Here is a 115,034-nt window from a genome sequence, read left to right as displayed (position 1 = left end):
CTTCGGCTACGCCGTGGCGCGCTGGGCGCATCTCGGCTTCGGCCCGCTGAACGATTCCGAAATCCCGCGCATCGTGGTGCTGGGCTTGAGCCTGATCGTCATTTCATTCCAGGTCTTCTTCTCGGCGTTTCTGCTCGGTGTCCTGGAAATACCGGTCAAGCGGCTGAAGTCCGGCCGGGCCGGTCAAACCAATGAATTGCCGGCCAATGAATTGCCGGCCAATGAGTTGCCGGCCAGTGAATCGCCGGCTAACCAACTGCCGGGGCGCGACACATGAGCGACGCATTGCCGGTCCTTGTCCAAACGCGCCTGTTCCGGTTCCTGACGGTCGGCGTCGGCGCCGCATTGCTGCTGTTCGTTCTGTCGTGGCTCCTGGTGTCGCTGGGCTTTTCGCCTTTCATCGGCAGTGTCGTCGCCTATGCGATCACCGTCGTTGTTGCCTATAGCGCGCAGCGCGGCTGGACGTTCGGCGGCCAGCACGATCATGCCAGCGCCATGCCGCGCTATCTCGCGCTGCAGGTGGGATGCGCGCTGTTTTCGGGCCTGGTGTCGCATCTGGCGGTCACCCGTTTCGGCATGTCGGCGCTTGCCATGTCGGCGCTGATGACGGTTGCCGCAAGCACGGTGAGCTACATTCTGTCGTCGCTGTGGGTGTTTCCGGCGCGCGATTGACGCACGGCGCCCAAAGTGGCGCAAAATCGCGCCGCTTTACGCTTTGTGAAGCGGCCGGCGCTAGCGTGCGCCGACAGACACAGGCTGAAAGCCCAATCCATGACCACCGCTCATACCGCGATGCTTTCCAGAGACGGCGCACGCGCCTCCTGGCGAGCGGACCTCATGCTGGCGCTGCTTGCCACGCTCGGCGTCCTGGTCGTCAACGCCTGCGCCGGATTCCCGGCGCTGACCAATGCCGGCGGCGACAATGACAATCTGCTGCGGCTGGTCGAGGTGCGCGACCTCTTGGCCGGCCAGGGCTGGTTCGACCTGCATCAATACCGGATGGGCCTCGAAGGCGGCTTCGTCATGCATTGGTCGCGGCTGGTCGATGTGCCGATCGCCGCCATCGTGCTCGCCGTATCGAGCCTGACTGGCAACATGACCCTCGCCGAGAACGTCGCGCAGGTGGCGTGGCCGGCACTGCTCTTCGGCCTGACCATGGTCTTCATCATTCGCGCCGCGCGCAGCTTTGCCGGCGATGGCGCGGTGCTGCCCGCCGTCATCGTCGGCGCGGCGGCGCTGTATTTCATCGGCATTTTCGAGCCGGGCGCGCTCGATCATCACAATGTCCAGCTGATGCTGACCGTCGCCAGCCTGAGTTTCCTGCTCGAAGCGCGCATGCGCCGGCCGGCGGCGTTCCTTGCCGGCCTGTGCGCCGCGCTGACCCTGGCCGTCGGCATGGAAACCGCTCCCTACGTCGCCACCATCGGCGTCTGCGTGGCGACGCTGTTCGCCTTTGACGTATCAGGCGAAAGGCTGATCGCCAGGGATTTCGGCCTTGGCTTTGCCGGCGTCGCAGCGCTTGTCTTCGTCGCCACCATCCCGCTATCGGCCTGGGGCCAGGCGCAATGCGATGCCTTCTCGACGATGCAGTTCGTCGTCGCGGCCCTTGCCGGAACCGGCCTTGCGGCGATCGCCTCGATCGAAGCGGCCGGGCGCACGCGCGGGCAGCGCCTGCTGTCGGTAGGCGTGCTTGCGCTCGTGCTCGGCGCGGTTCTCCTTTTGCTGTTCCCGCAATGCCTGGCCTCTCCCTATGCCGGGCTCGATCCGCGCCTGAAGACGCTGTGGCTCGATCATATCGACGAGGCGCAGTCGCTGTTCCAGCTCGCCGCCCACGATCCCGCCGAGCTGGCGGCGCGCTATGCCACGCCGCTGGTGGCGCTCGTGCTGATGGCGTTGCGCCTACGCCGTGGCGGCTGGCGGCGCCAGGACAGCCTTGTCGCCATGCTGCTGGTCGTGGCGTTCCTGGTCAGCGTTTGGCAAGTGCGCGGCTCGACATTCTCGATTGCCTTCGCGGTGATCCCGCTTTCGGCCTGGATCGCCAAATGGCGGCGGCGGGCCGAAACCAGCCCGTCGCGCAGCTCGGTGCTGCGGATGGCCGCGGCCTGGCTCATCTCGGTGAACTCGATCTGGTCAGGCGCCGCCCAGGCGGCGTCGGCGGCGCTCGCAACCGGCGGCGCAAAAATCACCAGCGACGCTGGCGTCGACCCGTCCTGCCAGGCCAAGGCCACCTTCGCCACACTCGGCAGGCTGCCCGATACCACCGTGCTTGCCGTCTCCAATCTCGGATCGCCGATCCTGGTGTACTCCCGACATCGCGTGTTCGCCGGGCCTTACCACCGCAACGTCGCGGGAGACCTGCTTGCGCTCGACGCTTTCCTTGGTTCCGAGGCGCAAGCCAGGTCGATCGTCGGGGATCATCACGTCGGCCTTGTCGCGCTGTGCCGTGGCAACTCGGAAAGCCAGCTTTTAGCCTTTACCGCGCCGGACGGTTTTCTTGCCGGGTTGATGCGCGGCAACGTGCCGGAATGGCTGGAGCCGATCGCGGAAACCCGTGGCGCCTCGCTCGAACTCTATCGTGTCCGGCCCAAGGGTTGAGGATCCGCATGCAGGCTCGACGCGCGTCGCGTCGACCCTGCTGAAGACAATGCGCTTTACCCGCGAATAATCGATTTGGGGATACGTTTCCTAAAGGGTTTGCTGCCAGTCTGAAACTAAATTCCGACGTCACAAAACAGGGACACCGATGCAAACTTCGTTTGGCACCGGTCAGGCAAACAGGGAGAGCACGGATCTGGCATTCACCGATCCGTTGACCGGGCTTGGCAACCATCGCCGCTTCTTCGACAAGGTCGATCGCCTGATCAGCGACCGTGCCGACGACCCGGCGCCGTTCACCGTCGGCATTCTCGACCTCGACGGCTTCAAGCCGATCAACGACCTGTTCGGGCACAAGGCGGGTGACGATATCCTGATCCAGGTCGCGATGCGGCTGCGCGCCTCGATGGACGGCCATTCCACCGTCTGCCGCATTGGCGCCGACGAATTCGCCTTTCTCTACCCGATGGTGTTCAGCGAGGAGGCGGCGGCCGAGAAATCCCGCATGCTGATCGAGATCCTTTCGGCGCCCTATGATGTCGGCGAACGCACCGCCAGGCTTTCGGCCTCGGTCGGTTGCTCGCTGTTCTATTCGGGCGACGAGACCACCGAGATCCTCATCAACAAGGCCGAGACGGCGCTCTACCACGCCAAGCGTTCCGGCCGTGGCCGCGTCGTCGTCTACACCCGCGAGATGGAAGAGGCGGCCAAGCGCGTCACCCGCATCGAACAGGCGCTGCGCCGCGCTGTCTCGGCTGGCGAGGTCGAGCCGCATTTCCAGCCCATCGTCGACCTCAACACGCGCCGCACCATCGGCTTCGAGACGCTGGCGCGCTGGACCGACCGCGATCTCGGCTCGGTGCCGCCAACGGTGTTCATCCCCATCGCCGAGGAGCGCGGCATCATCGGCCCGCTGTCGCAGCTGGTGCTGCGCAAGGCGACCGAAGCGGCCAAAAGCTGGCCGAAGGACCTGTTCCTGTCGTTCAACCTGTCGCCCTCGCAGCTCGTCGACCAGAACACCGGCCTGCACATACTGGCGATCCTCGAGCGCACCGGCTTCGATCCGCGCCGGCTGGAGATCGAGATCACCGAGACCGGCCTGATGAACGATCCTGCCTCGGCCGAGAAGATCGTCGAGGATCTGCGCCGCGTCGGCATCCGCGTTTCGCTCGACGATTTCGGCACCGGCCAATCCTCGCTCGGCCGCTTGCGCGAATTTCACTTCGACAAGCTCAAGATCGATCGCGCCTTCGTCTCCTCCATTCTCGACGACCGTCCGTCCGAACACATCATCCGTGCCATTCTCGCCATGTGCGAGGGGCTCGGCATGGACGTGGTCGCCGAAGGCATCGAGCAGGAGGCGCAGGCTGATCGCCTGGTCCAGTTCGGCTGTGCCGGCGGGCAAGGCTATCTGTTCGGCAGGCCGGTCGATGCCGATGCCACGCTCGGCTACCTCCGCGATTCCTTCCGCGGCGCCTTGCGCGCCAAGGCGATCTGACCGGCAAGCTCGACGTTGCCCGCAATCTCGATGATGCAGCCGTGCGCATCCGGTGCGGCGCATTGTCGTTTTGTCTGACATAAGCCCGCAAATCCGCCTTTTCGCCCTTGCCCGCACGACGTGTCTGGCTAGGATGCGCGCCGGTCCGACCACAGCGCCGCGCGTCCTTCAGGGCGCGCAAAGGACGTTGTCGGGGTCATGCGCTGGGAGACAACAGATATGATGCCATCGGCGCATTTTGCCGACCTCGAAGGAGCCTCGGTGCTGATCACCGGTGGCGGCTCCGGAATTGGCGCGGCACTGACCGAGGGTTTTGTGCGCCAGGGCGCCAATGTCGCCTTCATCGACATCGCCGATGGCCCAAGCACGGCCCTTGCCGACCGCATCGAGAAAGCGTTCGGCCGCCGACCGCTGTATCTCAAGACCGACCTGCGCGACGTCGAGGCCTTGCGGACCTCGGCAGCCAGGGCGGCCGACGCGCATGGCGATGTCACCGTGCTGGTCAACAATGCGGCGCTTGACGAGCGACACGCCGTCGAAGACGTGACGGTGGAATTCTGGGACAACAACCAGGCGATCAATCTGCGGCCGCATTTCTTCACCGCGCAAGCGGTGGCGCCGGGGATGAAGCGGGCCGGCGGCGGCTCGATCATCAACTTCACCTCGACGTCCTATCTGATCAATCACCCCGACATGCCGGCCTACACCGCCGCCAAGGCCGGCATCCTCGGCCTGACCAAGGGGCTGGCCGGTAAGCTCGGCGTGGACGGCATCCGCGTTAACGCCATTGCGCCCGGCTGGGTGATCACCGAGCGGCAGAAGGAGCTCTGGGTGACCGAACAGGGGCTTGCCGCCCATGTCGCCAAGCAGTGCATCAAGCAGGTTATGCAGCCGGACGACATCGTCGGCACGGTGCTGTTCCTGGCCTCGGACGCCTCGCGCATGCTGACCGCGCAAATGCTGATCGTCGATGGAGGTTTCCTGTGAGCGAAGCGCCGGCGGTAGCCGCCGTCGACTGGGGCACGACCCGCATGCGGGTCTGGCTGATCGACAAAGACGGCAAGGTTCTTGCCGAACGCCGTGGCGATGATGGCCTGATCACCGCCCAGCAAAAGGGTTTTTCGACCATTCTCGAAGGGCATCTGGCGGCGATGGCCGCGCCGCAGGCGCTGCCCGTCATCATCTGTGGCATGGCCGGCTCGCGCCAGGGCTGGCTGGAAGCGCCCTATGTCACCGTGCCGGCGCCGCTCAGCGCCATCCTGGCGGGTGCCGCGCGGGTACCCGGCCAGGATCGCGACATCCGCATCGTGCCGGGCCTCGCCCAGCGCCAGATCGATGCGCCCGACGTCATGCGCGGCGAGGAAACGCAGCTTGCCGGCGCCGGCCTGCCGGCCAAAGGGCGTCAGCTGGTCTGCATGCCCGGCACCCATTCGAAATGGGTGCTGGTCGAAGACGGCGCCGTTGCCGGGTTCGGCACCTGGCCGACCGGCGAGCTGTTTTCCGTGCTTGCCGCGCACTCGATCCTGCGCCATTCGCTCGGCGAACATCCCAAGCCGGTCACCTCGGACAACCCATTCTTCCGCAGCTGGTGCGAAACCGCATTGACTGAGGGCGGCGATGTCACCTCGAGGCTGTTTTCCATCCGCGCCGCCGGCCTGCTGCAGGATCTGAAAGCGGACGATGCCGCCGCCTGCCTGTCCGGCCTGCTGATCGGTGGCGAGATCGCCTCGGCCAGCCGCCGGCATGGCGCCGGCGCGGAACCCGTCGTGCTGGTCGCCTCCGGTGCGCTGGGAGTGCTGTACCAAGCCGCGCTCGGCCTTGCCGGACTTAAGGTCCGCACCGTCGATGCCGACGAGGCGGTGCGTGCCGGTCTCATCGAAGCCGCGCGCGAGAACGGCATGATCGCCAGAACTGGAGTTGCCCGATGAGCCAGACCGCACCTTTCCCAAAGCTCAAGCGCGGCCTGGTCGCCATCCTGCGCGGCCTCAAGCCGGTCGAAGCGGTCGCGATCGGCCAGGCGCTGTTCGACGCCGGCATCGAGGCCATCGAAGTGCCGCTCAACTCACCGGAGCCGTTTTCGTCGATCGCCCGGATCGTCGAAGTGCTTCCGAAAACGGCACTGGTCGGCGCCGGCACGGTGCTGACACCAGCCGATGTCGACGGCTTGCACAAGGCCGGCGGGCGGCTGCTGGTCAGCCCCAACATCGATGCCGAGGTGATGGCGCGTGCGATGCACTACGGCATGGTGACGATGCCGGGCGTGTTCACGCCGACCGAAGCCTTCCAGGCGATCCGGTTCGGCGCTTCGGCGTTGAAATTCTTCCCGGCGAGCGTGCTCGGCGCGGCAGGCATTTCCGCGATCCGGGCGGTGCTGCCGGCGCAGACATTGGTCGGCGCGGTCGGCGGCGTTTCGGAAAAGGACTTTGCCGGCTACAAGGCGGTGGGGGTGACGGTGTTTGGCCTCGGCTCCAGCCTGTTCAAGCCGGGCATGAGCGTCGACGAGGTGGCGGCACGCGCACATGCCGCCGTCGCGGCCTGGGATGCGGTGTTCGGAGAAGCATGATGAGTGAGGTTTCGGTTTTTTCCGATCACATCTGCCAGCTCGGCGAAGGGCCGAGCTACGATCCCACCACCGATGCGCTGTTCTGGTTCGACATCGTCAACGGCCAGCTCCTGGAAAAGCCGGTGGCCGGCGGCGCGTTGAAAATCCACGAGCTTGGCCAGATGGCAAGCGCCATCGCCATCATCGACGACCAGCGCCAGCTGATCGCCACCGAGACCGGCCTCCATGTCCGCGATGTTGCGACCGGCACCATGACGCTGCACACGCCGATCGAGGCCGACAATCCCCTGACCCGCTCCAACGATTCCCGCGTCCATCCCTGTGGCGCCCTGTGGACCGGCACGATGGGCAAGACGGAGACAAAGGGCGCCGGGTCCATCTACTGGTTTTTCAAGGGCGAACTGCGCCGCCTGTTTTCGGAAATCACCGTCTCCAATTCGATCTGCTTTTCCGATGACGGCGGGCTCGCTTACTACACCGATACCTCGACCGGGCTGCTGATGCGCGTCGACTGCAACCCGGCGACCGGCCTGCCCACCGGCGAGCCGAAAGTGTTCGTCGATCACCGCTCGTCCAAGGGTTATGTCGACGGCTCGATCGTCGACCGTGACGGCGTGCTGTGGAACGCCGTCTGGGGCGGCAAAACGGTCAAGGCTTATTCACCCGACGGCACGCTGCTGCGGTCGGTCGCGATGCCGGTGACGCAGCCATCCTGTCCGGCCTTTGTCGGCAAGAATGCCGATCGGCTGGCAGTGACGTCCGCCTGGAAGGGGAAAGACGAGAAGCAGCGCCAGCTCGATCCGCAGGCGGGCATGACCTTCCTGCTCGACATCAAGGTCAACGGCCGTTTCGAGCCGCGTGTGCTGATCACATGATTGAACCGCGGTCGGCCGCTGCGTTGTCACGCAACCGTCCGACCCGGTCGGTTTCGCGGGAGCCGATTGCCCTCGCCATGCGATGGTAGGCGATCGTACCGCCGGGAATCGTTCGTCTCATGCCGAGCCAAACGCCAAAACTGATCCTCGTCCATGAGCCGGAAAAAGCCTGCTTCGACCGTCTCGTCGCCGACGGTCATGCACCGGAGCGCGCCGCCGAAATCGCCTCCTATCTGGCGCAGTCGACCGATCTCGCCCATGAATTCGATGCGCTTGCCGCCGCTTGCCAGGCGCGCGGCCTCTCCTTCGTGCCGGTGGCGCTGGACGATGCCGCAAGCGTGCTCGCTGGCGAGGGTCGAGACACGACACTGGTCTGGACACTGACCGACGGCATTGCCTATTTCCATGGCGGCGCCGCACCCGCTTTGGCGAGGCTGGGCGGGTTCAAAACGATCGGCGCCGACGATGCGCTGTTCGCGCTCTGCCAGGACAAGTTCCGCTCCGGCGCCGTACTCGGCGCGCTCGGCCTGCCGGTGCCGCAGGCCGGTCTTGCGCGCGACGGGAACTGGCTGGTCGAGCCGCCCGCGTCGCCCGCCGGCTGGTTCGTCAAGCCCAACCGGCTTGGCGCCAAGATCGGCATCTGGCCGGATTCGCGCACCAGCGATCTCGGCCACGCACTGGAGCTTAGCCGGCGCGTGTTTGCGGCCTATCGCGACGATGTCGTCGTCCAGCCCTATGTCGCCGGCCGCAACGTGCGCGCCAGTTTCCTCGGCCTGGTGCCGGGCGCGGCGGTCGAAGCGCTTGGCGTGGCCTTTGTCGATTCAGGCGCCGATTTCCAGACCATGGCGGACAGCCTGGCGCTTTACGGCGACACTGGCGAGGCGGCGAAGGCGGCAGGACGTTATGCCGAACCGGAGCTCGTTGCGGTCGCCGACAGCCAGCCGGCCGCCGACGCCAGGATTCGCGCGATCGCCGAGCGGCTGACGAGCGGGCTCGGTTTGCGCGACGTGTTTTCCGTCGATCTGCGCGTCGAGGCCGACGACACGGTCCACCTCATCGAGTTCGAGGTCTGCCCCGGCCTGCCTTGCTTCGATTTCCGCGCCTATTGCCGCCAGCAATGGGACCTCGAACTTGCCGACGCCATGGCCGAAACCGCGGCGAGCCGGCTGGTCGGCCAAAACCACCATCTTTGAACGGCGCGGCGGCACTTTCGGAACCGCTGGGCCTTTGGCGTGCGGCTCCGGCTGCGCGCCTTGACGCGTCCTGCCTTGCCTTAGGGTCCAAACTCAATCAGCGGCTGCCGCCGATGGCCGAGATGGGGGGAGACATTGCCTCTAGGCAAAAACCAGACGGGAATTGTAATTGGCAATGGTATGCGCCAGCGATCTCGGACTTACTCCCTGATTGTTCATCTGATCGGGGTTTGCCCCGCAGCTAATGAGAACGGTAGTGCACTCTGCACGCCCGCAAACTGATTTTCCCACCTGAGTTAAGGCGCCCCGTCGTCAGTCCAGCGCACCACTTTTCAGCACGCCCCGTTCCTTCCACTGGCTCAGTGGAAAAATGTCCGGTGCGCCGCCCATGGCCGCATACCAGGAGTCCACCACCCATTGGGTCCCGCCACGATCACTTATCACCGCCGTCCAATGGGGATAGCGTCCGTCGACAAACAGGCCGCGCGAGGCATTGTCCTCGACCTTGTGAAACGTGAGCAGTTTTCGCTCGGCAAGATAGACCAGCAGCGTATGCGTATTGGTCGATTCGTCGACACAATCCATCTGGCCCCTGATACGCGATGCACCGAATTCCGACTGCGGCAGGTCGCGGACACCGGTGGCCCGGAAAATGCGCTGGTCGAAATAGCGGACAGCCTTCGAAATGGCGGAACGTTCGGCACGGGCTGAACCCGCGCCCGCATGCAAGATAGAGCGGAAACGAATGTAGTCGCCGGACCCAAGCACAATCATGGTGCGATAGTTGCAACCATAGCCGTGGCATATGGAGATCGGCTTGGAAGCCGTCGCGGCCAGTTCGCTCGCGACCGCCGGTCCGCCAACGGCAAGGATGACTGTCAAAAGTGTTGCTCTGGCAAAGACTTTGAAACTTGCGTCCATCCCCGATCATAGACAAGTGCGGCAGAATGAGAACCACATTACCAGAGGCATTGCGGGCGGATAAGTTCGGATGGCCGCTATGGGGATCGACCTCAGTCGTTCAGCGTGATTGGGTTTTGACCCTAGAGCAATTCCAGGAAAAGTGTGAAACGGTTTTCCGTCCGGAATTGCGTCGAAACAGGAGATAGAGCGGTTCCGCGTTTCCTTGAAACGATGAACCGCTCTAGTGTCGGCTTACGACCCTCAGCGAAGGCCGCGCGATGAACACCACACCCGTCAACCCCGAAGCCCTCCACCATCATGTCAGGCGTATGGCCGGGCGCGATCCGCATGAGGCGCATCGTGTCGCGACGCCGCTCGAGCTTCTGTTCGATCTGACCTTCGTCACTGCGTTCAGCTTTGCCTCGTCCCAGTTCGCCCATGCATTGGCCGAAGGCCACTCCATGGCCGCCCTGCTCGGCTTTGCTTTCGCCAGCTTTGCCATCTGCTGGGCCTGGGTCAATTTCTCCTGGTTCTCCTCGGCCTATGACACCGACGACTGGATTTTCCGCCTCGGCACCATGGTGCAGATGATCGGCGTGCTGGTGCTGGCGATCGGCCTGCCACGCATGTTCGCCTCCATCGAACATGGCGAGCACCTCAACAATTCGGTGATGGTGCTGGGCTATGTGATCATGCGGGTGGCGATGATCTTCCAATGGCTGCGCGCTGCCCGGCAGGACCCTGTCCGGCGCCGCGCCTGCCTGACCTACGCCACCGCCATCGCGGTCGCCCAGATCGGCTGGGTGGTGCAGATCGTCGTGGATTTCCCGGTCGGCACCAGCATCATACTCGCTGGCATTCTCGGGCTCATCGAACTGGCGGGGCCGGTGATCGCGGAAGGCAAGGATGGCGGCACGCCCTGGCACGCGCACCATATGGCCGAGCGCTACATCCTGTTCGCCATCATCGCCTTGGGCGAAGGGGTCGTCGGAACGCTCGCGACCCTGTCCGCCGTGGTCGAGGAGCAGGGCTGGACCCTGGATGCGGCGCTGGTCTGCATCGCCGGCACCGGGCTCACCTTCGGCATGTGGTGGGTCTATTATATGCTGCCGTCAGCGCCGATCCTGCATGCCCATCGCAATCGCGCATTCATCTGGGGCTATGGGCAGATGCTGATTGTCGCCGCCATCGTCGCGACCGGCGCCGGGCTGCATGTCGCGGCCTATTTCATCGAGCACAAGGCGCATATCGGCGCGCTTGAAACGCTGCTTGCCACCGCCATTCCCGTCACCGTTTTCCTGGGGATGGTCTATGCGCTCTACACCTATCTTGTGCAGCGCTTCGACCCGTTCCACATCTGGCTGCTGCTCGCGACCGCGGCGGTCGTGGCGCTTGCCATCCTCGCCGCACTTGCCGGCGTCGACATGGCGATCTGCCTGATCATCCTGATGCTGGCGCCGGCCGTCACCGTCGTCGGCTATGAAATGCTCGGGCACCGCCACCAGGCGGAAGCGCTCGCCGGCGACGAGCACTCGGCATCACACTAGCCGGTTGCGATTGCCCGGCGGACGTCTAACCGTGCGGCATTCGCTCGAATGTCTGCAACGAGGGATCAATCGTGTCCCACGCATGGCCGCGGATAGTGTATGTGACCACCTGCGGGTTGAATTGGCTGGGGTCGTCAAGGCTGGTCGCGTTGACCGCGATCAGGTCCGGCATTGCGACGAATGTCAGGTAGACCGGCGTTCCACAGGTCGGGCAGAAAGCGTGGACCTTTTCGTTGCCGCTGGCGCCCGCCACCCGCCAGGTGCTCGCCTCGCCGGTGATTGTCATATCGGCCCGCCGGCCGAAGGTCAGATAGGATCCGTGGCCGGTGCCTGCGCGCTTCTGGCAGTCGAGGCACTGGCAGTGGTTCTGGAAGATGGGCTCGCCGCTGGTTTCATAACGGATCGCACCGCATGCACAGCCGCCGATATAGCGCTTGGTCATTGTCGTTCTCCACTGGCCTGGTTCTGCATGATATCGCAGGGCATCAGGCCGATTTCGGCTTGGCGAAAAGGTCGATGCCGCTGCCAGTTTCGAGGAAGGATTTCATGCTGGACAGCACGGCCGGCCAACCCTGGCTGATGCCCTTCGCCATGCCGCTGCCGGCTTCGAGTTCGTCATGGGTGACGGTCAGCCGCACCATGGTGTCGTATTCCTCGATGCCGAACGTCACCCGGCTGTATTGTGACGGATCGTCCGCCTGCGAAGCGTTCGCCCAGGTCATGACGAGACGGGTCGGCGGCGATATCTCGACGACCTTGCCGACGAGTTCGACGGTCCGCTCGTCATTGGCGCGGATATGCTCCCATTTCGATCCCGGCTTCCAGTCGGAGACGTTCTCGTGGCCCCAGTAGCGTTTCGCGATATCAGGCCTGGTTATGGCCTCGAACACTTTTTGCGGCGTCGATCTGATGTAGGTCACGTAGACAAAGCTGGTCGTCTCTCTGGTCATTGGTCCTCTCCTTCGAGTTCTTGCTTCAGATCGTGCAGCAGGATGAGCCGCTGCCGTTCGAATTTCCGCACCCACCGCTCGTAGACTTCGTGCAGCGGCACGGGGTTGATAAAATGCAGTTTTTCCCGGCCGCGCTTGACCGTGCTCACCAGATTGGCTGCCTCCAGCAGGTCGATGTGCTGGGTGGCGGATTGCCTCGCCATGTCCAGGTTTTCGCAAAGCTGGCCGAGCGTCTGTCCGTTCTTCTCGCAAAGAAGGTCAAGCAGCCTTCTGCGTGTCGGGTCGCCCAGTGCCTTGAAAACCTTGTCAGCGTCCATCAGCCTCACTCGTTCGTTTGTGAGGCTATAATATGCAGGTAAATACCTGCATGTCAACTGGCAACCAGCGCCGTCGCAATTCGCTCGGGCGAAGGCTACTCAGGCTCGGCAGTCGATTGTTGGATGGGCCGTGCGCCGGCCGTATAGCGGTCGTTATCGAACGGCTATGCCCGGCCGTCGGCCAAGGCATAGTGAAACTGCCTCGCCCTCAAGCGGATCGGAGCCCTGCTTGGCGGGGCGAAGCTAAGGGGAAAGGAACCTTCAGCGCGTCGTCTGACGCGCCGCCAGGCTCGGGTCGATGATCTCGATGGATCTCAGATGCCTTCGACGAGCACGATCTCGCCGTCGGCGACCTTCTGGCGGATGGCGACCGCGCGCTGGTATTCCGGCGAGTGGTAGCAGTCATGCGCCGCGGCGAGCGATTCGAACTCGATGACGACGTTGCGTGCGCGCCCGACACCCTCGGCCAGCTCATGCGCGCCGCCGCGCGCCAGGAATTTCGCGCCGAAGCGCTCGAAGGCAAGCTTCGCAGCCGCGACATACTCCTTGTAGCCTTCGGCATCGCGCACATCGACGCGGGCGATCCAATATCCCTTCGGCATTTTTTTCTCCTGTTTCTGTCCGTGCAGGCGAGGGTCAGTTTTGAAATTCGCTCCGGCGAGACGGCTGGGGTGTTTTCGGGGTCACCGCAGGTGACGAGCGGAGCGTACTTAAAGTACGTGAGCACCGGAAGCGCAGAAAACGCCGTCAGACGACCGCCGGAGTAGAGTTTCAGAACTGGTCCTCACGCTGAGCGCATTTCGGCGAGGATGGCTTCGGCTGCTTCTCGTCTGTTGGCCGACGCGACGACCGGTCGGCCAACGACGAGATGGCTGGCGCCGTTGCGGATCGCTTGTGCCGGCGTCACCACGCGCTTCTGGTCGCCATGGTCGCTGCCCGCCGGCCGGATGCCGGGCGTCACCACCGCCATGTCGGGCCCGACGATGCGGCGCACCGCTTCGGCTTCCGCGGCCGAGCAGACGATGCCGCCCATGCCGGCATGCAGCGCCTGTTCCGAGCGCCGCAGCACCAGCGTGTGCGGGTCATACTCATAGCCGACATCGATCATGTCCTGCTCGTCCATCGAGGTCAGCACGCTGACCGCGAGCAGGCAAAGGTCGCTGCCCCTGGCCGCTTCCACCGCCGCCGCCATCGCCTTTGGATAGGCGTGGATGGTCAGCATGGTGACGCCCATCTTGACGATGTTCTCGACGCCCTTGGCCACCGTGTGGTCGATGTCGAGCAGCTTCATGTCGAGGAAGACTTTTGTCCCGCCGCTGGCCAGTTCCCTGGCAAAGTCGAGCCCGCCGGCAAAGGCCAGCTGATAGCCGATCTTGTAGAAGGAGACGACGCCGTCGAGTTCGCGCACCGCCCGCTCGGCCTCCAGCACCGTCGGCACGTCGAGGCCGACGATCAGTCTTTCTTGCATCGATTGGGCCTGCATGGATTTTGTCCGCATGGTATCGGCGATCACGCCCCGATCCGGGTCGACAGCATGCGCGAGGTTTCGATCAGCGTGCGGCATAGGTGCTCCATCGATTTGTACAGTCTTTCGTCATGGAAATTGCCGCCTTCGTCGAAGGCGTTGCCGCCCTCCGGCACCGAGCATTCCGGCGTCACCACCTCCATCTGGCAACGCACCAGCACGGCGCGTAGATGGTTGATGCAGCGGATCCCGGCAAAGTGCCCATTGGAGGACGAGCAAAGGCCAGCCACCTTGCCGGCCAGCGGCCTGACCGGCCGGCTGCCATCCCTGCGCACCCGGCTCACCCAGTCGATCGTGTTCTTGAGCAGCGGCGGGATGGAGCCGTTATATTCGGGCGTGGCGATCAGCAGCCCATCATGGGCGATGATTAGACGGCCGAGTTTCATGGCGTTTTCGGGAACGCCCTTTTCCTTTTCCAGATCCTCGTCGAGGATCGGCAGCGGATAGTCGGCGAGCGAGATGCGGGTCACCTCGGCGCCTTGCATGGCGAGCTCCTTTTGCGCCACGTCGGCGGTCCTGCCGCTATAGGCGCCGCTGCGCACCGAGCCGGCGAAGACGAGGACTTTCGGGATCACTGCCATTGGCCAACCTTGTTCCCGGACAGGTACAGCCAGAGGCGGCTCAAATCAACGCACCGGCCCAAAAATCAAAACCGATTTTGGCGGCACATGCGTGAAGGGTGTGTTGAGAGTCAGGTCAGGCCGAGCCGAAAATGGTGGCTTACGAGAACCGGAGCGGAGCGTACTTTTCGTACGTGAGCACCGGAAGCGCAGGGAACCGCCGTTTGCAGGCCGGCCTCACCTGAATATCGGCACACCCTAATGCGCCTCGCGCCGATAGATCCACAGCTGCGTCGGCGGGATGTTGCGGAAGATGAAATCGAAATGCTTGACCGTGTAGTCGCCACGGCCGGCCGGGATTGGCGACATCGGGCCATAGGTCAGCTGCACGATCGGCCGTCCGGCCGGGATACGGTCGAGCAGGCTCTCGATATAGGCGATGCGCTGGGCGACCGGAAAGTTGAGCAGCGGCACGCCGGAAACGACGGAATCGAAGATCATCCCGCTCTTCTCGCCAAGCGTGGCGTTGAGGTTGAAGGCATCGCCCTCGATGACGTTGACGCCGGGATAGAGTTGCCGCAGGTGGCGGACGAAATCGGTGGAGTATTCGACCGCGTAGAGATTTTCGGGCCGCACCCCCTGGGCCAGGATGGCGCGGGTGATGACGCCGGTGCCGGGACCGACCTCGAGCACCGGCAGGCCGGATTTCGGATTGACGATCGAGGCCATCTTGCGGGCGGTGATCGAACTCGTCGGCACGATCGAGCCGACCGTCTTCGGCTTGTCGATCCAGCCCTTGAAGAATTTGAGCTCGTCGTCGAACTTTTCGGCAAGCGCCTTCCGCAGTCCGGGACGTGTCATGCAAGCTCTCCTCAGCACTCCCCCCAAGTTACTTAACACTTGAGCGCCGCAAGGCAAGGCGCGACCAGACGCATGTCGTGGATAAGATAAGTTTCGTCGCGTCTCAAGACGCGACGCATTTCACGGAATCACCCGACATGCCTTGGGTTCTTGATCTATGCATCAACGCTCGCCGAAGGATTCGAAGAAATCCTTCATGCGGGCGAAAAACCCACTCGATTGGGGCGAATTGTCCTGCGATGAGAGCTGTTCAAACTCCTCCAGCAGCTCGCGCTGGCGGCGGCTGAGGTTCTGCGGCGTCTCGACCGCGGTCTGGATATAGAGGTCGCCGACATTGGGCTGGCGCAGCACCGGCATGCCCTTGCCCTTGAGGCGGAACTGGCGGCCGTTCTGGGTGCCTTCCGGCACCTTCACCTTGGTCTGCGTGCCATCCAGCGTCGTCACCTCGAAGGAACCGCCAAGGGCGGCCGTCGTCATCGAGATCGGCACCTTGCAATAGAGATCGGCGCCGTCGCGCTGGAAGAACTCGTGCGGCTTGACCGCCAGGAAAATATAGAGATCGCCCGACGGTCCGCCGCGCAGGCCGGCCTCGCCCTCATTGGCAAGGCGGATGCGGGTGCCGTCCTCGATGCCGGCCGGGATGTTGACCGACAGCGAACGCTCTTCGGTGACGCGGCCCTGGCCGGCGCATTTCGGGCACGGGTCCTTGATGGTCTGGCCGCGCCCCTGGCATTGCGGACAGGTCCGCTCGATCGAAAAGAAGCCTTGCGTGGCGCGCACCTTGCCGTGGCCGTTGCACATCGAGCAGGTGACAGGCTGGGTGCCGGGCTTGGCGCCGCTGCCCGAGCATTCCGAGCAGGAGATCGACGCCGGCACGCGGATCTGCGCGGTCTTGCCGGCAAAGGCCTCTTCCAGCGAGATTTCCATATTGTAGCGCAGGTCGGCGCCGCGCTCGCGGCCGCCCGACGAGCGGCGCTGGCGCCCGCCCATCATGTCGCCGAAAATATCCTCGAAAATGTCGGCGAAGCCGCCGGCGCCAAAGCCTTGCGCGCCGCCGTTCATGCCGCCCTGCTCGAAGGCAGCATGGCCGAAGCGGTCATAAGCCGCGCGCTTCTGCGGGTCCTTCAGTGTCTCGTAGGCTTCGTTGATTTCCTTGAACTTGTGCTCGCAGGAATGATCGCCGGGATTGCGGTCGGGATGGAACTGCATGGCGAGCTTGCGGAAAGCGCTCTTGAGCTCCTTCTCGTCGGCGCCTTTCTGGACGCCCAGCGTTTCGTAGAAATCAGCTTTCATTTTTTCCCGCTGTCCGGATACTCAACGTCTTGATGCATTGTTGTGTCTTTTGCCGGCACTGACGTTTCGATTTAGGTGCGATGGAACCGCGATGCCAGTGTCGACGCGGCTTTGCCGGCAATTTTTTGGCGAGGTCCGCTGTTTTTCTGCAAGGGGTTGCAAAAAAGCCCGGCCATGCGCCGGGCTTTCAGCATTATCTTGCCGTCAAACGGTTCAGGCCGACTTCTTCTTGTCGTCGTCCTCGTCGATTTCCTCGAAATCGGCGTCGACCACGTCGGAGTCCTTGGCGGCATCCGCCTTGGCGTCGGCTTCCGCCGCTTCCTTCTGCGAGGCCTCGTACATGGCCTGGCCAAGCTTCATCGAAGCCTCGGCGAGCGCCTGCGACTTGGCCTCGATGTCGGCCGCGTCGTCGCCTTCGGCCGCAGCCTTCAGCGCCGTGATCGCGTCTGATATCGCCGTGCGGTCGGCTTCCGAGACCTTGTCGCCATATTCCTTCAGCGACTTCTCGGACGAATGCACCAGCGCCTCGGCCTGGTTGCGGGCCTCGACCAGCGCACGCCGCTTCTTGTCGCTCTCGGCATTGGCCTCGGCGTCCTTGACCATCTTCTCGATGTCGGCGTCCGAAAGCCCACCCGATGCCTGGATGCGGATCTGGTGCTCCTTGCCGGTGCCCTTGTCCTTGGCCGAAACATTGACGATGCCGTTGGCGTCGATGTCGAAGGTGACCTCGATCTGCGGCACGCCGCGCGGCGCCGGCGGGATGCCGACCAGGTCGAACTGGCCGAGCGCCTTGTTGTCGGCGGCCATTTCGCGCTCGCCCTGGAAGACGCGGATGGTCACGGCAGACTGACTGTCCTCGGCCGTCGAGAACACCTGGCTCTTCTTGGTCGGGATCGTCGTGTTGCGCTCGATCAGCCGCGTGAACACGCCGCCCAGCGTCTCGATGCCGAGCGACAGCGGCGTCACGTCGAGCAACAGCACGTCCTTGACGTCGCCCTGCAGCACGCCGGCCTGGATGGCGGCGCCGAGAGCGACGACCTCATCCGGGTTGACGCCCTTGTGCGGCTCCTTGCCGAAGAACTGCTTCACGATCTCCTGGATCTTGGGCATGCGGGTCATGCCGCCGACCAGGACGACTTCGTCGATTTCGCCAGCCTTCAGGCCGGCATCCTTGAGCGCCGCCTTGCAGGGGTCGATGGTGCGCTGGACGAGGTCGTCGACCAGCTGCTCGAACTTGGCCCGCGTCAGCTTCAGCGTCAGGTGCTTCGGCCCGGTCGCATCGGCGGTGATGAAGGGCAGGTTGATTTCGGTCTGCGTCGTCGACGACAGCTCGATCTTGGCCTTTTCAGCCGCCTCCTTGAGGCGCTGCAGGGCCAGCTTGTCGTTCTTCAGGTCGATGCCCTGTTCCTTCTTGAACTCGGCCGCCAGGTACTCGACCAGGCGCATGTCGAAATCCTCGCCGCCGAGGAAGGTGTCGCCATTGGTCGACTTCACCTCGAACACGCCGTCGCCGATCTCGAGCACCGAAATGTCGAACGTGCCGCCGCCAAGGTCATAGACGGCAATGGTCTTGCCATCCTTCTTGTCGAGGCCGTAGGCGAGCGCGGCAGCGGTCGGCTCGTTGATGATGCGCAGCACTTCCAGGCCGGCGATCTTGCCGGCGTCCTTGGTCGCCTGGCGCTGGGCGTCGTTAAAATAGGCCGGAACGGTGATGACCGCCTTCTCGACCTTCTCGCCGAGATAGGCTTCCGCCGTTTCCTTCATCTTCTGCAGGATCATGGCCGAGATCTGGCTGGGCGACTGCTTCTTGCCGCCGGCCTCGACCCAGGCATCGCCATTGTCGCCCTTGACGATCTTGTAGGGGACAAGCTTCTTGTCCTTCTCCGTCACCGGATCGTCATAGCGGCGGCCGATCAGGCGCTTGACCGCGAAGATGGTGTTTTCAGGATTGGTGACCGCCTGGCGCTTGGCCGGCTGGCCGACGAGACGTTCGCCGTCGCCGCTGATGGCGACGATGGAAGGCGTCGTGCGCGCGCCTTCCGCATTCTCGATCACCTTCGGCTCCTTGCCATCCATGATGGCGATACAGGAGTTGGTGGTGCCGAGATCGATACCGATTACTTTTGCCATTTTTCTAGTCTCTCCGCTAAGCAGGCTCTCAGGACCCGTACAGGCGTTCCGACGAAAGCCCCTGTTCACAAGAAATTCCGTTCCGGCAACCGGCATACCGGCGCCGAACGGCTTGGCGCGTATATAAGAACAGGCAGCATCGCGCGCAAGCATTCTGCGCAAGGCTTCCATGAACCTTTCCACGTCCGCCTGCGACTGATGTCCAGGTGCCGCATGGTGCGGCCCGGAAAGGAAGCCCCCATGACCATTAACCCAGAGGCTCTGCGGTCTCCGGGAACAACAGGAGCTCGGCGCGACCACCGCCTTCGGGACGGGGTCGATGCGCTGGGCTTCCTGCTGATTCCGTTGACCCTGCGTAAGAGCAGGCGTATCGTCAAAATGAGGAAAGCAGACAATTCGATCAGGGAAGAACGTGCCGGACCACCGCGCCTTGCCCTGGTTTGCGCGGTAACGCCGGATGTTTCTCCCGTGGCTAACGGGGGTAGCTTCATGTCTCGCGTCCGCGGCACGTTCGTGTCTTCTCTCAACAGCGGCCTGCGCCGCGCCATGCATCCGAGCGGATTGCTGGCGCTGGCACTCACTGCCGGCCTGTGGCTGGGTAGCGCCGCGCAGGCGCAGGACACCCAGATCATCTATCCCGGCTCGATGGCGGTAACCGGATTTTCCGGTACCATCATTCCCCATTTCGACGAAGGCCTGCCGCCCGGCGTCGATCCGGTCGACGAAACCTTCATCGACACGACGCGCGCCACCTTGCGCGTGTTCGACGTCTCACATCTCGGCGGGCCGGCCGCCGGCCAGCTCGTCTTCACGCCGCCGCCCTTCGAGGTGACGGCCGAACAGATCGGCCAGGTGTTCGGCCTCACCTATGACGACGGCGTGCGCGACGGTGTCCCGTCGGGCGTTCCCAATCTCTATGCCGGCGCCACCTCGCTGCACGGCATCCGCATCGTCACCCCCGATGCCGACGACGATGGAAGGCCGGAGCGGCAGCGCCGCGGCACTGCCGGCGCTACCTTCATGGATGGCCAGTTCGGCACCGAAAACGGTGGCGGGCCGGGCACCATCTGGAAGATCGACGGCATCACCGGCCAGGTCTCCAAGTTTGCCGACATCGACACCAACAGCGGTCCCGGCATCGGCAATCTCACCTTCGATCCCATCCACCGCCAGTTCTTCGTCTCCGACCTCGACACCGGCCTGATCCATCGCATCGACGCCGAAGGCAGGCTGATCGACAGCTTCGACCATGGCGTTGCCGGGCGTCCGGCGCACGGGCTGGCTCCGGTCGCCGACGATGGTTCGGTGATGGACATACAGGGCGCGGCCTTCGATAGCGAAGACCCCGACAGCTGGGGCTACACGCAGGACGAGCGCCGCATCTGGGGCGTCTCCTATCATGGCGGCCGGCTCTATTATTCGGTCGGCGAAAAGTCGGAAATCTGGTCGGTGGGCATTGCCCGCGACGGCACCTTTGCCGGCGACCCGCGCTGGGAACTGACCGTCAAGGCCGACAAGGACTACGCCGTCACCGACATCGCCTTCGACAACAGCGGCTTCATGTATCTGGCGCAGCGCGGCCCGGTCGAAAACCGCTATGATTACAGTCAGTTCGCCGATTCCGGCAAGGGCGAGGTCATCCGCTATTGGCGCGAGAACCCGGACGATCCGGCGACGGAATCGGTCTGGGTCGAAGTGCCGCAGGAATATGCCGTCGGCTTCCCGCAAGGCAACCGGCAGTCGGCCGGCGGTCTCGACCTGCAATATGGCTATGATGCCGATGGCAATCTCGACACCTCGGTCTGCACGCAGACGCTGGTCAACACCGGCGACAAGCTGCGCGACAATCCGGCGCTCGCCGAGCAGCTCGCCGCTGGCGGGCCGCTCGCCGTGCACGGCGTGCAGATCACGCCCAAGGAGCTGGTCAAGCCAGCCAACGTGCCGCCCTTCGGCTCCTGGTTCGTCGACTTCGACGGCTATTTCGAAGACCCCGAAGTGGAAGGCCACGTCGGCGACGTCGCGGTCTGGCATCCCTGTGAAGGCCGCGCCGGCTATTATGAAGAAATCCCGGGCGGCTACCTGCCACCCTTCTATCCGCCGGACTTCCCACCGCCCGGCAATCTGCCTCCCTGTCTCGATGTCGAGGACGTCCAGTACTACTGCACGCCGTCCGGCCTCGAGGCCGATCTCTATCTCCATGACCATGCCGGCTTCGGCGGCGATTCGATCAAGGCCCAGTCCAGGACGCCAGGCGTCGGGGTGACTTCCCCCATGTCGCATGCGCCCGGCACGCCATACACGATCGGCATCACCGGCCACTATCCGGGCGACACAGTCGATGTCGGGCTCTGCTTCTACAGGAAGTCCGACAAGGACAAGGGTGGCTACTACCCTTGCTGCAAGATGACTTTGCCGCTCAGAACCCCAGCCGTCAGCTGCGAACGTTGAGGAGGGGAAGATGAAAAATCTCGCACTTTCCCCGCTCGCAACGAGCAACCAGTCAACCGTCAAGCAGTCAACCGTTTTGGAGACGATCATGAAACCCCTGTCACTCGCCAGGCGCGGCGCGCGCTGGCTGATGGCGGCCGGTATCGCGGTCGCCACCTTGACCCCGGTGCAAGGCTTCGCCGCTGAGGTCTACACCGTCATTACGGAGCCCAGACTCGACCTCGATAATCCGCGCATCATCAATCCGGAACCGGGCCGGGTCGTGCCTTTCTTCACCAAGAAGGGCACTCAGAGAGGCTGCGACTATGTCGTCTATTCCCTGAGCTTCGGCTTGCGCGGCGACCCGCAGGGTTTTGCCGACCCAGGCTTCGCGGCAAGACTGAAAAAAGCCCGGCTCGACTTCAAGGACCAGCTTCCGCATGGCCTTGAGATCGTCAACGTCAATGTGTCCGGCGACGGCACGGATTCGTCCGGCGGGCCGCTGCCGGGTGGTACAATCAGCACTTCGGCAAATCCGAACGACACGGCGACGGTTTCTGATTTCCGGATTTCCGCCTCCGATCTCGACGGCGTCGGCGCTCCCAACGAGCGCGTTATCACCTTCCAGATCACGGCCAAGATCGATCATGCGGCGTTCCCCTCGCCGACGATCGTCGACAACCAGGGCATGATCAAGGTGACCAATGGACCCGGCACCGGGATCATCATCCCGTCGCAGGATCCGAGCAAGCCCGACGACGGCGACTTCAAGACCGGGGAAAAGACCTCGATCAAGATCGACGTCACCAAGTGCAATCCGCCGCCGCCACCTCCCGGCAAGGAATGCTTCAAGGTGGAACGCGGCACGGTCGATTGCGTGCCCGGTGGCGGCGCCTTCATCTACCACATGCCGGTCGGCCCGGACATGGGCGGCAAGTGGGTGCAGGTTTCGACGACGACACCCGGCATCACCATCATCCCCGACACCCAATTGGTGCCGGCGGGCGGCGGCGTGCTCAACTGGAAGATCGTCGGCGCGTCACCCGGCGACGTCATCCACCTCATCGTCACCGGCATCGAAACCTATGCCGGCCCGGAGGAAGGCTGGGGCCTGTGCTGCACGCAGACCATCGACATCGTCATCCCGCGCGACCAGAGATGCCCGCCCAAGGACAAGGAACCGGACCTCAAGGTTGAAAAGCGCGCCGAAGTCCAGCGTTGCACGATGGGCGGCGGCTGCGACTTCACCATCAGGGTCACCAATGTCGGCACCGGTGCCTACCACGGCAAGATCGTGCTCGACGAGGTGACGCTGCCGGCCGGCTCGACGCTGGATTCAGGGCCCAATCCGCCCTGGGTCTGCGTGCCCGGCACCACCCCGATGACGTGCACCTATCCGGTGACCACGCTCAATCCGGGAGCCTTCGTCGACCTCAAGCTCGGCTTCAAGCCGGCTGGCGGCTGGCAAGGCAGCGTCCTGCGCAACTGCGCCGCCTATAATTACGCGGCCAGCGGCAAGCCGCTGTTCGGCAGCCAGTCGAACGATCGCGGCTGCGCCTCGATCCCGATCTGCCGGCGTGGCGATCGTGATCGCGACTGCCAGCCACCGGTCGACAAGAAGGTTGACCTGATCCTGAAGAAGCGTGCCCGCACCGAAGTCTGCACGGCCGACGGCATCTGCACCTTCGTGATCGACATCATCAACAACGGCACCTTCACCTACAATGGGCCGCTGACGGTGATCGACAGCTATCCCGGCGGCGCGCCGGCCTCCTCGACCTTTGGCCCGACCCCGCCATGGACCTGCGGACCGACCGGCCCCGGCCAGTTCCGCTGCGACAATGCGGGCATCTCGCTCGCACCGGGCGCCTCGACGCCGATCTTCGTCAAGGCGGTCATGCCGGCCGGCTATCAGTCCGACACGGTGGAGAACTGCGCCGAGGTGAAGGCCATTCCTGGTGAAAACGACCTCACCAACAACAGGGCCTGCGCCAAGGAACGCATCCGTCACCCCAATGGCGGAAAGCCCGCCCTGCGCATCACCAAGGTGTGCAGCGGCTCGCTGGCCGGTGCTGCGGTCGTCTCTTGCCGCATCACCGTCATCAATGCCGGCACGGCTGCCCCCACCGGTCCGGTGCGGGTCAACGACGCCGCCACGCTGGTGGCGGGCGGCGCGCCCGTCCAGATCCAGACCGTCACTCCCGACGGCGCGGAATGGGCGTGCGGACCGGTTCCGGCCAATGCGCTGTCGTGCCAGATTCCCGGTGCCGTCATGACACCCGGAACCAGCCGCCACTTCGACGTGACGGTTTCGGCGAACGGCGAGTTCGAGAACTGCGCGCGGGGTTCGTATGGTCCGGCCCCGGGCGACGACGTCGTCTATCCGATCGGCCAGGCCTGCGCCAAGGGCGGCGGCTCTTCGACCATCCGCGTCGAAAAGACCGGCGACCGCGAATGCAAGCTCGGCCAACCCTGCTCGTTCGAGATCACCATCACGAACGATGGGACGAGCCCCTTCTCCGGTCCGGTTCGCATCGGTGATGCGATCGGCGTGGAGGGTCTTGGCAGGCTGGACGGCGTTGCGATCACCTCGATCGATCCGCCCTTCGGCTGCTCGCCGGAGCCGGCGACCTTGCCGCTGTCCTGCATCGCCAACCTGACGCTCGGCGCCGGGGAAAGCCAGGCACACCATGTCACCGTGGTCATTCCCGACGACGGCCGACTGGCCAATCTGCGGGGCAACGTCAACGGCCAGAACTGCGTCGGCGTCCTGTCTCCCGACACACGGGTGCAAGGCGGCGACGTGCTCCCCGGCGACCAGGCCAATGTGCAGGGCGATCGCGGCAAGGCCTATGCCTGCCACCCCTTCATCATCACGCATGAGGTGAAGAACGAGTGCTCGCAAGGCTTCGTCATGAACGATGCCGGCCGGTGCGTCTGCCCGGCAGGCACCACCTTCCGCAACGGCCAGTGCTCGCCCGGCGGTGGTGTCATCGTCGAGCCAAAGCCGAAGCCCTGCGTGCTGCTCGAAGGCCAGATCCGCACCGAGGACGGGCGTTGCGTCTGCCCACGCGGAACCGGGCTTGAGAACGGAAAATGCGTCAAGACCGACAAGCCTGACCAATGCACCATCCGCGGTCAGGTCCACAACTCGGACGGCGATTGCGTCTGCCCGAGGGGTACGGAAGTCAGGGACAATGCCTGCCGTCCGATCCGGCCGAAGCCCGAGCAGTGCACGATCCGTGGCCAGGTCCACAATGCCGATGGCGATTGTGTCTGCCCGAAGGGTACTGAAGTCAGGGGCAATGCCTGTCGTCCGATCCGGCCAAAGCCTGAGCAGTGCACCATCCGCGGTCAGGTCCACAACTCGGACGGCGATTGCGTCTGCCCGAGGGGTACGGAAGTCAGGGACAATGCCTGCCGACCGATCCGGCCGAAGCCCGAGCAATGCACCATCCGTGGCCAGGTCCACGACGCCAACGGCAATTGTGTCTGCCCGAGGGGTACCGAGGTGCAAGGCAATGCCTGCCGGCGTAAACAGCCGCCAGTGCAGCAGTGCGACATACGCGGCCAGGTCCACAACAAGCGCGGCGAGTGTGTCTGTCCGCGCGGGACCGAGGTGATCGACGGCGCATGCCGCAGGTCCAGGCCGCAGGTGGAGGAGTGCGCACCGGGCTCGCAGATGATCAATGGCCAGTGCCAGCCGATCATCAAGCGGCGCTGCCCGCAAGGCACGATTGGGCGCTATCCAAACTGCAGGCCGATCCGCGGGCAATTGGAACCAGGCCTGCTGAACCCGAACGTCCTGCAGCAGCTGCTTCCGCGGCGCAAGACGCAAAGCGACCAGCAACAGCAGGACGATCCGGCTGGAAACATCCAGAACGTCAAGCCGTAACCGTCTGCCCGACACAGGTCAGAACCCGCCGGAGCAATCCGGCGGGTTTTGTTTGGATCGCGGCAACTGGGCTGGGCCAACAGGGGCGGGACGCTGCAGCGTCACGCCAGCCGGCGCAGCCGCCGGCCTGCGCACTCGACAAGTCCCCTGTGGCGCATTAGGCAGTCGATAGAGTGACCGGATGAAAAGGGCGCTCGGAAAGGCCGCACCCATGAGCAAAAAGACCTTGATCGCACCCTCGGTGCTGGCGTCGGATTTTTCCAAGCTCGGCGACGAAGTCGAAGCGGTGGTGGCGGCCGGCGCCGACTGGATCCACCTTGATGTGATGGACGGGCATTTCGTCCCCAACATCACCTTTGGCCCGCCGGTGATCAAGGCGATCCGCAACCGCACCAAGGCCTTCTTCGACTGCCATCTGATGATCGCGCCGGCCGACCCCTATCTGGCCGCCTTCGCCGAGGCCGGTTGCGACGGCTTGACGGTGCATGCCGAGGCCGGGCCGCATCTCGACCGCTCGCTGCAGACCATCAGGAACCTTGGCAAGAAGGCCGGCGTGTCGCTCAATCCGGCAACGCCGGAAAGTGCGGTCGAATATGTGCTCGACCGGCTCGATCTGATCCTGATCATGACCGTCAATCCCGGCTTCGGCGGCCAGGCCTTCATTCCGGCGATCGTCGACAAGGTGAAGCGGGTCAAGGCGCTGATCGGCAGCCGGCCGATCCGCATCGAGATCGATGGCGGTGTGTCAGCCGAAACCGCGCCGCTGGTCACTGCCGCCGGCGCCGACGTGCTGGTGGCGGGCGCCGCGATCTTCAAGGGCGGCAGCGTCGACGCCTACCGGCAAAACATTCAGGCGATCAGGACGGCTGCAGACAACGCAGCCGGCTAACCCACGGCGTTCATCCCATCCTTAAGCCCTCAGGCTGGCCAAGCGGCTCTCGTGCCGAGGTCCGTCCGGATCTGATTCGCGAAGCATCGAGCCCCGATGAGGGTCTGCGTAGATCCTCCTTTGCGCGCGATAGAAAAGACAATCGCGCGTGCACACAAGAACAGATGATTCTGCGTGCATACAAAACATGTTAAGTTTCCGAAGGTTGCAGAAATACGCGAATTTGCATCGCTGAACGGCAAAATGCCGTATATTCCTTTGTGCTTAAGTACAATAGCGCGATCTTCTGCTTGAGCCTCTGAGGCCAGACGCGATATGGTACGTGTACGAAGGGGGATGCTTCGGACTCGAATTGCCCAAACATAATTTGGGGACAAGGAGTCGCTTTGACATACGGAGCTGCCAATCTGAACGACGACGGCGCAGGGCACAAGAGCACGCTTGCCAGCACGGTCTATCACCAATTGCGGGATGATCTTCTCGGTGGAGTTCTTGAAGCCGAGAGCAAGCTGCGGGTCGAATGGGTGGTTTCCAAATATGGGGCTGGCGCTTCCCCTGTCCGCGAGGCTCTCAACCGCCTCGCCTCGGAGGGGCTTCTCGGCCGGCACGACCAGCGCGGCTTCTTCATCATGCCGGTCAGCGCGTCGGAGCTCGAGGAGCTGACGCGCACTCGCTGCTGGCTTGAGGAGCGGGCGCTTCGCGAATCCATCGCGCACCGCACCGCCGAATGGGAAGAACAGCTCGTACTGGCGCTGCATCGCCTGGGGCGTGCGTCGCGTCTTTCGCCGCAGAACAACTTTTCGCTCAATCCGGATTGGGAGAGGTTGCACCGCATCTTCCATCGGGTCCTGATTTCGGCCTGCCGGTCGCAATGGCTGGTGGGGTTCTGCGAGCAGCTTTCCGATCACGCCTATCGCTATCGGCAAATGGCAAGTGACGGCGAAAGCGTCCAGCGCGACGATTTCGGCGAGCATCGGCTGATCGCCGAATGTGCGCTGGACGGTAATGCCGACGGTGCCGTTGAAGCACTGATCAATCACTACCAGTTGACCGCTGCCATGTGCATGGAACGCTTCCAGCGAGGCGAAGGTCCAAAGGCGGTCGCCGGCAAGGCCGAACGCGCCCGGCGATAGCGTCGTTTCCCGGCAGTCTTTTGCGGCCATTGCCCGCAACCCGTTGGCGCGACGGGTGAACCGCGGTCTTGACGGCGCGGCCAAGAACCGCGAACGCTCGCCGCCAATGCATGCCACTCGAAAAGCGTGCCCAGCGCCGCCGTTTCCGCCACCCCCAGGAAGACTTTATGAGCAACCATCTGTTCGACGCGTTCCGTTCCCGGATGCCGGCGCCCGGGCGCCTGCTGATGGAAACCGATGACGGCCGCTCGCTCACCTATGGCGATATGCTGGCGCGGTCGGCGCAGCTCGCGCATGCGCTCTTGCAACTGGATGTCGAGCCCGGTGACCGGGTCGCCGTTCAGGTCGAGAAGAGTCCCGAAGCCGTCCTGCTCTATCTCGCCTGCCTGCGTGCCGGTGCCGTCTTCCTGCCGCTCAACACCGCCTACACACTGGCCGAGCTGGAGTACTTCTTCAGCGATGCGGCACCACGCCTGGTCGTCTGCGATCCGGCCAGGGCGGCCGACATCGGCGCACTGGCGGAAAAATCGGGCGCCATCACCGTCACGCTCGGTCGCAATGGCGAGGGATCCCTGACGGATCAGGCCTCGCGGCTGCCGGCGGACTTCCACGATGTGGCGCGCGGCGGGGACGATCTCGCGGCGATCCTCTACACCTCGGGAACGACCGGCCGCTCGAAAGGCGCCATGCTCAGCCACGAGAACCTCGCTTCGAACGCGCGGGTGCTGGTCGACCACTGGCATTTCACGGCCGACGACGTGCTGATCCACGCGCTGCCGATCTTCCACACCCATGGCCTGTTCGTCGCCACCAACGTCGTCCTGATGGCCGGCGCCTCGATGCTGTTCGAGCAGAAATTCGATCCGGCTCGCATCGTCTCGCTTTTGCCGCGCGCCACCGCCCTGATGGGCGTGCCGACCTTCTACGTGCGCCTGTTGCAACAGGATGGGCTGGATCGTCAGGCGGCAAAAAATATCCGCGTGTTCATCTCCGGTTCGGCGCCGCTGCTGGCCGAGACGCACAAAGCCTGGCGCGCGCGCACCGGCCACGCGATCCTCGAACGCTACGGCATGACCGAGACCAACATGAACACCTCGAACCCCTATGACGGCGAGCGGCGCGCCGGCACGGTCGGCTTCCCCTTGCCGGGCGTCGCGCTTCGCATCGCCGATCCCGACAATGGCAGGCCGCTTGCCCATGGCGAGGTCGGCATGATCGAGGTCAAGGGTCCGAACGTCTTCGGCGGCTATTGGCGCATGCCGGAGAAGACCAAAGCGGAATTCCGCGCCGACGGCTTCTTCATCACCGGCGATCTCGGCATCGTCGACGCCGACGGCTACGTCCACATTGTCGGCCGCGGCAAGGACCTGATCATTTCCGGCGGCTACAACATCTATCCGAAGGAGCTCGAAAGCGAGATCGACGCGCTTGACGGGGTTAGCGAAAGCGCTGTCATCGGCGTTGCCCATCCGGATTTCGGCGAAGGCGTCACCGCTGTCGTCGTGCGGTCGCCGGCATCGAACATCACCGGAGCCGAAATTCTCGGCGCCATCGCTGAACGCGTCGCAAAATACAAACACCCGAAACGGGTGATCTTCGTCGACGAACTGCCGCGCAACACCATGGGCAAGGTGCAGAAGAATCTTTTGCGCGATGCCTACAAGGGTCTCTACACATCCTAGGGCTGGAAGTGCGCAGGCGTTTCGTCAGCCCGGGTACAACAGCTCCACGACATGCTCGGCGATCGCCAGGCTTGACGTCAGGCCGGGACTTTCGATGCCGAACAGATTGACGATCGGGCCGGCGCCATGGTCGGCCGGTCCCTGGATCATGAAGTCGGCCGCCGGCTGGCCCGGGCCGGACAGTTTCGGCCGGACGCCGGCATAGGCCGGCTGCAGGGCGCCGTCGGCAAGATCGGGCCAATAACGCCTGATCTCGTCGTAGAAGGCCTCACCACGGGTGGGATCGACCGTATAATCCACGCTGTCGATCCATTCGACATCCGGGCCAAAACGCGCGCTGCCGGCAAGATCGAGGGTCAGATGAACGCCGAGGCCGCCATGAACCGGCACGGGATAGATCAGTCGCGAAAAGGGCGACCGTCCGGAGAGTGAAAAATAGTTGCCGCGCGCCAGCCATCGCGGCGGAACAAGGTCTTGCGGAAAGCCTTCGATGCGGCCGGCGAGCGCCTGCGCATCGAGGCCAGCGGCGTTGACAAAGGCGCCGGCCTGCAGGGCGAAGGTCCCGCCATTGGCATCGCGCGTGTCGATCCGGATCCCATCGGCTTCGATAGCCGCTCCGGCAACGGATGTGAGGAAGGCGAAGGATGCACCGGCGGCCTCGGCGTCGCCGCGCAGCGACAGCATCAGTGCCTGGCTGTCGATGATCCCGGTCGATGGCGACAACAACGCGCCGGCGCATTGCAGCGCGGGTTCGAGGCTTTCGGCTTGTGCCCGTGTCAAAACTTCGAGATCGCCGACCCCGCAACTTTGCGCGTTGGCCCGGATCGCGCCCAGCCTTTCCAACTGGTCGGGTTCGACGGCGACGATCAGCTTGCCGGTGCGGGCATGGGCAACATTGTGCTCGCGGCAATAGGCGTAGAGCCGCGCGCGGCCTTCGACGCAGAGCCGGGCTTTCAGGCTTCCTGGCGTATAATAGAGTCCGGCATGGATGACTTCGGAATTGCGTGAACTGGTGACGGTGCCGATCGCGCCGGCCTGTTCGACCACCAGCACCTCGCGGCCCGATAAGGCAAGCGCCCTGGCGATGGCGAGCCCGACGACACCTGCTCCCGCAATGACGCAATCGACGTCATGCATGGCCTGACATCACCTCGCGCTATCAGCTGAAAAAACTCTTTCGCCGCTGATCCAGACGTTTCTGATGTCGAGATCGTCAGACAGCGCAATGATATCGGCCGCCGTGCCGTTGGCGAAGCGCCCGAGCCGGTGCGACTGGCCGATCGCTTGCGCCGGATAGAGCGAGGCCATGCGCAAGGCCTCGGAAAGCTCCACCCCGACGACGCGGTGGATGAAGCGCACGGCCGAGATCATGTCGAGATCCGCACCCGCCAGCGTGCCGTCGGCGAGCCGCAGGCTGCCATCCCTGCGATAGATGGTGCGGCCGTTGAGCGTGAACGAGGTCATGTCGGTACCGATCGTCGCCATGGCGTCGCTGACCAGCACGATCCGGGCCGGTCCCTGCTTGGCCCGCAGCGCGATCTTGATGGTGGCGGGATCGACATGGATGCCGTCGGCGATGATGCCTGCGGACAACGTGCCGATATCGATAGCCGCACCCGCCAGCCCGGGCTCGCGGTTGCCGATCTGGCTCATCGCGTTGAACAGATGGGTGACCATCGAGGCGCCGGCCGCGGCAAAGGCGCTGGCCGTGGCGTAGCCGGTGTCGGAATGGCCGAGGCTGACGATGATGCCGGCCTTGGTCAGCGCCGAGATACGCGCCGGTACGACGGATTCCGGTGCGATGGTGGTGAGCAGCACCGGCAGTTTCTGCCGCGCCGCGATCAGCATCGCCTGGTCGGCGTCAAGCATCGGCCGGATCAGCGCCGGATCATGCGCGCCCTTGCGGGCAATCGACAGATGCGGGCCTTCGAGATGCAGACCGAGGAAACCCGGCAGCTTCTGCAGCGTCGCTGCTTCGCCGGCAGCGACAGCGGCGGCGGTGATGGCGGGCGTATCGGTGATCAATGTCGCCAGCAGCGCCGTGGTGCCGAAGGGCGCATGCGCCCGGCAGATGGTTTCGAGCGAGGCGACATCGGGGTGGTCGTTGAGCATGACGCCGCCGCCGCCATTGACCTGGACGTCGACAAAGCCTGGCGCCAGCATGCCGCCGCCGGTCTCGACGACGCGGATATCGGAGGGAATGGCGCCGGCGGGCAAAATGGCCTCGACGAGGCCATCGAGCACCACAAGCGCGTGGCCGTCATGCCAGTCGTCGCCGTCGAAAATGCGGGCGCCAGTCAGGGCAAAGCGGTCGCTCATACGGTCTCCGTCACCTTGCGAAGATTGCGCGGCGTGTCCGGATCGAGGCCGCGATGGCGGGCAAAGGCCTCGACGAACATGTAGAAGGAGACGATCAGCGTCAGCGGATCGGTCAGCGGATGGCCGGTGGCGACATGCGGCAGGCGCACGGCGCGCTGGGCAAGTGCGGACGTAACGAAGACCGGTGCGCCCTTGGCCGCCAGGCTGTCGGCGGCCTCGGCGACGGATGGCTCCGATGCGTCACGCGCAGCCAGCGCCAGCACCGGAAAGTCCGGGCCGATCAGCGCCAGCGGGCCATGCATGACTTCGGCCGCGCTGTAGGCCTCGGCATGCATGCCGCAGGTTTCCTTGAACTTCAGCGCCGCCTCGTTGGCCATCGCCGCCGACGGGCCGCGGCCGAGGATGAACAGCGATTTCTGCTTCTCGATCGTTTCGGACAGCACCGTCATCCAGTCGCAGGCGATCGCCTTGCGGAAATGTTCGGGCAATTCGAAAAGTGCAGCCAGCAGCGCCTCGTCGCCGGTGGCATGCGCCATCAGGGCGAGGCCGGCGACGGCGGAATTGATGAAGGTCTTGGTCGCCGCCACGCTGCGCTCCGGCCCGGCCAGGATATCGATCGCATAGTCCGAGGCGCGCGCCAGCGGCGAATCAGCGGTGTTGGTGATGGCGATGGTCAGCGCGCCACCGGACCGCGCGGTTTCGGCCATGGCGACGATGTCGGGGCTCTTGCCCGACTGCGAGATCGCCAGGCAGGCCGAGCCGCCGAGCCTGAGCTCGGCTCCATAGATCGAGGCGATCGAGGGACCGACCGAAGCGACGGCCAGGCCGGCGGTCAGCTCGACGGCATATTTCATGAAGGTGGCGGCATGGTCGGACGAACCGCGCGCCACGGTGACGACGAACTGCGGGTCGCGTTCGCGGATGCCGCGCCCGGCTTCGGTCAGGACGGCGCCGGAGCCGTCAAGCAGGCGGGCGACGGCCAGCGGGATCTCCTCGATCTCGCGCCGCATATGGGTCATCTCAGTCGACATGGTCGGCTCAGTCGACATGGTCGGCTCTGTACTCATGGTCGGCCCTCTTCGCTCGGCCCTGTCAGCCGCAGTTCGGCGACGAAATCATAGGCGTCGCCCCGGTAGATGGAACGGGTGAATTCGATCACCTTGCCGCTCGCCAGATAGGAAATGCGTTCGATGTGCAGGCCGGCAATGCCCGGCGGCACTTCGAGCAGGCGCGCGTCGCCGTCGCCGAGATTGGCGGCGGAGATGCGCTGCACCGCCCGCACCGGCCGGTTGCCGGTCAATTCCAGCGCCGCATAGAGCGAGGAGCCTATTCCCGCCGGGTCGGGCAGCACGCTGGCCGACAGCGAGGCGCGTTCGATCGCCAGCGGCGTGTCGTTGGCAATGCGCAGGCGCGCCACCCGTGCCACCAGTTCGTTCGACGACAGGCCGAGCACCATCATCTCGTCGGGTGAGGGCGCGTAAAGGCCGCGGTCGAGCCAGGCCGAACGCACCGCCATGCCGCGCCGCGCCATGTCCTCGGTAAAGGAGGTCAGCCGCGACAGCGATTGCTCGACGCGCTCCATGCGCGGCGCCACGAACGTGCCGGAGCCGTGGCGTTGCACCAGGATGCCGCCCTTGACCAGGTCCTGCACCGCCTTGCGTACAGTGACGCGCGAAATATCCGCCTTGCTGGCGATGTCGCGCTCGGAAGGTAGCGCGTCGCCGGGGCCGATCAGGCCGCGATTGACGGCGTCCTCGATGCTCTTGCGCAGTTGCAGATAAAGCGGCGCGCCGCTTTGCGACGACTGTTTCAGCGTGGCGAAGATCTGGTCGGCGGCATCGTTCATCGAGCCGCCTCCGCTGTCTCAGCAAAAAGGCGGGTCGCCATCTGCACGGCGCCGCCCAGCGCATCATCGAGCGGTGGCTTCAGCAGTGCCCGGTAGCGCGCCGACAGGCGTGGCGCGTAAAGCGGCGCCAGCCCGCCGAGCAGGCACAGCGGCGCGTCGTCCGCAAGATCGAGCGCGCCAAGCGCAGCTTCGACATCGGCGACCACCCTGTTCAAAATCCAGTTGGCGACGCTGTCGCCCTTTTCGGCATGCTCGAACACCTTGGGCGCGAAGCCGCCGAAATCGCCGGGCTTGGCATTGGTGGTGAATTCGACCACGTCCTCGGGATTGTTGCGGAAAACCGCCAGCATGCTCTGCGTCAGGGGCGAACCCTCGCGGACGCCGTCATAGGCAAGCAGCGTCTGTTCGAGCAGGTCGCGGCCGATGCGGGCGCCGCTGCCCTGGTCGCCGACTTGAAACCCCCAGCCGCCGATGGCGCGCGATTTGCCGTTCTTGCGTGCCATATAGGCGGTGCCGGTGCCGAGGATCGCCATGGCGCCGTCGCCGGCGCCGACAGCCCCTTCAAGCGCGATCTCGGCGTCGGTCTCGACGCGGCTGATGCTGAACGGCAGGATGGCCTCGAGCTGCTGCCGGTAGGTGCCGACATTGGCGCCGGCGAGGCCGAGGATGGCCGGTGTCTGCGGGATCAGTTCCGGATCCTGTCCGGCGGCAAGGAACGCCTGCCTCGCGGCCTCGACGATGTTCGACCGGGCGCCGGTCAGGTCGGTGCGGATGTTGGCGGCGCCGCTCTTGGCGCGGCCAATGACGGCGCCATCCGCAGTTGCCAGGGCGGCCCTGCAGCTGGTGCCGCCGCCATCGATACCGAGCACGAAATTCACGCGATTTCTCCTCCGGGCGGATAATACCAATAAAATACCAATAGCCAAGGATTAATTTCCGTTTCAAAAAGATTAAGCCTTATTTTATTGAAAAGCCTATGCATTTCGCCGGCTCAGCGATTTCCGGTCAGCGAATTCGTTAATGCGTGTGGACAAGTGGTATTTTTTTGGTATTGTTTTCCGAATTGGAGGAACCGGGATGGCCGAAACGCGCACCGAAGCGCTTCACCAGAATGCCGAGGGGCTGGATATCCAGACCCCGGACGCCATCCTTTCTTCTTTGGCCGATGCGCAGATCGAGGCCGCAAAGGTCGTGCGCAATGCCATTCCCGCAATCGCCAGGGCGGCCGAGATCATCGCGGCCAGGCTGAAGGGCGGCGGCAAGCTTGCCTATGCCGCGGCCGGCAGTTCCGGCCTGATGGCGCTGGCCGATGCGCTTGAATTGCCCGGCACCTTCGGCATTCATCGCGACCGCATCGCCATCCTGATCGCCGGCGGCGACGAGGCTTTCAGGACGCTGGCCGGCGGGCCGGAAGATGATACCGAGGAGGCCGCAACAGCCGTCATCAATGCCGGCATCGGCGAGGGCGACTGCCTGATCGCCATATCCGCCAGCGGCACGACGCCCTATGCGGTGCGAGCCATCGAGGAAGCCGCACGCCGGGGTGCTGCCACCATCGGCATCGCCAACAACAGGGACTCGGCTCTGCTGCGGCAGGCTGAAACCGCCATCCTGCTCGAAACGCCGCCGGAACTGATCGCCGGTTCGACGCGCATGGGCGCGGGCACCGCCCAGAAGATCGCGCTCAACATGCTGTCGACGCTGACCGCCGTCCATCTCGGCCATGTGCATGACGGCTACATGGTCAACCTGATGGCCGACAACATCAAGCTGCGCGACCGCGCGGCGCGCATCGTCGCCGCCGTCAGCGGGCGCGGCAGGGACGAAGCGGCCCGCCTGCTCGAAAAGAGCGGCGGCGCGGTCAAGACCGCCATTCTGCTCGCCGCCGGCGCCGACAGCGCAGATGCGGCGGAGAAACTGCTGGAAGGAACCGGCCAGAAGCTGAGGCCGGCGCTTTCCGCGATCGAGGGGAGCAAGGGGCGCACTGCCCCTGTTCTCATCAAAACCGAACCTGAAAAAGGTCAACAGGGAGACTGAGCATGACAACGAAACTACTGACGGCACTGCTTCTGGGCACCAGCATTCTCGGCTCAGCCGGGGTTGCTTATGCCGGCGACGTAACGCTCAACATCGAAAGCTGGCGCGGCGACGACCTTGCCATCTGGAAGGACAAGCTGATCCCGGCTTTCGAAGCCAAGAACCCCGGCATCAAGGTGGTGTTCGCTCCATCGGCGCCGACCGAGTATGACGCCGCCCTTGGCGCCAAGCTTGCCGCCGGCTCGGCGGGCGACCTGATCACCTGCCGCCCGTTCGACAAGTCGCTTGAACTGTTCAAGAAGGGCAACCTCGCCGACCTCTCGGCGCTGCCCGGCATGGAAAATTTCTCGCCGGTGGCCAAGTCCGCCTGGCAGACCGACGACGGCAAGGCGAGCTTCTGCGTGCCGATGGCCTCGGTCATCCACGGCTTCATCTACAACAAGGACGCCTTCGACAAGCTCGGCATCAAAGTGCCGGAGACCCGCGACGAGTTCTTCGCCGCGCTCGACAAGATCAAGGCCGACGGCACCTACATCCCGATGGCGATGGGCACCAAGGATCTCTGGGAAGCCGCGACCATGGGCTATCAGAACATCGGCCCGAACTACTGGAAGGGCGAGGACGGCCGCGCCGCCCTCATCAAGGGCGACCAGAAGCTGACCGACAAGGACTGGGTCGCACCGTATGAGGAACTGGCCAAGTGGAAGCCATATCTCGGCGACGGCTTCGAAGCGCAGACCTATCCGGACAGCCAGAACCTGTTCACGCTCGGACGCGCCGCCATCTACCCGGCCGGCTCGTGGGAAATCGGCCTGTTCAACACCCAGGCCCAGTTCAAGATGGGCGCCTTCCCGCCGCCGGTCGAGAAGGCCGGCGACACCTGCTACATCTCCGACCATACCGATATCGGCATGGGCCTGAATGCAGCATCGAAGAACGCGGATGCGGCCAAGACCTTCCTGTCCTGGGTCGCCTCGCCGGATTTCGCCACCATCTACGCCAACGCGCTGCCGGGCTTCTTCAGCCTGAACTCCGCGCCGGTGAAGATGGAAGACGCGCTGGCGCAGGAATTCGTCTCCTGGCGCGGCAAGTGCAAGTCAACGATCCGCTCGACCTACCAGATCCTGTCGCGCGGCACGCCGAACCTCGAAAACGAGACGTGGGTTGAATCGGCCAACGTCATCAACGGCACCGACACCCCGGAAGCTGCCGCCAAGAAGCTGCAGACCGGCCTCGACAGCTGGTACAAGCCGGCGAAGTAAGAACTCAGGCAGCGAGATCGGCCGGGCGTATGCCTGGCCGGTCTCGGACTATCCTGGTTTTTCAGATAGCGATTGTCGGCACCGCCTCTCGGCCTTACCCTCCCTTGGTGGGGAAGGCTAGCTGATCAGTCGCAGGCCTTTGTTCTTGCCGTATCGGGCAAGAATGGTCGGGCCGTGCATCGAGGCATCATCTAGATCACACCCTTTGGAACCGAGAGACGGCGGGGACCGAACTCATGGCCGCAGAAATACGACCGAAACGACCGTTCCGCTGGCACATTGGCGTCTTCCTGGCGCCGGCGCTGCTTGTCTACACGGCGATCATGATCCTGCCGCTGGCCGGCACGCTGCAGCTGTCGCTGTTCCGCAACATCGAGCAGCACCAGGTCTTCGTCGGGCTGCAAAACTTCCGCACGCTGTTCGGCGACCCCAACTGGTCGGTGAATTTCTGGAACGCGCTGAGGAACAACACCTGGTTCTTCATCATCCACATGCTGGTGCAGAACCCGATCGGCGTGATGCTGGCGGCCCTACTGTCCAGCCCAAGACTGAGGTTCTCGGCCTTCTACCGTACGGCAATCTTCGTGCCGACCATCCTGTCCTTCGTCATCGTCGGCTTTGCCTGGAAGCTGATCCTGTCGCCGCTATGGGGCGTGGCGCCGCATCTGCTCGATCTCGTCGGCCTGAAAAGCCTGTTCACGCCGTGGCTCGGCAAGGAAGAATACGCGCTGACGGCGCTCAGCCTGATCTCGGTGTGGCAGTTCGTCGGCATCCCGATGATGCTGATCTATGCCGCGCTGCTGTCGATCCCCGAAGAGGTGATCGAGGCCGCCGAATGCGACGGCATCACCGGCATGTCGCAGTTCTGGAAGATCAAGCTGCCGCTGATCCTGCCGTCGATAGGCATCATCTCGATCCTCACCTTCGTCGGCAACTTCAACGCCTTCGACCTGATCTACACCGCGCAAGGGGCACTCGCCGGGCCGAACTACTCGACCGATATTCTCGGCACCTTCCTCTACCGCGCCTTCTTCGGCTTCCAGCTGCAGGTCGGCGATCCCAACATGGGCGCGGCGATCGCCACGATGATGTTCCTGATCATCCTCGGCGGCGTTTGCGTCTATCTGTTCCTCGTGCAGACGCGCCTGCGTCGCTACCAGTTCTGAGGGACAAGAGATGAGCACGGCCACCCGTTCCCTGCCCCGCACCATCGGTGCCCACGCGATCCTGTTGACCTACACGGCGATCGCGCTGTTTCCGGTGATCCTCGTCATCATGAATTCGTTCAAGTCGCGCGCCGGCATCTTCGGCGCGCCGCTGACGCCGCCGACGCCCGGGACATTCGACCTGATCGGCTACACCACGGTCATCGGCCAGGGCGATTTCATCCACTATTTCCAGAACAGCCTTGTCGTCACCGTCGCCTCGCTGTTCTTCGTGCTTTTGTTCGGCGCCATGGCGGCGTTTGCGCTGTCAGAGTATCGCTTCCGCGGCAACACGCTGATGGGGCTCTATCTGGCGCTCGGCATCATGATCCCGATCCGCCTCGGCACCGTCGCCATCCTGCAGCTGATGGTGGCGAGCGGCCTGGTCAACACGCTGACGGCGCTGATCCTGGTCTACACCGCCCAAGGCCTGCCGCTCGCCGTCTTCATCCTGTCGGAGTTCATGAAGCAGGTGTCCGACGACCTGAAGAATGCCGGGCGCATCGACGGCCTGTCCGAATACACCATCTTCTTCCGGCTGGTGCTGCCGCTGGTCAGGCCATCGATGGCGACCGTCGCCGTCTTCACCATGATCCCGATCTGGAACGATCTGTGGTTCCCGCTGATCCTGGCGCCGTCGGAAGAGACCAAGACGGTGACGCTCGGCGCGCAATTGTTCCTCGGCCAGTTCGTCACCAACTGGAATGCCATCCTGGCCGCCCTTTCGCTGGCGATCATGCCGGTGCTGATCCTCTACGTCATTTTCTCGCGGCAGCTGATCCGCGGCATCACCTCGGGAGCCGTCAAGTGAGTTCGCAGACACCTCTTCGCGTTGTCGTTGCCGGCCTCGGCAATATGGGCCGCAGCCATGCGCTGGCCTATCACACCAATCCGGGTTTCCAGATCGCGGCGCTGATCAACCGCTCCGACGTGCCGCTGCCGGACGGGCTTTCCTTCTATGGCATCAGGCGCTCCTTCGACGAAGTGTTGCGCGACGAAAAGCCCGATGTCGCCTGCATTGCCACCTATTCCGACAGCCATGCCGACTATGCCGTGAAGGCGTTCGAGGCCGGTTGCCATGTCTTTGTCGAAAAGCCGTTGGCGACGACCGTGTCCGACGCGAGGCGCGTCGTCGCGGCGGCCAAGGCCAACGGCAGGAAGCTGGTGATAGGCTACATCCTGCGCCACCACCCGTCCTGGATCAGGCTGATCGCCGAGGCGCGCAAGCTCGGCGGCCCCTACGTGTTCCGCATGAACCTCAACCAGCAATCCTCGGGCCCTACCTGGGGGACGCACAAGCAGTTGATGCAGACGACGTCGCCGATCGTCGATTGCGGCGTGCACTATCTCGACGTAATGCTGCAGATCACCGACGCGAAGCCGGTCGAGGTGCGCGGCATGGGCGTGCGACTGACCGAGGAAGTCGCGCCGTCGATGTACAATTACGGACATCTGCAGGTGCTGTTCGATGACGGTTCGGTCGGCTGGTACGAAGCCGGCTGGGGGCCGATGATTTCGGAAACGGCCTTCTTCGTGAAGGACGTCATTTCGCCGAATGGCTGCGTGTCGATCGTGATGAAGGAAGGTGTCAAGTCCGATGACATCGACACCCACACCAAGACCTCGACCATCCGCCTGCACAGTGCGGCGACCGGTCCGGACGGCAAATTCGCCAAGCCTGACGAAATGCTGTCGATGGCAGGCGAGCCCGGTCATCAGGACCTCTGCGATCTCGAACAGGCCTTTGTGCTGAAGGCGATCCGCGAGGATCTGGATCTCACCAAACACATGGACGACGCGGTGAAGTCGCTCGCCGTCTGCCTTGCCGCCGACGAGAGCGTGCGCAGCGGCGCCCCCATCAAACTCTAGGACGAGTCAAACTCTAGAACAGGGACGAAGCCGTGGGCTCGCTGAACATCGAGAACGTGAAGAAGGCCTTCGGGCCGGTCGAGGTGCTGAAGGGCATCAACCTCGAGGTGACGGACGGCGAATTCGTCGTCTTCGTCGGCCCGTCGGGCTGTGGCAAGTCGACCTTGCTCAGGGTCATCGCCGGGTTGGAGGATTCGACCTCGGGCCGGGTGGTCATCGACGGCGACGACGTCTCCGCCACGCCGCCGGCCAAGCGCGGCATTGCCATGGTGTTCCAGACCTATGCGCTCTACCCGCATCTGACGGTGAAGAACAATATGGGCCTTGGCCTCAAGCAGGCGGGCACGCCGGCGGCCGAGATCGACCGCCGCATTGGCATTGCCTCGTCGATGCTGTCGCTGGAGCCCTATCTCGAAAGGCGGCCGGCGGAACTCTCCGGCGGCCAGCGCCAGCGCGTCGCCATCGGCCGCGCCGTGGTGCGCGAGCCCAAGCTCTTTCTTTTTGACGAGCCGCTCTCGAATCTCGATGCCGCGCTGCGCGTCAACACGCGACTGGAAATCGCGCAGCTGCACCGCCGGCTGAAGGCGACGATGATCTACGTCACCCACGACCAGGTCGAGGCGATGACGCTGGCCGACAAGATCGTGGTGCTCAACGCCGGCAGGATCGAGCAGATCGGCGGCCCGATGGAGCTCTACAATTCGCCGGCAAATGAGTTCGTCGCCGGCTTCATCGGCTCGCCGAAGATGAATTTCGTCGACGGCGCCCGCCTCGGCGAAACTGCCAAGACCATCGGCGTGCGGCCGGAGCATCTGACCGTCGATCCGAAGTCCGGAGCCTGGAAGGGCACAGTCGTCCACGCCGAGCATCTCGGCGCCGACACTAACCTCTATCTCGACTGCGAAAAGGCCGGGCTGATCACCGTGCGCATCTTCGGCGTCTACGACGCCGAACCGGGCGCCACGCTCTATGCGACGCCGGACCCGGCGAAGACGTATCGATTTGGTGCGGATGGGAAGGTGCTGAAGTAGCTGGGCGCTGACTGCCCTTCTCCCCCTGTGGGGTGAGAAGCGGTTCGCGTAGCGGACAAAAAGCCAATTGCTTGGCCTTTTTGAGCTTCGAACGCCCTGAGCCTGCGAAGGGCCGGGTGGTGGCCGATCCACCCTGCCCTTCGAACGCCCTGAGCCTGCGAAGGGCCGGGTGGTGGCCGATCCACCCTGCCGGGTCCCCGCTGCTTCGCAGCGTCCCGTCGTTCGCTGGCCTTTCATCGTGCCACGGGCACGATGAATTCGCCTTCGGCGAACCGGCTGCTCACCCCACAAGGGGAGAAGGGGGGAGCAACTGGGCGCCTACACGTCAGCCTTGAACGTCTGCTTCTGCTGACCAAGGCCCTCGATACCGAGTTCGACGACATCGCCAGCCTTCAGGAACACCGGCGGCTTCATGCCCAGCCCGACGCCGGGCGGTGTGCCGGTTGAGATGATGTCGCCGGGGTGCAGCGACATGAACTGGCTGAGATAGGACACCAGGTAGGCGACGCCATAGACCATGGTCTTGGTCGAGCCGTTCTGCATCGTCTTGCCGTTGACCGTCAGCCACATCTTGATGTTCTGAGGGTCGGCGACCTCGTCCTTGGTGACCAGCCATGGGCCGATCGGGCCGAACGTGTCGCAGGACTTGCCCTTGGTCCACTGGCCCTGCCGCTCGGCCTGGAAGGCGCGCTCGGAGACATCGTGGGCAACGCAATAGCCGGCGACATAGTCGAGCGCGTTGGCTTCGCTGACATATTTCGCGGTTTTGCCGATGACCACGGCCAGTTCGACTTCCCAGTCGGTCTTGACCGAGCCGCGCGGGATCAGCACGTCGTCGTCGGGGCCGACAATGGCCGAACTTGCCTTCATGAAGATGATCGGCTCCGGCGGCACGGTGGCGCCGGTCTCGGCGGCATGGTCGGAATAGTTGAGGCCGATGCAGATGAACTTGCCGGTGCCGGCAACGCAGGCGCCGATGCGCGGGCTGCCGGAAACCGCCGGCAGCGACTTCGGATCGAGCTTGGCCAGCGTCGCCAGCGATGTCGGGTCGAGTGCCTTGCCGCCAATGTCGGCGACATGGCCGGTGAGATCACGGATCGTTCCATCCGCATCGAGCAGGCCGGGGCGTTCGCTCCCTGCCTCGCCATAGCGCAGCAGCTTCATGTCATGCTCTCCTCAGTCAGAATGGTTCAGATCGACCAGCCGCCGTCGATATTATAGGCCTGTCCGGACGTATAGGTGGCGCCGGCCAGATAGACGGCGAGATCGGCGATTTCCTCCGGCGTGCCGAGCCGGCCCATTGGCTGGCGGGCGATGAAGGCGGCGCGGGCAGCTTCGTAGTCGCCTTGCGCGTGCATGCGGTCCTGCAGCGACGGGCTTTCGACCGTGCCGGGGCAAATTGCGTTGCAGCGTATGCCCTTGCCGACATAGTCGGCGGCAATCGCCTTGGTCAGGCCAATGACCGCGGCCTTGGTGACGCCATAGGCGAAGCGGTTCGGCACGCCCTTGCCGGCGCCAGCGACCGACGACATGTTGATGATCGATCCGTCGCCACGCTCCAGCATGCCGGGCAGCACAGCCCTTATGGTACGGATCATGGCGCGGACATTGAGGTTGAAAGCGAAATCGAGATCGGCGTCCTTCATCTCGAGGATCGAGCCGGAATGGACGAAGCCGGCGCAGTTGAACAGCACATCGACAGCACCGATCTCGGCAAAGGCGGCGTTGACGGCCTCATCATTGAGCACATCGAGCTTGCGGGTCTTGATGCCGGACGTCTTGGCGAGTTCCGCCAGCAGCGCTTCGTTGATGTCGGTGGCATGGACGACGGCACCCGCCTTGGCGAAGGCCAGCGCGCTCGCCTTCCCGATGCCTTGCGCCGCTGCCGTGACGACAACGACCTTGCCTGCCAGATCCGCCATGCTCTTCTCCTCGCCCGCTTGGGATCATCCGGGTCTATCGGCAGTCGGCCGGGGCGTCATGGGCCAGTCGGACGCCATCATGCGGCCTGCGCGCTTGTCAGCCCACAGATAAAGATGTTTTTTCTCGTTAAAGAACATGCATCCGGGCGTCAAGCCCGAACACGATCACCATCGCGGCAGCAGCGCCGAAACGGCTCAAAGCGCGTTTTGTGCATGTCGTTGCCCCAAACCGCTGCGCACCCCCGAGTCAAGCCCGAGGGCATGCTTTTGGGCGACATGCATTAGTCGCCGTAAGGCACCCAGACGTTCTTGACCTCGATGGCGCGGCGCAGGAAGGCATCGCCGGCCGCCTCGTCGGACGCCCAGTCGAGCCCGCGGCCGTTGCCGCTCCAGACCCGCTTGAGGTTGCCGATCGACTCGGCCTCCGCCTTGGCGCAGGTGTCGGCATCGGAGAACACCCAGAGCCCGTCGACATCGTCGTGCTTGGCCAGCACACCGGCAAGTTCAGCCGTGCGGCCGGTGACGATGTTGATGGCGCCGGCCGGAACGTCGGAATATTCGATCACCTGATAGAGGTCGGTGGCGAGCAGCGGGTAGCGCTCGGACGGCACGGCGACCACGGTGTTGCCCATGGCCAGCGCCGGTGCGACCAGCGAGATCAGGCCAAGCAGCGGCGAGGCGTCGGGTGCGACAATGCCGACGACGCCGACCGGTTCATGCAGCGCCAGCGTCACGGCACGCGCCGGCGGCTGGTGCACGCGGCCCTCGAACTTGTCGGCAAGGCCGGCATAGAGGAACAGCCGCTCGATCGACTGATCGACCTCGTCGCGCGCCGCCTTGGGCGTAGCGCCGGTCAGCTCGGTGAGGCGGGCGGCAAACTCGGCGGCGCGGCCGGACAGGTTTTCGGCCAGATAGTAAAGCACCTGCGAGCGGTTGTAGGCGGTCGCCTCCGGCCAGGCCTTGCAGGCCCGCGCGGCCGAAACGGCGTCGCGGATATCCTTGCGGCTGCCAAGACCGACTTCGCCGGCGAGCTTGCCCTTGGCGGTGGCAACCACCAGCGAATAATTGCCGTCCGGCCGCACCTGCTTGCCGCCGATGAACAGCTTTGCCGTGCGGTCGATGGCATCGCCGTCTGATTGCTCGGCAGGCTGTGCGGAGACTGTTGCCGGCTTGATCACCGGACCAAGCGGCAGCTTTGCCGAAAGATACTCGAACATGCCTTCGCGGCCGCCTTCGCGACCGAAACCGCTCTCGCGGTAGCCGCCGAAACCGCAGGCGGCGTCGAACATGTTGGTGCCGTTGACCCAGACGACGCCGGCTTTCAACTGCGGCGCGACATGCAAGGCAAGGTTGACGTTTTCGCTCCACACCGAGGCGGCCAGCCCATAGCGCGTGTTGTTGGCAAGCTCTATCGCTTCCTCGGTGTTGCGGAAGGTCATGGTCGCCAGCACCGGCCCGAATACTTCCTCTTGGGCCAAGATGTTAGCCGGAGAAACACCTGTCGCGAGCGTCGGCAAATGATAGTAACCCGACGACGGTAGTGTTGCGTCCGGCTGCCAGCAGACGGCGCCCTGTCTGGCGCCTTCGGCGACCAGTCCCTTGACGCGGTCGAGCTGTGTGGCGTCGACCAGCGGCCCGATATCGGTGTTCTTGTCGAGCGGGCTGCCGACGCGCAGCCGGCTCATCCGCGTCTTGACCTTGGCAATGAGGGCATCGGCGATGCCTTCCTGCACCAGCAGCCGCGAACCGGCGCAGCAGACCTGGCCTTGGTTGAACCAGATGCCATCGACCAGGCCTTCGACGGCGCTGTCGAGATCGGCGTCCTCGAAGACGATGAAGGCCGACTTGCCGCCAAGTTCCAGCGACAGTTTTTTCCCTGAGCCCGCCGTGGCTTTCCTGATGATCTTGCCGACTTCCGATGAACCGGTGAAGGCGATTTTCTGGATGCCGGGATGGTTGACGATGGCCGCACCCGCCTCCGGGCCGCCCTGGACGATGTTGACGACACCTTTCGGCACGCCCGCACGTTCGCAGATCTCGGCAAACAGGATGGCGGTCAGCGGCGTGAATTCGGCCGGTTTCAGCACCACAGTGCAGCCGGCGGCAAGCGCCGGCGCGATCTTCCAGGCCAGCATCAGCAGCGGAAAATTCCACGGGATGATCTGGCCGACGACGCCGACACCTTTGTGGCCGGGGAAATCCCTGTCCAGCGCCTGCGCCCAGCCGGCATGGTGGACGAAATGGCGGATGGCCAACGGCACGTCGATGTCGCGGCTTTCGCGGATCGGCTTGCCGTTGTCGATCGATTCCAGCACCGCGAACAGGCGCTGGTGCCGCTGCATGGCGCGGCCGATGGCATAGAGCACTTTCGCTCGGCTGTAGCCTGAAGACGCCGACCATTTCGGCAGTGCCTTGGCGGCCGCCGCAACCGCCGCATCGATATCGGCGGCATTGGCGTCCGACACTTTGGCCAGCAGCTTGCCGGAAGATGGCTCGCTGGTCTCGAAGGTCTTGCCGCCGGCAGCGGCTTTCCAGTCGCCGCCGATGAACAGCGCCTTGCTGAAATCGCGCGCGGCGAGCCACGCATCGGCCTCGTTGCGGGCTTCCGGCGCCGGGCCGTACTCCATGGCGTGATAGCGGTCGAGAATGTTCATGGCGCGCTCCAGATAATTGTCTCGGAAAGCATTCCTTCGCGCCCCCCTCTGGCCTGCCGGCCATCTCCCCCACAAGGAGGGAGATCGGCCTTCGCGCCTGTCAGCTGGCATCCTGCAACGTCGGCGATTGGCGAAATCATCGATGACAGCCAATCTCCCCACAAGTGGGGGAGATGTCCGGCAGGACAGAGGGGGGCGCGAAGGAACTCCACGTTCAAGGCCTCACGCGCCTCAAGCCATCGCGTGGCGATGATTGGCCGAATAGTGACCGGTCAGATGATGCTCGAGCTGGCGCTCGATGTCGGTCAAAAGGCTCGAGGCGCCGAAGCGGAACAGGTCGGGTTCCAGCCACGGCCGGCCGAGCTCTTCCTTCATCAGCACCAGCCAGTCGAGCGAAGCCTTTGCCGTGGAAATGCCGCCGGCCGGCTTGAAGCCGATGAGATTGCCGGTCTCCTCGAAATAGGCGCGGATGGCGCGAACCATGGCGAGGCCAACGGGCAGCGTCGCGTTGACGCTTTCTTTGCCGGTCGAGGTCTTGATGAAATCCGCACCCGCCATCATCGCCACCATCGAGGCCAGCATGACATTGCGCAGCGTGGCGAGGTCGCCGGTGCCGAGGATGACCTTCAGATGCGCGTCACCGCAGGCGGCGCGCATCGAGACGATCTCATTGTAGAGCTCCCGCCACTTGGCGCCGAACACCAGCCCGCGCGGAATGACGACGTCGATCTCGTCGGCGCCGTCCTTCACCGAGGCCTCGATCTCCTGCAGGCGGGTGGAGAGCGGCGCAAGGCCGTGCGGGAAGGCCGTGGAAACGGCGGCGACGTGGATGCCGGTGCCGCGCACGGCGTCGACAGCGGTGGCGACGAAGGGATGGTAGACGCAGACGGCGGCCGGGCGAATGGTCTCGCCCGCAATGCCGAGGCCCTCGACGATGTCGCGGCGGAACGGATTGATCGCCTTGGCGCACAGCCGGCGCACCCGCTCTTCGGTGTCGTTCGAATTCAGCGTCGTTAGGTCCATGCAGGCGACGGCGCGCAGCAGCCATGCCGCCTGGTTGTCAGCCTTGATCGAGCGCCGCTTGGTCAGGCTGGCGACGCGGCGTTCCAGCGCCGAGCGGTTGACGCTGCGCACCGATTCCATGAAGCCGAGGTCGAGCTTCATGCCGGGGTTGCGCGCGATGCGATGGTCCAGCGGGGCGGGCGTGTTGGCGGCGGCCCGTGCCGGCAGCGGCGTCACCTTGGACGAGCCAAGATCGGCTTCGCGGATTGTGCTGCTCATCTCCTGCCCTTTCATTCATCGACGTGCGCCGAAGATAGCCCGCGAAGTCGTACTTCACGAGTCCTTCAGCGGGTCTTAGCTGAAAAAGGCTGCGAAAGCAGCTAGTTTTTGACCGAAAGGTCAAAACCTGATTCTGGAATGAGCAGCTTGACTTCAGCCGACGAAGGCGCGTTCGACAACAAAGCTCGCCGGATGATGCAGCGAGCCCTCTTCGAAGCCGAGGCTTTCGGCCAGCTCCTTGACGTCCTTCAGCATATGCATCGAACCGCAGATCATGATGCGGTCGGTTTCCGGATTGAGCTTGTCGATGCCGAGATCGGTGTAGAACTTGCCGGACCCGATCAGCGCGGTGATGCGGCCCATCCGTGCCGATTCTTCGCGGGTCGTCGAATTGTAGAGGGTGACGCGGCCGCCGGTCATCTCGCCGATCAGCGGATCGCTTTCGAGCCCCGCCACCAGCTCCTGGCCATAGGTGAGCTCGGCATTGTCGCGACAGGTGTGGGTCAAGACGACCTGCTCGAACTTCTCATAGGTGTCGGGGTCGCGCAGCAGGCTGGCGAAGGGCGCGATGCCGGTGCCGGTCGAGATCATGAACAGCCGCTTGGCCGGCGTCAGCGCGTCGACCACCAGCGTGCCGGTCGACTTCTGGCGCATGATGACGGTGTCGCCGACCTGGATCTTCTGCAGTTCCGAGGTCAGCGGGCCGTCCGGCACCTTGATCGAGAAGAATTCCAGCTCGTCGTCCCAGGCCGGGCTCGCCACCGAATAGGCACGGAACACTGGCTTCTCGGCATTGGGCAGGCCGATCATGACGAACTCGCCGGAGCGGAAGCGCAGCGACTGCGGCCGGGTGATGCGGAAGGAAAACAGCCGGTCGGTATAGTGCTTCACCGAGACGACGGTCTCGGCATAGACATTGGCCGGTATAGGAAACTGCAGCGGGCGGGCGCCGACGGTGTTGAGCGCGGATGTGGTGTTCATCAAATCCAACCTTCTGGCCCAATTGCGATCGCGGGCACCAAACCTTCACCTGCGCGCCCGAACCATTCAGGTTTCGGCGTGCTGTCTGCACACTCCAAAGCGGTAAGCTCTTGTGTCCGGAATTTATTAGTATACAAACGATATTTGCGTCAAGATACCGCCGCGAAACACCTTTCCAAACTGTGACATATCCGTAGTCCGCGCATTTCGGGTTTCGACAATGAAAGAGAATTTTTCGGTGCAGCCGCCGGATTCCCTGGGCAGCGTCGTCGCCGGTATCGATGTCGGCGGGACCTTCACCGACCTGCTTCTGATCGACGGACGCGACGGTGGCCGGGTGCATATCGCCAAGACGCCGACCACGGTCGACAACCAGGCTTTCGGCGTCGTTTCGGCGCTCGGTGCCACCGGATTTCCGATCGACGGCATCGACCTCATCGTGCATGGCACGACCACCACCACCAATGCGGTGCTCGAGCGCCGGCTGGCGAAAACCGGCATGATCACCACGCGCGGCTTTCGCGACGTGATCGAGCTCGGCCGGCGCACACGACCGCAGGCCTATGGCATGACCGGCAGCTTCGTGCCGATCATTCCACGCAATCTCAGGCTCGAAGTCTCGGAGCGTGTCGAGGCGTCGGGCACGGTGCGCACGCCGCTCGACGAGGCCGAAATGCGCGCGGCGGTGAAGACGCTGATCGAGGCCGGCTGCGAATCCCTCGTCATCCATTTCCTGCATTCCTACGCCAACCCGGCGCATGAGCGGCGCGCCGCCGAGATTGCCGCCGAGCTCTGGCCGAACGGCTACATCACGTCGGGCCATGCGCTGCTGTCGGAAGCGCGCGAATTCGAGCGCGGCGTCACCGCCGCAGTGAATGCGTCAGTGCAGCCGATCCTCGAGCGCTATGTCGAGCGGCTGCGCAAGGAATTGGGGGCAAAAGGCTATGCCCGCGACTTCCTGATCATGAACGGCAATGGCGGCATGATCTCGGCCCGCTTCGTCACACGTGAGTCGGCCAAGACCGTCATGTCCGGCCCGGCCTCCGGTGTCATCGCCGCCGCCTACACGGGAAAGCGCGCCGGCTACGAAAACCTCGTCACCTACGACATGGGCGGCACCTCGACCGACGTGGCGCTGATCCGCAACGCCGAGCCGGCGGTCTCGAACGAGATCGAGATCGAATATGCCATGCCGATCCACGTGCCGATGGTGGCGGTGCACACGGTCGGCGCCGGCGGCGGCTCGATCGCCCGCGTCGATGCGGCCGGCCTGATCCAGATCGGCCCGGAAAGCGCCGGCGCCAATCCCGGCCCCATCTGCTACGGACGCGGCGGACTGGAGCCGACAATCACCGACGCCAATCTGGTGCTCGGCCGGCTGGCGCCGAAGAAGCTGCTGGCGGTCGAAAACCCGGTCACCGTCGAGCGCGTCACCGGCATCTTCGAGGCGAAGATCGGCAAGGCGACTGGCCTGTCCGGCGTCGAGGCGGCGGGCGCGGTGCTGCGGCTGGGCAACATGAAGATGGCCGGCGCCATCCGCATGGTCTCGGTGTCGCGCGGCCACGATCCGCGCGACTTTGCGCTGTTCGCCTTCGGCGGCGCCGGGCCCTTGCATGCGACCGCACTGGCGCGCGAACTCGGCCTGCCCAAGGTGCTGGTGCCGGCGCGGCCCGGCATCACCAACGCGCTCGGCTGCGTCGTCGCCGACCTGCGCCACGACTTCGTCAACACGGTCAACCAGCCGGTGGCGGTGCTCGACGAAACCCAGCTTCACGCTATATTGGAACGGCACCGAAACGAAGGCGAGGAGCTGATCGGCAAGGAAGCGGTGAAGCCGGAGACGATCCGCGTCACCCATTCCGCCGACATGCAGTTCGTCGGGCAGACCCACATCATCAACGTGCCGTTGCCGTCCTCGCATGTGACCCGGCATGAGCTGCAAAAACTGTTCGAAAAGGCCTATTTCGCCCGCTTCAAGGTCGAGCTGCCGGAAATCCGCGCCAACCTCGTCAACCTCAACACCTCGGTGACGGGTGTGCGGCCGGCAATCGACCTGTCGCGATTGATCGACCCGGCTGGGCGCGCAAAAACGCTCGACGAGGCACGCCGCGAGATTCGGCCGGTCTGGTATGGCGGACGCTGGCACGACACACCGGTGTACGCACGCGAAAAGCTGCCGCTCGATGCGGTCATCGAAGGCCCGGCAATCCTCGAGCAGATGGATGCGACCACCGTGCTCGAACCCGGCGACCGCGCGCGCTCGGACGCTGACGGCAACATCATCATCGACATTGGCGAGGCCTGAGATGAAGCTCGACGCCATCACCCTTTCGGTTCTCCAGGCGGCCTTGCAGCAGGTCTGCGACGAGATGGATTTGACCTTTTCGCGCGCTGCCTTCTCGCCGGTCATCGCCGAGGCCAACGACCGCTCCGACGGCATCTATTCGGCCGTCGATGGTTCGCTGATCGCGCAAGGCAGCCAGGGCCTGCCGGTGTTCGTCGGCGTCATGCAGTATTCGACCAGGACGGTGATCGAGATGATCGCCGACGGCCGCTGCCTGCCGCCGGAGCCCGGCGACATCTACATCGTCAACGATCCCTATCTAGGCGGCACGCATCTGATGGATGTGCGCTTCGCCATGCCGGTCTACCGGGACGGCAAGATTTTCTGCTGGCTGTCCAACACCGGCCACTGGCCTGATATTGGCGGTTCGGTGCCCGGTGGCTTCTCGGCCTCGGCGACGGCGGTCGAGCAGGAAGGCCTGCGGTTGCCGCCGGTCAAGTTGTTCAAGAAGGGCGTGCTCGACCCAGAGATCTACGCCATCATCTGCTCCAACATCCGCGTCGCCGACCAGCGCATCGGCGACATCCGAGCCCAGGCCGCCGCATTGCTGATCGGCCAGGACCGGCTCAACGGAATCCTGGATCGTTACGGAGACGAAACTGTTGTCGAGGCGATTGCCGAACTGCGCCGCCGCGCCGCCGAGCAGATGCGCGCCAACATATCCGCCATCCCCGACGGCACCTACCATTCCAAGGCCTTCGTCGATTCCGACGGGGTGGTCAACGAGCCGCTGGCCATCGCGCTGGCCATCGAGAAACAGGGCGACACGCTGACCTTCGATTTTGCTGGCTCGTCAAAGCCCTGCGCCGGGCCGATGAACAGCGTGCTGGCGACGACGCTGTCCTCGGTCTATCTCGCCATGCGCCATATTTTCCCGGACGTGCCGATCAGCGCCGGCGCCTTCGAGCCATTGATCGTCAAGCGGCCGGAAAGCACCTTCCTCGACGCCAAATACCCGCGCCCTGTCTCCGGCTGCGCCGCCGAGGTGTCGCAGCGCATCGCCGAGGCGGTGTTCGCGGCCATGGTGCAGGCGCTGCCCGACAAGGTGACGGCGGCTCCCGCCGGCTCCAGCGGCAATTTCGCGCTCGGCGGCAACGACCCGGCGCGCGGCCGCGACTACGTCATGTACCAGATCTCCGGCGGCGGCTATGGCGGCAATTCAGGCCATGACGGCCTGACCAATGGCTGCTCGACCATCGGCATCTCCAAATCGCCGCCGGTCGAGATCATGGAGCAGGCCTTTCCAGTACTCTACCGCCACTATGCCTTGCGCGAAGGCTCGGGCGGCGCCGGCAAGCAGCGCGGCGGCTTTGGCCTCGCCTATGAGGTCGAGATCCTGCGCGGCGACGCCCGCGCCTCCTTCGTCATGGATCATGGCCGTTTTGGCCCGCAAGGCGCGCTCGGCGGCAAGGACGGCGCGGTCAACACGGTGACCGTCTTCCGCAACTGCGAGGAACATGTGCCGCCACACCTCTCCAAGGAGCAGGACATCGCCCTGAAGGCCGGCGACCGCGTGCGCGTCGGCACGCCGGGCGGCGGCGGTTATGGCGATCCGCTTGAGCGCGACGCCGAGATGGTGCTGCGTGATGTGGCGCTGGGCTACTACACGTCAGCGGAAGCCAGCGAAAAGTTCGGCGTTGTCCTGACGGCAGGCGAGTTCGCCGTTGACCGGAAGGCGACGGACAAGCAGCGCGCCGGCTAACACCGCCGGCGGCTTGGATCGCGCCGCCGTGATCGGCGCATGACATGTCGTTTCCGTCTCCGCCGGGGTCATGAAAGCCCGTAGACTTCTCCGATCAACGGAGATCTCGGACATGCGTCTTTTCGGTCGTTTCGTGCTTGCCGCCTCTGTCGGCCTGGTTCTCGCCACTGGCGCCGCTTCCGCCCAGGACAAGAAGCTCAGGATCGGTACCGAGGGCGCCTATCCGCCCTTCAACTACGCCAATGCAGACGGCACGCTGGGCGGCTTCGACATCGACCTCGGCAAAGCGCTGTGCGCTGAGATGAAGGCCGAGTGCGAATTCACCGTGCAGGATTTCGACGGCTCTATCCCGGCTCTCCAGGCTGGCAAGTTCGATGCGATCATCAACATCACCATCACGCCCGAGCGGGCCGAGAAGGTCGAGTTCACCCACAAATACTACCAGACGCCGCCGGCCATCGCGGTGCCGAAGGATTCGACCATCGCAGGCACCTCGCCGGACGATCTGAAGGGCAAGGCATTGGGCGTGCAGACCGCGACCATCCACCAGAAATTCGCCGAGCAGAAATACTCAGGCTCGACCGTCAAGGTCTATCCGACCGGCGACGACGCCCGCACCGACATGGCCAACGGTCGCCTCGATGCGATGATGGACGGCTCGATCATTCTGACCGAATGGCTGAAGAAACCCGACGGCGCCTGCTGCAAGCTGCTGGGCACTCTGACGGCCGATCCGGCCATTCATGGGCCGGGCGTCGGCATCGCGCTGCAGAAGGGCAACAAGGGGCTGGCCGACAAGCTCAATGCGGCAATAGACGCGCTGCGCGCCAACGGAAAATACAAGGAAATCAACGACAGGTATTTCTCGTTCGACGTCTACGGGAACTGAGACCGTCTCTGGACCGCAATGAACGATGGAGACTTTCTTGGCTGAGCGGCGCTCCCCCTTCTACAGCAGCATCGTCGGACTGGGCGCGACCATGGGTCGGGTCGGCGGCGATTTCATCTCGGCCAAGACCTATTCCGGCATCGCCGACGAGCACCTGAACACCCGCAAGAATGTCGGCGTCCAGGATCTCAGCACCATGGGCAAGATGGACATCAAGGGGCCGGACGCCGAGGCGCTGGTCAACCATGTCATCGTCAATGATGCGGCGGCGATGAAACCGGGCCAGGTTCGCTATTCCACGGTCTGTCGCGAGGATGGCGGCATCATGGACGACCTCACTGTGTTCCGTCTGGCGCCGGAGCATTTCATGCTGGTGACCGGCTCGGTTAACCGCCTGAAGATGCTGCCCTGGCTGCAGCACCATGCGCAGGGCCGAAAAGCCTATGTCACCGACATCACTGCGGCCATCGCCTTCCCGACCATCCAGGGCCCGCGCTCGCGCGATCTGCTGAAGGTGTTGATCGCGGATGCCGATCTGGACGGGCTCAAGCGCTGGTCGTTCACCTCAGGGCGCATCGGCGGGACCAAGATACTGATCTCGCGCACCGGCGTCACCGGCGAACTCGGCTTCGAACTGTTTGTACCGGCCGACGAGGCGGCTTCGGTCTGGGACGCGCTGATGCAGACTGGCCGTGACTTTGGCCTGAAACCCTATGGCGTGCTGGCGATGTTCACGCTCGGCCTGGAAAAGGCCTATCCGGCGCATGGCATCGACATGGACGAGCCCCGTACGCCGTTCCATGTCGGCCTCGATCGCTGGATTAAGTTCGACAAGGGCGATTTCGTCGGCCGCGAAGCCTTGCTCAAGGTTCGTGACAAGGGCCTCGACGAGCAATGGGTCGGACTGATCCTCGACGGCGACAAGCCAGCCGCGGCTGACGCCAGGGTTTTGGCCGATGGCGAGGATGCCGGCATCGTCACCTACAGCGACCACGGCTATTCCTTGGGCAAGGTGCTGGCGACCGCGCATTTGCGGCTGCCGTTCACGACTATCGGCACCGAGCTCAGCATCGACATCGACGGCAAGCCAACCCGCGCGGTCGTCGCGCCGATCCCGTTCTTCGATCCCGAGGGGATCAGGTTAAGGGCGTAGCCTCACCCTCGCCGGTCCAGCCTCGCCACCAGCCGGTCGCCGGCCCACTGGATGCCGCAGACCAGGATGATCAGCACGATCACCACGGCGATCATGACGCTGGTCTCAAAACGCTGGTAGCCGTAGCGGATTGCGAGATCGCCGAGCCCGCCGGCACCGATGGCGCCGGCCATGGCCGAGGCGCCAATCAGCGTCACCAGCGTTACCGTGAAGCCGGCAACGATGCCGGGCAGGGCTTCGGGCACAAGCACCTCGCGGATGATCGTCCAGCGGTTGCCGCCCATGGCGCGCGCCGCCTCGATCAGCCCGTGATCGACCTCGCGCAGCGACACTTCGGCGATGCGCGCATAATAGGGCGTGGCCGCGATCGACAGCGGCACGATCGCCGCCCAGGTGCCGATCGAGGTGCCGACGATCAGCCGCGTCACCGGGATCAACGCCACCAAAAGGATGATGAAGGGCACCGAGCGGAAGCCGTTGATGACGGCGCCGAGCGCGCGGTTCACCCACAGGCTTTCGGCAATGCCTCCGCGATCCGTGGCGACCAGCGCTAGGCCGAGCGGCAGGCCGAACACCAGCGAAATAAGGCCGGACGCGGCCGTCATCAGCACGGTTTCCCAGATCGAACGCAGCAGAAGCTCAAACAGAATTGGCGACATGGCCAAGCACCTCCACCCGCGCCTGGCGGGCCTTCAGGAATGTAATGACGTCAGCGAGATGACCTGCTTCGCTGCCCGGAACAGCCAGGAACAGGGTGCCGACAGGCTGCTGCTGGATATGGTCGATACCGCCATGGACGAGGCGGAAGGGACCTGGAACAGCAGCGGCAAGATCGGACAGCAGCGGACCACGCGCCGCTTCGCCGGCCACGTCCACACGCAGGATCGTCTCCGTGCCGGCCGATGGCAGCAGTCGACCTGCGAGTTCTGCCGGCAATTGCGGCCGGATGGCGCCGAGCAGGCTGCGGGTGATGTCGGAACGCGGCTCGGCAAACACCGACCAGGCCGGCCCTTCCTCGACGATGCGCCCGGCATCGATCACCGCCACCCGGTCGGCAATCGAGCGGATCACCTCCATCTCGTGGGTGATCAGCAGGATGGTTAGCCCAAGCTGCCGGTTGATATCTTTCAGCAAGGCAAGGATCGACCGCGTCGTCTCCGGATCGAGCGCCGAAGTGGCTTCGTCCGACAACAGCAGCGCCGGCCGCGCCGCCAGTGCCCTTGCGATGCCGACGCGCTGCTTCTGGCCGCCCGACAGCGACGCCGGATAGGCTTTTGCTTTCTCCGACAGGCCGACGAGGTCAAGCAGTTCGGCGGCGCGCTGCAGCCGCTCGGCCTTCGGGCGGCCCTCGATCTTCAGCGGCAGCGCCACATTGTCCTCGACCGTCTTGGCCGACAAAAGGTTGAAGTGCTGGAAGATCATGCCGATGCGCCGCCGCAGCGGCTGCAGGTCGCGCTCGCCGAGCCGGCTGATCTCGCGGCCTTCGATGAAAACCTCACCGGAATCGGGCCGTTCCAGTCCGTTCAGGCAGCGGATCAGTGTCGATTTGCCGGCGCCGCTGCGGCCGATGATGCCGAGGATCTCGCCCTTGCGCACCGTCAGCGACACGCCATCGAGTGCAGGCGTCGCGCCGAAGCGGCGCTTCAGGTCGACAAGACGCACCACGTCCTGCGGTGTTGCACGTGGCTGGTCCGTGGCCTCGGCGGGTGCGGTAAAATGCTGGTTCATGCGTGGATCCCTGAAAATGCGATTGCGGCCCGCGCGTTGCGCGGACCGCTCTATCTCATTGTTTTGACGCAATTCCGGACGGAAAACCGTTACACACTTTTCCTGGAATTGCTCTAGTCAAAGCAGGCACATCAGCGCCCGTAATTCCCTAGTAGGCGCTGAGGCCGGTGCCCTTGTAGACCTTGTCGAACTCGGCTTTCACCGCCTCGTTCTGGTACGACGCGACCAACGTCTTGACCCAGGCCTCGTTCTCATTGCCGGCCTTCACCGCGATGAAGTTGCGGTAGGGATTGTCGGCGATAGGCTCCTGCGCGATGCGGTTTTCCGGCGTCAGGCCGCTTTTCAGCGCCCAGTCGGTGTTGACCACGGCGGCGTCGAGATCCTCGACCGAGCGGCCGACGATGCCGGCGTCGAGTTCCTTGATCACCACCTTCTTGGCATTCTCGGCGATGTCGGCGGTGGTGGCGAGAATGCCGGTGCCGTCCTTCAGCTTGATCACGCCCTCGTTCTGCAGCACGCGCAGCGCCCGGCCTTCGTTGGACGGATCGTTCGGCACGCCGATGACCGCGCCCTCGGGCAGGTCGGCGACCTCTTTGTACTTCTTCGAGTAGAGGCCGATCGGCCAGACGCCGGTATAGCCGACGCGGACGATATGGTACCCTTGTGTCTTGATCTGGTTGTCGAGATAGGGCTGGTGCTGGAAGGCGTTGGCGTCGATTTCGCCGCGCTCCAGCGCTTCGTTGGGCTGGGTATAGTCGTTGAACACCACGGTCTCGATGGTGAGGCCCTTTTCGGCCGCCTGCGCGACAACGACGCGCCAGACATCCTCGTCCTCGCCGCTGATGATGCCGACCTTGATCGCCTTCTTGTCCTCGGCGAACGACGCATGCGGCGCCATCAGGCTGCCGACCGCGACGGCCGATGCGAACAGCAGAGCAAGGCCACTGCGCCGGCTGAGGCTTGACCAAAGGGAAGATGGCAAAGTGTTTTTGAAGTCAGTCATGATTGATCTCTGCGGTTGTGAAGTCATGCGGCCAGGCGGATTGCCGAGCCTTGATCACATCGTCAGAAATTCTATCGATTTTATCAAAGAAAGCGTTTCGCCGTTCTCGTCAAAGCCGGGAATATTCTCTCAAAAATGTCGAGGGAGAGAGCACAAGACGCCGCCGGATCGACTGCGGTGCGATCCGGCGCACCTCGGTGAAGTCAGATTCGCAGACCTCCCGGCACTGCCCTCAAAGGGCGATCCATGCCGTCTTGAGATCAAAGTACTTTTCCAGCGCGTGCAGCGACTTGTCCCGGCCGAAGCCGGATTGCTTGACGCCACCGAGCGGCACGGTGATGTCGGCCCCGCCATAGGTGTTGACGTGGACGACGCCGGCATTGATGGCGCGCACCATGCGATGGGCGGTGGAAAGGTTGGCGGTCCAGACCGCCGAGGCAAGCCCATAGACGGTCGAATTGGCAAGGCGCACGGCCTCCTCCTCGGTCTCGAAGCGCATGACGCCGAGCACCGGTCCGAACACCTCCTCGCGGGCAAGCTGCATCCCCTGCGTCACATTCTCGAAGATCGTCGGCGCCATGTAGCTGCCGCCGGTCTCGGCAAGAATTCGTTCGCCGCCGGTGACCAGACGGGCGCCTTCCGCCGCCGCCCGGGCGACGAAGCCGAGGTTCTTGTCCAGCTGTTCGGCGCTCGACACCGCGCCGACGTCGCTCGAGAGATCGAGCGGATCGCCGACCTTCAGCCGCGTGGTTGCCGAGAGAAGCTCGGCCATGAAGCGGTCATAGACCGACGCCTGGACAAGCAGGCGCGAGCCGGCGACGCAGACCTGGCCGGAATTGCGAAAGATGCCATTGGCGGAGACCACCGCCGCCTGTTTCAGGCCCGGGGCGTCGGCAAAGACGATGTTGGGCGACTTGCCGCCAAGTTCGAGGAAGACGCGCTTCAGATTGGAACGCGCGGAATATTCGAGCAGCCGCCGGCCGACCGGTCCCGAGCCGGTGAAGGCGATGGCGTCGACATCCATATGCAGGCCGAGCGCTTCACCGGTGACTGCGCCGCGTCCGGTGACGACGTTGAGCACCCCTGCGGGAAGTCCGGCCTCGCTTGCCAGCTCGGCCAGTCGCAGCAGCGTCAGCGAAGCGATCTCCGGCGGCTTGACCACCACGCAATTGCCGGCGGCGAGCGCCGGCGCGATCTTCCAGGCGCCGATCATCAGCGGAAAATTCCACGGCACGATGACACCGACGACGCCGAGCGGCTCCTTGTGGATCAGCCCGAGCACGTTGTCGGCCGTCGGTGCGATCTCGCCATAGATCTTGTCGATCGCCTCGGCATAATAGCGGATGGTGCCTGCCGCCGAGAGCGGTTCGGCCTTGTAGGCCATGCCGATCTCGGTGCCGTTGTCGCGCACGCCGAGCACGGCCAGTTCGTCGGCATGCTTTTCGATTAGCTCCGCGAGCCTCACTAGCACCTTCTTGCGAAAGGCGGGTGCTGAGCGCGACCACGAGCCCTTGTCGAAGGCCTCGCGCGCCGACTTGACGGCGCGGTCGATGTCGGCGGCATTGCCGTCGGCGATGCTGGCGAAGGGACGGCCGTCGATCGGCGAAATCACCGGCAGCGTCGCGCCTTCCGTACCATCGGTCTGCGCGCCATTGATGAACAGGCCTCGCGCGCCGATCTCCGTCTTGCGCAGTGCATCGATGGCATTCTGGCTGATCATTGCGTTCTCACTTCAGGGGCTATGCAGTGCGATAGGCGGCGTGGGCGCCGCCCATCGCTTCTCTCAATCCTGCGCTTCGCTCAGTCTTTCAACGGCTGACCGAGATTTTCGAAGGCGACCGGATCGCGGCTCTTCAGCGCGCTCGCCAGCAGCAGTCCGACAATTGCGGCGATCAGCACCAGCCCCGGCAGCAACACGCCGAGGAAGCCGCTGGCCCCGGACAGGCCGCCGAAATTGATGACGATCAGGTAGATGATGATGACGAAGGCAATGAAGGTCAGCCCGGGCAGGATGGCGGTCTTCAGCGCGTTCTCCCGCGCAGCCGGATTGGCCCGGAAGAACATCACCACGGCGAGCGACGCCACGGCCATCATGACGATGACGCCGAGCGTCGCGACATTGGTCAGCCACGAAAACAGCGCCAGCACCGGATCGAGGCCGAGCACGGCGAACAGCCCGACGACGATTGCTGCGAGCACGCTCTGGATGACCGAGGCGACATGCGGGCTCTGGTGCACCGAATGCGTCACGCCGATCGTCTGCGGCAGAAGCTTTTCGCGACCCGAGACATAGATGTAGCGGGCAACCGCATTGTGGAACGCCAGCACGCCGGCAAACAGGCTCGACACGAACAGGATGCTCATCGCATGCGACAGCATCGTTCCGGCGTAACGATCGGACAGGCCGAACAGGAAGGTCGTAGGATCCTGCAGGCCCTGCAGCGCCGACAGCAGCTTGTCGACACCGGCACCGACCGCCATCAGCCATGCCGTGAGCATGTAGAAGACGCCGATCAGCAGGACGGAGAAATAGGTGGCGCGCGGAACCGTCACTTCGGGGTCGCGGGCTTCCTCGGCATAGATGGTCGTCGCCTCGAAACCGATAAACGCGGCAAAGCAGAACAGGATGGCGATGGCTGGCGCGCCTGATGTGATCTGGCTCCAGCTGAACGGCGCCGCCGACAGCCCGCTATCGCCGCCGGTCTTGAGGATGGCGATGTCGAGGACCAGCACAACCAGATATTCGCACAGCACCAGCACTGTCAGGATCTTGGCCGACAGGTCGACCTGGCGATAGCCGAGGACGGCGACGAGCGCGATGGCGATGAAACTCCACACCCACCACGGCAGGTTGATGCCCCAGCCGGCGAACAGCCCGGCGGTCGCCGCACCAAGCAGGCCCATGACGCCGATCTGCATGGCATTGTAGGACAGGATGGCGATCAGTGCCGTGGCGCCGCCGGCCAGGCCGCCAAGCCCGCGCGCCGCATAGGCGTAGAAGGCGCCGGCATTGCCGACATGGCGCGACATCGTCACATAGCCGACCGCGAACAAAAGCAGCAGGATGGTCACGATGAGATAGGTGCCGGCAAAGCCGGCGCCATTGCCCATCAGCATGCCGAGCGGCGTGCCGCCGGCCACCGCGGTAAGGGGTGCCGCCGCCGAAATCACCATGAAGGTGATGGCGCCGACGCCAAGACTGTTCTTGCGCAGCCTGTTGGCTGGCGCCTGCTCCGAAACTGCTGACATTGGTCCCTCCTGTTTGCGAACCTTTGGATTCGCTGGCCGATCGGCCTGTCCCATGCGCTCTGGATGTCGGTTCATTATGTGAACCCATATTTTGAATATAGACTTGCAAACAAAGCCGATGCCTGTCAAGTTAATTCACACGTTAAATGATTATCTGGAGGCGGAAATTGGGTACGGTCGGCAAGGCGATTTCACTTCTGGAACTGTTCACCGTCGACGAGCCCGCGCTCGGGCTGTCCGACCTGGCGCGCCGGTCGGGCTTCGACAAGGCGACGACGCGACGGCTGCTGCTGGCGCTGACCGGCCATGGCTTCGTCGAGCAGGATGCCGCCTCCCGGCACTATCGCCTCGGCGCCGGCCTGTCGCGGCTGGCGCGCATCCGCGAGGCGCGCTTTCCGTTCCTGCAGACGGCGGTTCCCCTGGTGCGGGATCTCGCGGCCTCGACCGCCGAGACCGTGCACCTCTCGGAATTCGGCGTCGATAAGCTGGTTACCGTCCATGTCGAACATCCGGCCTGGGCAAACCGGGTCAACATCGATATCGGCCAGCTTCTGCCCCTGCATTCGACTGCCTCCGGCATCGCCTATCTGGCCTTCGCCCGCGACGAGACCGTCAAGGCATGCCTGGCGGGCTCGCTCAATGCCTTCACGGCGCATACGCTGATCGAGCCGGCCGCCATTTCCACATCGATCGGCGAGACGCGTGACCGCGGCTATTCGATCTGCGATCAGGGTTTTGAGGAAGGCGTGATCAGCGTCGCGGCGGCGATCCGCGCGGCGGACGGCTTTGCGCTCGGCACCATCGCGGTGGCCGCGCCGAAGGCCAGGACGACGCCGGCGGCGATCGTGGAACGGGGACTTGCGGTGATGGCCGCGGCACGGGAGATTTCGATGCGCCTCAACGGCGACAACCTGCAAACCCTGAGGAGGCAGGCGTGATGTCTGCAGAGACGGCAACAGCACCCCGCATCCTGGTCATCGGCACGGGTGACACCAAGGCCGACGAGCTCAACTTCATGAAACAGTGCATCGAGGCATCCGGTGGCAGCGCGGTGATGATGGATGTCAGCGTGCTGGGCGACCCGCCATACAGCCCGGATCACGACAAGCATGCCGTTGCGCGCGCCGTGGATGTGACGATCGCGGAGATCGTCTCGAGCGGCGACGAGAACACCGCCATGACATTGATGGCCGGCGGCGCCGTGCAACTGGCGCGCCAGCTTCATCAAAACGGCGAGATCGACGGCTTCATCGCCATCGGCGGCTCGATGGGAACCGACCTGGCGCTCGACGTCGCGCTTTGCCTGCCGCTCGGCGTGCCGAAATTCGTCGTCTCGACCATCGCCTACTCGCATCTCATCCCACCCGAGCGCGTCGCCCCCGACCTGATGATGATCCTCTGGGCGGGTGGGCTTTATGGCCTCAACAGCATCTGCAAGGCGGTTCTCTCGCAGGCCTGCGGCGCGGTCGTCGGCGCGGCGAAGATCATGCTGGCGTCGCGCGCGGCTGCTCCCGCCATCGGCCCGACCATCGGCATGACCTCGCTGGGCAGCAGCTGCCTGCGCTACATGAAGACGCTGAAACCGGCACTGGAGCGGCGCGGCTATGATGTCGCCGTCTTCCACACCACCGGAATGGGCGGCCGCGCCTTCGAATCGATTGCCGGACAAGGCCATTTCTGCGCGGTGTTCGACTTCAGCCTGCAGGAAATCACCAACCATCTCGCCGGCTCCGTCGTCAGTTCCGGCGCGGACCGCCTGGAAAATGCAGGCGCCCGTGGCATTCCGCAGATCGCCGCTCCCGGGGCGGTCGACATGGTCGATCTGCCGACCTGGCAGGATTTGCCGGCTAAGTTCTCCGAGCGCCCGTTCCATGCCCACAACCGGCTGATCGGCTCGGTCACCGTCGACGCCGACGATCGCCGCCAGGTCGCCAGAACCATCGCCGCCAAGCTCGGAGCCGCGAAAGGGCGCTCCGCCTTCATCCTGCCGTCGGGCGGCATCCAGGAATGGGACATGCGGGGCGAGCCGCTTTACGAACCGGAGGCTCTTGCTGCCTTCGTCGACGAAATGCGCAAGGCCATTCCCGCAGGCGTCGAGTTCCACGAGATCGACGCCCACATCAACGGCGACGACTTCGTCGGCAAGGCGCTCGAGATTTTTGACCGCTGGGTCGAGGAAGGCATTGTCCCGCGCGGCACACCAGTCAAGGGAGTGGCCGCGTGAGCACTCCTTTGGCCCAGGCGCTGGTTCTTGATTTCGGCGGCGTTGTCACCCGGACGCTGTTCGAGACGCATGCCTTGACCGAACAGGCGCTCGACCTCGAACCGGGAACGCTGCAATGGCGCGGGCCGTTCGATCCGGACAGCGATCCGCTGTGGCGCGCGATGCAGGCCGACGAGATCAGTGAGCGCGACTACTGGCGCACGCGCACCAGCGAAGTCGGCCGGCTGGTCGGCGAGGACTGGCGGACGATGGAAACCTTCGTCCAGCGTGCACGCGGCGCGGAGCCGGAAAAGGTGGTGCGGCCCGAGGCCGATAGCGCCATCCGCGCCGTCCATGCGGCGGGCTTTCGCCTGGCGATCCTGTCCAACGAGCTCGACCTGTTCTACGGCGCCGACTTTCGCCGGCGGCTGCCGCTGCTCGGCCTGTTCGACACAATAATCGACGCCACCTATACCGGTATCCTCAAGCCCGACCCCCGCGCCTATGCCTTCGTCACCGAGTCGCTCGGCCTGCCTGCCAGCGCCTGCGTCTTCGTCGACGACCAGCAGCGCAATGTCGATGGCGGCCGCACCGCCGGCATGCGCACCGTTCATTTCGACGTTGCCCGGCCAGCACTTTCCTATGCCGAAGCCCTTGGCCATTTCGACCTCGTCCCAGCCGTCTGAGACCATTTGCGGAGCCTGTCATGCGCGACATCAATTTCCTCACCGAGACAAACGCCAAGCCGATCTGGCACCCGATGGCGCATCCGGCCGAGATGCGGGCCAACCCGCCGAAGATCATCATGAAGGGCGAGGGCGTCACCGTCACCGACATCGACGGCAACAGCGTGCTCGACGCCGTCGGCGGCCTGTGGAACGTCAATCTCGGCTACAGCTGCGACCCGATCAAAAAGGCGATCGCCGACCAGCTCAGTGCGCTGCCCTACTATTCCGGCTTTCGCGGCACCTCGACCGGACCGTCGATCGAGCTCGCCTACGAGCTCAGCGAATGGTTCGAGCCGGAAGGCATGGTGCGGACATTCTTCACCTCGGGCGGTTCGGATTCGGTCGAGACCGCGCTGCGGCTGGCCCGGCAATACTGGAAGATCCGCGGCCAGGGCGACCGCACCAAGTTCCTCGCCGTGAAGAAGGGCTATCACGGCACGCATTTCGGCGGCGCCTCGGTCAATGGCAACGCCAATTTCCGCCGCAACTACGAGCCGCTACTGCCCGGCGTCTTCCACATCCCGGCGCCATGGACCTTCCGCAACCCGTTCGACGAGACGGACCCGGCGCGGCTGGCCAAACTGTGCGCCAAGGCGCTGGAGGACGAGATCGCCTTCCAGGGCGGCGACACCATCGCCGCTTTCATCATGGAGCCGGTTCTGGGCGCCGGCGGCGTCATCGTCCCGCATGAGAGCTTCATGCCGCTGGTGCGCGACATCTGCGATCGCCACGAGATCCTTTTGATCGCCGACGAGGTGGTGACAGGCTTCGGTCGCTCGGGCGCATGGTCGGGCTCACGGTTGTCGGGTGTGAAGCCGGATTTCATGACCATCGCCAAGGCGATCACCTCGGGTTACTTCCCGCTCGGCGCCACGCTGATCGGCGCCAGGGTGGCCGATGCCTTCGAGGCCGACAAGACCAGCTTCGGCTCGATCGGCCACGGCTATACCTATTCCGGCCATCCAGTCGGCTGCGCGGCAGGGCTGGCGGCCCTTGCCGAGACCAAGCGGCTTCGCCTGGACGAGAACGCGGCGGCGCGGGGTAACGAACTCGCCACCGTGCTCGAAGGTCTGAAGGCCAGGCACGCGATCGTCGGCGATGTCAGGTACAAAGGCCTGATGGCAGCACTCGAACTGGTCTCGGATCGCGCCACCAAGAAGCCGGCTGACAAGAAGACCATGGCCGTGGTTTCGGAGGCGGCTTACGAAGCCGGCGTCATGCTGCGCGTCTCCGGCAACAACATCATCCTGTCGCCGCCGCTCATCATCAGTGCCGCCGACGTCGCGAAGATCGGCGAAGCGCTGGACGCAGGCCTGTCAAAGGTCTGACGCTGTTACAACGGAGTTTCGGTACGCAAATGGCCTATTCGCAGGAAAATTTGGCTGAGGAGGCGCTGGTTAGCCGGCGTTCCCGCCTGCTCGGCGCGAAATCGCAATTGTTCTATGACGAGCCCGTGCACCTGGTGCGCGGCGAAGGCGTCTGGCTCTATGACGCCGATGGCCGCAAATATCTCGATGCCTACAACAATGTCGCTCATGTCGGCCATTGCCATCCGCATGTGGTCGAGGCCCTGTGCCGGCAGGCAAGCCTGCTCAACACCCATACGCGCTATCTCCACACGGCCATACTCGACTATGTCGAGCGGCTGACCGCGACCTTCGATGCCAGCCTGTCCACCGCCATCCTGAGCTGCACCGGCAGCGAGGCCAACGATATCGCGCTGCGCATGGCGCAGGCCGCCACCGGCCGCATGGGCATCATCGCCACCGACGCCACCTATCACGGCAACACGGCGGCGGTTTCACAGCTCAGCACGCGGATGCCGCCGGTCGGTGGCCGCGCCCGCCATGTCAGGTTGGTGCCGGCGCCCGACAGCTATCGCCACCCGGATGCGATGGCCACCGGCAAGGCCTTTGGCGATGCGGTGCGCGAAGCGATCGCCTCGCTCGAGCAGGACGGCATCGGCCTGTCCGGCATGATCCTGTGTCCGCTGCTCGCCAATGAAGGCTTCCCCGCGCTGTCGTCCGGATTCTTCGGTGACGCGCTGCGTGCCGTGCGCGAGGCCGGCGGCCTGGTCATCGCCGACGAGGTGCAGCCCGGCTTCGGCCGCACCGGCAGTCATTTCTGGGGCCACCAGCGCGCCGGCTTCGTTCCCGACATCGTCACCATGGGCAAGCCGATGGGCAACGGCCACCCGGTCGCCGCCGTGGTCACCACCAGGGAGATCCTGGCGACCTTCCGCAACGCTTTCCGCTACTTCAACACTTTTGGCGGCAACCCGGTTTCCTCTGCGGTGGCGAATGCAGTGCTCGATGTGCTGGAGCAGGAAGATCTTGTCGCCAACGCATTTGATGTCGGCGCCTATGCGCAGGGCCTGCTGCGCCCGTTGGCCGATCGCCACGAATGCATCGGCGAGGTCAGGGGTGCCGGGCTGTTCTTCGGCGCCGAGCTGGTTCACGACCGCAAGACGCGCGAGCCGGCACCCGACATTGCCGAGCAAGTCGCCAACCGGATGCGCCATCGCGGCGTGTTGATGGGCAAGACCGGCATCCACGGCAATGTGCTGAAGATCCGCCCGCCGATGCCGTTTTCCCGCGACAATGCCGCCTTCCTGATCGGCATGCTCGACGAGGTGCTTGATGAAGTCGGCGGAGTGCCGGCGTGAACGCTGTGTCCACCAAATCCGAGCCTGAGACGGAAGCGGAAGTCACAGAGCTTGCCCGGCGTGCGCTCGAACATTGGGGGGTTCGTAACGGTGAGCCGGAGCTGCTGAAATACCGGGAGAACGCGGTGTTTCGGGTCCGCCTGCCCGATGGACAACCGGCCGCTATACGCATTCACCGGCTTGGTTATCATTCCGACGCCGCGCTGCGCTCGGAACTGCAATGGATGGCCTTCCTGCAATCCGCTGGCGTCGCCACGCCGTCTCCCATCGCGGCACTGAGCGGCGACCTGTTCGTGCCGGTCGGCAACGGCTCTTTGACGCCGCCGCGCCAAGTCGATTGTCTCTCCTGGCTGGAAGGCCGCGCCGTCGGCGCGCGAGGCGTGCCGCTGGATTTCACGCCTGAGCAGGCAAGACGGGTCTTCACGGCGATCGGGCGAACCATCGCCCACATGCACAATGTCACCACCGTCTGGATGCCGCCCGCCGGCTTCGCCCGCCATGCCTGGGATTTCGACGGCTTCTTCGGCCCGAACCCAAACTGGGGACGCTTCGAGACCTCTCCCTTCCTCGACGGCCCGCGCCGCGAGCTGGTTTTCCAGGCGCGGGAAAAGGCCGTGAAGGCGCTGTCGGAGCATGAACGCAGCGCCCGCAATTTCGGCATCATCCACGCCGATCTCGTGCGTGAGAACGTGCTCGTCCATGAGGGCGCGATCCGCATCATCGATTTCGACGATTGCGGCTATGGCTGGCACATGTACGACCTTGCCGTCGCCCTCTACCAGAACCGAGAGGAGGCGATCTATCCGCTGATCGAGACCGCCCTGCTCGACGGGTATCGGCAGCAGCGCGAGCTGACGCCGCAGGACGTCGCAGCACTGCCGCTGTTTTCGGCGTTGCGTGCCTTCGCGTTTCTCGGATGGGTGCAGAGCCGCGTCGAAGGCGACATCACCAGGGATGTCGGCATGCGCATGTCTACTATCGCCGCCGATGTGGTTATTGCGTATCTGCGCGGTGGATAGAAGCTGCCGTGCGGCCTATGCAGGCGGATCGGTCAAGCTCTTCGCGAAATGAATGCTGACCGTCCCCGAAGTGCCAAAATCGGCGACGATGGTGTCGCCGGGCCGTGCCTCGACCGGTCGCACGAACGACCCCGAGAGAACAACGTCGCCGGCCGCGATCGACATGCCGTAGCAAGCGAGCCTGTCCGCCAGCCAGGCAATGCCCATCGCCGGATGGTTGAGCACGCCGGCGCCAAGCCCGGTTTCCTCGACCTCGGCGTTGCGCGAGACGATGGCACCGATCCAGCGCATGTCGGCCTCCTGCGGCCGCTGCGGTCGGCCGCCGATGACGATGCCGGCATTGGCGGCATTGTCGGAAATCGTGTCGAAGAAGGTGCGCGCCTTCTTCGTCTCCGCATTGACGCGCTCGATGCGCGTGTCGAGGATTTCGAGCGCCGGCGTGATGTAATCGGTGGCGTTGAGCACGTCGAAGATGGTCACGCCGGGGCCCGTCAGCGGCGCCTTCATGACGAAGGCGATCTCGGCCTCGACGCGCGGCTGGATGAAGCGGCCGGCGGGAATTGTCGCGCCATCGCTGAAGAACATGTCGTCGAACAGCACGCCGGAATCCGGCGTGTCGATGGCGAGCGCATATTGCATCGCCTTGGAGGTCAGCCCGATCTTCCAGCCCTTCGGCTTCAGCCCGGCATCGATCTTGCGCGTCACCAGTGCGGCCTGCACGCGATAGGCGTCCTCCATCGTCGCCTCGGGAAAGTCCAGGCTGAGCAGGCGGATCTGGCGGCGCGACCGCTCGGCTTCGAACAGCCGTGCGGCGGCGTCTTCCACTTGCTCCGGGGTCATGATGTTCCCTCGTCGACGACGCCGTTTCTGAGCACGCCGACGCCCTCCGCTTCCACTTCGATCACATCGCCCGGCTTCAGCCAGATCGGCGGTTCGAAGCGGGCGCCGGCACCTGTCGGCGTGCCGGTGACGATGATATCGCCGGGCACCAGCGTGGTGAAGGTCGAGATATAGGCGATGATCTTGCGGAATGAGAAGATCATCCGGCTGGTGCGGTCTTGCTGGCGCAGTTCGCCATTGACGCGGGTGGTCAGCGCGATGTCGGCGATCTGCGCCTCATCCGTGAACGGCACCAGCCACGGGCCGATCGAGCCGCTGCGGTCGAAATTCTTGCCTTGCGTGACGTTGAACTTGGCATGCCGCACCCAGTCGCGGATGGTGCCCTCATTGCATAACGACAGCGCCGCGATGTGGCCGAGCGCGTCGGCTTGCGCGATGCGCCGGCCAGCCTTGCCGATGACGATGACGACCTCGCCCTCATAGTCGAGCTGCGAAGAGTCCGGTGGGCGCACCAGCGGCGCGCCATGGCCGACGAAAGAGCGCGGGAAACGGATGAACAGCGACGGATTCGCCGGTGCTGCCTGGCCGTCCTTGTACTCCTCGTTGCGGTCGGGATAGTTGACGCCTACGCAGATGATCTTTTCCGGTGACGGGATCGGGATGTCGTAGGCGATGGCGTCGAGCGGGAAATCGGCGGCGAAGGCGTCCGCCTCTTCCGCCAGCCGCCGCAAGGCGCCGGCCTCGATCACTTCGCGCAGCGTCGGCCACTGGCCGTGGCGGGCCGACAGGTCGACGACGCCCTTGCCGGTGATCGCGCCGTAACGTGCCTTGCCGCCGACGGTGAAGGTGGCGAGCCGTGCCATGCTCATGCTGCAACTCCGCCGTTGGTGGATGCCCGCAAGTGTGGAGCTCTACGGCGAAGGAACTCGGACATCGACCAGGATTCTCTCATGGCGCGATGATCGGCGACGCCGTCAAATCCGGCTGGCGCGCCGCAACCCCGGCAAATGCACTGCCTTCCTCGAACCAACTCTTGGGCGCCGGTGCGCCCCACAGCGTCTGGCGCTGCGGGTCCTTGAGGTCCCACTTGATCGGCTCGAGGTCCGGATCGACCGTCTGGTAGTCCGAGCAGTAGATCTCGATGCGATGATTGTCCGGGTCGCGGACATAGAGGAAGAAGGCGTTGGAAATGCCGTGCCGGCCGGGGCCGCGTTCGATGTTCGGCAAATAGCCGGTCGTCGCCATCAGGTCGAGCAGGTCGATGATGTTGAGCGGTGTCGGCACCCAGAAGGCGACATGATGCAGGCGCGGCCCGATGCCGTTGGTGAAGGCGATATCGTGGACGCCGCCCTTGCGGTGCGTCCAGGCCGCCCACAGCTTTCCGCTGCTGGCATCCTCGGTGTATTCGGTGACGCGGAAGCCGAGCTCGTTGTAGAAGGCGACGGACTCGTCGACATTGGGCGAGAAGCAGTTGAAGTGGTCGATGCGCAGCGGCTTGACGCCGTGATAGAGCGCATACTTCTGATGGATCGGCGGCAGCCGCTGCATCTCAGCGTAGAATTCGAGCGGAATGCCGTGCGGATCGCGGGTGCGGAAGGTGCGCGACTGGTAGGGCCGCTCGACCCATTCCACCGGCAGGCCTTTGCCCTTGAAGAAGTGCTCGGCCTTGTCGAGATCGTCCTCGGAAAACACCTTGAAGCCGAGGTCGCGCGCTTCGGCCGTAGTGGCCCTCTTCAGCACGATGCAATGGTGCCCGCGCTCTTCCAGCGCCCTGAGATAGATCCTGTCTGATGTCTCGTCGGTGACCTGCAGGCCGAGTGTGTCGACATAGAACGCGCGGGACCTGGCGAGGTCGGTGACGGCCAGCTCGACATGGCTGAGGCGCACGATGTTGAAGGCAGGGTAGAGATTGGGCTTGGGCAAGGGCATTTGATTTCCTCTGATCAGCCGCCGAGTTTCTGGATCGCGTGCGCCGTCGTGGCGAAGGCTATATTCTTCGTCTCCATGTAGAAGCCGAAGGAATGGTCGCCACCGTCGCGGCCGATGCCGGAATTCTTGACACCGCCGAACGGGGTCGGCAAATGCCGCACATTCTCGGAATTGACCCAGATCATGCCGGCATCCAGCGCGTCGGTGAAGCGGAAGGTGCGGGTAACGTCCGATGTCCAGAGATAACCGGTCAGGCCATATTGCGTGTCATTGGCCAGCGCCAGCGCTTCCGCCTCGTCCTTGAAGGAAAGTGCGGTCAGCACCGGCCCAAAGATCTCTTCCTGGGCAATGCGCATCTTGTTGGTGGCGCCGACGAACAACGTCGGGCTGACATAGCAGCCGCCACCCGGGCCGGCGAACTTGCCACCGCCGGCAGCGACCACCGCGCCTTCCGATTTGCCGACCTCGATGTAGGAGAGCACCTTTTCCTCGTGCACCGGATGGATCAGCGGACCGACCACCGTTGTCGGATCCAGGGGATGGCCGATCTTGATGCGCTTTGCCTTTTCCGCCACCAGATCGGTGAACTTGTCATAGACCGAGGCTTCGACCAGCAGCCGTGACGAGGAGGTGCAGCGTTCGCCGTTCAGCGAATAGATCATGAACACCGCCGCATCGGCCGCGCGCTCCAGGTCTGCGTCGGCGAAGACGATCACCGGATTCTTGCCGCCAAGCTCGAAATGGACGCGCTTCAGCGTGTCAGCGCCTTGGCGCATGATCATCGAGCCGGTGCGGCTCTCGCCGACGAAGCCGATCGCCTTGATGTCGGGATGCTCGGTCAGCGCCTTGCCGGCGTGCTCGCCGAGCCCGTTGACGAGGTTCCACACTCCCTTCGGCAGGCCGGCCTCTTCGGCGATCTCGACCAGCAGGCGTGCGGTCAGCGGCGAAAATTCGGCCGGCTTATGAACCACGGTGCAGCCGGCGGCCAGTGCCGGCGCGATCTTCCAGGTCGACAGCATGAACGGCGTGTTCCACGGCGTGATAATGCCGACCGGGCCTATCGGCACCCGTGTGGTCATATTGACCTGGCCTGTGGTCCGCAGCGTTTCGCCGTCGCGCGCTTCGGGCGCACGGTCGGCGAAGAAGCGGAAATTCTCGGCCCCCCGCAACGCCGCCTTGGCCATGAACTTCAGCGCCTGGCCGGTGTCCATGCATTCGACGAAGGCGATCTCCTCGGCGCGTGCTTCGATCGCGTCGGCTATTTTGTGCAGCAGCTTCTTGCGCGCTTCGCCGGGCATCGCGGCCCAGGCCGGAAACGCTGCCTTCGCCGCCTTGGCGGCGCGGTCGATGTCAGCGGCATTGCCACGCGCGACTTTGGCCAGCGGCTTGAGGTCGACCGGCGACAGCGTTTCAAACGTCGCGCCGTCCAGCGCCGGCACCGCTTCGCCGCCGATCTGGTTCAGCACGCCGTCGCGCTTGAAACGGGCCAGATAGGCCTCGGCCTTCTTCAGATTGCCTTGCAGGTCGGACATATCAGCTTCCGTCACTTGCCGCGCAGTCGCGGGTGGATTGCGTTCTTCTTCCAGCTCAGCACCGGGTCGATTTCCCGGATCTCGAGCGACAGGGCGAAATGCGGCGTTGCGAACAGCCCGGCAAGGTGTTCGCTCACCGCCGCGAAGACGGCTTCGCCGGTCCGCTTCTTTTCCTCGGCGCTGCGCCCGGTTCCGATGCGAAACGACATGTCGAGGAAGGCGTTTTCCGCCAGCCTGTCGGCCACCGCATAGGCATCGGCGCGAAAGGCCCGCACCCGCACGGCGCCGGTTTCGAACAGCCCGGTGTCCAGCACGGTGCGCAACACCAGCGCGCACAACTCGCCCATATCGACCTTGGCATCGAGATTGGGCGAATACTCGATGGAGAAGTGCGGCACGGCGTTTCGCTCCCCAATCACTTGCCTTGTTGTAGTTAACGCGTTAATTACATGTGGCACCCGTGAAGTCAAGTCTTGCATCGGGCTTGGCGCAACGATACGGGATGGCTGGAACGGGCTTTCGGTGCGCGGATTCGGCTTGAAAGAAGGCCTGTTTTCGATCGCAAGCCAGCGTGGGAGGCCCTTTTTCTTGCTGCCTGAAAACACCCGTCGTTCCCTGCCAATGGCGCTGCTGCATGCCCGCGAAGTGGTGATGGCGCGGTTTCGTCCGATGCTCGCGGCCCACGATGTGACCGAACAGCAATGGCGCGTGCTGCGCGTGCTGAGCGAAGCCGGCCCGGTCGAGGCGACGGAGCTTGCCGATCGCGCATCGGTGTTGCCGCCCAGCCTGACGCGCATCATCAAGGCGCTTGAGGGACGCAGATTCATCACCCGCAACAAGGCGGAAGGCGACGGCCGCCGCGTCGTGCTGGCAATCGCCCCGGCCGGTTCCGCCCTGATCGATGCTCTCTCGCCCGAGCGTCGCGTTATCTATGACGACATCGAACAGCGCTTCGGCCACGACAGGCTGGAACAGCTGCTCGATCTCCTGGAAAACCTCATCGACGGCGAAAGCTGACCGTTCGGTCGGGGCGGTTTCGCTTGGGCTCACCCGCCAAAGCTGCCAAGCCGCGTCGGCTGCGTATAATTGCGGTCGACATAGAGCAGCGCCGAGCCGCCGCTGCCATGCCGGACATCGATGACGCGGCCGATCATGACATTATGCGTGCCGACGACATGCACATCCTCGATCTCGCAATCGAAATTGACGATCGCATCCGAAAGCGCCGGCGTGCCGGAGGTCAGCGTCTGCCAGCGCGCCGCCGAATAGCGCGCTTCCATGTCCCTGGTCGCGCCAGCGAACTTTCCCGCCAGATGCATGTGGTCGTGGGTCAGCACGTTGACGCAGAAGCGCCGGTTGGACAAGAACATGGCGGCCTGCGTCGAGCGGCCGTTCATGCACACCAGCAGCGTCGGTGGCTCGTCGGAGACGCTGCACATGGCGGTGGCGGTGAAGCCGCCGCGTCCGGCCGGGCCGTCGGTGGTGACGATGTTGACGGGCGCGCAGACCCTCGCCATGGCGTCGCGGAAATCGGCTTTCGAAATCTGCGTGGCCATCTGGTTTCACTTAGCCGACGAAGCAAGCGGATTGAACCAGGTGTCGCCGGTCCAGCCGCTCTCGTCATAGTCGGCCATGCAGGTGTCGACCAGCTCTTCCATCGCCTTCAGCCGCCCGCCGCGTTCGGCGCCCTTCAGCACCTGCAGCCGCACCTCTTCCGGCGCCCCGGCATAGTTGAGTTCGTAGAGCGCGTGGCGGCCGCCGAACTCGGTGCCGGTCGCGTCCCACAACAGCTTCATGATCTTGATGCGCTCGATGTGGCCCATGTCGTTGGAGCCGCGCACATACTGCGCGAGATATTTGTCGATCTCGGGATTGTTGAAGTCGCGCACCGACGACGGCAGGTAGATCAGCCCCGAGGCGATCACCCGGCGCACGGTGTCGATGACGCGCGGATAGGCTTCCGACATGAAGGTCCGGTAGGCGAGGGCTGCTTCCAGGTTGGGCAGCACCGCGCCGTTCGCCCACGGGATCGGATTGTAGGCCATGGCATTGGAAAAGCTCCAGAACATGTGCCGCAGCGCGATGACCTCCCCCAGCGCTGCCTGGTTGCCGCGGAAGGCATCGCCGCCAGTGGCGCGCAGCGCCTTTGCCAGCAGGCCGGCGAGGAAGTCGAGCTTGACGGCGAAACGCGTGCAGCCCTGGAAGCAATAGCCGTGCATGAAGCCGGAAGCCGGATGGAACGACAGGATTTTCTGCGCGTCGCGCAGCACCAGCACGTCCTCCCAGGGGATGAAGACATTGTCGAGCACCAGGATCGCGTCGTTTTCGTCGAAGCGCGACGACAGCGGATAGTCGAAGGGTGCTGCCACCGTATTGGCCGTCTGCTCGTAGGAGACGCGGCAGAACATCTTTATCCCCGGCGCATTCATCGGCACGATGAACATCACCGACAGCGACGGATCCTCGGTGACCGTCGCCGAGCCCTGCGCCAGGAAATTATAGTGGGTCAGCGCCGAGGACGTCGCCACCACTTTGGCACCGGACACGGTGATGCCGGCGTCGGTTTCCCCAGTGATGTGGACGAAGACGTCCTTCACCTGTTCGGCCGGCTTGTGGCGGTCGATCGGCGGATTGACGATGGCGTGGTTCATGAACAGAGCCGCTTCCTGGGCTCTGTTGTGCCAGGACAGAGCGTTGTCTTTGAACGGCCCATACCAGTCGGCATTGGCGCCAAGCGTGTTCATCAGCGCCGCCTTGTAATCGGGCGTGCGCCCCATCCAGCCATAGGACATGCGTGACCACTGGGCGATGGCTGCTTGCTGGGCGACAAGCTCGGCGGATGATTTGGCGACGCGAAAATATTTGTGGGTGTAGCCGCCCGAACCGGTGTCCGTCGGCGAGGTCAGCGCGTCGTGCTGCTTGGCGTCATGCAGGGCATCATAAAGGCGCGCCAGCGACCGCGCCGAATTGCGCATCGCCGGATGCGTGGTGACATCGGCAATGCGTTCGCCGTTGATGTAGACCTCGCGGCCGTCGCGCAGGCTCGCCAGATACTCGGCCCCGGTGAACGGACGCCCCTTGTCGGCACGGAAGTCTTCTGAGCGCATGATGTTCCTCCACTTGCGGCGCCAACTCTAGCGCGCCGGATATGGATCGGTTATGGACGGAATCGCAAAACCGATTGGACTTTTTCCGGCGTCATGAGCCAGAATTCCATCCCCGACTTCTTCGTCTATGGCGAGCCGGTGCGGCCGCTCGATGTCGGTTTCCTGCATGTCGAGACGGTGCTTGCCCGCAGCAACATCCATCGCGGCGAGGTTGCCGCGCACAAGCACCCGCAGATGGGCCAGATCACCTACTGGACCAGTGGCTCCGGCACCTACCGCATAGAAGACCGGTCCTGGGACTTTTCGGCGCCTGCCGTCAGCTTCGTGCCAAGCAATGTCGTGCATGGCTTCTCGATCGGCCCCGGTACCGACGCCATCGTCGTCTCGGTCGCCGATGACGCCCTCGCCGCCATTGCCGGCCACAGCCTGCTGCCGCTGGACCGGCCGGTGTTTGCAGACGGCCTGCCGCACCACGCCGCCTGGAAAAGGCTGGCGGCGGTGCTGGAGATGATCGCTGCCGAATACGCCGAGGCGCAAGCCGGCAACGACAAGGTGCTGCCGGCGCTGATCGCCGTCGCGCTCTCCCACATCGCCCGCCTCGGTCCCGGCGGGACCATCTCCACAACCTCTTCCGAGGCTTCGCTGGCACTGGGCCTGCGTCGGCTTGTCGATCTGCATTTCCGCGACAACTGGCCGGTCGACCGCTATGTCGAGACGCTGGCCACGACGCCGCATCTGCTCGACAAGGCCGCCCGCGTGGTGCTGGGCAGCGGCGTCAAACGGGTGGTCAGCGAGCGGCGATTGCTGGAGGCCAAGCGGCTGCTGCTGTTCACCGTGCGCACGGTCGAGGACATCGCCTACGAGATCGGCTTCGACGACCCGGCCTATTTCTCAAGGGTCTTCCGCGCGCGGGTCGGCGAGGCGCCAGCCGCCTGGCGCCGGAAGCAGTTGCGGGGGCATTGATCCGGTCATAGGAGGATGCGGACCTTGCGGCTTCGACATGGAAGGCGAATCCGCGGCGAGGCGACCGAGCAGTTCGCTGTCGAGAAAGGCGCCGAAATCCGCGACACCGTCAGGTCCGGCCAGAAGTTGTGCAGATCACGCCGGCGCGTCAGTCCGGAAGACCGGCCTTGCGGTAGCCATCGACGAAATGCTCAAGCGTCGCGGCGTCGCGGAATGGCTCCGTCGTGGCCCAGTGGCTGGTTGTGAAATGCGGGTTCCCGACGAGGAACAGTTCGACCTCCGCGTGCGCCTCGTCGAGCCGGCCCAGTTGCGCAAGACTTGCCGCCAGGAAACGGCGCGAGCTTGTACGATAGGTCTCGTCCCTGCGCAGGGTCTCGACGGCGGCTTCGTAATCGCGGGCCGCATATTGCGCCTGGCCGAGCGTCAGATAGTACCAGCTTGCCGGATAAGGATTCAGCCGGAACGCCTTGCGAATGTGCTCAAGGCCCTCCTCGACCCGCCCGGCCAGGACCGCGATGTCGGATAGTGCCGCCCAGGCATCGGCGTCGTTCGGATCGAGCTCGATCGCCCTGGCGAATTCCGCATCCGCATCAGTGAAGCTGCGCTCATAGGCAAGCAGGTAAGCCAGGACCCAGTGGCAGCCGGCATCGTTGGGATCGATCGCCACGGCTTTGCGCGCCAGCTCCAAGGCAACGCTGCGGGACGATTCAGTTGGTCCGCCGGAATGCACCCGTCCCATCCAGTGGTTCATGGCAAGCCAGCGATAGGCCTCGGCGTATCCCGGATCGAGCGAAACCGCGCGCGTCAGCATCAGATGCGCTTCCTGCGCCATCTGCGGCGAATCATCCATCAGCTTGCGCGCCCGCACGCAGAGATCGTAAGCCTCGAGATTTCTGGGCCGGTTGCGTGGCGGCGGTGCACGCAGCCGGCCGAGCAGCGCCTCCACGATCTTGGCCGTGACCTCGTCCTGAACGGCAAAGATATCTTCCAGGCCGCGATCGAAGCGTTCCGCCCACAGATGATCGCCACTCACCGCGTCGACCAGCTGTGCGTTGATGCGCACGTGCCCCGCGGCGCGTCTTGCGCTGCCCTCCAGCAGGTAGCGCACGCCAAGGTCGTGTGCGATCGCACGCACGTCCATCGCCTTTCCTTTGTAGGCAAAGGCCGAGTTGCGTGCGATGACGAACAGGCCGGAGATCCTGGACAGGTCGGTGATCAGGTCTTCGGTCAACCCATCTGCGAAGGAGTCCTGCTCGGGATCGTTGCTGACATTGACGAAGGGCAGCACGGCTATCGATGGTTTCTCGGGCAGCGGCAAAGGTTTTCGCGCCGCGCCACCGAGTTCTTCGATGACCCCCGTGAAGCGGTAGCCGACGCGTGGAACCGTGACGATCCATTCGCCGCCCCCATCACTACCATCCCCGGCAGGACCAAGCAGCTTGCGCAGCTGCGCGATCTGGACGGTGAGGTTGCCTTCCTCGACGGCCGTGCCCGGCCAGGCCGCGTCCATCAATTCGGCCTTGCTCAGGATGTCACCGGCCCGTCCGACGAGCGCCGCGAGCAGCTGTAGCCCGCGGTAGCCAACGGCAACGGGTACATCGTTCCGAAGCAGCGTTCCCGCACCGGAATCAAGCACGAACGGACCAAAGGCAAAGCGCGATCCCTGCATACGCCGCATCTATAGAGCAATTCCAGGAAAGGTGTGAAACGGTTTCCAGGGAAAAGCGCGTAGCGCTTTCTCCTAGGGAATTGCGTCAAAACAAAGAGTTAGAGCAGGTTGCCGGTTCCGTGGACCGGTGAACTGCTCTGGCCGGTTTGGAACTTTTGAGAACTATTTGGGAAGGCTTAATTACCGCGCTGTCCGTATCCTGCAGAATTCAACCTCTTTCAGGTCGAGGGCCTCCGGACCCTCAAACCACATGGAGGTTGTTATGACCAATATTCTTGAATTTGCCCCGCACAAGGCGGCGCGGCCGGGAACGCCCGTGGCGCCGGTATCGCGTTGGCATCTGACGACCCTTCGCGGCATCATCGCGAGCTGGCGCGAGCGAACCTGGCGTGAGCGGATCCGCTTTCGCTGGGAGCTTGCGCAAATGGCGAAGGACAATCCCCATCTGATCGACGATATCGGTCTGACGGACCGTGAGCTCGAGGCAGAGATCGCCAAGCGCTTCTGGCAACGATAAGGCAAATCCTGCAAAGACACCGGATCGCGCCGCCAGGCATCACCCACTTTCCCGCTTGACTGACCCGTCGTACAGAATACGCTAGGACGAAATACCGGCCCTGATCGCCGGGCGGCAAATATGCCTCGTATGCCTCGCCCCCCGGCGCTGGCTGCGGGGCATTTTCATTTTGGGGATCTGTTTTGAAGCGGCGTATCGAGATCGGCATCCTTTATTCCCGCTCGGGGAGCTATCAGCTCGTCTCCGATGCGTGCCGGATGGGCGCGATGCGCGCCATCGCCGACATCAATGCCGACCGCCGCTACGGCATAGAGCTGGTGCCGGTCGAGCGCGATCCGCAAAGCAATGCGGATCGCTACGCGACGCTCTGCGAGGACATTTTCAAGACCAGCAGCGCCCGCCATGTCGTCGGCTGTGTCACCTCCTGGAGCCGCAAGGAGACGATCCCGGTGCTGGAGAAAGCCGGCGGCATGCTCTGGTATGCCTGCCCCTATGAGGGCTTCGAGGCCAACGAGCACGTCGTCTACATGCACGCTTGCCCCAACCAGCATCTCGTGCCGCTGATGGCCCATGTCGTGCCGCGTTTCGGTGCCAACGGCTTCCTGCTCGGCTCGAACTATATCTGGGGCTGGGAGATGAACCGCGTGGCGCGCGACCTGATCGCCGATGCCGGCGGCAAGGTTCTGGGCGAGCGCTATCTGCGCATCGGCGAGACCGATGTGTCGCGTCTGATCGCCGAAATCCGGGCGACGCGGCCGAACTTCATCCTCAACAATTTGATCGGCACCTCGTCCTACGCCTTCCTGGCGGCCTATCGAGACCTGGCGGGTGAGGATCAAGCCTTCAGCCCGGAAACCTGCCCCGTCATCTCCTGCAACCTCACCGAGGGCGAGCTGCCGGCGATCGGTGAATCCGGGAAAGGGCATTTGTCGGTCGGGCCCTATTTCGCGCCGCGGCCGGCCGCTTTCGCCTCGTCCTTCGAGGCCTCCGCCTATGCCTCCGTGCAAGTGATGGCCGACGTGCTCACCCGCGATCCCGACGCCGGTCCGGCGGAATTTTCCAAGGCCTTCGCCGAACGGCGTTTCTCCACCCGGCTCGGGCCGATCGCCATCGACGCCCACTCCCAGCATGCGACGCTGCCGGTGATCATCGGGCGTATCGCGGACGGCTTTTTCGAGGTCGTCAGCCGCGAGGACGAGGTGGCGCCGGACCCCTATCTGTCGCGCTACGACCCGGCCAGGGCCTTCGGTCGTCCGCGCTTGAGGGTGGTGTCGTGACCAGACCGCCTCGCATCCCCAATCTCGGCGGCGCCAGGGCCTTCATCCTGCATCGCCCGCATCCGACGGTGCAGGCAATCACCAGGCAATTGTCGGCCATCGGCCTGATCACGGTGGATTGCTGGCCGGAACTGCCTCCTGAAGCTCTGGCAGCCGATTTCGTCTTCTTCGACGCCGATCTCGGCTTTGACGAGCAATTTCCCTGGAAGCCGGGCGAAGCGCCGATGCCGCTGGTGGCGCTGATCGGCTCCGAGGCGCCCGGCCGCATCGAATGGGCACTGTCGCACAAGGCCGACGCCCAGCTGCTGAAGCCGGTCGGCAATGCCGGCGTCTACAGCGCGCTACTGATCGCCAGGCAGAGTTTCGAGGCCCGCAAGCACCTGGCCAGCGAAATTGCCTCGCTTCGCCAGCGTGTTGCCGAGCGCCAGACGATCGTGCGCGCGGTGGCCGCACTGTCGAAAGGCACCGACGACGGCCGCGCCTATGCGCAGCTGCGCTCGCTGGCGATGAGCTGGCAGATCAGCGTCGAGGATGCCGCGCGCAGGATCGTGGCGATGACCGTGGAAGAAGGCGGCGATGACCAGTCCCATCGCGCCTGATCTCCCGACAGCCGGGCGCATGCCGGTCAAGCCGCGCGCCGGCGTCTGGCGCCGGCTGGTCAAACGCCGTCTGGCATTGCTCGGCCTGGTGATCGTTGCCATCGTCGTCGCCGGCGCCGCCCTGGCGCCGTGGCTGACCGGCTATGATCCCAACGAGCAGATGTTCGACGGCCTGACGATCGAGGGCTCGCCACTGCCGCCGAACGCACAGTTCTGGCTCGGCACCGATCTGCTCGGCCGAGACCTGTTGACCCGCATCCTCTACGGCGCGCGTACTTCGCTGATAATCGGCATCGTCGCCAATGGCGTGGCGCTTTTGATCGGCACGCTGGTCGGTGTCACCGCCGGCTATTTCCGCGGCTGGATCGGCGGCGCGCTGATGCGCTTCACCGACCTGATGATGGCCTTTCCGGCGTTGTTGCTCGCCATCTGCCTGGCGGCGGTGTTCCAGCCCAGCCTGTGGATCGTCGCCATGGTCATCGCGCTGGTCAACTGGGTGCAGACCGCGCGCGTCATCTACACCGAGACCAGCTCGCTCGCCGAGCGTGAGTTCATCGACGCCGAGCGCACCATCGGGGCGAGTGCGCCGCGCATCCTGTTTCGCCACATCCTGCCGCATCTGCTGCCGACCATCATCGTCTGGGGCACGCTCGGCATCTCGACCACGGTGCTGCTCGAAGCGACGCTCTCCTTCCTCGGCATCGGCGTGCAGCCGCCCACCGCGTCGTGGGGCAACATCATCTTCGAGAACCAGACCTATTTCCAGGCCGCGCCCTGGCTGGTGTTCTTCCCAGGTGCGGCGATCCTGGCGCTGGCGCTGGCCTTCAACCTGATCGGCGATGCGCTGCGCGACATCCTCGATCCGACGCAAAGGGGCCGGGCATGATCGCCTATCTTGGCCGCCGCCTGATCCAGTCGCTGCTCATCCTGCTCGGCGTCTCGCTGATCACCTTCGCGCTGCTCTATCTGCTGCCGGCCGATCCGGTGCGCCAGATCGCCGGCCGCAGCGCCACGCCGCAGACGGTGGAGAACATCCGCCAGCAACTCGGCCTCGACCAGCCCTTCGTCATCCAGTACTGGCGCTATCTGACCAGGCTCATCAGCGGCGATCTCGGCCGTTCCTACATCCAGCGCTCCGAGGTCACCGAACTGATCGTCTCGCGGCTGCCGGCAAGCCTGCTGCTGATGGTCGGCGCCATCCTGTGCGAATTGCTGATCGGCCTGAGCATGGGCCTGATCGCCGCCGTCAAGCGCGGCACCGCCACCGACCAGACGCTGATGGTCGCCTCCTTCGTCGGCGTATCGGCGCCGCAATTCGTCGTCGGGCTGTTGCTGCTCTATGTCTTTGCCGTGCGGCTGAGCTGGTTTCCGATCGGCGGCTACGGCACTTGGCGCCATCTGGTGCTGCCGTCGCTGACCATGGGCATCCTCGGCGCCGGCTGGTACGCGCGCATGATGCGCTCGTCGATGATCGACGTGCTGCGCCAGGATTATGTGCGCACCGCGCGCGCCAAGGGTCTGGCGCGGCGCGCCATCCTCTTCCGCCACGCGCTGCCCAACGCCATTCTGCCGGTCATCGCCATGATCGGCATCGACATCGGCATCTTCATGGGCGGCATCGTCGTGGTCGAAAGCGTGTTCGGCTGGCCCGGCATCGGCCAGCTGGCGTGGCAAGCCATCCAGCGCGTCGACATTCCGATCATCATGGGCGTCACTCTGGTGTCGGCCTTCGCCATCGTGCTCGGCAATCTGCTCGCCGATATCATCGCGCCCTTCATCGACCCCCGTATTAAACTCAGATGAGCATCAAGCTCAGATGAAACCCAGACACCGAAAACAACAGGGCATGACCGAAAACAAGCAGAGAAAGGGAACATAAAAATGAAAAAGTTTCTGGCATCCACAGTGGCGGCATCGGCGCTGGCGCTGATGCTCGGCATGACAAGCGCGCTCGCCGAGGACACCATCGATCCGAACGCCAAGCAAGGCGGCGAAATCATCGCCACATACAAGGACGATGTCACCACGCTCGACCCGGCGATCGGTTACGACTGGCAAAACTGGTCGATGATCAAGAGCCTGTTCGATGGGCTGATGGATTATGAGCCGGGCACCACCAACCTCAAGCCCGACCTCGCCGAAAGCTACGAGATCTCGCCCGACGGCAAAACCTTCACCTTCAAGCTGCGCCACGGCGTCAAATTCCACAATGGCCGCGAGATGACGGCGGACGATGTGAAATACTCGCTCGACCGCGTCACCAATCCGAAGACGCAGAGCCCGGGCGCCGGCTTCTTCGGTTCGATCAAGGGCTATGACGATGTCGCCGCCGGCAAGGCCGAAAGCCTCTCCGGCGTCACCGTGGTCGACCCCTACACCGTCAAGTTCGAGCTGACCCGCCCGGACGCCACCTTCCTGCATGTCATGGCCATCAACTTCTCGCATGTCGTGCCGAAAGAGGAGGTCGAGAAATACGGCGCCGATTTCGGCAAGCACCCGGTCGGCACCGGCGCGTTCAAGCTCGCCGAGTGGACGCTCGGCCAGCGCATCGTCTTCGTGCGCAACCCGGATTATTGGCACAAGGGCCTGCCGCATCTCGACAAGATCACCTTCGAGGTTGGCCAGGAGCCGATCGTGGCGCTGCTGCGCATGCAGAAAGGCGAGATCGACCTGCCCCTTGACAGCATTCCGCCGGCAAAATTCCAGGAGGTGATGGCCGATCCCGAGCAGAAGGCGCGCGTCGTCGAAGGCGGCCAGCTGCACACTGGCTACATCACCATGAACACCACAATGGCGCCCTTCGACAATGTGAAGGTCAGGCAAGCCGTCAACATGGCGATCAACAAGGCGCGCATCGTCCAGATCGTCAACAACCGCGCGGTGCCGGCCAACCAGCCGCTGCCGCCGTCGATGCCGGGCTACGACAAGGAGTTCAAGGGCTATCCCTATGACGTCGCCAAGGCCAAGGCGCTGCTTGCCGAGGCCGGTCATCCCGACGGCTTCGACACGCAATTGTTCGCCATGAACACCGATCCCAACCCGCGCATCGCCCAGGCGATCCAGCAGGATCTGGCGGCTATCGGCATCAAGGCCAGCATCCAGGCACTGGCCCAGGCCAATGTCATCGCCGCCGGCGGCGACAAGGCCGGCGCGCCGATGATCTGGTCCGGCGGCATGGGCTGGATCGCTGATTTTCCCGATCCGTCGAACTTCTACGGCCCGATCCTCGGCTGCGCCGGTGCGGTGCCGGGTGGCTGGAACTGGTCCTGGTATTGCAACAAGGATCTCGACGCCAAGGCGGCCGAAGCCGACTCGATAACCGATCCGGCGAAGTCTGAAGAGCGCAACAAGATGTGGAGTGGGATCTACGACAAGATCATGGAAGACGCGCCCTGGGCGCCGGTCTTCAACGAGCAGCGCTTCACCATGAAATCCGCACGCATGGGCGGCGCCGACAACCTCTATGTCGACCCGGTCCATGTCTTCGTCAACTACGACAATGTGTACGTAAAAGATGTGCAATAACTGCGACTACACAATCCACGGACGCCATCACCATTTCGGCTGGGACAATTCGTTTGCCCCGGCCGAGCGGGTGGCGCCCGGCTCGACCATCGAGTTCCAGTGCCTTGATGCCGGCGGCGGTCAGTTGCAGGCCGACAGCACGGTCGGCGATATCGCCAAGCTCGACTTCGGCCAGATCAACCCGGTGACCGGGCCGATCTTCGTCGAGGGCGCCGAGCCGGGTGACGCGCTGAAGGTGACGATTGAGATGTTCAAACCGTCCGGCTTCGGCTGGACGGCGAACATTCCCGGCTTCGGCCTGCTCGCCGACGACTTCAAGGAGCCGGCGCTCAACATCTGGAAGTATGACGCCGCCTCGCTTGAGCCGGCGCTGTTCGGCAAAAACGCCCGCGTGCCACTGAAACCCTTCGCCGGAACCATCGGCAACGCACCGGCCGAAAAGGGCCATCACTCGGTGGTGCCGCCAAGGCGGGTCGGCGGCAATCTCGACATCCGCGATCTCGCGACCGGCACCACGCTTTATCTGCCGGTGGAAGTGGCGGGCGCGCTGTTTTCGGTCGGCGACACCCATGCCGCGCAAGGCGATGGCGAGGTCTGCGGCACGGCGATCGAAAGCCCGATGGATGTCGTGCTCAAGCTCGACCTGGTCAAGGATGCCAGGCTGAAAACGCCGCGCTTCACCACCTCCGGCCCGGTGACCCGCCACCTCGACGCAAAGGGCTATGAGGTGACGACCGGTATCGGCCCGGATCTGATGACCGGCGCCAGGGAGGCCGTCGCGCAGATGGTCGACCTGCTCGCCGGCCGCTACAAGCTCGATCCTGTCGATGCCTATATGCTGGCCTCGGTGTGCGGCGATCTCAGGATCAGCGAGATCGTCGACATGCCGAACTGGGTGGTGTCGTTCTATTTCCCGCGCTGCGTCTTCGAATGAACGCAGGCGCGGGTAAGAAGCACGCCGGGGCTGCCGCTCCGGCGACGGCGGGACCGGTGCTCGACATCGCCGGCCTGTCGGTCAGCGTGCGCGGGGAGGACGGCGAGCGGGACGTCGTCTCCAACCTGTCGCTGACGCTGGCCCGTGGCGAAACGTTGTGCATTGCGGGCGAATCCGGCTCCGGCAAGTCGATGACGGCGCTGGCGATCATGCAGCTCTTGCCGCAACCCGCCGCGCGCATATCGTCGGGGAAAATCCGCCTTCGTACCGGGGATCTGGGCGATACCGATCTGGCGACGCTCGACGAGCGCCAGATGCGCCGCATTCGCGGCGACCGCATCGCCATGATCTTTCAGGAGCCGATGACCTCGCTCAATCCGGTGCTGTCGATCGGCCGGCAGCTCACCGAGTCCATCGAGGCGCACACCAGCCTGTCACAGGCGCAGGCCCGCCAGCGCGCCATCGAGGCGCTGAAGGCGGTGCGTATTTCGGAGGCTGAAAGCCGGCTAAAACAGTTTCCGCATGAGCTCTCCGGCGGCATGCGTCAGCGGGTGATGATCGCCATGGCGCTGGCGCTGGAGCCCGACGTGCTGATCGCCGACGAGCCGACGACGGCGCTCGACGTCACTGTGCAAGGCGAGGTGCTGGAACTCTTGCGCGACCTGCAGCGCCAGCATGGCACCAGCGTGATCCTGATCACCCACGACATGGGCGTGGTTGCCGAAATGGCCGATCGCGTCATCATCATGCGGCATGGCCGCATGGTCGAGGAAGGCACGACATCAGACATCTTCGCCAGGCCGCAAGCCGACTACACGCGCGAGCTGCTTGCCGCCGTGCCGCGCATCGGCACCGGTGCCGGCCGCCAGAAATCCGGGGATGCCGAGACGGCGGCGCCGGCTAACGTCGCCGTGGTCAATGATCTGCATGTTCGCTTCGATCTGCGCGGCGGCATCTTCGGCCGGGTCAACCGCCGTGTTCACGCCGTCGAGGGTATCAGCTTTTCGATCGCGCCCAACGAGACGCTGGCGCTGGTCGGCGAGTCCGGCTGCGGCAAGTCGACCACCGCCAAGGCGCTGGCCGGGCTGGTGCCTTACAGCGGCGATATCGTCATTGGCGGCCGCAACCTGTCCGGGCTTGGCCGCGACGAGCGCAAAGCGGTCCGCCGCGACGTGCAGATGATCTTCCAGGACCCCTTCGCCTCGCTCGATCCGCGCATGCGCGTCGGCGACCTCGTCGCCGAGCCACTTGTCATCCACGGCATCGCGTCGAAGGACGAGCGCAGCCAGCGTGTCGCGGCGCTGTTCGAGCGCGTCGGCCTGTCTGCCGACCAGATGGAGCTCTATCCGCATGAGTTCTCGGGCGGCCAGCGCCAGCGCGTCTGTATCGCGCGGGCGCTGGCGCTGCGGCCGAAGCTGATCATCGCCGATGAAAGCGTCTCGGCACTCGATGTCTCGGTGCAGGCGCGCGTGCTCGACCTGTTGAAGGAATTGCAGCGCGAATTCGGCGTCGCCTATCTCTTCATCTCGCACGACATGGCGGTGGTCGAGAACATCTCCGACCGGGTCGCCGTTATGTATCTCGGCCAGATCGTTGAGATGGGCACGCGCGACCAGGTGTTTTCCAACCCGCGCCACCCTTACACCAGGCGGCTGATCGAAGCCGTGCCGGTGCCCGACCCGGCGCAGCGAAGGAGCCGCTTCGCCCGCCTCGACCAGGAAATCCCGAGCGCCACCCGCAGGATCGGCGAGGCGCCGCTGAAGCTGGCGCTAAGGGATGTCGGCAACGGCCATCTCGTCGCCGCCGACGCCTGAACAAAGCTCTAAGTCCCGTCAGGAATAACAGCCGCGCTCGATGGCGAGGCGGCGCACCAGTGCCAGCACGGCATCGATGGTGGGGGTCGGCTTGTCCGTTAGCCGGCCGAGTTCCTGCACCGCACTCACCAGCGCGTCGATCTCCATCGGCCGGCCGCGTTCCAGGTCCTGCAGCATCGAGGTCTTGTGCTCGCCGACATCGCCGGCGCCCTTGATGCGCCGGTCGACGGCTATGGGAAAACGCACGCCGAGACTTTCACCGATTGCCTGCGCCTCCAGCATCATGGCGCGGGCAAGCGCACGGGTCGCCTCGTCGGCAACGATCGCCGCCAGCGTGCTGCCGGTCAGCGCCGAGATCGGATTGAAGGAGAGGTTGCCCCACAGCTTCACCCAGATCTCGCTGCGGATATCGTCGCGGACCGGCACCTGCAGCCCGGCCTTGACCATCTCCTCGGCCAGCCGCGTGACCCGCTCGCTGCGCTCGCCCGAGGGTTCGCCGAGCGAGAAGCGTTTGCCCTCGACATGGCGGATGAGGCCGGGCGCGTCGACCTCGACCGCGGGATAGACGACCGAGCCGATGACGCGCTGCGGTCCGATCCGCTGCCAGATCGCGCCGCCGGGATCGACCGCGTTCAACCTGGTGCCTTCGAGCGGCCCGCCGACGTCATGGAAATACCACCACGGCACGCCGTTCTGCATGGTGACGACGGCGGTGTCCTGCCCAAGCAGCGGCGCGATCTGGTCGAGTGCAGGGGTGAGGGAATGGGCTTTTAGGGCCAGCACCACATAGTCCTGGGCGCCAAGCTCCTCGGCTTTCGCGGCGGCCTGGACGGGGACCGACGTTTCCTGGCCGTCTTCGATCAGGCGCAGCCCATCTGCCTTGATCGCGTCGAGGTGGGCGCCGCGCGCGACGATCGAAAGCTCGGTCCGGCCGGCCATGGCGAGCTTGGCGGCGAGATAGCCGCCGATAGCACCGGCGCCAAAGATGGTGATCTTCATCGTCAAAGTCCGAGTTTGGCGGCAAGCCCAATGCGTTGCAGCTTGCCCGTCGCGCCCTTGGGGATCTCGTCCAGGATCAGGACTTTGCGCGGCACCTTGAAGTCGGCGAGCCGCGTCGCCGCATAGCCGCGGATATCGCTCTCGTTGGCGGTCATGCCCTCACGCAGCACCACCGCCGCTGCGACCTCCTCGCCAAGCTTGTCATGCGGCATGGCGAAGGTGACGACCTGCGCCACCGCCGGGTGGTCCATCAGCACGTCGTCGACCTCGAGCGGCGAGATCTTCTCGCCGCCGCGGTTGATGATCTCCTTCAGCCGGCCGGTGACGCGCAAATAGAAGTCTTCGTCCAGCACGCCCTGGTCGCCGGTGTGGAACCAGCCATGCGCGAAAGCCGTGGCATTGGCGTCCGGGTTCTTCTCGTAGCCCACCGTGACATTGGGTCCGCGAATGACGATCTCGCCGGTTTCACCGGCTTTGAGCAGTCGCCCGTCCGGCGCCATCACCGCCACCTCCGGTCCGGCGGAGGCGCCGACGCTACCCGGCTTGCGCTGGCCCGGCGGCAGCCGGTTCGACGCCATCTGGTGCGCCGCCTCGGTCATCCCGTAGGATTCGATCACCGGGCAGCCGAAGGTCGCCTCCAGCTCGGCCATTACTTGCGCCGGCAGCGATGCCGAGGACGAGCGGATGAAGCGCAGGCGCGCTGCCGCCAGCACCTCGGCATTGCGCGCCGCGCGGGGCAGGATCGCCTGGTGCATGGTCGGCACCGCCGTGTACCAGCTCGGCCGCGCCTCGCTCAGCCACTGGAAGAAGCGCAGCGCGTTGAAGCCCGGCGTGCAGTAGATGCTGCCGCCCGATGCAAGTGAGGACAGCACGGCCGCGATCAGGCCGTGAATGTGGAACAGCGGCATGATGTTGAGGCAGCGATCATTGGCCGTCAGGCCGAGCGTCGCACCGATATGGGCGGCAGAGGCCGCGATGTTGGCATGGCTGAGCGGCACCAGCTTGGGCCGCGACGTGGTGCCGGAGGTGTGCAGCAAAAGCGCGATGTCGCTGTCCTGCGCCATGTCAGGCGCAGCCTGCGGCCCGATCGCCGCGCCCTCGACGGCAAAACTTCCAGCCGGCGCGTCAGGCAAAGCGACAAGCCGGAGCACGCCGATGCCGAGACGCTCGGCAACCGCCACTGCGGGGCCGGTCTCGTCCTGCGCAACGAGGATCGCCTTGGCACCGATGTCGGTGAGGTAGAAATCGAGCTCGTCGGCCCGGTAGGCGGGATTGAGCGGCGCCGTCGAGGCCGCGGCTGCCACCGCGACGAAAGCGGTGGCCATCTCCGGTCCGTTGGGCAGCACGATGGCCACCCTGTCGCCACGGCCGATGCCGCGCGCATGCAGCGCAGCAGCGGTGGTGGCGATCAGATCGCGCAGTCCGCCATGCGTCAGCGTGGTTCTTTCGGGCGCCGAAATCGCCGGAGCATTATCGGCGCCGGCGGCAAGTGGGCGCGAAAGCCCAGGAGAATTTCCGATACTGGTCATGATTACCGACACTTTTTCCAATCCGACAAAATCCAGCCGCGACTGTGATGCCACGGCAAAGCCGAGGCCATCAATAGCCAAGCGCCAAACCATCCTTGCGCGGATCGGAGGCGCCGGTCAGGGTTCCCTTCTCCCAGTCGATCAGCACCACCTGCCCGCCGCCAAGCGGGTGATGCGGCTCGCCTATGCGGTGGCCGCGCCGGCGCAGGCCTTCGATTGCCTCGGAGGGCACGTTGCGTTCGGCCTCCACGGTATCATCATTGTAGAACACACGTGGCGCATCCAGCGCCTGCTGCGGGTCCATGCCGAAATCGAGCATGTTGGTCAGCAGATGGACGTGCCCGAACGGCTGGTAACCGCCGCCCATGACGCCGAACGGCATCACCACGCGGCCATTCCTGGTTGCCATGCCGGGCATGATCGTGTGCATCGGCCGCTTGCCGGGCGCGATGGCGTTCGGGTGCGCCGGGTCGAGGCGGAAGCTCGAGCCGCGGTTCTGCAGCACGACACCGGTCTTCGGGCCGACGACGCCGCTGCCGAACGAATAATAGGTCGAGTTGATGAAGGAGACCGCATTGCGGTCGCGGTCGACGATGGAGATATAGACCGTGTCGCTGCCGGGCAGGTCGAGGCGCGGCAGATGCGTCATGGCACGCTCGCGATCGATCTCGGCACGCAGCCGGTCGGCATAGGCGCTGGACAGAAGCTGCTTTACCGGCACCGGGACATGGTCCTGGTCGCCGATAAAGCGGTCGCGGTCGCGATAGGCCAGCCGTCCGGCTTCGATCTCCAGATGCAGGCGCTCGGCGCCATTGGGATCGAGCCCGCCAAGCTTGAACCCCGACAGCACGTTCAGCATCAAAAGCGCCGTCAGCCCCTGATTGTTCGGCGGCATCTGGTGAATGTCGTGGCCGCCATAGGCGGTGCTGACCGGCGCCACATAGTCGCCTCTGGTCGCGGCGAAATCTTCGGTCGAATGCAGTCCGCCCAGTTCATTGAGCCGGCTGACGATATCGTCGGCGACGGCGCCTTCATAGAATCCGGCGCGGCCGTGCCTGGCGATTATCCGCAAGGTGGCCGCCAGTTCCGGCTGGCGGTGGACATCGCCGGCCTTCGGCGCCTTGCCGCCGGGCAGGAAGATGCGCGCTGCATGTTCGTCGGCCGACAGATCGGTTTCCGGCTCGGCCCAGTCGAAGGCGACGCGGTCATGCACGACATAGCCGTTCTCGGCGTAGTGGATGGCCGGTGCCAGCGCATCGGCAAGCCCCTTGCGGCCATGGTCCTCCAGCAGGCGGCTCCAGGCGTCGACGGCACCCGGCACGGTGACAGCGTGCGGTCCCTGCAGCGGGATGCGGTCGAAGCCTTTTTCCAGATACCAGTCGACCGTCGCCTTGGCCGGCGCGCGGCCGGAGCCATTGAAGGCCAGCACGTCGCCTTGTCCCGCCGGGCAATAGAGCACGAAGCAATCGCCACCGATGCCGGTCGATTGCGGTTCGACTACGCCTTGGACGGCGGCGGCGCAGACGGCGGCATCCATGGCGTTGCCGCCGGAGCGCAGCATGTCGATTGCGGCAAGGGTCGAAAGCGGGTGCGACGTCGCGGCAACCGCTTCAGTGGCACGAACCGGCGAGCGGCCGGGAAACTGGAAATCACGCATTCTGTCTGGATATCCCATGGTCACTTGAAATCAATGCCGCCGCCCGAATATCTGCGCAACCGACAACAGGACGACCGACAGCACGATCAGGCATGTCGAGATGGCGGCGATCGTCGGATCGATCTGGTCGCGCAGCGCGTTGAACATGCGGCGCGTCAACGTCGTCGTCTCGCCGCCCGATATGAACAGCGAAACCACCACTTCGTCGAAGGACGTGATGAAGGCGAACAGCGCGCCGGAGACGATCGAGAAGCGGATCTGCGGCATGGTCACCTGCCAGAATGCGGCGATTCGTCCGGCACCTAAGCTGCGCGCCACGCGCTCCTGGTTCATGTCGTAGGAGCGCAAGCCCGACAGCACCGTCAGCACCACCAACGGCAAGGCTTGCACGGTGTGCGCGATGACCAGGCCGGTCAGCGTGTTGTTGAGCCCTATCCGCGCGTAGAGGAAGAAGGTGCCGATGCCGATCAGGATCACCGGGATGATCAGCGACGCTGTCAGCAGCGCGTTGATGGTGCCGTTGAAGCGCAGCGTGCCCCGGTTGATCGCATAGGCGGCGGCAGTGCCGAGCGGTGTCGCCACCAATGTCGTCATGATCGCCACCTTGACCGAGACGATCGTCGCGTCGCGCCACTCCAGCGACTGGAAATAGGTCTGGTACCAGCGCAGCGACCATTGCTGTGGCGGAAATTGCAGCAGCGTCGAATCCGAAAACGACATGATGACGATGATGATCGATGGCGCGATCAGGAACAACAGCACGAGGCCGCTGAGCGCATAGAGCCACAGACGTTGCCGGTGCGAAATCGGCAGGCCGATATCCTCGCTCATCGCGAACTCCATACACCGGTGGCGCGCGCGCCGAGCAGCCACTGGAACAGGCCGAGAAGCGCCAGCGTGACCACCAGCAGCACCACGCCGAGTGCCGCTCCGGCGCCCCAGTTCGAATAGAGGCTGGTGGTCTGTTCCATGCGCATCGCCCACATGATCACCTTGCCGCCGCCCATCAGCGCCGGCGTGACGAAGAACCCCAGGCAAAGCACGAAGACGATGACCACGCCCGAGGCGAGGCCGGGCAGCGACAGCGGAAAGAAGATCTGCCGGAAGGTGGCGGCCGGACCGGCGCCAAGGTTCATCCCGGCGCGCAGGCAGTCGGTGTCGATGGTCTTCATCGAGGCGTAAAGCGGCAGCACCAGGAACGGCAGCAGGATGTGCGTCATGCCGATGACGACGCCCGACAGATTGTTGGCGAGCGACAGCGGCTGGCTGATCACGCCGAGGTCGATCAGCCAGCTGTTGATCAGGCCCTTGCGCTGCAGGATCACCAGCCAGGCATAAGTGCGCACCAGAACCGATGTCCAGAACGGCAGGATGACGAAGATCAGGCAGATCGACGCCGCCCGGCGCGTCAGTTGCGACAGCATATAGGCCAGGGGATAGCCGAGCAGGACGCAGGCGCCGGTGACGATGAAGGCGACCTTGAAGGTGGTGACGAAGGTCTTGATGTAGGAGGCCTGCTCGAAGAAGCGCGCATAATTGGCGGCGCTGAAGGCGCCGGCCTCGTCGAACAGCGACAGCCAGAACAGCCAGCCGATCGGCACGATGGTGATGGCGAAGACCAGGAACAGGCTTGGCGCCAGCAGCGCCAGCAACCGCAACGACTCGCGCCGGGCGTCGGCGCGCAGCGACTGCGCGTTGAGATTGGTGCCGGCAGATTCGTGGAAGGCGGATTGCGCGCTCATCCGTCTGATGCCACCAGGATCGTGTCCTGCGCATCGAGGCCGAGGCTGATCGGCTGGCCCGGAGCCGGCATTCTGGCCAGCACGTCACTGCGGCAATAGTCGCGCAGCGTCAGCTGGCGGCCATCGCGCAGCACCGCGTAGCAGACGAAACTGTCGCCCTGGTAGATGATGTCACTGAGCGTCGCGTCGAGCACATTGACGCCGCTTGCCGGTTCGGCATTTGCCAGCAGCCGCAGCTTTTCCGGCCGCACCACCATCAGGTGCTGGCCCGATGCCGGCGCCGGTGCCGCGGTGTGGATTCTCCTGCCCTCGTACCAGACCGAACCATTGTGGCATTCGACCGGAATGAAGTTCGATTCGCCGATGAAGCCGGCGACAAACCGCGTCTGCGGCGTGGCGTAGAGGGTTTCCGGCTTATCGAGCTGTTCGATGCGTCCGCCGTTCATCACCGCAATGCGGTCCGACATGGTGATGGCTTCACGCTGGTCATGCGTGACATAGACCGTGGTCATGCCAAGCCGCCGGTGCAGGCTGCGCAGCTCGATCTGCATATGCTCGCGCAGGCCCTTGTCGAGCGCCGACAAGGGTTCGTCCATCAGCACGATGCGTGGCTCGAACACGATGGCGCGCGCCAGCGCCACGCGCTGGCGCTGGCCGCCGGAGAGCTGGTCGACCCGGCGCTCGCCCAGGCCCTGCAGCTTGACCAGATCCAGCGCCTTCTCGACGCGTTCAGCCGTCTCTGCGGCCGCAACGCCCCGCTGCTTCAGCGGAAAGGCGATGTTGTGGAAGACGTTCATATGCGGAAACAGCGCATAGTTCTGGAACACCATGCCGATGTTGCGCTTGTGCGGCGGCGTGGTGATGATCTCGTCATCGCCAACCCTGATGCTGCCGGCATTGGCGCGCACAAAGCCGGCCAGGATCATCAGCAGCGTCGTCTTTCCGGAGCCGGAAGGCCCCAGCAGCGTCAGGAATTCACCAGCCTCGACATCGAGGTTGAGGTCGCGCAGCACTGCTACGCTGCCAAATCGTTTCTCGATCCGGCGCATGCTGATCGGCAGCGCGGATGGCGCAATGGACAAGATCGTCGTCTCCTGGGCTGAGCGGCGGAAGCAGGGCGAGCGGTTGCGCCGCCCTGCCGTGGTTTGGGTTGCGGCCGCAGCCTATTGCTGGATCAGATTGTTGAATTTTTCCGTCGCCTCGACCAGCGTGTCGCGCCAGAACTCGGCGTCCTGCAGCACCTGCGTCTTGACGTTTTCGGGCGACGAATTGATGTCCTTGATCCTGTCCTGCGGGATCTTGCCGGTCTCGAAAGCCTTTTCGTTCACCGGTCCGTTGTCGACATAGAGCGGCAGATTGGCCTGCAGCTGCGGGCTGACGAACATCGCCAGCGCCTTCATCGCGGCATCCTTGTTCTTGGCGCCCTTGGGAATGACCATGCAGTCGGCGGTGAGAACACCCTGGTCGAACGAGAAGCTGACCGGCGCGCCTTCCTTCTTCAAGGTACCGGCGCGGCCGTTCCAGATGCTCGCCATGTCGACTTCGCCGTCCTTGACCAGCTGCATGGCCTGGGCGCCGGAGGTCCACCAGGCATCGACATGGCCACGGATCTTGTCGACGGATTTCAGCGCGCCGTCGATATCGACCGGATAGACCTTGTCGATCGGAATGCCTTCGGCCAGTGCCGCGACGCTCAGCGTTTCGGTCGCCTGGCTGCCGCTCAGCGCACGCCGTCCCGGAAACTTCTCGACGTTCCAGAAATCGGCCCAAGTCTTCGGCCCTTTGTCGCCAAAGACATCGGTTCGATAGATGAGCACGACCGACGTGTAGGAAATGCCGACCCAGTCGTCATGGACCAGCTTGGGGTTGATGCCGCTCTTGTCGATGATGCCATAGTCGAGTTTTTCGAACAGGCCTTCCTTCGAGCCGCGCGCGCATTCGTCGGCGCCAAGCTCGGTGATGTCCCATTTGACGGCATTGCCGGTCACCTGCAGCCGGACGTCGTCGAGGCCATTGGTGGTGTCTTCCCTGATGGTGATGCCGAGCGCGTCGGCGGTCGGCTTGAAGAACGCCTTGGTCTGCGCCTCCTGGTAGGTGCCGCCCCATGAGGCGACGGTGATGGTATCGCCCGCCATGGCGGGGGTGCGAGCGACGCCATGAGGGCGGCAACCGCAACAACGCTAACGCTTCTGATCCTGTTCATTTTCGGCTCTCCAACCGGTGTTCCCATTATTTTTGATTTCGCATGCTATTTTGTATACAATTTTGAGTGTAACCTAGCGATCGATGTTGTCAACAGCGGCCGGCGCGATCGAATTCATGCGTGTCGAGCGGACAAGCTGGTGAGGGGATGGCTTCGCCGGGGCGTGGCAAATTGCGCCGACTGCGACTACAGCTATGCGTGTTCCGGCTGGAAAACCGGAGAACTGGGAACGGGACCTTGGCCAAGGAAACCAAAAATACGCTGCGCGACTCGGTCTACTCCTCGCTCAAGGCGATGATCGTGACCGGCCAGATTCCGCCGGGCTCGCGCGTCACCGAGAACGACATCGCGGTGAAGCTGAATGTCAGCCGCACGCCGGTGCGCGAGGCCTTCAACCGCCTCGAGCGCGACGGCCTGGTCACTGGCAGGCCGCGCCAGGGCTATGTCGTCACCGAGTTCGACATCAACATGTTCCGAGAGGCCTTCGAGATCCGCGAACTGCTCGATGGCCATGCGACGGAGCTGGCCGCGGCCACCGCGACCGAGCAGGACAAGGCGCGGCTGCGCGCCATGCTGGCCGAGTGCGAGCGGCTGGCCGCCATTCCGGATCGCACCACCAGGGAGAAATTCCAGGAGCTCGAGGTCGGCATCGACCTGCATCGCGTCATCGCCGAAATCAGCGGCAATGTGATGCTGCACGGCATGCTGTGCGGCATCCTCGACAAGTGCCAGCACTATGTCTGGACCGAATTGTTGTGGCTGGACGAATGGAAGATCGCCCGCGACGAGCATGCCGAAATCGTCGACGCCATCTGTGCCGGTGACGCCAGCCGAGCCGGTACGCTGGCGCGCGCCCATGTGCGGGGATCGCGAGACAATGTGCTGCGCCTGCTGCAGGCCAAGTCGGATTACCAGAATTTCCTCGCCAAGGCGTCCTGAACACGCCGGCTGACGGGATGAAGCGCCTGGCAGGGCCTTCTTTGGCACGCTCGAAGAAATTCGAACGCCTTAGCGGCCGGCGCCTGTCATGGGCTGAGTTCTATGCGCTGCGGCCGGACCTGCGGCCGGCCAACGATAACGGGCGGAGGGGTACGGCCGGCGGGGCCGGCTGCATTCGGCCGCTGGAATGACATGACCGCCAGTCGCGTCCTGGTTTTCCAAATCGGCACGAGGTGCCAGTGGCTCCTGCTTAGCGACGAATATGGATCCGGCTGGCGTCCTCGCCGATCGAAGTGGACCGCCAGGCCTTCGTTGACTGCAGCCAATACAGCGCACCGCTCAAGCTGATCGTCCGACAGCTCGCAATCAGGGACTTTATCTCGCACGGACTGAACTGCCGAAAAGGTCGAGATGATGCGTCCGGGGGCAGAGGAGTCGATATATCCAGCGATAGCGTCAGTGACGTCATCGGGAACAAGAAAGTTGAATTGGCGCGACGTGGTGGAAGCTACGATCCGATTAAGCATTTCGCCTGCTGAAAGCCCCAACGGACGCTATCGCTGCGAAGGGTATATCAGCAAGAACTAATGGGCATCGATGGGGTGTTATGCACCGAATTCTAAGGACGGGGCCTGTCGAAAGGACACGCTGCCTCGTTTCGTTCCGGCGAAGCGCCTTTGGGCCTTCAGCCCTTGCGCTCCTGAAGGCTGTTGCCGCCGTCGACCACCAGCAGGGCGCCGTTGACATAGCTGGCGCCTTCCGATGCCAGGAACACCACCGCTGCGGCCACTTCATCCGGTCGGCCGGCCCGCGCTGGCGGCGTATGCAGGGCCGCCATCCGTTCCATCTCGCTCGACGAACCCGTTTCGATCCAGCCAGGGGCCACGGCGTTGGCGGTGATGCCGTGTCTCGCCACTTCGAGCGCCAGCGTGCGGGTCAGGCCGACCATTCCGGCCTTGGCGGCGGAATAGGCAGCCGTTCCTTCGAAAGACACCAGCGGCCCGGTGACCGACGCCACATTGATGATGCGCCCATAGCCCGCTTCGACCATCGCCGGCAGAAACGCACGGGTGGCCAGAAACGCCGTCTTCAGGCTGACGTCGATGCCTTGGTCCCAGTCGGCCTCGGTCATCGAGAGGAACGCCTTGTCGACCGATGGCGATGCCAGCGAACCCATGCCGGCATTGTTGACCAGGATATCGACGGCGCCGACGCTCGCCCGCAGCAGCGCGACGTCGGCAGCGATGGTGAGATCGGCGACCGCGGCAGCGGCATCGATGCCTTCGACGCAAAGCTCGGCGGCGCGATCGAGCACACGCGCGCTGGCGCCGGTGAGAACAACGGCATGGCCGGCACGGCCGAGCTGCCGCGCAATGGCAAAGCCGATGCCGTCGGCGGCCCCGGCCCCGGTGATCAAAGCGCGCTTGATGCTGGTAGGGGGATGGGTCAAATCAGGCTCCGCTGGTTTCCGCCTGTCCGCGCAGTCGGACAGCAGCGGTCGCAATCAACGAACCATAATCCATGAATGGTTTTGGCGCGCCACGGCCGATGAAGATGGGCGCTACTCCTTCGCGATTCTCCTATGATGCCGCAGCCCGCGATGCGCTCCAATCGGTAAGTCTGCGACGCTCTGCGATCTTGCACGGCGCATCGTGGACCTCCCCGATATCGCAGGTGGTCCGGTAACCCTCTACAGCGGTCACCTTCTGAAATAGACGTCGGTCGTTTACTTCCGTCCGCTGGCAAACCTGAACTCCACCTCGATTTCAATCGGTCCGACTCTGTCACCGACATCGCTTCGGACCTGCTCGCGGATCAGATGGCGCAGGGCTTCCGGAAGCGCCACGAATGCCTCCCCGGCGGAGCCCCAACCCCGCTCAATGTGCTCGAAGTAAGCGTCGAACGATTCCACCGGGAAGCGATGCGAGTGCGTCGATATTTCAATGTCCTCGAAGCCGGCATTCTCGAAGAGGCTTCGCAATCGTGTTTCATCCCCAAGTGAGAACAGGCGAGCGGCGGCGGGCGCGAGGCTTGGCACATGGCGCGCAATCATCACGTGAATTCGAGTGTTATAGGAGCGCTCTGGAACCGTGTTAACGGACACCGCGACGCGGCCGCCCCGACGAAGCACTCGACGAAATTCGCCAATTCCCGACGCCGGATCCGGGAAAAACATCAATCCCAGGCTGCACAGCACGGTATCGAAACTACCATCGGGGAAGCTCAATGCTTGGCCGTCTTCTACCCTGACCGCGACATTTGATACTTCTCCCAAGCGCCGCCGTGCCTGGTCCACCATGTTGGGCGAAAGGTCTGCCGCTGTCACGTGGCCGTCTGGCCCAACAGCGGCAAGAGCCGCATTGGCGATGAGACCAGTGCCCGTTGCGATATCGAGTACCCGTTGGCCAACCGCTACACGTCCGGCCCGAAGCAGGTAAGGGATGAAATGCGTCGACACGCGGGCAAACCCTTGATCGTAGCCGCCTGCAGCCGTGCTGTTGTACTTGATCTCGGCCATGCTCTGATCCCACTGCCAAGAGTAACCTCACCACCAATGCTACCACGGTACAGCGCGCGACGCTCACTCCAACGCCGTCCGCTTCGCGCGGTGGGCTCAACCGGTGAACGCAACACACTAGTCTTTCTGAAAGGTGGAGTGTGAGCCATGAAGCAGCGACGTCGCATTTATCTTCGCTGCCATGGCGCCATCCTCTTAAGAGCCAAACCCCTGCGCGCCTCAGCCAGGTTCGACAGTCTCATGCGACGGTTCTCATCCACCCCAGGAAGGCCTCTATCACCGCGGATCTCGGACTGTGGGGCATCCATACGATATAAAAACTGTAGCCCGGCAAGGACAATTGATGCGCTTTGACGAGCGAGCCGTTTTCCAGTTCACGGCCAACCACGACGTCACTACAGATCGCAATGCCTTGCCCGGCGACAACCGCATCGATCGCATGCAGTTCCTCGCGGAAGCTCAAATCCCAAGCTTTGTGTGGGATTAGGTCTGGATCGATTGAACGGGCCGTCGCTAGCCACCGGGGCCAGGTGGGAGCGTCCGGATCCCGGTTCATCCAGTCAAAATGGATCAACGGATAACGCAGAAGATCAGCAGCACGCTCAATCGTTCGCCCGTCGCTTGCCAATAGTCGGGGACTGCAAATGGGAAAGAAGGAATCGCGACATATCTCCTGCGTGGCAAAGCCCAAAGGCGGGCGACGTGTGTAGCGGATCGCCACATCTGCGGCGCCAGCGCGTAGATCGAGTACTGCGTCCGTCCCGATAATATCCAGTGGTACGGCCGGGTTGGCCTCTCGCCATTTCGGCAACCGAGGCACCAGCCATCGACTCGCGAAAGCGTTTGGGCTTGTCACCCGCAATGGCGCTTGAAAATCCGGCTCGGCGACTGCTGCAAGGGAGCCAGACAGAAGATCAAAGCCGTTGCGGAGGATAGGAAACAGTCGCGCTCCCGCACCCGTCAGCACGAGCGGGCGCGGTCGGCGCTGGAACAGCTTGCGACCGCATATCTCTTCCAACAAGCGGACTTGGTGGCTGATCGCTGTCGGCGTCACGCCGAGTTCCGCCGCTGCGGCCTTGAAGCTGCCGTGCCGAGCGGCGGCCTCGAAGGCGTGCAAAGCGCGGAGGGGCGGACAGTTTCTCATGCCGGCAGAGTAGATGAATTCCTCTCATCTAGCAGCTAAGAATTTCGCTTTTGCAGAAGGTTGCATCTCTGTGAGACCATAGTCCTGCCAGAACCGAGGGCGATACCGATGGAGATTCCACGACAGACCGAAGCGCTATTGGGCCGATCCCATTCTCCGAGTGCGGCGATTGAACAGCTACGGCAAGGCTTACGGGGCGAACTGGTGTTGCCGACGGACGCTACCTACGACCAGGCGCGCGGGGTCTGGAACGGGGCGATCGACAAACGCCCTGCTGCAATTGCCTTTTGCGCCGATCCTGATGACGTCGTCCATGCCGTGACCTATGCCAGGTCACAAGGCTGTCTGGTGGCAGTTCGCAGCGGCGGCCACAACGTCGCCGGTCTGTCCGTCTGCGACGATGGGATGGTGATCGATCTATCCCGCATGAAGAAGATCGCAGTCGATCCCGAGCGCCGCATCGCCAGGGCCGAAGCTGGTCTGACCCTCGGCGAGTTCGACGCGGCCACGCAGGCCCACGGCCTTGCGACGACCATGGGCGTCAACAGCGACACTGGTATTGCCGGCCTCACGCTCGGTGGAGGCTTCGGCAAGCTCGGACGAAAGCACGGCCTGAGCTGCGATAATTTGATCGCGGCTGAAATTGTCACGGCCGACGGACGGCTGTTGCGAACAAGCGCCAGCGAGCATCCCGAACTGTTCTGGGCCTTGCGAGGGGGCGGGGGCAATTTCGGCATAGTGACGGCGTTCGAATACCGGCTGCACCCGCTCGGCCCGACGCTTCTCGTAGGCTCGGTGCTTCACGCCTACAATCAGGCGCGCGAGGCCATGCGGTTTTACGAAAAATTCTCCCGTGACGCCCCGGACGAGGTGAGCGTCGATGCCGCTCTCGTCACGCTGCCCTCGGGCGACCGAGCCTTCAGCATCTCGGCTTGCTATGTCGGGTCACCCGAAGCGGGCGAACCTGTCATCGCGCCGCTGATGAAATTCGGATCCCCCATCGAAAGCCGCCTTCAGGCCGTTCCTTATCTTCAGATTCAATCGGCGGGCGATAGCCTCTTTCCACGCGGGCGACGCTATTACTGGAAGGCGCAGTTCCTGCGTGAGATCAGCGACGGCGCGATCGACGCGCTGCTCGACAGTTACGCGAAGGCTCCCAATCGCTCGTCCCTGCTGGTTTTCCAGCAAGTCGGCGGAGCCATCGCTCGTGTGCCTGCGTCACACTCGCCCTACGCCAATCGCGATGCGGCCTTTGACTGCTTTCCGATCGCTGTCTGGGACAATCCGGTCGATGATGAGGTGAATATCGGTTGGGCACGTGACCTGTGGAATGCGGTCAGGCCATTCTCCACCGGCGGTGTCTATGCCAACAATCTTGGTGATGAGGGTGACGAGCGCGTGCGTGATGCTTACGGTGGCAATTATGCACGCCTCGCCGCGATCAAGAAGCAATACGACCCAACCAATTTCTTCCGACTGAACCAGAATATCAGGCCCGAATAGTTCGGAATATCGGGGGGAACCGTGCGCAGTCGCTGGACGATCCTTGCTGTCCTGTTTGTCGCCCGCGCCGCGATGGCGTTTCAGTTTCAGAGCGTCGGCGCCGTCGCGCCTCTTATCAGCGATAGCGTCGGTGCGAGCCTGGCCGACATCGGTATTCTAATCGGCCTCTATCTTGCACCGGGAGTCGCATTGGCCCTGCCTGGCGCGACCATCGGCCAGCGCTATGGCGACAAGGCGACCGTTCTCGTCGGCCTCCTGATGATGCTGGCGGGTGAAATGCTGATGGCTGCATCGCCGTTCTGGGGCCTGCAGATCGGCGGCCGATTGATAAGCGGCACTGGCGGCGTTCTCCTGAACGTCCTGATGACCAAGATGGTCGCCGACTGGTTTGCCGGCCGGGAAATCGCAACCGCCATGGCCATCTACATCAACTCGTGGCCAGCGGGCATCGCTATCGCTCTCATGCTGCTGCCGGCAATCGGAACGACATTCGGGGTGGCCGCCGTGGGCATTGCCGTTTCGGTCCTGGTCATCGTCGGCATCGGCCTGATGACCTTCATCTATCGCACCCCGGAGGTATCGCCCGCCGGTGGCGTCGAACGCTCGGGCATTTCGGCCGGGACAACCTATGCCCTCATCGCCGCCGGCCTGATCTGGTGCCTCTACAATGTCGGCTTTGCAATGGTCTTCAGCTTCGGTCCGTCGATGCTCGTCGAGCGCGGGTGGCCCAACTCTGCGGCGGGATCGACGATCAGCGTCGTGCTTTGGCTGGCCACGCTTTCGGTCCCCCTGGGTGGCTTCCTGACGGATCGAACCAAACGCAGCGGAGCGGTTCTCGCCACGGGTTGTGTGGGCTTTGCATTCCTGATGCTTCTTCTGTCGCGAAGCGGACCAGTGCTGCCCCTCATCGTTGCCATGGGGATCGCAGGCGGCTTGCCTGCCGGCGCGATCATGAGCTTGCCGACGCGCGTGCTCAGTCAGAAGACGCGCTCGATCGGGATGGGGGTGTTCTACACCGTCTACTATGCCGGCATGCTGGCTGGGCCGGCGATCGGCGGCAAACTTGCAACCTGGGCCGGCACCGCGGCCGCCGCGCTCGATTTCGGCGCTGCCGCGCTCCTCCTTTGCCCTCTTCTCCTCTGGTCATTCCACCTGATCAGCCGCCTCCCAGAGGCGCGGCTTACACGAGACGCGACATCTTAGTCATCGCCTCGCCAAGTGCTGTCGTCTTCGATTTTGTCATGTGCGAGAGCAACGCCGTACTAGAAAGCGGACCATTTACTGATTTCACAAAGGTCAATAGGGTGACAATCAGAGGGGAGCGCAATGACGAGCGGAACGGACATTCTTATGCCGTCGTCATCGGTGCCGGTTGGGCGGGGCTAGGCGTCAGTCATGCGCTGACGCAGCGCGGCTTGCGTCATAGAGTGCTGGAGCGAGGTCGCATCGACACAGATCGCTTCGCTGTCTCCTCCCAAGCTAGACGGTATCTATCGGAAACGGGACACAAATTCAGGATTTCAGATCGCACACCCATGAAGCTTGTCATAGATTCGGTAAGGCGCGTTCTCTCAGGCCATTGTCTCGGGAAAGGCCGGAGGGGACGATTTCGTCAATGCTTCCGCAGGCGGGAACTCTTTCATGTCAAGGAACGCTCTCTGCGTAGCCCTGTTATTCAGCCTGCTGGCCGTAAGCAGTCCACTTGCGCAGGAAACGCCTCAAGCCAAACAGCCAGTCAGCGTCGGCCTCTATCTCGGCCCGCCATTTGTCATACAGGAGCAAGGTAGGTTCACCGGAATGGCGGTCGAACTCTGGGAGTCGATCGCGGCATCGCAGGGCTTGCAAAGCCAGTACCGCCCCTACCCGACGGTGAGTGCCCTGATCGACGCCGCGGCAAACGGCGAGATCGACGTTGCCGTCACCAATCTCACCATTACACAAGGCCGGGCGCAGCGGATCGATTTCATTCATCCGTGGTTCGATGCCGGACAGAGGATCATGGTCAACGAGCATCAAGGCACAGGATTCCTGGATGTTATGGCGGGTTTAAGGGACGCAGGCTTCCTTCGCGCCTATGCGTGGCTCGCCTTTGTCATCGCGGTGGCGACCGTATCGCTGACCATCTTCGACCGGAAGTTCGATCCCGCCTTTCCGCGTCGATGGCGTGACGGAATAGCGGAGAGCTTCTTCTCGATCATGTCAGTTGCCGCAGGCAAAGCATCCGGCCGAAAGAATGTTTTCGGTTGGATCGGACGGGTATGGCAGGGCTTGTGGCTAATATTCGGGATTGCTGTGCTCGCCTATGTCACCTCATCCGTAACGAGCGTGATGACCACCCTCTCATTGACCAACCAGGTCAACAGCCTTGCCGATCTTCCCGGCAAGTCGGTCGGGGTATTCACCGGCAGTGTGTCAGAGGATTTTGCCCGCAACTCCGGTTTCGACCGGCAATCGTTCCCGAACATCGAGGAAGCGGTAGCGGCTTTGCGTGACGGCAGCATCGACGCGATCATCGGCGATGCGCCCGTGCTCGAATATTACGCGCATACGCACCCCGAAGAACGGGTCAGTGTCATCGGAGGCCTTTTCGAGCCGGACAAGTACGGCTTCGGTCTTGCGCGCAACAGTCCCTAGACCAGACGGCTGACGGTCGAAATTCTGGGCGCACATGAGCGCGGGCTCGTGGAGCAGTTGCATGCCAAGTATTTCGGCGAGTCACCATGAGCGCTGAAGCGATGCGGGACGCAAACAAACGTCCTCTCAGCCGCATCTAAGACCGAGGCTACCCAAAGCAGACGGAACGACGACCTCCGAGAAGATCGCAAGTGGGTCCCGAAGCGGGTCGCTCCCGATGCAATGTGGCCGCCAAGACCTGACCTTCGTTCATCGGAGAAATGTCATCCGATTTAGGACGCGAGGCACAGCTTTGGAATTCTAAGCCAATGCCAAGACAACTAGGGGACGCTATCGTCCGGAAACGAGACGGAAGCATCGACTGAAGTGGCCGCAGGTCGATTGTGCTGCGCAGAGACGGCATCGATGTGAGACAACCAAAGCGAGCGCGACTCCCGGCCGAGTGTGAAGACCGCAAAACCTTTGGCTCGTGCAATTGCGAACTCCAGATTGGACGGTGGAGCAAACTGAGGAGGAAGTGGTGAGATGACCAGCACTCGAAGAATTCGGTCCACTGTCTTCACTGCCGCCATCGGAAAGGCGGTCTGCATGGGTCTTGCCGGACTAGCCGCAATCCAAATCGTCGCGAAGATGCTGGCAAGCGAATTCGTGAAATAGAACGAACAAAGGACACAACGTCATCATGTCGGAAAAACCCAGAAAGGGCCTCGATCGCCGCGATCTGTTGGTAGCCTCCATTGCCACGTTCGGAGCGGCGGCCGCCCTCGCGGCCAACGGTGGCGCTGCGAATGCCCAAAACACAGCGGCTCCCACCACCGACGCGGCATCGGGTGCGCCATCAGGGACGGTCTATACCGGCGATGTGATCCAGGGGAAGAAGGTCGTCAGCGCGCTCGACGTCAACGACCTGGAGCCCGGCAAGAAGCACCTTCTGTATTTTCAGGGCGTGCGGATGCCGACCGGACAGCATTGGTATGTGTCCGTGGCCGTCGCCAGGGGGGCGAAGCCGGGCAAGCGCGGCGTCCTGACCAGTGGTGTGCATGGCGACGAGATGAGTTCCATTCACACGGTCCAGACCGTGATGAACCAGCTCGATCCGGCGGAGATGTCGGGCACGGTGATGGCGGTCACGGACGTGTCGCGCGCGGCCCTCGAAAGCATGCAGCGCCGATGGCCCAATTCGGGCAGGGGCGCCGACCTGATCGACATGAACCGGGAATGGCCCGGCAACGAGAACGGCTTCACCGCGGCAAGCCGGCACGCCGGGCTGGTGTTCAACCGGCTGCTGCGGCCCAACGCCGACTTCGCGATCGACTTCCATACCGGAACGACCGGATTCGAGGTCACCGCATTCAATATTGCCGAGATGGACGTGCCCGAGATCAAGGCGATGGCGGAGCTCTATCCGATCGGCCAGATCTTCGACAATCCTACATATCCCAATGTCCTCCATAACGCGTTTAACGCCGCGGGCATCCCGTCCTTTTGCCCGGAGATCGGGGCTGCCCGCCACCTGGACCTCGAGATGATCGGGCTATTCGTGGAAGGCACGATGAACGTGCTCAAGCATCACGGCATCGTCGCCGGGCCGATGGGACGCACGGGCAAGGACGTGACCGTCTTTGTCGGCAACAGTTCATTCCCGATCCTGGCGACCGAGGGCGGGATCGTCGAGCATCTGGTCAAACTCAACGACAAGGTCGAGGCCGGACAGAAGGTGGCCATCCAGCGCAATAGCTTCGGCGAAGTGGTTGCGGAGTATACAAGCAGCGTGGCTGGAGAGATGACTGGCAAGCGCAGCGATGCAATGTCCGAGCCCGGCAACCCCTTGGCATTTATCCTTTTCCACAAGACGGCGACGGAGGGCGCCGAGACCTATCCCGAGTGAGCATCCGCCGATTTGGTGTTCAACCGATGATGAATTTGATGTCACGCGGAGCACGTTGATACGGAGAATGGTTATGCGCCTGCTTCTTTTCGCTTACTTTGGTCTGGCTCTCACCCCTGTAGTGCCTGTGGCTTCGCCAACGCCCGCCTATGCCGTCACAATCAACATCAATATCGGCAGCAGCCTGAACAATGGCAGAGCGATCACTTGCCGAGATGGCGAGCGAATCCTGCGCAATCGCGGTTTTCGGGACATTCGACGCGAGGATTGCCGCGGGCGGTTCTTCGTCTATCACGCTCGGCGCGGCGGCAGCCGCTTCGAAATTGCAGTGAGCGCACACAATGGCCGCGTCGTCGATTTCCGTCGCCTCAGAAGATGATGCCTCTCGTCGGCAAAGCCGTCTGGTCAAGCGGCTTCAGCTGCACGAGTCGACCGTCGAGGCTTATGGCGAACCACCACGTCGACCTTGTAGTCGAGCCGGTCCAGACAGCGAACCAGCCTGTCTATTGAAAACTTGCCCGTTCGCCCGGTGACGATCGCTGAGACGTCCGGCTGTTTCATCCCGAGCAGTTCGGCCGACTTCGCCTGGGTCAGGCGCCGGCGCTTGATAATGGCGCGGATCTCGCGGGCCAACTTGGCCTTGAGCAATTCCTCTTCGGGATTGTCAAAGCCGAGGTCCGCAAACACGTTGCCGCTGCTCACTTCGGCGGTGATGTCTTCAGTCATGACTTTGTTCCTTTCCCATAGTTTTCGCGGTAGTGCGCCTCGGCCGCCTTCAATCGCGCCGTAACGAGATCGATTTCGTGCTTGGGTGTCTCTCTGCCCCTCTTCGACTTCTTCTGGAAGCAATGAAGGACGTAGATCACCCCGGCAAAGCGCACCGGTAGGTATCTCCGTCGAAGTCGTCGACCACCTCGAGGATGCTGCGACCCCCAAACCCTTCAGGGCTTTGACAGCCGGGTGCTCCTCACCATTCTGGGCGTCGTTGATTGCGGCACCCATCAACCGGCGAACGTCGACCGGAAACTCGCGCAGGTCATCCTTCGACGATCCCATCCATACCGTGGGCCTTTGGGTTTTCATTCGCCCTTACCTTATAGCATACAGACTATAATTTCTCAAAGAAAATCCTGACACCGCCTAGCCTGAAAAATAACAGATTCGGGTCAAACAGCCATTTTTGCCAAGTGATCATATTTTCGTACAAACGCATTTTGGAGCGCACCGACCGCTTCCAATGCCACGGTCATTCGGCTGCATTCTTCTGAAGCTTCTCGAACACAAAAAGCTTGCCGTTGCGTACGCTGTCTTCAAGGGGCCGCGCGTTCGCCAGGTGCGTTGCGATCGCGCTGGCCAACATGCATCCCGTCCCGCGCATTGATCCGGCAAGACGTAGTGCGTCAAACCACAAAGGCAGGCAGTTCGGGCGCAACAGGAGATCTCTCGACATAATCCCCTTTGCATGGCCGCCCTTGATCAGCAGGGCCTGCGCTCCGGCGGCCAGCAATTCCTGGCCTTGCAACAGTGCGCCGTCCTCATCCACGGCCAGTTCCGAGCCAACCAGGAGCGCCAGCTCGATGAGGTTGGGTGTGACGAGACGGAAAAGCGGCATCAGATTGCGCTTCATGACGGCGATGGCACCTGCTTCCAGCAGCGCCCGGCCTGAGGTCGAGGCGAGCACGGGGTCGAGGATTGCCGGCACCTGCGGATTCTCGCGCAGCACGGCGGCAACGGCAACGATGATCTCGGCGGTTGCGAGCATGCCGATCTTGATGGCCGCCACCTTGTTGGCCTGCAGCGCCGCGCGCATCTGATCTGCCACCAGATCGGGTTGCAGTGGATGGATTTCCATGACGGCTTCGTGCGTCTGCACCGTCAGCGCGGTGACAGCAAGGCAGGTGCGCACGCCAATGGAAGAGATCGTCTCGATGTCGCGCGCAATTCCGGCACCACCGCTGGAGTCCGATCCACCGACGACAAGCACATGCGGTTCCCGCCTCAGCGCCATTGGTCCGTCTTTTCGATCCATTTCCGCGCGCGCGCTTCGGGATCGGCATTCAATGTGATGTCGGTGACCACCGCCGCGCTGTCCGCACCAGCCGCGAAGACTCCGTCGAGCCGGTCAGGGTTGAGGCCGCCTATGGCGACCAATGGGATCGGCGCGACCCGGCGCTTCCACTCGCTGATCCGTTCGACCCCTTGCGGCGCCCATTTCATCTTCTTCAGGATGGTCGGGTAGACGGGGCCGAGCGCGATATAGTCGGGCTCGGCGGCCATCGCTGTTTCCAGTTCGATATTATCATGCGTGCTGAGCCCGAGCCTCATACCGGCTGCCCGTATCTGCGAGCGGTCGGCGGTTTGCAAATCCTCCTGGCCGAGATGCACGAAGTCGCAGCCTTCCTCGATTGCCAGGCGCCAGTGGTCGTTGACGATGAGCTGGCACCGGTGTCGAGCACACAAGGCCTTCGCTTTCCGGATTTCGGTGCGCAACCCGGCTTCATGCATGGTCTTGATGCGGAGTTGCACCAGCTTGAGGCCGAGCGGCACCAGCCGCTCGATCCAGGCAGCGCTGTCGACGATCAGGTAGAAGGGATCGAGCTTCATGAAAAAACTGCCCTGCCGATCGTCGGTGTCGATGGCACGGCAACGTCGCGCGGTTCGAGCATTCCCGAGCTGAAGGCTTCACGACCGGCCTCGACCGCTTTGCCGAACGCACGCGCCATGCCGACCGGATCGGCCGCCTTGGAGACAGCCGTGTTCAGGAGCACGGCATCAAAGCCGAGTTCCATGACGGTGGCCGCGTGCGACGGTCGCCCGAGCCCCGCATCCACAATCAGCGGGACGCCAGGGAAATGTCCGCGCATCGAGCGCAGCGCTGTGATGTTGACCGGGCCGAGGGCGGAGCCGATCGGCGCGCACCATGGCATCAAGATCTCGCAGCCCGCCTCCAGCAGCCGCTCGGCGACGACAAGGTCGTCGGTGGTATAGGGGAATACCGCAAAACCGTCCTCGCACAGGATACGGGCGGACTCGACCAGGCCGAACACGTCCGGCTGCAGCGTATCGTGGTTGCCGATCACTTCGAGCTTGATCCAGCTCGTGCCGAAGACTTCGCGCGCCATTTTCGCGGTCGTGACCGCTTCCTTGACGGAGTGGCAGCCGGCAGTGTTGGGCAGGATTCTGACGCCGAGCGAGCGGATCAACGACCAGAATTGTTCGCCGGCCCTGCCGCCTGCCATTTCACGGCGCAACGAGACCGTCACCACCGACGTGCCCGAGGCCTTGACCGCATCGGCAAGGATGGCAGGCGAAGGATATTGAGCCGTGCCGAGAAGCAGCCTGGAGGCAAGCGTCGTCCCGAGAAGGTCGAACATGCTAGCCTCCCTGCATGGGTGAGAGGATTTCGATCCGGTCGCCGTCGCTCAACTGGAACTCCGCCCGGTTGGCTTTGTGCACGAGATCGCTGTTGACGGCCGTTGCCAGCCAATCGCCCTCATAGTCGAGCGCGGCAAGCAGCTCGGCCAGTGTGGTGGCGGCAACCTCATGCGCTTCTCCGTTGACGGTCAGTTTCATGAGCAAGCTCCTTGTTTCTGTCTTGACTGAAAAAACAGGTCGGCAGCCTGGCGCGCCATGGCGGGGGCGAGGAGAAAACCGTGGCGATAGAGCCCATTGATCGCGACGCTGTCTCCGCTCGTTTCGACGCGCGGCAGGTTGTCGGGAAAGGCCGGGCGAACGCCGACACCGGTTTCAACGATCTCGGCCTCGCCAAAGGCCGGATGGAGGGCATAGGCGGCCCCCAGCAGCTCCATCATGGAACGCGCCGTGACCGGTCTGGCGGACTGGCTCTCAATCATCGTCGCGCCGATCATGAACTGCATGTCGGCACGCGGCACCGCATAAAGCGGAAAGCGCGGATGCAGCAGCCTGACCGGGCGCGACAGCGAGATATCAAGCGTGCGCAGGATCAGCATTTCGCCGCGAACGCCGCGCAGCCTGTCATCGACAGCGGCCATTCCCGTGCAGTCGATCTGGCGATCGAAACCGGAACCATGCCGGGCGTCGGCGCCGAAGCGGAACTCGACACCCATGGCCGCGAGCTTGTCATGAAGTGCTGCCATCGCCTGGCGCGGGTCGAGATGAGCCTCATCAGAAAAGAGCAATCCGCGCCGGAAGCGGCCGGCGAGGTCGGGCTCCAGGAGCGCAATTTCGTCTTCATCAACACGCCGATGCCCCGACGTGCGACTTGCGAACCGGTCGAGTTCGCCAGTATCGCGCGGCGCGGCCACGACCAGTGTTCCGGCCCACGTCACCTGACCGGGCAGTACCGTGTTCCACCAGTTGGCAGCGTCACGTCCGAGATCCAGCACCGGCAGCTCCGCGCTTTCACGCTCGCACCATGGCGCCAGCATGCCGCCGGCGAACCACGACGCATTGCCACCAAGGCCGTGCCGGATCTCGGCGACTGTGACCGTCGCGCCGCGGGCGGCGAGTTCGAAGGCCGCGGTGAGGCCGGCGACGCCGGCCCCTTTGACCAGCACCCTCATGACCGTTCCGGCGCCTCTGGCATGAGCGGTACGCCGGTCTCGTCAGCTGGCATGTAGAGATCGCCGCCCTCGCGGTATTTCGCCGCCATTGCCGCCATGCCCTCTTTCTGTGCCTCGGCGCGGATGTCGTGAGAGATACGCATGGAACAGAATTTCGGTCCGCACATCGAGCAGAAATGCGCCACCTTGTGCGCCTCCTTGGGCAAGGTCTGGTCGTGGAAGGATCGCGCCGTTTCGGGATCGAGCGACAGGTTGAATTGGTCCTCCCAGCGGAACTCGAAGCGCGCGCGGGAAAGGGCATCATCCCTGACTTTCGCTGCCGGATGACCCTTCGCCAGATCGGCGGCATGGGCGGCGATCTTGTAGGTGATCACGCCAATCTTGACGTCGTTGCGATCGGGAAGGCCGAGATGCTCCTTGGGCGTGACGTAGCAGAGCATGGCGGTGCCGAACCAGCCGATCATGGCAGCACCGATGCCTGAGGTGATATGGTCGTAGCCCGGCGCGATGTCGGTCGTCAGCGGCCCAAGCGTATAGAACGGCGCCTCGCCGCAGACAGCGAGCTGCTTGTCCATGTTCTCCTTGATCTTGTGCATCGGAACGTGGCCGGGCCCCTCGATCATCACCTGGCAATCCTTCGCCCAGGCGATCTTCGTCAACTCGCCGAGTGTTTCCAACTCGGCGAACTGCGCCGCGTCATTGGCATCGGCGATCGAGCCGGGACGAAGGCCGTCGCCGAGCGAAAAGGAGACGTCATAGGCGCGGCAGATGTCGCAGATCTCCGCGAAATGCTCGTAGAGGAAGCTTTCCCGGTGATGGTGCAAGCACCATTTGGCCATGATCGAGCCTCCGCGCGAAACGATGCCCGTGACCCGGTCAACGGTCAGCGGGATGTAGTGCAGCCGCACACCGGCGTGGATGGTGAAATAGTCGACGCCCTGTTCGGCCTGTTCGATCAGCGTGTCGCGGTACACCTCCCAGGTCAGGTCCTCGGCGATGCCGCCGACCTTCTCGAGCGCCTGGTAGAGCGGCACTGTGCCAATCGGCACCGGTGAATTGCGCACGATCCAGTCCCGGATGTTGTGGATGTTGCGGCCGGTCGACAGGTCCATCACCGTATCGGCGCCCCAGCGGATCGCCCAGACCATCTTTTCGACCTCTTCGGCCATCGACGAGGTGACGGCGGAGTTACCGATGTTGGCGTTGATCTTGACGAGGAAATTGCGCCCGATGATCATCGGTTCGCTCTCCGGGTGATTGATGTTGGCGGGAATGATTGCCCGCCCGCGCGCCACTTCGTCGCGCACGAATTCCGGCGTGACGAAATCGGGCAGCGTCGCGCCGAAAGGCTCGCCGTCGCGCTGCAGCTTGCCGTGCAGGATCTCGCGACCGAGGTTCTCGCGGATGGCGACGAACTCCATCTCAGGCGTAATGATGCCGGCGCGCGCGTAGGCAAGCTGAGTCACCGCCTTGCCGGCCTTGGCCCTGAGCGGCCGGTTGCGGACCGGAAATTCCGGTGTCAGGCGCTCGCCCACCACGAATCCGTTGTCTTCCGGCCGGACATGGCGGCCATCATAGGCTTCGACATCGCCGCGCGCCGCAATCCATTCATGGCGAAGCCGGGCGAGGCCGTTTTCGATGCTGGTTTCGGCAGTCGGGTCGGTATAGGGGCCGGACGGATCATAGACGATGACGGGCGGTTCACCCGCCGTCGGATGGACGGAAATTTCGCGCATCGGCACCCTGATCTGGGGGTGGATGGCACCGGGCTTATGGATTTTCCGTGAGGCGGGCAGTGGTCCCGTCGATACGGCGGGGGTGAGGGCATTCATTTGAGGCTCCTTTGCTCATGCATTGGAGACCCAGTTCTGTGCCGGAAGGATGAAAAGACGCTTTGGCCGCCTGTTCGAAACGGACTTCGGGCGTGAACTCCCGCAAAGTGCTTGCACCGTCCCTACGCCAGTATGAACTGGATCAGGTTCAACGGGTCACTGCGCCGCGAAAGCCAGCAGTATCTCAGCCCCTTGCCGGGACTCCCCTGGTGAATGCATCGAATTGAACGGGCCGGCGCTATCTTGTCAAGCGCATTCGACCGGCCATCCAACTCACGTGGCTGGTCTTGATGTCTGCTGCGCGGGGCGCCCCGCTAAATTCCGACGACGAGCGCACCGCCGCTGAGGCCCGCACCCGCTGCCGCCAGAAGAATTCTCTCGCCCGGCCGAAACGTGTCCATCTGATGGGCCAACGACAGGGAGAGTGGGATCGTCGCGGCAGAAGAGTTGCCATACTCCGCGATCGTCTTGACGATTGCTTGATCTGCTATTCCAAGGTTCCTCCCGACCGCATCGAAAATGCGAGCATTCGCCTGATGCGGCACGAACCGGCCGACATCCTGTGGTCGCACTCCGGCAGCGGCAAGCGCGCTTGTCGAGCAATCGGTCATCATCTCGACAGCCTTGGCGAACACTTCGCGGCCGTTGGTCATCGTCATGCGGGTTCGCCCGAGATCCAGGCCACTTTGGAACGGGATGTTGCTTCCGCCCGCCGGGATCTGGATCAGCTCGTAGCGCGAGCCGTCCGAATCCACCGACGCGCCGAGGATGCCCCGGTCGGCGTCCTCGCAAGGGCCAATCACCAGGGCGCCGGCGGCATCGGCAAACAGCACGGCGCTGGCGCGCTCGGCCGGATTGATGCGGCGGCTGAGGATGTTGGCGGCAATGACAAGGCTCGCTTTGCCGTGCAGACGCGTGAATCCGTCGGCGAACATCAACGCATAGATGAAGCCGGCGCAGGCGCCGGTTAGATCGACCGCGCCTGCGCGGCCAAGGCCGAGCTTGTGCGCGACCAAGGGTGCACTGGGCGGCAGAAGGTGGTCGGGCGTCGAGGTGGCAAGCAACAGCAGACCGATGTCGCTGCGGTCAATACCGGCATTCGCCAGCGCCATGTCGCCCGCATGCGTGGCAAGACCAGACAGCGTATCTTCGTCCGTTGCCCAGAAGCGCGAACGAATTCCGGTACGCCTTTCGATCCAGCCCGGCTCGAGGCCGAGATTGCTCTCGATCTCGGCATTTGCCACCTTGCGCCCAGGCGCGTGATGGCCAAATCCGAGAATGCGCGACGACCTGCTCATGGCCTAGACCCGAAGCGTTCGCCGGCCTCCTCGATGGCGTCATAGAGCCGATCGAGCTCGTCGCTGGTGATGCAATAGGGTGGGAGAAGATAGAGGACGTTGCCGAGCGGGCGCACAAGCAGCCCTCGGTCGAGGAAGAACGCGCGCAGCTTAGGACCGATCTCGGCGAGATAACCAGCTGAACCGGCGCGCAGATCGAGCGCCGCGATCGTACCGGTCGCTCGGCCGTCGGTGAAGAACTGATTGTCGCGAAAGCGTCGAAGCCCGGCGGCCTGCCTCGCGCTCAAGGCCGCAATCCGCTCTGCCACCGGCTCGTCCTGCCAGATCTCGACATTGGCGAGCGCAGCCGCGCAGGCGATCGGATTGGCGGTGTAGGAACTCGAGTGGAAAAAGGTCTTCTTCCGGTCCTCAGAATAATGAGCCTGGAAGATTGCATCAGTGGCGAGCGTGGCCGCCAGCGGGATGGCACCACCTGTCAGGCCCTTCGAGGTGCACAATATGTCCGGAGAGATGGACGCCTGCTCGCAGGCGAACATGGTCCCGGTGCGTCCCCAGCCCGTCATCACTTCGTCGGCGATCAGCAGTGTGCCCGAGGCTTCGGCGATCTTCTTCAATTCGGTCAGAACCCAGGCCGGGTACATCAGCATGCCGCCGGCGCCAAGCACGAGCGGCTCGACGATCAGCGCGGCGGCGCGCCGGTCGCGGCTGACGGCCTCGAAACGATCCAGCGTTTCCTGCTCGCGGCCGGCGGCCGGGAAGGGAATGGTGTCTACTTCGAACAGCAGGGGTTCATAGGCGGCGTTGAACACGCCGCGGGCGCCAACGCTCATCGTGCCGATCGTGTCGCCATGATAGCTGTGCTCCATCACAGCGATGCGCGAGCGCGGCGCGCCGATGTTGCGGAAATAGCCGAGCGCCATCTTCAGCGCGACTTCGACTGAGGTCGAGCCGCTGTCGGAATAGAACACCCAGTCGAGTCCGGAGGGAGCGAGGCCGACAAGCGCCTTGGCCAGCCGTTCTGCCGGCTCATGCGTGAAGCCTGCGAAGATGATCTGGTCGAGGCTCGACGCGGTCGCCTCGATAGCCTTCATGATGCGGGGATGGCGGTGGCCATGCGTGACGACCCACCAGGAGGAAATGGCGTCCAGGATGCGCGCGCCGTCGGCCTTGTGAAGGTAGGCGCCTTCGGTCCGGACGATTTCGGGGATCGAATGCTCGAGCGCGTGCTGGGTGAAGGGGTGCCAAACTTGGGACTGCAGCATCATTCGCCTCCGGCAATCAGAGCGAGGTCGAACCCGGCAACCATCGCGTCTCTCAGGGTTTTACCCGTAAGCGGATCAAGGTGCGGCAGCCTGCCGAGCTGTGGCACGCCGCTGAATTCCACGATTGTCCTTTGCGTGTCTGCCACCTCGTCGCCGATAAAGGCGACGCCGATGATTGGGATAGAGCGGGCCCGCAGAGCTTCGATTGAGAGGAGCGTGTGGTTGATTGTGCCGAGCGCGGTGCGGGCGCACAGTATGACCGGCAGCCGCCATTGCGCGAATATGTCAATGAACCTTGTCTGTCGGTTGAGGGGCACCATCAGCCCGCCAGCGCCTTCGATGACAAGCGGACCCGGCAAGGCTGGAAGCGAGAGCTTTGCCGCCTCGATCGCGACGCCGTCGATTTCCGCTGAACGATGCGGCGACAGGGGCTTGCTCAAGCGGTAGACCTCGGGCAGGACGCGGCCTGGCGGCAGGCCGGCGAGCCGTCCAACGACCTCGCTGTCTGTCTCGTCGTCGAGGCCCGATTGAACCGGCTTCCAGTAGAAGCCGTCGAGCAGGCCGGTTAGTCCGGCCGAAAACACCGTCTTGCCAATTCCGGTGTCGGTTCCGGTGATGACGATGCGCTTGGTCATGCCGTGGCCAACACCTCGACGAGCGCCTCGACCATGGCGGAAATGTCGGCTTCGTCGACGTTGAGTGTGAGCGAGATTCGCAGGCGCGATGTGCCCTCGGGCACCGTCGGCGGGCGGATGCCGCGTATGTCGAAACCGCGAGCCTGCAATGCCGTCGCCACCGCCATGGTGCGCCTGACGTCGCCGATGACGAATGGCTGGATCTGCGATCCGCTCGACGTCACGCCACAGCGTTCGGCCAATTGGCGGCCGGCGAAAGCAACGTGTTCATGCAGCCGAACCCGGCGCAGGGGCTCGTCGGACAGTATGGCGAGCGCTTCGCGCGCCGCGACCGCCATCAGCGGCGATGGCGCGGTGGCGTAGATAAATGGCCGGCAACGGTTGACGAGATAATCGCACAGCGTTCCCGATCCGGTAACCAGTGCGCCGGACGCGCCGAGCGCCTTGCCGCAAGTATGGAGCGCAATGATGTTGTCGCGGCCCTCGAATGCGGCCGCCAGCCCCCGGCCGTCCGGTCCCCAGACGCCGGTGGAGTGCGCCTCGTCGACGACGATGAAGGCCTCGTGCCGATCGGCTAGCTCGACGAGGCTCTCCATCGGCGCGCGGTCGCCATCCATGCTGTAGAGGCTTTCGACCGCGATCCACACGCGCCCCATGCCGCCCTCGACGCGCCAGTTGTTGATCTCATCCTCGATTGCACCAATGTCGTTGTGCGCAGCCAGCTTGAACTCGGCGCGCCCGGCCTGCGCGCCCTCATGCATGCTGGCATGGGCGAGTTCGTCGAGGACCAGCAGGTCGCCCTTTTGCGGCAGCGCGGTCAGCAGAGCGAAGTTGGCGATGTAGCCGCTGCCGAAGAACAGCGCGCGGTCGGTCCCGAAGAACGCCGCTGCGTCCGCCTCAAGTTGCTCATGCTCCGGCGCGTTGCCGCGCAACAGCCTCGACCCGGTGGCGCCGACCGGCGTGCCCTGCGCGATCGCCGCCGCAACCGCGCCGCCAAGCCTCCTCGATGCGGCGAGCCCGAGATAGTCGTTCGACGAGAAGTCGAGCCCGGTGCGCGGCGACAGCGTCCGCAGCCGGTCCTTGCGCGCCAGCCCCTGCAAGGTCGCGTCATAGCGGGCGAGGGGCGCCCCTTTCATTGCGCCTCGAGGCCCATAGGCTCGATACCGAGGCGCCGGAACAGCAGAGTATCCTTGTCCTCGCCGGGATTGTCCGCGGTCAGCAGCGTGTCGCCGACGAAGATCGAGTTGGCGCCGGCAAAGAAGCACAGTGCCTGCATCTCGTCGGTCATGGCGGTGCGGCCGGCGGAAAGACGCACATGCGATTTCGGCATCATGATGCGCGCCAGCGCGATCACGCGCACGAATTCTATCGGTTCGATGGGCTTGGCTTCGGCAAGCGGGGTGCCGGCGATCGGGATCAGCATGTTGATCGGAACGCTTTGGGGATGCTCCGGCAGATTGGCCAGCGTCACCAGCATGTCGATCCGATCCACCGGCTCCTCGCCCATGCCGACAATGCCGCCACAGCAGACCTTGATGCCGGATTGGCGAACCAACTCAAGCGTATCGATCCGGTCGGCAAAGCTGCGCGTGCTGATGATCTCGCTGTAGTAGCGTTCCGACGTATCGATGTTGTGGTTGTAATAGTCGAGACCAGCCTGTTTCAGCTGAGCGGCCTGCTCAAGATCGAGCATGCCCAGCGTCATGCAGGTCTCCATGCCCAGCGCCTTGACGCCTTCGACCATCGCCACCACCGCATCCATGTCGCGCGTCTTGGGATTTCGCCAGGCCGCACCCATGCAATAGCGGGTGGCGCCGGCATCGCGCGCCTTGGTCGCTTCGGCGATGACGCGCCTGACTTCCATCAGCTTCGACGCCTTCAGGCCGGTTTCGTGATGGGCCGACTGGCTGCAATAGCCGCAATCCTCCGGACATCCGCCGGTCTTGATGCTGAGAAGCCGGCTGAGCTGGACCTTGTTGGGATCGAAATTCTGGCGGTGCACGGTCTGCGCCTGAAACAGCAGGTCGTTGAAGGGCGCATCGTGGAGGGCCTGGGCTTCTTCCAGGGTCCACATC

At 64.0% G+C, this 115,034-nt stretch carries 103 protein-coding genes and 1 riboswitch (1 of these 104 cut by a window edge); of the genes, 47 read left to right on the top strand and 56 right to left on the bottom strand.

Annotated features, from left to right (window positions below):
- From B5V02_RS17500 to B5V02_RS17460, 9 genes are all read left to right on the top strand, one after another.
- Positions 1-277, top strand: the 3' end of a protein-coding gene (locus tag B5V02_RS17500; RefSeq protein ID WP_245445951.1) for a glycosyltransferase family 2 protein. 1,025 nt of this gene lie to the left of the window's left edge; the window shows 277 of its 1,302 coding nt (coding positions 1,026-1,302); the start codon falls outside the window, past its left edge; its stop codon occupies positions 275-277.
- Positions 274-672: a GtrA family protein gene (locus B5V02_RS17495; protein ID WP_111545328.1), complete on the top strand. Its 399-nt coding sequence runs from the start codon at positions 274-276 to the stop codon at positions 670-672. The genes B5V02_RS17500 and B5V02_RS17495 overlap by 4 nt, the downstream gene beginning before the upstream one ends.
- Before the next feature lie 99 nt (positions 673-771).
- Positions 772-2,595 carry a GtrA family protein gene (locus B5V02_RS17490; RefSeq protein ID WP_111545468.1) on the top strand — a complete coding sequence of 608 codons (1,824 nt, stop codon included), beginning with the start codon at positions 772-774 and terminating at the stop codon, positions 2,593-2,595.
- A 148-nt stretch (positions 2,596-2,743) separates the two neighbouring features.
- The gene (locus B5V02_RS17485) at positions 2,744-4,093 is read left to right on the top strand and encodes a putative bifunctional diguanylate cyclase/phosphodiesterase (RefSeq protein ID WP_111545327.1); all 1,350 of its coding nucleotides are present in this window, start codon (positions 2,744-2,746) and stop codon (positions 4,091-4,093) included.
- Positions 4,094-4,312: 219 nt separating this feature from the next.
- Positions 4,313-5,080, top strand: a complete 768-nt coding sequence (locus tag B5V02_RS17480; protein WP_111545326.1) for an SDR family NAD(P)-dependent oxidoreductase — start codon at positions 4,313-4,315, stop codon at positions 5,078-5,080.
- Positions 5,077-6,021 (top strand): 2-dehydro-3-deoxygalactonokinase, encoded by a 945-nt coding sequence (locus B5V02_RS17475; protein ID WP_111545325.1) that lies wholly within the window; start codon positions 5,077-5,079, stop codon positions 6,019-6,021. Before B5V02_RS17480 ends, B5V02_RS17475 begins: the two co-directional genes overlap by 4 nt.
- Positions 6,018-6,656 (top strand): 2-dehydro-3-deoxy-6-phosphogalactonate aldolase, encoded by a 639-nt coding sequence (locus B5V02_RS17470; protein ID WP_111545324.1) that lies wholly within the window; start codon positions 6,018-6,020, stop codon positions 6,654-6,656. The genes B5V02_RS17475 and B5V02_RS17470 overlap by 4 nt, the downstream gene beginning before the upstream one ends.
- Positions 6,656-7,531 (top strand): SMP-30/gluconolactonase/LRE family protein, encoded by an 876-nt coding sequence (locus B5V02_RS17465; RefSeq protein WP_111545323.1) that lies wholly within the window; start codon positions 6,656-6,658, stop codon positions 7,529-7,531. Before B5V02_RS17470 ends, B5V02_RS17465 begins: the two co-directional genes overlap by 1 nt.
- Positions 7,532-7,650: 119 nt before the next feature.
- A complete protein-coding gene (locus tag B5V02_RS17460; protein ID WP_111545322.1) occupies positions 7,651-8,724 on the top strand; it encodes a D-alanine--D-alanine ligase family protein in 1,074 nt (357 codons plus the stop codon).
- 312 nt (positions 8,725-9,036) lie between these two features.
- On the opposite strand, the gene B5V02_RS17455 is transcribed toward B5V02_RS17460, so the two are convergent.
- Positions 9,037-9,645: a hypothetical protein gene (locus B5V02_RS17455; RefSeq protein ID WP_245445949.1), complete on the bottom strand. Its 609-nt coding sequence runs from the start codon at positions 9,643-9,645 to the stop codon at positions 9,037-9,039.
- A 260-nt stretch (positions 9,646-9,905) separates the two neighbouring features.
- Here B5V02_RS17455 and B5V02_RS17450 point away from each other — a divergent pair, with 260 nt between their 5' ends.
- On the top strand, positions 9,906-11,174 hold the full coding sequence (locus B5V02_RS17450; RefSeq protein ID WP_208647086.1) for a low temperature requirement protein A: 1,269 nt from the start codon (positions 9,906-9,908) through the stop codon (positions 11,172-11,174).
- Between the two features lie 25 nt (positions 11,175-11,199).
- Here B5V02_RS17450 and B5V02_RS17445 read toward each other — a convergent pair whose 3' ends face one another.
- The 9 genes from B5V02_RS17445 to dnaK all read right to left on the bottom strand — a co-directional run bounded on the left by B5V02_RS17445 (position 11,200) and on the right by dnaK (position 18,810).
- Entirely contained in the window at positions 11,200-11,616 is a 417-nt protein-coding gene (locus tag B5V02_RS17445; RefSeq protein WP_111545320.1) for a GFA family protein, read from the bottom strand.
- Positions 11,617-11,659: 43 nt separating this feature from the next.
- A complete protein-coding gene (locus B5V02_RS17440; protein ID WP_111545319.1) occupies positions 11,660-12,124 on the bottom strand; it encodes an SRPBCC family protein in 465 nt (154 codons plus the stop codon).
- Positions 12,121-12,441, bottom strand: a complete 321-nt coding sequence (locus B5V02_RS17435; RefSeq protein WP_111545466.1) for an ArsR/SmtB family transcription factor — start codon at positions 12,439-12,441, stop codon at positions 12,121-12,123. The genes B5V02_RS17440 and B5V02_RS17435 overlap by 4 nt, the downstream gene beginning before the upstream one ends.
- Before the next feature lie 314 nt (positions 12,442-12,755).
- Positions 12,756-13,043 carry a DUF1330 domain-containing protein gene (locus B5V02_RS17430; RefSeq protein WP_111545318.1) on the bottom strand — a complete coding sequence of 96 codons (288 nt, stop codon included), beginning with the start codon at positions 13,041-13,043 and terminating at the stop codon, positions 12,756-12,758.
- Positions 13,044-13,225: 182 nt separating this feature from the next.
- Positions 13,226-13,939, bottom strand: a complete 714-nt coding sequence (pyrF, locus tag B5V02_RS17425; RefSeq protein ID WP_167458539.1) for an orotidine-5'-phosphate decarboxylase — start codon at positions 13,937-13,939, stop codon at positions 13,226-13,228.
- Between the two features lie 11 nt (positions 13,940-13,950).
- Positions 13,951-14,547, bottom strand: a complete 597-nt coding sequence (locus B5V02_RS17420; protein WP_111545317.1) for an NADPH-dependent FMN reductase — start codon at positions 14,545-14,547, stop codon at positions 13,951-13,953.
- Between the two features lie 237 nt (positions 14,548-14,784).
- A complete protein-coding gene (gene pmtA, locus B5V02_RS17415) occupies positions 14,785-15,387 on the bottom strand; it encodes a phospholipid N-methyltransferase PmtA (RefSeq protein WP_111545316.1) in 603 nt (200 codons plus the stop codon).
- 162 nt (positions 15,388-15,549) lie between these two features.
- The gene (gene dnaJ / locus B5V02_RS17410; protein WP_023765366.1) at positions 15,550-16,680 is read right to left on the bottom strand and encodes a molecular chaperone DnaJ; all 1,131 of its coding nucleotides are present in this window, start codon (positions 16,678-16,680) and stop codon (positions 15,550-15,552) included.
- A 213-nt stretch (positions 16,681-16,893) separates the two neighbouring features.
- Positions 16,894-18,810: a molecular chaperone DnaK gene (gene dnaK / locus B5V02_RS17405; protein ID WP_111545315.1), complete on the bottom strand. Its 1,917-nt coding sequence runs from the start codon at positions 18,808-18,810 to the stop codon at positions 16,894-16,896.
- Positions 18,811-19,023: 213 nt separating this feature from the next.
- On the opposite strand from dnaK, the gene B5V02_RS17400 reads away from it, so the two are divergent.
- The 5 genes from B5V02_RS17400 (at position 19,024) to B5V02_RS17380 (ending at position 28,836) form a co-directional block, all read left to right on the top strand.
- A complete protein-coding gene (locus tag B5V02_RS17400; RefSeq protein ID WP_167458517.1) occupies positions 19,024-21,258 on the top strand; it encodes an NHL repeat-containing protein in 2,235 nt (744 codons plus the stop codon).
- 10 nt (positions 21,259-21,268) lie between these two features.
- Positions 21,269-25,132 carry a DUF7929 domain-containing protein gene (locus B5V02_RS17395; RefSeq protein WP_111545313.1) on the top strand — a complete coding sequence of 1,288 codons (3,864 nt, stop codon included), beginning with the start codon at positions 21,269-21,271 and terminating at the stop codon, positions 25,130-25,132.
- 211 nt (positions 25,133-25,343) lie between these two features.
- Entirely contained in the window at positions 25,344-26,021 is a 678-nt protein-coding gene (gene rpe, locus B5V02_RS17390; protein WP_111545464.1) for a ribulose-phosphate 3-epimerase, read from the top strand.
- 386 nt (positions 26,022-26,407) lie between these two features.
- Positions 26,408-27,154 (top strand): GntR family transcriptional regulator, encoded by a 747-nt coding sequence (locus B5V02_RS17385; RefSeq protein ID WP_111545312.1) that lies wholly within the window; start codon positions 26,408-26,410, stop codon positions 27,152-27,154.
- A 167-nt stretch (positions 27,155-27,321) separates the two neighbouring features.
- Positions 27,322-28,836: a malonate--CoA ligase gene (locus B5V02_RS17380; protein WP_111545311.1), complete on the top strand. Its 1,515-nt coding sequence runs from the start codon at positions 27,322-27,324 to the stop codon at positions 28,834-28,836.
- Positions 28,837-28,860: 24 nt separating this feature from the next.
- Here B5V02_RS17380 and B5V02_RS17375 read toward each other — a convergent pair whose 3' ends face one another.
- From B5V02_RS17375 to B5V02_RS17355, 5 genes are read right to left on the bottom strand one after another with little or no spacing between them, the layout of a single operon-like run.
- Positions 28,861-29,973, bottom strand: a complete 1,113-nt coding sequence (locus tag B5V02_RS17375; RefSeq protein ID WP_111545310.1) for an NAD(P)/FAD-dependent oxidoreductase — start codon at positions 29,971-29,973, stop codon at positions 28,861-28,863.
- A gap of 9 nt (positions 29,974-29,982) precedes the next feature.
- On the bottom strand, positions 29,983-31,155 hold the full coding sequence (gene nagA, locus B5V02_RS17370; RefSeq protein ID WP_111545309.1) for an N-acetylglucosamine-6-phosphate deacetylase: 1,173 nt from the start codon (positions 31,153-31,155) through the stop codon (positions 29,983-29,985).
- Positions 31,152-32,186 (bottom strand): SIS domain-containing protein, encoded by a 1,035-nt coding sequence (locus B5V02_RS17365; RefSeq protein ID WP_167458538.1) that lies wholly within the window; start codon positions 32,184-32,186, stop codon positions 31,152-31,154. Before B5V02_RS17365 ends, nagA begins: the two co-directional genes overlap by 4 nt.
- A gap of 32 nt (positions 32,187-32,218) precedes the next feature.
- A complete protein-coding gene (locus B5V02_RS17360; RefSeq protein WP_111545308.1) occupies positions 32,219-33,001 on the bottom strand; it encodes a GntR family transcriptional regulator in 783 nt (260 codons plus the stop codon).
- The gene (locus B5V02_RS17355) at positions 32,998-33,879 is read right to left on the bottom strand and encodes a glucosamine kinase nucleotide-binding domain-containing protein (protein ID WP_111545307.1); all 882 of its coding nucleotides are present in this window, start codon (positions 33,877-33,879) and stop codon (positions 32,998-33,000) included. The genes B5V02_RS17360 and B5V02_RS17355 overlap by 4 nt, the downstream gene beginning before the upstream one ends.
- A gap of 199 nt (positions 33,880-34,078) precedes the next feature.
- Here B5V02_RS17355 and B5V02_RS17350 point away from each other — a divergent pair, with 199 nt between their 5' ends.
- The 6 genes from B5V02_RS17350 (at position 34,079) to B5V02_RS17325 (ending at position 40,405) form a co-directional block, all read left to right on the top strand.
- Complete coding sequence (locus B5V02_RS17350) at positions 34,079-35,038, top strand: N-acetylmuramic acid 6-phosphate etherase (RefSeq protein WP_111545306.1); 960 nt, start codon at positions 34,079-34,081, stop codon at positions 35,036-35,038.
- Positions 35,039-35,040: 2 nt separating this feature from the next.
- The gene (locus B5V02_RS17345) at positions 35,041-36,300 is read left to right on the top strand and encodes an ABC transporter substrate-binding protein (RefSeq protein ID WP_111545305.1); all 1,260 of its coding nucleotides are present in this window, start codon (positions 35,041-35,043) and stop codon (positions 36,298-36,300) included.
- A gap of 236 nt (positions 36,301-36,536) precedes the next feature.
- Positions 36,537-37,466, top strand: coding sequence for a carbohydrate ABC transporter permease (locus tag B5V02_RS17340; protein WP_111545304.1), 930 nt, complete (start codon positions 36,537-36,539; stop codon positions 37,464-37,466).
- Between the two features lie 10 nt (positions 37,467-37,476).
- Entirely contained in the window at positions 37,477-38,316 is an 840-nt protein-coding gene (locus B5V02_RS17335) for a carbohydrate ABC transporter permease (RefSeq protein ID WP_111545303.1), read from the top strand.
- The gene (locus tag B5V02_RS17330) at positions 38,313-39,374 is read left to right on the top strand and encodes a Gfo/Idh/MocA family protein (RefSeq protein WP_111545302.1); all 1,062 of its coding nucleotides are present in this window, start codon (positions 38,313-38,315) and stop codon (positions 39,372-39,374) included. The genes B5V02_RS17335 and B5V02_RS17330 overlap by 4 nt, the downstream gene beginning before the upstream one ends.
- Before the next feature lie 32 nt (positions 39,375-39,406).
- Positions 39,407-40,405: an ABC transporter ATP-binding protein gene (locus B5V02_RS17325; RefSeq protein ID WP_111545301.1), complete on the top strand. Its 999-nt coding sequence runs from the start codon at positions 39,407-39,409 to the stop codon at positions 40,403-40,405.
- A gap of 318 nt (positions 40,406-40,723) precedes the next feature.
- On the opposite strand, the gene B5V02_RS17320 is transcribed toward B5V02_RS17325, so the two are convergent.
- From B5V02_RS17320 to B5V02_RS17295, 5 genes are all read right to left on the bottom strand, one after another.
- Positions 40,724-41,569 carry a fumarylacetoacetate hydrolase family protein gene (locus B5V02_RS17320; protein ID WP_111545300.1) on the bottom strand — a complete coding sequence of 282 codons (846 nt, stop codon included), beginning with the start codon at positions 41,567-41,569 and terminating at the stop codon, positions 40,724-40,726.
- A gap of 26 nt (positions 41,570-41,595) precedes the next feature.
- A complete protein-coding gene (locus B5V02_RS17315) occupies positions 41,596-42,327 on the bottom strand; it encodes an SDR family oxidoreductase (protein WP_111545299.1) in 732 nt (243 codons plus the stop codon).
- A gap of 281 nt (positions 42,328-42,608) precedes the next feature.
- Entirely contained in the window at positions 42,609-44,981 is a 2,373-nt protein-coding gene (locus tag B5V02_RS17310) for an aldehyde dehydrogenase family protein (protein WP_111545298.1), read from the bottom strand.
- Between the two features lie 231 nt (positions 44,982-45,212).
- The gene (deoC, locus tag B5V02_RS17300; protein ID WP_111545462.1) at positions 45,213-46,262 is read right to left on the bottom strand and encodes a deoxyribose-phosphate aldolase; all 1,050 of its coding nucleotides are present in this window, start codon (positions 46,260-46,262) and stop codon (positions 45,213-45,215) included.
- A gap of 153 nt (positions 46,263-46,415) precedes the next feature.
- Positions 46,416-47,243: a ferredoxin--NADP reductase gene (locus tag B5V02_RS17295; RefSeq protein ID WP_111545297.1), complete on the bottom strand. Its 828-nt coding sequence runs from the start codon at positions 47,241-47,243 to the stop codon at positions 46,416-46,418.
- 220 nt (positions 47,244-47,463) lie between these two features.
- Between B5V02_RS17295 and B5V02_RS17290 the strand changes: the two genes are divergently transcribed.
- From B5V02_RS17290 to B5V02_RS17275, 4 genes are all read left to right on the top strand, one after another.
- Positions 47,464-49,548 carry a hydantoinase/oxoprolinase family protein gene (locus tag B5V02_RS17290; protein WP_111545296.1) on the top strand — a complete coding sequence of 695 codons (2,085 nt, stop codon included), beginning with the start codon at positions 47,464-47,466 and terminating at the stop codon, positions 49,546-49,548.
- Between the two features lies 1 nt (position 49,549).
- Complete coding sequence (locus B5V02_RS17285; protein WP_111545295.1) at positions 49,550-51,289, top strand: hydantoinase B/oxoprolinase family protein; 1,740 nt, start codon at positions 49,550-49,552, stop codon at positions 51,287-51,289.
- A gap of 112 nt (positions 51,290-51,401) precedes the next feature.
- Positions 51,402-52,178 carry an ABC transporter substrate-binding protein gene (locus tag B5V02_RS17280; RefSeq protein WP_111545294.1) on the top strand — a complete coding sequence of 259 codons (777 nt, stop codon included), beginning with the start codon at positions 51,402-51,404 and terminating at the stop codon, positions 52,176-52,178.
- 37 nt (positions 52,179-52,215) lie between these two features.
- Complete coding sequence (locus B5V02_RS17275) at positions 52,216-53,331, top strand: aminomethyl transferase family protein (RefSeq protein ID WP_245445947.1); 1,116 nt, start codon at positions 52,216-52,218, stop codon at positions 53,329-53,331.
- Between the two features lie 2 nt (positions 53,332-53,333).
- On the opposite strand, the gene B5V02_RS17270 is transcribed toward B5V02_RS17275, so the two are convergent.
- The 5 genes from B5V02_RS17270 to B5V02_RS17250 all read right to left on the bottom strand — a co-directional run bounded on the left by B5V02_RS17270 (position 53,334) and on the right by B5V02_RS17250 (position 59,311).
- Positions 53,334-53,990 (bottom strand): methionine ABC transporter permease, encoded by a 657-nt coding sequence (locus tag B5V02_RS17270; protein ID WP_111545292.1) that lies wholly within the window; start codon positions 53,988-53,990, stop codon positions 53,334-53,336.
- Positions 53,971-55,059, bottom strand: a complete 1,089-nt coding sequence (locus B5V02_RS17265) for a methionine ABC transporter ATP-binding protein (RefSeq protein WP_111545291.1) — start codon at positions 55,057-55,059, stop codon at positions 53,971-53,973. The genes B5V02_RS17270 and B5V02_RS17265 overlap by 20 nt, the downstream gene beginning before the upstream one ends.
- A gap of 148 nt (positions 55,060-55,207) precedes the next feature.
- A complete protein-coding gene (locus B5V02_RS17260) occupies positions 55,208-56,062 on the bottom strand; it encodes a MetQ/NlpA family lipoprotein (RefSeq protein WP_111545290.1) in 855 nt (284 codons plus the stop codon).
- Between the two features lie 232 nt (positions 56,063-56,294).
- A complete protein-coding gene (locus B5V02_RS17255; RefSeq protein WP_111545289.1) occupies positions 56,295-57,782 on the bottom strand; it encodes an aldehyde dehydrogenase in 1,488 nt (495 codons plus the stop codon).
- An 80-nt stretch (positions 57,783-57,862) separates the two neighbouring features.
- A complete protein-coding gene (locus tag B5V02_RS17250; RefSeq protein ID WP_111545288.1) occupies positions 57,863-59,311 on the bottom strand; it encodes an APC family permease in 1,449 nt (482 codons plus the stop codon).
- Between the two features lie 167 nt (positions 59,312-59,478).
- On the opposite strand from B5V02_RS17250, the gene B5V02_RS17245 reads away from it, so the two are divergent.
- The 6 genes from B5V02_RS17245 to B5V02_RS17220 are packed head-to-tail and all read left to right on the top strand — an operon-like array spanning position 59,479 to position 65,926.
- Complete coding sequence (locus B5V02_RS17245) at positions 59,479-60,249, top strand: IclR family transcriptional regulator (protein ID WP_111545287.1); 771 nt, start codon at positions 59,479-59,481, stop codon at positions 60,247-60,249.
- On the top strand, positions 60,249-61,535 hold the full coding sequence (locus B5V02_RS17240) for a Tm-1-like ATP-binding domain-containing protein (RefSeq protein WP_111545286.1): 1,287 nt from the start codon (positions 60,249-60,251) through the stop codon (positions 61,533-61,535). Before B5V02_RS17245 ends, B5V02_RS17240 begins: the two co-directional genes overlap by 1 nt.
- 8 nt (positions 61,536-61,543) lie before the next feature.
- Positions 61,544-62,200, top strand: coding sequence for an HAD family hydrolase (locus B5V02_RS17235; protein ID WP_208647097.1), 657 nt, complete (start codon positions 61,544-61,546; stop codon positions 62,198-62,200).
- Between the two features lie 20 nt (positions 62,201-62,220).
- Positions 62,221-63,570, top strand: coding sequence for an aminotransferase class III-fold pyridoxal phosphate-dependent enzyme (locus B5V02_RS17230; protein WP_111545284.1), 1,350 nt, complete (start codon positions 62,221-62,223; stop codon positions 63,568-63,570).
- A gap of 29 nt (positions 63,571-63,599) precedes the next feature.
- On the top strand, positions 63,600-64,907 hold the full coding sequence (locus B5V02_RS17225) for an aminotransferase class III-fold pyridoxal phosphate-dependent enzyme (protein WP_111545283.1): 1,308 nt from the start codon (positions 63,600-63,602) through the stop codon (positions 64,905-64,907).
- Positions 64,904-65,926 (top strand): phosphotransferase enzyme family protein, encoded by a 1,023-nt coding sequence (locus tag B5V02_RS17220; RefSeq protein WP_111545282.1) that lies wholly within the window; start codon positions 64,904-64,906, stop codon positions 65,924-65,926. Before B5V02_RS17225 ends, B5V02_RS17220 begins: the two co-directional genes overlap by 4 nt.
- Before the next feature lie 15 nt (positions 65,927-65,941).
- On the opposite strand, the gene hpaH is transcribed toward B5V02_RS17220, so the two are convergent.
- The 5 genes from hpaH to B5V02_RS17195 form a co-directional block, all read right to left on the bottom strand.
- Entirely contained in the window at positions 65,942-66,769 is an 828-nt protein-coding gene (gene hpaH, locus B5V02_RS17215) for a 2-oxo-hept-4-ene-1,7-dioate hydratase (protein ID WP_167458537.1), read from the bottom strand.
- Complete coding sequence (locus B5V02_RS17210; protein WP_111545280.1) at positions 66,763-67,635, bottom strand: fumarylacetoacetate hydrolase family protein; 873 nt, start codon at positions 67,633-67,635, stop codon at positions 66,763-66,765. Before B5V02_RS17210 ends, hpaH begins: the two co-directional genes overlap by 7 nt.
- 79 nt (positions 67,636-67,714) lie before the next feature.
- Positions 67,715-68,695: a 3,4-dihydroxyphenylacetate 2,3-dioxygenase gene (hpaD, locus tag B5V02_RS17205; protein ID WP_111545279.1), complete on the bottom strand. Its 981-nt coding sequence runs from the start codon at positions 68,693-68,695 to the stop codon at positions 67,715-67,717.
- Between the two features lie 14 nt (positions 68,696-68,709).
- Entirely contained in the window at positions 68,710-70,227 is a 1,518-nt protein-coding gene (gene hpaE / locus B5V02_RS17200; protein ID WP_111545278.1) for a 5-carboxymethyl-2-hydroxymuconate semialdehyde dehydrogenase, read from the bottom strand.
- Positions 70,228-70,238: 11 nt separating this feature from the next.
- A complete protein-coding gene (locus B5V02_RS17195) occupies positions 70,239-70,625 on the bottom strand; it encodes a 5-carboxymethyl-2-hydroxymuconate Delta-isomerase (protein ID WP_111545277.1) in 387 nt (128 codons plus the stop codon).
- 223 nt (positions 70,626-70,848) lie between these two features.
- On the opposite strand from B5V02_RS17195, the gene hpaR reads away from it, so the two are divergent.
- Positions 70,849-71,244 carry a homoprotocatechuate degradation operon regulator HpaR gene (hpaR, locus tag B5V02_RS17190; RefSeq protein ID WP_245445969.1) on the top strand — a complete coding sequence of 132 codons (396 nt, stop codon included), beginning with the start codon at positions 70,849-70,851 and terminating at the stop codon, positions 71,242-71,244.
- A gap of 29 nt (positions 71,245-71,273) precedes the next feature.
- Here hpaR and B5V02_RS17185 read toward each other — a convergent pair whose 3' ends face one another.
- Together B5V02_RS17185 and B5V02_RS17180 are read right to left on the bottom strand one after the other, a co-directional pair.
- Entirely contained in the window at positions 71,274-71,783 is a 510-nt protein-coding gene (locus tag B5V02_RS17185; RefSeq protein ID WP_111545276.1) for a flavin reductase, read from the bottom strand.
- A 6-nt stretch (positions 71,784-71,789) separates the two neighbouring features.
- A complete protein-coding gene (locus tag B5V02_RS17180; RefSeq protein WP_111545275.1) occupies positions 71,790-73,334 on the bottom strand; it encodes a 4-hydroxyphenylacetate 3-hydroxylase N-terminal domain-containing protein in 1,545 nt (514 codons plus the stop codon).
- 93 nt (positions 73,335-73,427) lie between these two features.
- Between B5V02_RS17180 and B5V02_RS17175 the strand changes: the two genes are divergently transcribed.
- Complete coding sequence (locus B5V02_RS17175) at positions 73,428-74,297, top strand: helix-turn-helix domain-containing protein (protein WP_111545274.1); 870 nt, start codon at positions 73,428-73,430, stop codon at positions 74,295-74,297.
- Between the two features lie 148 nt (positions 74,298-74,445).
- On the opposite strand, the gene B5V02_RS17170 is transcribed toward B5V02_RS17175, so the two are convergent.
- Positions 74,446-75,975 carry a winged helix-turn-helix domain-containing tetratricopeptide repeat protein gene (locus B5V02_RS17170; RefSeq protein WP_208647085.1) on the bottom strand — a complete coding sequence of 510 codons (1,530 nt, stop codon included), beginning with the start codon at positions 75,973-75,975 and terminating at the stop codon, positions 74,446-74,448.
- 253 nt (positions 75,976-76,228) lie between these two features.
- On the opposite strand from B5V02_RS17170, the gene B5V02_RS17165 reads away from it, so the two are divergent.
- From B5V02_RS17165 to B5V02_RS17130, 8 genes are all read left to right on the top strand, one after another.
- Entirely contained in the window at positions 76,229-76,483 is a 255-nt protein-coding gene (locus tag B5V02_RS17165) for a DUF1127 domain-containing protein (protein WP_111545460.1), read from the top strand.
- 182 nt (positions 76,484-76,665) lie between these two features.
- Entirely contained in the window at positions 76,666-77,760 is a 1,095-nt protein-coding gene (locus B5V02_RS17160; protein ID WP_111545272.1) for a transporter substrate-binding protein, read from the top strand.
- Positions 77,757-78,359 (top strand): ANTAR domain-containing response regulator, encoded by a 603-nt coding sequence (locus B5V02_RS17155; RefSeq protein ID WP_111545271.1) that lies wholly within the window; start codon positions 77,757-77,759, stop codon positions 78,357-78,359. The genes B5V02_RS17160 and B5V02_RS17155 overlap by 4 nt, the downstream gene beginning before the upstream one ends.
- 19 nt (positions 78,360-78,378) lie before the next feature.
- Positions 78,379-79,245: an ABC transporter permease gene (locus B5V02_RS17150; RefSeq protein WP_208647095.1), complete on the top strand. Its 867-nt coding sequence runs from the start codon at positions 78,379-78,381 to the stop codon at positions 79,243-79,245.
- The gene (locus B5V02_RS17145) at positions 79,242-80,162 is read left to right on the top strand and encodes an ABC transporter permease (RefSeq protein WP_111545269.1); all 921 of its coding nucleotides are present in this window, start codon (positions 79,242-79,244) and stop codon (positions 80,160-80,162) included. Before B5V02_RS17150 ends, B5V02_RS17145 begins: the two co-directional genes overlap by 4 nt.
- A 78-nt stretch (positions 80,163-80,240) precedes the next feature.
- Complete coding sequence (locus tag B5V02_RS17140) at positions 80,241-81,884, top strand: ABC transporter substrate-binding protein (protein WP_111545268.1); 1,644 nt, start codon at positions 80,241-80,243, stop codon at positions 81,882-81,884.
- Positions 81,874-82,818, top strand: coding sequence for an acetamidase/formamidase family protein (locus tag B5V02_RS17135; RefSeq protein WP_111545267.1), 945 nt, complete (start codon positions 81,874-81,876; stop codon positions 82,816-82,818). The genes B5V02_RS17140 and B5V02_RS17135 overlap by 11 nt, the downstream gene beginning before the upstream one ends.
- Positions 82,815-84,632: an ABC transporter ATP-binding protein gene (locus tag B5V02_RS17130; protein ID WP_111545266.1), complete on the top strand. Its 1,818-nt coding sequence runs from the start codon at positions 82,815-82,817 to the stop codon at positions 84,630-84,632. The genes B5V02_RS17135 and B5V02_RS17130 overlap by 4 nt, the downstream gene beginning before the upstream one ends.
- Before the next feature lie 18 nt (positions 84,633-84,650).
- Here the strand turns inward: B5V02_RS17130 and B5V02_RS17125 are convergent, their stop codons facing one another.
- The 7 genes from B5V02_RS17125 to B5V02_RS17095 all read right to left on the bottom strand — a co-directional run bounded on the left by B5V02_RS17125 (position 84,651) and on the right by B5V02_RS17095 (position 92,694).
- Positions 84,651-85,631, bottom strand: a complete 981-nt coding sequence (locus B5V02_RS17125; RefSeq protein ID WP_111545265.1) for a 2-dehydropantoate 2-reductase — start codon at positions 85,629-85,631, stop codon at positions 84,651-84,653.
- A 2-nt stretch (positions 85,632-85,633) separates the two neighbouring features.
- Entirely contained in the window at positions 85,634-87,160 is a 1,527-nt protein-coding gene (locus tag B5V02_RS17120; protein WP_111545459.1) for an acyl--CoA ligase, read from the bottom strand.
- A gap of 70 nt (positions 87,161-87,230) precedes the next feature.
- The gene (gene ggt / locus B5V02_RS17115; protein ID WP_111545264.1) at positions 87,231-88,817 is read right to left on the bottom strand and encodes a gamma-glutamyltransferase; all 1,587 of its coding nucleotides are present in this window, start codon (positions 88,815-88,817) and stop codon (positions 87,231-87,233) included.
- Positions 88,818-88,847: 30 nt separating this feature from the next.
- Positions 88,848-89,648, bottom strand: coding sequence for an ABC transporter permease (locus tag B5V02_RS17110; RefSeq protein ID WP_111545458.1), 801 nt, complete (start codon positions 89,646-89,648; stop codon positions 88,848-88,850).
- Complete coding sequence (locus B5V02_RS17105) at positions 89,645-90,559, bottom strand: ABC transporter permease (protein WP_111545263.1); 915 nt, start codon at positions 90,557-90,559, stop codon at positions 89,645-89,647. The genes B5V02_RS17110 and B5V02_RS17105 overlap by 4 nt, the downstream gene beginning before the upstream one ends.
- Positions 90,556-91,641, bottom strand: coding sequence for an ABC transporter ATP-binding protein (locus tag B5V02_RS17100; RefSeq protein WP_111545262.1), 1,086 nt, complete (start codon positions 91,639-91,641; stop codon positions 90,556-90,558). The genes B5V02_RS17105 and B5V02_RS17100 overlap by 4 nt, the downstream gene beginning before the upstream one ends.
- 81 nt (positions 91,642-91,722) lie before the next feature.
- Positions 91,723-92,694 carry an ABC transporter substrate-binding protein gene (locus B5V02_RS17095; protein WP_245445945.1) on the bottom strand — a complete coding sequence of 324 codons (972 nt, stop codon included), beginning with the start codon at positions 92,692-92,694 and terminating at the stop codon, positions 91,723-91,725.
- A 305-nt stretch (positions 92,695-92,999) separates the two neighbouring features.
- Here B5V02_RS17095 and B5V02_RS17090 point away from each other — a divergent pair, with 305 nt between their 5' ends.
- The gene (locus tag B5V02_RS17090; protein ID WP_111545261.1) at positions 93,000-93,701 is read left to right on the top strand and encodes a GntR family transcriptional regulator; all 702 of its coding nucleotides are present in this window, start codon (positions 93,000-93,002) and stop codon (positions 93,699-93,701) included.
- Positions 93,702-94,386: 685 nt separating this feature from the next.
- Here the strand turns inward: B5V02_RS17090 and B5V02_RS17085 are convergent.
- From B5V02_RS17085 to B5V02_RS17075, 3 genes are all read right to left on the bottom strand, one after another.
- Positions 94,387-95,151 (bottom strand): SDR family NAD(P)-dependent oxidoreductase, encoded by a 765-nt coding sequence (locus B5V02_RS17085; RefSeq protein WP_111545457.1) that lies wholly within the window; start codon positions 95,149-95,151, stop codon positions 94,387-94,389.
- A 276-nt stretch (positions 95,152-95,427) separates the two neighbouring features.
- On the bottom strand, positions 95,428-96,219 hold the full coding sequence (locus B5V02_RS17080; protein ID WP_111545260.1) for a class I SAM-dependent methyltransferase: 792 nt from the start codon (positions 96,217-96,219) through the stop codon (positions 95,428-95,430).
- Positions 96,220-96,457: 238 nt separating this feature from the next.
- Positions 96,458-97,363 carry a LysR substrate-binding domain-containing protein gene (locus tag B5V02_RS17075; protein WP_111545259.1) on the bottom strand — a complete coding sequence of 302 codons (906 nt, stop codon included), beginning with the start codon at positions 97,361-97,363 and terminating at the stop codon, positions 96,458-96,460.
- Between the two features lie 108 nt (positions 97,364-97,471).
- On the opposite strand from B5V02_RS17075, the gene B5V02_RS17070 reads away from it, so the two are divergent.
- The 5 genes from B5V02_RS17070 (at position 97,472) to B5V02_RS17050 (ending at position 103,767) form a co-directional block, all read left to right on the top strand.
- Complete coding sequence (locus B5V02_RS17070; protein ID WP_208647084.1) at positions 97,472-98,866, top strand: FAD-binding oxidoreductase; 1,395 nt, start codon at positions 97,472-97,474, stop codon at positions 98,864-98,866.
- Between the two features lie 21 nt (positions 98,867-98,887).
- On the top strand, positions 98,888-100,069 hold the full coding sequence (locus B5V02_RS17065) for an MFS transporter (RefSeq protein WP_111545257.1): 1,182 nt from the start codon (positions 98,888-98,890) through the stop codon (positions 100,067-100,069).
- A 438-nt stretch (positions 100,070-100,507) separates the two neighbouring features.
- On the top strand, positions 100,508-101,500 hold the full coding sequence (locus B5V02_RS17060) for a transporter substrate-binding domain-containing protein (RefSeq protein ID WP_342633862.1): 993 nt from the start codon (positions 100,508-100,510) through the stop codon (positions 101,498-101,500).
- 682 nt (positions 101,501-102,182) lie between these two features.
- Positions 102,183-103,388, top strand: coding sequence for a M14 family metallopeptidase (locus tag B5V02_RS17055; protein WP_111545256.1), 1,206 nt, complete (start codon positions 102,183-102,185; stop codon positions 103,386-103,388).
- A gap of 73 nt (positions 103,389-103,461) precedes the next feature.
- Positions 103,462-103,767 carry a hypothetical protein gene (locus B5V02_RS17050; RefSeq protein WP_111545255.1) on the top strand — a complete coding sequence of 102 codons (306 nt, stop codon included), beginning with the start codon at positions 103,462-103,464 and terminating at the stop codon, positions 103,765-103,767.
- 26 nt (positions 103,768-103,793) lie between these two features.
- Here the strand turns inward: B5V02_RS17050 and B5V02_RS17045 are convergent, their stop codons facing one another.
- From B5V02_RS17045 to bioB, 13 genes are all read right to left on the bottom strand, one after another.
- Positions 103,794-104,114, bottom strand: coding sequence for a helix-turn-helix domain-containing protein (locus tag B5V02_RS17045; protein ID WP_111545254.1), 321 nt, complete (start codon positions 104,112-104,114; stop codon positions 103,794-103,796).
- Positions 104,111-104,254: a type II toxin-antitoxin system RelE/ParE family toxin gene (locus B5V02_RS42455; RefSeq protein ID WP_342633863.1), complete on the bottom strand. Its 144-nt coding sequence runs from the start codon at positions 104,252-104,254 to the stop codon at positions 104,111-104,113. Before B5V02_RS42455 ends, B5V02_RS17045 begins: the two co-directional genes overlap by 4 nt.
- Before the next feature lie 380 nt (positions 104,255-104,634).
- On the bottom strand, positions 104,635-105,396 hold the full coding sequence (locus tag B5V02_RS17035; RefSeq protein WP_111545253.1) for a hydroxymethylpyrimidine/phosphomethylpyrimidine kinase: 762 nt from the start codon (positions 105,394-105,396) through the stop codon (positions 104,635-104,637).
- Entirely contained in the window at positions 105,387-105,992 is a 606-nt protein-coding gene (locus B5V02_RS17030) for a thiamine phosphate synthase (protein ID WP_111545252.1), read from the bottom strand. Before B5V02_RS17030 ends, B5V02_RS17035 begins: the two co-directional genes overlap by 10 nt.
- Positions 105,989-106,762, bottom strand: coding sequence for a thiazole synthase (locus B5V02_RS17025; protein WP_111545251.1), 774 nt, complete (start codon positions 106,760-106,762; stop codon positions 105,989-105,991). Before B5V02_RS17025 ends, B5V02_RS17030 begins: the two co-directional genes overlap by 4 nt.
- Before the next feature lies 1 nt (position 106,763).
- Positions 106,764-106,961, bottom strand: coding sequence for a sulfur carrier protein ThiS (gene thiS / locus B5V02_RS17020; RefSeq protein WP_111545250.1), 198 nt, complete (start codon positions 106,959-106,961; stop codon positions 106,764-106,766).
- The gene (gene thiO / locus B5V02_RS17015) at positions 106,958-107,932 is read right to left on the bottom strand and encodes a glycine oxidase ThiO (protein WP_111545249.1); all 975 of its coding nucleotides are present in this window, start codon (positions 107,930-107,932) and stop codon (positions 106,958-106,960) included. The genes thiS and thiO overlap by 4 nt, the downstream gene beginning before the upstream one ends.
- The gene (thiC, locus tag B5V02_RS17010) at positions 107,929-109,764 is read right to left on the bottom strand and encodes a phosphomethylpyrimidine synthase ThiC (protein ID WP_111545248.1); all 1,836 of its coding nucleotides are present in this window, start codon (positions 109,762-109,764) and stop codon (positions 107,929-107,931) included. Before thiC ends, thiO begins: the two co-directional genes overlap by 4 nt.
- Positions 109,765-109,865: 101 nt before the next feature.
- A riboswitch (TPP riboswitch) is annotated at positions 109,866-109,982 on the bottom strand.
- A 96-nt stretch (positions 109,983-110,078) separates the two neighbouring features.
- Positions 110,079-111,062 carry a beta-ketoacyl-ACP synthase III gene (locus tag B5V02_RS17005; RefSeq protein ID WP_111545247.1) on the bottom strand — a complete coding sequence of 328 codons (984 nt, stop codon included), beginning with the start codon at positions 111,060-111,062 and terminating at the stop codon, positions 110,079-110,081.
- Entirely contained in the window at positions 111,059-112,324 is a 1,266-nt protein-coding gene (locus B5V02_RS17000) for an adenosylmethionine--8-amino-7-oxononanoate transaminase (protein ID WP_111545456.1), read from the bottom strand. The genes B5V02_RS17005 and B5V02_RS17000 overlap by 4 nt, the downstream gene beginning before the upstream one ends.
- A complete protein-coding gene (gene bioD / locus B5V02_RS16995) occupies positions 112,324-112,959 on the bottom strand; it encodes a dethiobiotin synthase (RefSeq protein WP_111545246.1) in 636 nt (211 codons plus the stop codon). The genes B5V02_RS17000 and bioD overlap by 1 nt, the downstream gene beginning before the upstream one ends.
- Complete coding sequence (locus tag B5V02_RS16990; protein WP_111545245.1) at positions 112,956-114,095, bottom strand: 8-amino-7-oxononanoate synthase; 1,140 nt, start codon at positions 114,093-114,095, stop codon at positions 112,956-112,958. Before B5V02_RS16990 ends, bioD begins: the two co-directional genes overlap by 4 nt.
- Positions 114,092-115,033, bottom strand: coding sequence for a biotin synthase BioB (bioB, locus tag B5V02_RS16985; protein ID WP_111545455.1), 942 nt, complete (start codon positions 115,031-115,033; stop codon positions 114,092-114,094). Before bioB ends, B5V02_RS16990 begins: the two co-directional genes overlap by 4 nt.
- Position 115,034 lies beyond the last annotated feature (1 nt).

It is taken from the genome of Mesorhizobium kowhaii (assembly GCF_003253745.1).
GTDB classification, from domain to species: Bacteria; Pseudomonadota; Alphaproteobacteria; order Rhizobiales; family Rhizobiaceae; genus Mesorhizobium; species Mesorhizobium kowhaii.
The sequence above is the reverse complement of the archived record's forward strand: the minus strand, read 5'-3'. Positions and strand labels throughout refer to the sequence as shown.

What these genes read in the sequence shown, in the direction of transcription:
- B5V02_RS17060 (WP_342633862.1), top strand. Translation starts at nt 100,508, where the DNA reads ATGTCAAGGAACGCTCTCTGCGTAGCCCTGTTATTCAGCCTGCTGGCC.
- B5V02_RS17035 (WP_111545253.1), bottom strand. Translation starts at nt 105,396, where the DNA reads ATGGCGCTGAGGCGGGAACCGCATGTGCTTGTCGTCGGTGGATCGGAC.
- B5V02_RS17130 (WP_111545266.1), top strand. Translation starts at nt 82,815, where the DNA reads ATGAACGCAGGCGCGGGTAAGAAGCACGCCGGGGCTGCCGCTCCGGCG.
- B5V02_RS16990 (WP_111545245.1), bottom strand. Translation starts at nt 114,095, where the DNA reads ATGAAAGGGGCGCCCCTCGCCCGCTATGACGCGACCTTGCAGGGGCTG.
- B5V02_RS17445 (WP_111545320.1), bottom strand. Translation starts at nt 11,616, where the DNA reads ATGACCAAGCGCTATATCGGCGGCTGTGCATGCGGTGCGATCCGTTAT.
- pmtA (WP_111545316.1), bottom strand. Translation starts at nt 15,387, where the DNA reads ATGACACGTCCCGGACTGCGGAAGGCGCTTGCCGAAAAGTTCGACGAC.
- B5V02_RS17125 (WP_111545265.1), bottom strand. Translation starts at nt 85,631, where the DNA reads ATGAAGATCACCATCTTTGGCGCCGGTGCTATCGGCGGCTATCTCGCC.
- B5V02_RS17365 (WP_167458538.1), bottom strand. Translation starts at nt 32,186, where the DNA reads ATGTCGACTGAGATGACCCATATGCGGCGCGAGATCGAGGAGATCCCG.
- B5V02_RS17345 (WP_111545305.1), top strand. Translation starts at nt 35,041, where the DNA reads ATGACAACGAAACTACTGACGGCACTGCTTCTGGGCACCAGCATTCTC.
- B5V02_RS17110 (WP_111545458.1), bottom strand. Translation starts at nt 89,648, where the DNA reads ATGAGCGAGGATATCGGCCTGCCGATTTCGCACCGGCAACGTCTGTGG.
- hpaE (WP_111545278.1), bottom strand. Translation starts at nt 70,227, where the DNA reads ATGTCCGACCTGCAAGGCAATCTGAAGAAGGCCGAGGCCTATCTGGCC.
- B5V02_RS17030 (WP_111545252.1), bottom strand. Translation starts at nt 105,992, where the DNA reads ATGAAGCTCGATCCCTTCTACCTGATCGTCGACAGCGCTGCCTGGATC.
- B5V02_RS17335 (WP_111545303.1), top strand. Translation starts at nt 37,477, where the DNA reads ATGAGCACGGCCACCCGTTCCCTGCCCCGCACCATCGGTGCCCACGCG.
- B5V02_RS17225 (WP_111545283.1), top strand. Translation starts at nt 63,600, where the DNA reads ATGGCCTATTCGCAGGAAAATTTGGCTGAGGAGGCGCTGGTTAGCCGG.
- ggt (WP_111545264.1), bottom strand. Translation starts at nt 88,817, where the DNA reads ATGCGTGATTTCCAGTTTCCCGGCCGCTCGCCGGTTCGTGCCACTGAA.
- B5V02_RS17150 (WP_208647095.1), top strand. Translation starts at nt 78,379, where the DNA reads ATGCCGGTCAAGCCGCGCGCCGGCGTCTGGCGCCGGCTGGTCAAACGC.
- B5V02_RS17255 (WP_111545289.1), bottom strand. Translation starts at nt 57,782, where the DNA reads ATGATCAGCCAGAATGCCATCGATGCACTGCGCAAGACGGAGATCGGC.
- B5V02_RS17360 (WP_111545308.1), bottom strand. Translation starts at nt 33,001, where the DNA reads ATGAACGATGCCGCCGACCAGATCTTCGCCACGCTGAAACAGTCGTCG.
- B5V02_RS17145 (WP_111545269.1), top strand. Translation starts at nt 79,242, where the DNA reads ATGATCGCCTATCTTGGCCGCCGCCTGATCCAGTCGCTGCTCATCCTG.
- bioB (WP_111545455.1), bottom strand. Translation starts at nt 115,033, where the DNA reads ATGTGGACCCTGGAAGAAGCCCAGGCCCTCCACGATGCGCCCTTCAAC.
- B5V02_RS17295 (WP_111545297.1), bottom strand. Translation starts at nt 47,243, where the DNA reads ATGAACACCACATCCGCGCTCAACACCGTCGGCGCCCGCCCGCTGCAG.
- B5V02_RS17420 (WP_111545317.1), bottom strand. Translation starts at nt 14,547, where the DNA reads ATGGCAGTGATCCCGAAAGTCCTCGTCTTCGCCGGCTCGGTGCGCAGC.
- B5V02_RS17230 (WP_111545284.1), top strand. Translation starts at nt 62,221, where the DNA reads ATGCGCGACATCAATTTCCTCACCGAGACAAACGCCAAGCCGATCTGG.
- B5V02_RS17120 (WP_111545459.1), bottom strand. Translation starts at nt 87,160, where the DNA reads ATGACCAGTATCGGAAATTCTCCTGGGCTTTCGCGCCCACTTGCCGCC.
- B5V02_RS17400 (WP_167458517.1), top strand. Translation starts at nt 19,024, where the DNA reads ATGGTGCGGCCCGGAAAGGAAGCCCCCATGACCATTAACCCAGAGGCT.
- B5V02_RS17055 (WP_111545256.1), top strand. Translation starts at nt 102,183, where the DNA reads ATGTCGGAAAAACCCAGAAAGGGCCTCGATCGCCGCGATCTGTTGGTA.
- thiC (WP_111545248.1), bottom strand. Translation starts at nt 109,764, where the DNA reads ATGAATGCCCTCACCCCCGCCGTATCGACGGGACCACTGCCCGCCTCA.
- B5V02_RS17210 (WP_111545280.1), bottom strand. Translation starts at nt 67,635, where the DNA reads ATGAGCATGGCACGGCTCGCCACCTTCACCGTCGGCGGCAAGGCACGT.
- B5V02_RS17095 (WP_245445945.1), bottom strand. Translation starts at nt 92,694, where the DNA reads ATGGCGGGCGATACCATCACCGTCGCCTCATGGGGCGGCACCTACCAG.
- B5V02_RS17165 (WP_111545460.1), top strand. Translation starts at nt 76,229, where the DNA reads ATGACCAATATTCTTGAATTTGCCCCGCACAAGGCGGCGCGGCCGGGA.
- B5V02_RS17455 (WP_245445949.1), bottom strand. Translation starts at nt 9,645, where the DNA reads ATGGACGCAAGTTTCAAAGTCTTTGCCAGAGCAACACTTTTGACAGTC.
- B5V02_RS17005 (WP_111545247.1), bottom strand. Translation starts at nt 111,062, where the DNA reads ATGAGCAGGTCGTCGCGCATTCTCGGATTTGGCCATCACGCGCCTGGG.
- hpaD (WP_111545279.1), bottom strand. Translation starts at nt 68,695, where the DNA reads ATGCCCTTGCCCAAGCCCAATCTCTACCCTGCCTTCAACATCGTGCGC.
- B5V02_RS17135 (WP_111545267.1), top strand. Translation starts at nt 81,874, where the DNA reads ATGTGCAATAACTGCGACTACACAATCCACGGACGCCATCACCATTTC.
- B5V02_RS17395 (WP_111545313.1), top strand. Translation starts at nt 21,269, where the DNA reads ATGAAAAATCTCGCACTTTCCCCGCTCGCAACGAGCAACCAGTCAACC.
- B5V02_RS17280 (WP_111545294.1), top strand. Translation starts at nt 51,402, where the DNA reads ATGCGTCTTTTCGGTCGTTTCGTGCTTGCCGCCTCTGTCGGCCTGGTT.
- B5V02_RS17375 (WP_111545310.1), bottom strand. Translation starts at nt 29,973, where the DNA reads ATGCATGACGTCGATTGCGTCATTGCGGGAGCAGGTGTCGTCGGGCTC.
- B5V02_RS17175 (WP_111545274.1), top strand. Translation starts at nt 73,428, where the DNA reads ATGAGCCAGAATTCCATCCCCGACTTCTTCGTCTATGGCGAGCCGGTG.
- B5V02_RS17285 (WP_111545295.1), top strand. Translation starts at nt 49,550, where the DNA reads ATGAAGCTCGACGCCATCACCCTTTCGGTTCTCCAGGCGGCCTTGCAG.
- nagA (WP_111545309.1), bottom strand. Translation starts at nt 31,155, where the DNA reads ATGAGCGACCGCTTTGCCCTGACTGGCGCCCGCATTTTCGACGGCGAC.
- B5V02_RS17270 (WP_111545292.1), bottom strand. Translation starts at nt 53,990, where the DNA reads ATGTCGCCAATTCTGTTTGAGCTTCTGCTGCGTTCGATCTGGGAAACC.
- B5V02_RS17260 (WP_111545290.1), bottom strand. Translation starts at nt 56,062, where the DNA reads ATGACTGACTTCAAAAACACTTTGCCATCTTCCCTTTGGTCAAGCCTC.
- B5V02_RS17480 (WP_111545326.1), top strand. Translation starts at nt 4,313, where the DNA reads ATGATGCCATCGGCGCATTTTGCCGACCTCGAAGGAGCCTCGGTGCTG.
- B5V02_RS17450 (WP_208647086.1), top strand. Translation starts at nt 9,906, where the DNA reads ATGAACACCACACCCGTCAACCCCGAAGCCCTCCACCATCATGTCAGG.
- B5V02_RS17080 (WP_111545260.1), bottom strand. Translation starts at nt 96,219, where the DNA reads ATGGCCGAGATCAAGTACAACAGCACGGCTGCAGGCGGCTACGATCAA.
- thiO (WP_111545249.1), bottom strand. Translation starts at nt 107,932, where the DNA reads ATGAGGGTGCTGGTCAAAGGGGCCGGCGTCGCCGGCCTCACCGCGGCC.
- thiS (WP_111545250.1), bottom strand. Translation starts at nt 106,961, where the DNA reads ATGAAACTGACCGTCAACGGAGAAGCGCATGAGGTTGCCGCCACCACA.
- B5V02_RS17105 (WP_111545263.1), bottom strand. Translation starts at nt 90,559, where the DNA reads ATGAGCGCGCAATCCGCCTTCCACGAATCTGCCGGCACCAATCTCAAC.
- B5V02_RS17290 (WP_111545296.1), top strand. Translation starts at nt 47,464, where the DNA reads ATGAAAGAGAATTTTTCGGTGCAGCCGCCGGATTCCCTGGGCAGCGTC.
- bioD (WP_111545246.1), bottom strand. Translation starts at nt 112,959, where the DNA reads ATGACCAAGCGCATCGTCATCACCGGAACCGACACCGGAATTGGCAAG.
- B5V02_RS17435 (WP_111545466.1), bottom strand. Translation starts at nt 12,441, where the DNA reads ATGGACGCTGACAAGGTTTTCAAGGCACTGGGCGACCCGACACGCAGA.
- B5V02_RS17075 (WP_111545259.1), bottom strand. Translation starts at nt 97,363, where the DNA reads ATGAGAAACTGTCCGCCCCTCCGCGCTTTGCACGCCTTCGAGGCCGCC.
- deoC (WP_111545462.1), bottom strand. Translation starts at nt 46,262, where the DNA reads ATGAGCAGCACAATCCGCGAAGCCGATCTTGGCTCGTCCAAGGTGACG.
- B5V02_RS17430 (WP_111545318.1), bottom strand. Translation starts at nt 13,043, where the DNA reads ATGCCGAAGGGATATTGGATCGCCCGCGTCGATGTGCGCGATGCCGAA.
- hpaR (WP_245445969.1), top strand. Translation starts at nt 70,849, where the DNA reads ATGGCGCTGCTGCATGCCCGCGAAGTGGTGATGGCGCGGTTTCGTCCG.
- B5V02_RS17185 (WP_111545276.1), bottom strand. Translation starts at nt 71,783, where the DNA reads ATGGCCACGCAGATTTCGAAAGCCGATTTCCGCGACGCCATGGCGAGG.
- B5V02_RS17315 (WP_111545299.1), bottom strand. Translation starts at nt 42,327, where the DNA reads ATGGCGGATCTGGCAGGCAAGGTCGTTGTCGTCACGGCAGCGGCGCAA.
- B5V02_RS17070 (WP_208647084.1), top strand. Translation starts at nt 97,472, where the DNA reads ATGGAGATTCCACGACAGACCGAAGCGCTATTGGGCCGATCCCATTCT.
- B5V02_RS17490 (WP_111545468.1), top strand. Translation starts at nt 772, where the DNA reads ATGACCACCGCTCATACCGCGATGCTTTCCAGAGACGGCGCACGCGCC.
- B5V02_RS17485 (WP_111545327.1), top strand. Translation starts at nt 2,744, where the DNA reads ATGCAAACTTCGTTTGGCACCGGTCAGGCAAACAGGGAGAGCACGGAT.
- B5V02_RS17340 (WP_111545304.1), top strand. Translation starts at nt 36,537, where the DNA reads ATGGCCGCAGAAATACGACCGAAACGACCGTTCCGCTGGCACATTGGC.
- B5V02_RS17140 (WP_111545268.1), top strand. Translation starts at nt 80,241, where the DNA reads ATGAAAAAGTTTCTGGCATCCACAGTGGCGGCATCGGCGCTGGCGCTG.
- rpe (WP_111545464.1), top strand. Translation starts at nt 25,344, where the DNA reads ATGAGCAAAAAGACCTTGATCGCACCCTCGGTGCTGGCGTCGGATTTT.
- B5V02_RS17380 (WP_111545311.1), top strand. Translation starts at nt 27,322, where the DNA reads ATGAGCAACCATCTGTTCGACGCGTTCCGTTCCCGGATGCCGGCGCCC.
- B5V02_RS17050 (WP_111545255.1), top strand. Translation starts at nt 103,462, where the DNA reads ATGCGCCTGCTTCTTTTCGCTTACTTTGGTCTGGCTCTCACCCCTGTA.
- B5V02_RS17180 (WP_111545275.1), bottom strand. Translation starts at nt 73,334, where the DNA reads ATGCGCTCAGAAGACTTCCGTGCCGACAAGGGGCGTCCGTTCACCGGG.
- B5V02_RS17025 (WP_111545251.1), bottom strand. Translation starts at nt 106,762, where the DNA reads ATGTTCGACCTTCTCGGGACGACGCTTGCCTCCAGGCTGCTTCTCGGC.
- B5V02_RS17250 (WP_111545288.1), bottom strand. Translation starts at nt 59,311, where the DNA reads ATGTCAGCAGTTTCGGAGCAGGCGCCAGCCAACAGGCTGCGCAAGAAC.
- pyrF (WP_167458539.1), bottom strand. Translation starts at nt 13,939, where the DNA reads ATGCGGACAAAATCCATGCAGGCCCAATCGATGCAAGAAAGACTGATC.
- B5V02_RS17470 (WP_111545324.1), top strand. Translation starts at nt 6,018, where the DNA reads ATGAGCCAGACCGCACCTTTCCCAAAGCTCAAGCGCGGCCTGGTCGCC.
- dnaJ (WP_023765366.1), bottom strand. Translation starts at nt 16,680, where the DNA reads ATGAAAGCTGATTTCTACGAAACGCTGGGCGTCCAGAAAGGCGCCGAC.
- B5V02_RS17320 (WP_111545300.1), bottom strand. Translation starts at nt 41,569, where the DNA reads ATGAAGCTGCTGCGCTATGGCGAGGCAGGGAGCGAACGCCCCGGCCTG.
- B5V02_RS17310 (WP_111545298.1), bottom strand. Translation starts at nt 44,981, where the DNA reads ATGAACATTCTCGACCGCTATCACGCCATGGAGTACGGCCCGGCGCCG.
- dnaK (WP_111545315.1), bottom strand. Translation starts at nt 18,810, where the DNA reads ATGGCAAAAGTAATCGGTATCGATCTCGGCACCACCAACTCCTGTATC.
- B5V02_RS17045 (WP_111545254.1), bottom strand. Translation starts at nt 104,114, where the DNA reads ATGACTGAAGACATCACCGCCGAAGTGAGCAGCGGCAACGTGTTTGCG.
- B5V02_RS17265 (WP_111545291.1), bottom strand. Translation starts at nt 55,059, where the DNA reads ATGAACCAGCATTTTACCGCACCCGCCGAGGCCACGGACCAGCCACGT.
- B5V02_RS17465 (WP_111545323.1), top strand. Translation starts at nt 6,656, where the DNA reads ATGAGTGAGGTTTCGGTTTTTTCCGATCACATCTGCCAGCTCGGCGAA.
- B5V02_RS17350 (WP_111545306.1), top strand. Translation starts at nt 34,079, where the DNA reads ATGGCCGAAACGCGCACCGAAGCGCTTCACCAGAATGCCGAGGGGCTG.
- B5V02_RS17460 (WP_111545322.1), top strand. Translation starts at nt 7,651, where the DNA reads ATGCCGAGCCAAACGCCAAAACTGATCCTCGTCCATGAGCCGGAAAAA.
- B5V02_RS17495 (WP_111545328.1), top strand. Translation starts at nt 274, where the DNA reads ATGAGCGACGCATTGCCGGTCCTTGTCCAAACGCGCCTGTTCCGGTTC.
- B5V02_RS17440 (WP_111545319.1), bottom strand. Translation starts at nt 12,124, where the DNA reads ATGACCAGAGAGACGACCAGCTTTGTCTACGTGACCTACATCAGATCG.
- B5V02_RS17000 (WP_111545456.1), bottom strand. Translation starts at nt 112,324, where the DNA reads ATGCTGCAGTCCCAAGTTTGGCACCCCTTCACCCAGCACGCGCTCGAG.
- B5V02_RS17240 (WP_111545286.1), top strand. Translation starts at nt 60,249, where the DNA reads ATGTCTGCAGAGACGGCAACAGCACCCCGCATCCTGGTCATCGGCACG.
- B5V02_RS17170 (WP_208647085.1), bottom strand. Translation starts at nt 75,975, where the DNA reads ATGCGGCGTATGCAGGGATCGCGCTTTGCCTTTGGTCCGTTCGTGCTT.